Origin of the sequence: Coxiella endosymbiont of Dermacentor marginatus (assembly GCF_907164955.1) — a bacterium.
Classification (GTDB): domain Bacteria; phylum Pseudomonadota; class Gammaproteobacteria; order Coxiellales; family Coxiellaceae; genus Coxiella.
Map to the genome: position 1 here is coordinate 519,043 of NZ_OU015521.1, position 115,343 is coordinate 634,385.

Consider the following 115,343-nt stretch of genomic DNA (forward strand, 5'->3'; position numbering starts at 1 on the left):
TATTCTTAGTAGTACTAACCGTCGCTTGAGCTCCCGGCTCAACGACGCCGATAATAGGAATGTTTGGAAATTGCATTTTAAGAAAAGGCAGCGCTACTGTAGAGGCAGTATTGCAAGCTACTACTAATAATTTAATGCCTTGGGCTACAAGAAGGGATGTCATCTGAATGGCATAACGTTTGACTGTTTCACGACTCTTAGTCCCATAAGATAATCGGGCCGTATCGCCTAAATAAATATACGATTCGTTAGGTAAATGATTAACGAGTTCTCGTAAGATTGTAAGTCCGCCCAATCCTGAATCGAAGACACCGATGGGAAGTTGATTTATTGCGATATGCTTTTCCACTTAAATAATATTTTTAATATCTTAGCTTTCCTTTAAAGCTTCTTGTTGCTTTTTAATAATATTTTTAATACCTTGACGTGCAAGATCAATCAATGCATCTAATTCTTTTGGATTAAAAGTATATCTTTCTGCGGTACCTTGAATTTCAATAAAAGCATCATTGTTAGTCATTACAATATTCATATCCGTACGGACAGTAGAATCTTCAATATAATCGAGATCCAAAATAGGAACACCCTTATAAATTCCAACGGAAACAGCTGCGACTAAATGTTTAAGAGGATCTGTTCGCAAAATACTTTTTCTTTGTAAATACCTTAACGCTTGTATCATAGCGACACATCCGCCATTGATGGCTGCCGTTCGAGTGCCCCCATCTGCCTGAATGACATCGCAGTCTAGAACGATTGTATAAGGATTTAGTAACTTTAAATCAAGAGCAGCACGCAAGGAGCGACCGATTAACCGCTGGATTTCCATAGTTCGCCCCCCTTGCTTTCCCCGTACAGATTCGCGTTCCATTCGGCTATGAGTGGAGCGGGGTAACATTCCATATTCAGCAGTTAACCACCCCTGATCTCTATTTTTAAGAAAACGTGGAACACCCTCAATGATACTGGCATTGCAGATCACTTTTGTTTTCCCCATTTCAACTAGAACAGAACCCTCAGCGTAAGAGGTAAACTGAGTATTGAAAGAAAGGTGGCGTAACTCATTTGTTGCTCTCTTGCCTAGACGCATAAGACTACCTCTTAAATTATTTTTAGATGAGTCTATTTAGATCTTATATACCACACTATCGTTTGATTAGATAACAAGTAAAAAAAATACGGCTAGAATTTACTAAAAATTCCTATAAAATTCGAGCCACCCATCTACATAATTTCTATGTTATTATGTTCTCCACACTAAAATACTCTTGCAGAATTTTATATGATTACAAGCATCACTGCTTTTACTCAATATTCTTACTAAAGTTAGCTAGAGGGTTTTGATATGGAAGTCAGCCCACACCGTTATTTGTTAGAAATCATTGTTTGTCTATCAGATTTTTTGCGTGATTTAAATAATCATCATGAAAAATTGCTCAAGATTATTTTAAGTTGTCGTAACAAGATAGAAGCAAACATACATTTTCAAACCCATTAAGGAGATTTCTCTTATTGCAGTTTGGACTTAATCAGACTTTATATATAAAATAAAGGAAGGAGTTACAAGGGTGGAACTATGTTGTTAGTTTTTTTAAAAACCATTAAAAAGAACTCTGAATAAATTCACTAGAAATGTATACTTACTTTACTAAAATCCAACTTTACTAACATCCAAAGGTTTTACAAGAAAGAGTGATAATGGATCGATCACTTTTAGGAGAACTGCTCAATTGATTTGAATAAAGAACACTAAGAGCAAATGTTATGATTAGCTAAAATAACTTTGTGAAGAGCTACAATATTTAAGAACATATATTAAATAGAGAGTTAAACGAACACTTTAACGAGGCATAGGTAAGTAGATATCATTTAGATTTTTTGATACAGATTATTGAATCGAGAAATAAACACACCTGGAAGTAAATCTGGATATCAACTTTTCACAGACAGTCATTTTTGTAAATGAACATATGCAAGACATTGAATAAATTATATAAAGCAAATCTCTTTGTCATATCAGCTCCTTCTGGAGCTGGGAAAACCAGTTTAGTTCGTGCGTTAGTTAACGAATTAGATAAAATAAAAATTTCTGTTTCTCATACCACCCGGCCTTCACGATCTGGAGATCGTGAAGGCCGGGATTATTTTTTTATCGACGAAGATCGATTTCAGATAATGATAAAGAAAGGTGCCTTTCTAGAGTATGCTACGATCTATAATTATCATTATGGAACTGCTAGAGAATGGGTTCTCGAGCGATTAAAAGCTGGAGATGATGTCTTGCTGGAAATTGATTGGCAGGGTGCTCGTCAAATACGAAAATTATTTTCACCCGCACTCACTATTTTTATCCTCCCTCCTTCAGTCCAAGCTTTACAAGAACGCCTGATTAAGCGACGACAAGATGCAACTGCCGTTATTAACCAACGATTAGCAATGGCTCGTAAAGAAATAACTCATTGTACAGAGTTTGATTATCTTTTAGTTAATGATGATTTTAATCAAGCATTACAAAATTTAATCCACATTATTAATGCTGAACGATTGCAGCAAGACGTTCAGGAGGAAAAGCTTTCAGGGCTTCTAGCGGAACTATTGAAAAAGCAGTAAAATAGCTCATTGATGAGGAAAGTTGAATAATTTTTTGAAGAAAAGAGGGTAGCCCCATGGCACGAGTAACCGTTGAAGATTGCCTGAAGTATGTTGAAAATCGCTTTGATCTGGTTTTAAAAGCAGCAAAGCGAGCCCATATATTAGAATTAGAGGAGACTAATCTCATGGTTCCACGAGACAATGATAAACCCACCGTTATCGCGCTTCGGGAAATTGCTGCTGGATACGATGTTACGCGACACATTGAGTTTCAAGATGAAAAAGAAAAAATAGAAAAACTTGATATTACTTTACCTACTACAAATCCTATAGGTAATTCACAGCTAGTAGAAGAGGAATAAGGAAAAATATATTTCTATTTTTTAAGGAGGAAAAGTCTTTGCATCTCTTCAAAAAGTTACGCACGAAACTTAATTACTTGAGTAATGAACAAATCAATTATATTCATCGAGCTTATTTGATGTCTCAAAAAGCTCATCTGGGTCAAAAGCGTCGAACGGGCGAACCCTATATTAGTCATCCAGTAGCCGTAGCTTGCATTTTAGCCGAGATGAAAATGGACTATCACATTATTATGGCAGCCTTATTGCACGATGTTATCGAAGACACACCCATTAAAAAAAAGACAATTGTTGAAAAGTTCGGTGAAGAAGTTGCTGAACTTGTCGATGGTGTAAGCAAGTTAACCCAAATTGAATTTGTCAGCCGTGCTGAAACTCAAGCAGAAAATCTTCGAAAAATGGTTTTAGCTATGGCGCGCGATATCCGAGTGATCATCGTTAAATTAGCAGATCGTTTACATAACATGCGTACTTTGCATTCGCTTCATTCGCAAAAACGAAGACGGATTGCACGAGAAACTTTGGGTATTTTTGCCCCAATTGCTAAACGGCTTGGAATTCGCGAATTGTCAGTCGAATTAGAAGAACTGGGATTCACAGCGCTTTATCCTATGCGCTATCGAGTTTTAAAAGATGCTGTTCAAAAAGCTCGGGGTAATCAAAAAAAGATGATCGACTTAATTGAAAAAACTTTATATGAAGGCTTAAGTCAAAGTAATTTATCTTTTTATACTATCACTGGTCGAGAAAAACACTTATATAGTATTTATCGAAAAATGCACACTAAACATATTCCTTTTAACGAGATTATGGATGTATATGCTTTTAGGATCATTGTAGATGATATTGATTCCTGTTACCATGCGTTGGGAATTATCCATAGATTGTTTAAACCAATCCCAGAGCGTTTTAAAGATTATATCGCTATTCCAAAAGCTAATGATTATCAATCACTACATACTACGCTTTTTGGGCCTTATGGCTTGCCTATTGAGATTCAAATTCGTACTGCAGAAATGGATCGGATGGCAACCACAGGTATTGCTGCGCATTGGCTTTATAAAACGACTGATACCCCTCTTACTGAGTCTCAAATACGTGCCAAAGCATGGGTAAATAACTTATTGGAATTACAGGGAGATGCCTTAAATCCTTTGGAATTTATGGAAAATATTAAAATGGATTTATTTCCAGATGAGGTATGTGTCTTTACTCCGCATGGAGATATTATGGAGTTACCAGCAGGAGCTACAGCAATCGATTTTTCGTATGCTGTTCATACTGATATTGGAAATAATTGTGTCGCAGTAAAAATTGATCGTCATATGGCCCCTTTGTCAACCCAACTTACCAACGGACAAACGGTGGAAGTTATTACATCAGAATCAAATCGCCCTAATCCTGTATGGTTAGATTTTGTAGTAACTAGTAAAGCACGTAGTAGTATTCGTCAGTTTCTAAAAACGCAAAGACGGTCAGAGTCTATTTCCTTAGGAAAACAATTATTAAAAAAGGCTCTAATAAATCATTCACTTTCTCTAAAAAAACTATCGCAACAAACTATTGACTTTACTTTAAAAGAAATGCAATTAAAGTCGTTCGATGATTTATTAGAGGAAATTGGTCTTGGTAATCGTGTAGCTATCTTAGTGGTGCAACGTCTTGCAGCTGTCGCTAAGGAAACTGGGACGACAGAGATAGAAATGCTTTCCACCTCCGTGCCTTTAGTAATCAAAGGTACGGAAGGAATAGTTGTTAATTTCGCAAAATGCTGTTATCCCATTCCTGGTGACCCAATTGTAGGTGTTATCAATGTAGGCAAAGGAATTTTAGTTCACATGGAACATTGTCCTTCCATTTCAAAAGTGCGACATTTTTTAGATCGGTGTACGCCTCTTCGATGGTCGGAAAAAGCTAAAGGGGTATTTCCAACTGTAATCCACGTCCAAGTTGTTAACGAACTGGGAACTTTGGCTACGTTAGCTCTAGCCTTCTCGGAGTCCGAAGCTAATTCCGAAGCTAACATTGAAGATATTGCTATAGAAGAACGTGAGGGCTTGCACTGTACTATCATGTTTTGTATTTCTGTACGAAATCGCGCACATCTTGCGCAAATTTTAAGAAGATTGCGACAAATTAAACAAGTAGTTAAAATCATACGCAGATTTAGTTAAATAAAGCGGTGAAACGGGATAATTAGGAACTAACAAAGTATCCCTACGCGAAATTGATACCTATTTTCAAGCGATTAAACAAGAGTAATGCTATCTTTTTTCAGATCAAATTCTTTTTAATTCTGAAATTATGAAAATGATTCAAGGAGATTATAAAGAAATACTTAACATCATTAAATATTACTACGATCTCTGATGAAGCAAGCAGGCTAAGAGGGGATGTGAGGCAGTCTTTCTTAAATTATAAAATTAACTGTTTACTTGGTAAATGTAGAAAATTTCGCTATGGTTAACGAAATGATGGAACAATGCTAAAAAGAATCCCTGTTTTATAAAAAAGCGATCGCTTAAAATATGCTAAGTAGAAGGAAAACAATGATGTTAATGAGAGGATGAGATAAAGTGCTTAATGAAATTCCTGTTACCTCTCTTAGAGGCGTAGGACCAAAAACGAACGAACTTTTAGAAAATCTAAATATTTACACCCTTCAAGATCTTTTATTTCATTTACCATTACGGTATGAAGATCGGACTCAATTGACGCCGTTAGGTGCATTACGATGTGGTGATCAAACAACTATTGAAGGATTTATTAAATTTACAAACATTAATCGTGGCCGAAAGCGAAGTCTCTCCTGTTATATTGAAGATGCAACAGGATCTCTCATCCTCTTATTCTACTATTTTAATTCTCAAAAATACCATCGGTTAATGAAACGAGGATTGCGATTAAGATGCTTTGGCACGATTCGGCAGAATTACCAAGGTCGATTAGAAATGGTTCATCCAGAATTTCAAATCATTAATGCAACTATTCCTATTTCCACTGAAGAGCATTTAACTCCTGTATACTCAACAACGAAAGGATTACCACAAGCTAAATTACGTGATTTACTGTCTCAATCATTAAGTTATTTAAAAAAACCTGATGTTCTTGAGGAATTATTTCCAGAATCTTTACGTACAGACTTTAATTTACCAACCTTAATATCTTCACTATTCTATGTGCATCGTCCTCCTCCGGATGCTCCTTTTAAGTTACTAAAATTAGGTAAGCATTTGACGCAGCAACGCTTAATTATTGAAGAATTAGTGGCACAACAGATTGGTCTTCTGAATTTGCGCTCATACGCGAAAACGTGTTTAGCACCGATTCTAAATTTAGAAACAAAAGGGCAGAATAAATTACGTCAAGCATTGCCATTTAAATTAACAGCAGCTCAAGAGTGCGTTATTTCAGAAATTAATAAGGATTTAAAACAATCTTATCCTATGCAACGATTAGTGCAGGGAGATGTGGGTTCTGGTAAAACTGTTGTAGTAGCAATGGCAATTATTAAAGTAGTGGAAAATAATTACCAATGTGCCGTAATGGCACCGACAGAAATATTAGCTGAACAGCATTATCTTGCTTTTCAAAAATGGTTAGGCCCTTTAGGAATTCAAGTGGGGTGGCTAACCGGAAGTTTAAATAATGCAACCCGAGAACAAGCATTACAAAAAATACGTCAGGGTGAGAATCAAGTAATTGTTGGAACTCACGCACTTTTTCAAGAAAATGTAGTTTTCTATAAGTTAGGTTTGACTGTTATCGATGAACAACACCGCTTTGGTGTTCATCAACGATTAGCTTTGAAAGAGAAAAGAAGTAATAATTCTATTTATCCGCATCAATTGATCATGACAGCTACACCAATTCCAAGAACTCTAGCTTTAACAGCTTATGCGAATCTTGATGTTTCTATAATTGATGAATTACCACCAGGAAGGAAATCCATTACTACTGTTTTAATTTCTAATGGAAGGCGTAGTGAAGTAATCACACGAATTAAACAAAATTTCAAACGAGGTAAGCAAGCTTATTGGGTTTGTACCTTGATTAAAGATTCTGAAATATTGCAATGTGAAGCAGCGGAAGCCGCTTATAAAAAATTGCGGCAGTTACTAACTCATTTGACTGTAGGTTTGATTCATGGAAGATTAAATAGAAATGAAAAAGATACTGTAATGATGAACTTTAAATCAGGAAAAATCGATGTACTAGTTGCAACAATGGTAATTGAAGTAGGGTTGGATGTTCCTAATGCAAGTTTAATAATAATAGAAAATGCAGAACGATTAGGTCTTTCTCAAATTCATCAGTTGCGAGGGCGAGTAGGACGTGGAAAATATAAAAGTTACTGCATCTTACTTTATCAAAAACCGTTATCGCAATATGCACGTAACCGATTGATTTTAATTCGAGATTCTCAAGATGGGTTTGCTGTAGCTCAAAAGGATCTTGAATTGCGAGGACCAGGAGAGTTATTAGGAACGCGTCAAGCTGGACTATTCCAGTTTCGTATTGCAGATTTGAATCGGAACCAATATCAATATTTATTGCCTCAAGCACAACAAGTTGCTAAGCAAATGCTGGAGCAATACCCACTTCATGCTACTCGATTATTGAGACGTTGGTTGAGAAATGCCGAAACTTATATAGGCTCCTGATAAGTAACCTTTATAATCTTTTAACTATATATTGGACTTATTTAAATTTTAAAATAGTGTAGATAAAGATTTTTACTTGAGTAATTAAATTAGACTTGCAGAAAATTAAAAAAAATAAGTTTCATTCCCAGAACAATTTCATTATTTTTTCTAGTATCTTATTTTTCATCGATTGATACCAAAACAGCTTGTTAGTTTATCTGATAGTCCGTCAGATTTTTAGGGTCTTTATTTTACCTGATGAATAATTAACTAATATTAAAAGGTTGCATTAAGAGAGAAATTACTATTAAATAGGTCCGCTCTTTGCGGTAATATTAACTTATTAAAGGGGAAATTGAATGTCGGTAAAAAGATTAATAACATTGGCTACTGCGAGTATCGCTAGTGTCGGTGTTACTTCCGCTGTAGTAGCCGGAGGTCCTGATTACGTGCTTACTCCAAGCTGTTCAGGTGCTTATGTTGAAGGTAATATGATAGGCTATGCTTATCATCCTTGGCAAAGTGATGTAACAACTGTACCTGGTACACTCAGAAATTTTGATCTTATTTCAAGCTCTTGTCGAGGGAACGGTGGTTTTACATTCGGTGATAACTTAGGTTATCAGTTCAATCAGTATTTTGCTCTTGAAGGTGGTTGGTTCTATTTGCCTAAAGCAAAATTCACCACAATTTATCCAGAAACGTTTACAATAAAGAGTAGTATTGCTTATGCAGCATTGAAGGTTGTGGCTCCTGTTTATGAAAATACTCATGTGTTTGGTAAAGTAGGTGTTTCTTACACCTACAATCGGTTTAGGCACATTGCTTTAGAAAGTTCAGACTTAACTAATGTTAATAACTTAACTAATGTCAATAATGTTACTAGCCGTTCAAATTATTTGAATCCATTATTTGCAGCTGGCGTTCAGTACTATCTCAGACCAGATTGGACTGTAAACGCACAATACGCTTTCGTACCAGGTTATCGAAGCGCTTCCTTTAGTGACTTTGTTGCACCTGTTGCACACCTATTTACGATTGGCGTTGGTTATAAATTCTTAATGTAATTAAACGACATAATTAAACGGCTAGTGCGGCCGTGACTCTAGGGATTAGAGAAAATGGGGGGTAGAGCCAGTCTCGCGATAGAGTGTGTCTATATTTTTGACTCGAGATTTGCTATTCTGTTTTTGTTTATGTTCCTATACAAAGTAAAAGTAGAGTTTTAAAATACTCTGGGAGAGTCGCGATGTCTTTTCAACCTAAAATAGAAACTTTGTCGTTCGAAGCTGAGGTTAAGCAATTGTTGCAATTAGTGACACATTCTCTTTACAGCAATGATGAAGTTTTTTTACGAGAATTAATTTCCAACAGTTCAGATGCAGAAGATAAGTTGAATTACCAAGCCCTTTCGAACTCAGATTTATATGAAGACGATGTTGAATTAAAGATTTGGGTTGATATTGAAAAAGATAATCATACCATTACTGTTCGTGATAACGGTATTGGAATGAATCGTGAAGAAGTAATTGAGAATTTAGGGACCATTGCTAAATCAGGAACACGTGTGTTTCGTGAATTATTAACAGGGAAACAAGCAAAAGAATCTCAATCAATTGGTCAGTTTGGTGTTGGATTTTATTCAGCTTTCATTGTAGCCGATCGCGTCATAGTGCGTACACGTCGTGCAGGTTTGAAAGCAAATCAGGGTGTTGAGTGGGAGTCAAATGGGAAAGGTGAGTACACCATTAAAAATATCAATAAGTTTTCTCGTGGAACTGAAGTCATTTTACATATTAAAAAAGAGAAAGCAGAATTTTTAGATGCCATGCGCTTGCGTTCGATTATCACTAAATATTCTGATCATATTTTATGTCCTATTATAATGAAAAGGATAACTGTTAAGAGTGAGAACGAGAATAAAGATGAGAAAAAGCCTGAAGAGGAAGTTGTTAACCGTGCAAATGCTTTATGGGCACTGCCTAAAGATAAAATTAAAGAAGAAGAATATAAAGAATTTTACAAACATATTGCTCACGATTTTGAAGACCCTTTAGCTTGGATACATAATAGAGTTGAAGGTAAATTAGAATACACCACCCTATTATATATCCCAGCGAAAGTACCTTTTAATCTTTGGAGCCGTGAAGGACAACGTGGACTTAAATTATATGTCAAACGCGTTTTTATAATGGACAATGCTGAGCATTTTATGCCAATGTATCTTCGCTTTGTTAAAGGGATTATAGATTCTAACGATTTACCGCTAAACATTTCGCGCGAATTATTACAATCGAACAAGATTGTTAAAAAAATAAAAGCAGGTTGTATCAAACGCGTGCTAAGTCTTTTAGAAGAATTAACTAATGACAAAGAAAAATATATAAAATTTTGGAAAGCATTTGGTCGGGTGTTAAAAGAAGGTCCAGCGGAAGATTTTGCTAATTGTAATCGGATTTCCAGTTTATTACGCTTTTCTTCGACTCATAACAACGATGAAGAAGAAAATGTCGCGTTGGAAGATTATATCAGTCGAATGAAACCAGGACAAGATAAAATCTATTACATTGTTGCAGCTACTTATTTATCTGCAAAAAACAGTCCATTGCTTGAAGTTTTCCTTAAAAAAGGAATAGAAGTTTTGTTGATGCACGATCGCGTGGATGAATGGCTGATTGCTCATCTAACGGAATTTAAAGGAAAATCCTTACAATCAGTAGCTATAGATACTTTAGACTTAGGTAAATTAGAAAAAGAAGAAACAGTAGAAACCAAAAAATCAGGAAAAGAACTAGATGACATAATAAAAAAATTCAAGGAAATTCTAGGCGAAAAAGTGAAAGAGGTTCGTATTACAAATCGATTAACTGATTCACCTAGTTGTGTAGTTTTTGATGAAAATGAAATGAGTAGCCATTTGCAAAGGTTATTTTTACAAACAGGTCAAGAAATTATTCAAACAAAACCAATTTTAGAAATTAATCCCACTCATCCTTTAATTTTACGCGTGAAAAATGAACTAAAAAACAAGTGCTTAAATCGTTGGGCAGAATTGTTGCTCAATCAAGCACTTTTAGCAGAAGGGAAACAACTTAACAATCCTGCAGGATTTGTGAAAGTAGTAGATGAATTACTATTAGGATGAATTACTATTAGAAGGTGAATAGTTGCAGTATGGTTATTTAGAAGAGGTGTACCCCAGCCGGCCCATCATACCGTAAGGTGATGATTTTGCTTTAAAGCCTGTTTTCTATGAGGGTTTTTTATAAATAAAATATTTTAAGTAATTTATGTATTGTGCTATGTAGAGTAATTTCTTGCTCTCCGTTCTAAAATAGGGAATAGAGAGAGAACGTGTGGGCTATTTTAAAGCTACTTTAAATTATTAGCAGCTTGTAGTGTATTTTCGAGAAGAGTAGCAACAGTCATTGGCCCCACACCACCTGGAACTGGAGTTATCCAAGCAGCTTTTTCTTTAGCAGTTTCAAAATCGATATCACCAACAATTTTATTTTGATTTAACCTACTAAATCCAACATCAACCACAATAGCACCTGATTTAATCCATTTGCTTTGAATAATTCCTGGTTTTCCAATAGCGACGATTAATAGATCTGCTGCATTAACGTGTTTTGATAAATTTTGAGTAAAACGGTGACACACAGTGGTAGTGCATTTAGCTAATAATAATTCTAGGGCCATAGGACGGCCTACAATATTTGAAGCACCAACAACAACAGCGTGCTTTCCGGTGAGGTTTTCATTAGTTTCTCTTAAGAGCGTTACAATTCCAGCAGGAGTGCAAGGACGTAATGCTGGATGACGCTGTATGAGACGACCAAGATTATACGGGTGGAAGCCATCAACATCTTTACTTGGATGAATGCGTTCGATTAAATAGGAAGTGTTCATATGCACAGGTAAAGGAAGTTGGAGAAGAATACCGTGAATGTTGGAATCAGCATTGCATTGATCAATTTTTGTTGCTAATTCTTTTTCTGGTATGGTGTTATCCATTCTGTAGACCATTGAGCGAATACCAACTGCCTGACAAGCTAATTCTTTTTGACGAACATAAGTAGCGGAAGCAGGATCATCTCCCACTAAAATAACAGATAAGCTAGGAGCTAAAAGACCTTTCTTTTTCCGTGCAAAAATAGCTTCTTTGACGCGTATTTTGACCTTTGCTGCACACGCACGTCCGTCTAAAATTTGTGGGGTCATACAGTTCTTTCTCTAACGTAAATTATAAGGCTGCATAAAAAACAGTCCTCAGAAATTCTTCCTATACAACCAAACCAATCCAATAGAACCTTGTTCCAATGATGTGGTTGATGCAACGTAGTTTAACTACAGTGGTTATCGATGAGCAATAGTGAAAGCAGTACTCTACGTTTAACGATATAGTATTTAGATATGTAAGCACTTAACCTTTTGAAGGATTGACTTTTTTTAGTAGCTAGTTCTTCTAAATTTAGTGATATTTATCATTCTAAAGATGTGAACCGCATTGTAACTGTTAATTAAATCAGAAAGAATACAAATAATTTCGGTACATACTCTCGCGAATTTCATAGTAGTAATGATAGGAACCAAAATCAGTGAGCGATAACGGGGAACGAGGGTCTGATTGTATTGAATAGAGACTGCAATACATTTTTCCTACAACATATCTTATAGATAAAGCTAGCTATGGAAATAATCATTGGGGATACTTATACAAGTAATTTAAAATAGCTTACTATACCACAACTTAATAATTAAGCTAAAATTTGTGAGATTTTTCTGGCATTCATTGTCAAAGACTAGTGGCTTTATATATTTAGAATATAAAAACTGTAGTTAATCTCTTAACCGTCGAAAAAGAACAACTTTTGCTATCATGCAAACTTTCTTATTTTAGTTTAAGAGTAGATAGATAAAGTCTTTCATTTTAAGTTAGCAAAGACTGATTTCCATATTATAAGTTCTCTAACAATAAGAAAAGATATCTTTAAATGTGTCCTGATGAGATGAATAGTAAATAAAATAAATGATTAGGAATCATATCTAAAAAAGATAAATTAAAAATATATAGAAAAACCTTAAAAATTTTTACTTAATCAAAATTTATCTTTCCATCGACGTAAAGCTGCAAAAACAGCAATTTCATCAGTAAAAGAATGACCATGATATTCTATTACACTTCTCTGAATACTCTTTTTATGACACCGGAGGAAAGGATTAGTATCAAGTTCAAGCTGAAGAGTCGGAGGCAGTATAGGGAGATTTTGGCTAATTTTTTTCTGAGTTTCTACAATTCGCTTCTTAAGTTTAAGATTATTAGGATCAACAATTTTAGCGAATTCGAGGTTTTTCTTAGTATATTCATGCCCACAATAAACTCGGGTATCAAAAGGGAGAGCTGCTAATTTGAGTAATGAACGATAAAGTTGGTCCGGTGAACCTTCTAAAATCCGGCCACAGCCTCCAGAAAATAATGTATCACCAGTAAAAACCAACTGATGACCATAATAAGCAATGTGACTTAAGGTGTGTCCTGGTATAGATAAAATATTAAAAGTAAGATCCAGTGAGGATAAAGTAAGGTGATCACCACCTTTAATAAGGTGGTCGCAGCAAGGGATCATAGCTTCATCTGGCCCGTAAACAGGCACGAGATATTTTTCTAAAAGACCTGAGATACCATGCGTATGATCCCAGTGATGGTGAGTAAGTAATATAGCTGTTAGTGTTAAATCTTGTTGTTCCAACACATCAAGAATTGGTTTTGTTTCCCCAGGATCGATTACTACGGCATTTTTTTTCTTTGGATGCACGATAGCCCAAATATAGTTATCATTAAGAGCTGGAATGGAAAGAATTATATGAGACATTAGGAAAGAGTGTTGCCCTTATAGAAAACAATTAAATACTTTGAACAGTATAAAATATGAATTCAGCATTTGCGAATATGGAGCAGTCGTTAGAGATCATGCAGGATTGGTATCAACATCCTCCAGGATCATTGGTGTTGTCTTTGGAAAGTGAAGAAGCGACACGATTCTTAAAAACTATTCGTGGAAAATATTTAATTCAGATGGGTGGAGAGACTGCCCTTGCACATTCAGCAGGAAGCCCTATTCTCTACCATATTCAATTAACTTCAGGACTTACTGATAATTTATTATCTATACGAACGGATTGGCAGGAACTACCTTTATTACCAGAAAGTATCGATATTTTTATGTTGGTACATGTATTAGAATTTATTGATTATCCTGTTAAATTAATTCAAGAAATTTTCCAAGTATTGAAACCAGAGGGCAGATTATTCATTTTCGGTTTTAATCCTTGGAGTTTATGGGGGCTTGAGAAATTATTTTCTATTAAGCGAGGAGTTCCCTGGAATGGAAAATTTTGGTCCCGCGAACAAGTAAAGCGATGGTTGATTAATTTTAAATATTCCATTTCTTTTAGCAAAACTTTTTGTTATGGTTTATCGTGTAAAAATAAACTAAATCAGCGAGTGCATTTAATTAATGAACTAATCGGGCAGGCTTGTTTTCCTACAGCAGGTGGTATTTATTTGTTAGTAGCTAGGAAAGCAGTTTACGCACCACTCCATCGTAGAATTTTATGGAAAAAAGAGCTGATGATTCCCCAAGCGTCATTAAACCAACTCCCATCTATGAAATTATGAAAAAGAAACAAAATATTGTTTATCTATATTGCGATGGTGCTTGTCGCGGAAATCCAGGCCCTGGTGGATGGGGGGTTTTACTACGTTATAACGGCTATGAACGTCAGCTTTATGGTAATGTTGTCAATACGACCAACAATCAAATGGAATTAATAGCTGCCATTAAAGCATTTAAAGCATTAAAGCATCCTTGTTATGTTATTGCTACTACAGATTCTCAATATTTACGTCGTGGAGTAACTGAATGGCTCCCTGTATGGAAAAAACGACAATGGAAAACTAGCAAGAAAAAACCAGTTAAAAATAAGGTGTTGTGGGAATCCTTAGAAAGTGAAATTAGAAGTCATACGATTTGTTGGAAATGGGTAAAGGGTCATAGTGGTCACTCAGAAAATGAGATTGCAGACTACTTAGCTAATCAAGGTATTGATGAATTATTATCAAATTAAAATTTAGCAACAAAAATTTTTGTATCGATATCACGAATTTTTATGTATGATTTTGTGTGATTTTAATAATTTTGATTTTAGTAATTTTTAGAATTAAGCGGAATTTTTATGCGGCAAATTGTCTTGGATACAGAAACGACCGGTCTCGAGCTAGAAGAGGGACATCGGATTATTGAAATTGGTTGTTTAGAGATGATTGATAGACATTTAACAGGCCGACATCTCCATTTTTATGTTAATCCAGGCCGTTCTATCGAACACGATGCTATTATGGTGCACGGTATTACAGAAAGTTTTTTATCTGATAAGCCTTCATTTAAAGATATTTCAGATGAACTCATTACTTTTCTCAAGGGATCTGAACTAATCATTCATAATGCCCAATTCGACGTGGCTTTTTTAAATCACGAATTAAAGCTTACCGGAAAATCTTTCAAATTGATCCCAGATTATTGTCAAATTTTTGATACTTTATCAATTGCTCGACGAAAACATCCTGGGCAGCGTAATAATTTAGATGCTCTTTGTCGACGATACCATATCGATAGTTCCAATCGAGAATATCATGGAGCGTTATTGGATGCTAAACTTCTAGCCCAAGTTTATTTGTTAATGACCGGTGGCCAAACTAAGTTATTTGAACATCAAGATTCTATCATTATCATGCAGTCATCTCAAATGTGGCGACTAGATAGGAACCGAAAATCTTTACCTGTTATAGCAGCAAATAAGGAAGAAAAAGTAGCACATAAGGCTTTCTTAGAGTTATTAAAGAGAACAGGAGTTTGTCTATGGTCTGAACCCTGTGATATCGAGAGCCATTGATTTAGCCTAACATAGTAGCAATACGACTTATTTTAATTTCTAAGTTTGTAGACATGATTTGTTGTTCTTGCGAGAAATGTGAAATCTATCCGTCTGTAACTGCTTACTCAACTTTATTAATAAGACTTGATTAAAATTATCTGTCTGAAAGACACATTTTACTATCAACAAAATCATCCCAGCTATTTCTTCGTCGTTAAGATTTAACGGAATAGCTTGCAAGTAATATATCAAAGTCATCTTCTTAGTCATTAGTTGGGTACACGTCCTTAGTGGGTAAGAAGACATTATGAAAATAGGTATGAGTATGAGTAGTTATCTTATAATTTAATTCCTTAAATCAGAAAAATTGGCCAATTTATGGTACTTCTTAAATAAATATCAAAAATATTTAGATACTTAATTAGAGGGTAGAGTAGATATTGTAAGTTACAAAAACAAAAAAATACGAGTGGAAATATGAATGAGTGAGAAAATTCTCGAATTATTATTAGGATTGATAGCGCGCGGAGTGTTTACCTTTTTATTTATCTAGTGTTGTATCGTTTTATAGTGTTGTAGTGTTTAAAAATCACCGATTATTTTGATTTGAGATTTTTAGCTTAAATCAACAATATTATCCAACACCTAAATATTTTTAAAAGTCTTTCTATGAGATAATTTCTTAAATAAATTTCCATAACCTAATGAAATAGTTAATGTCTTTTGTGTAAGGTAATTTCAAAAGCTCATTTAGACAGCTTGGAATAATGATAAGTTGTCGCCAACGAAGTGGATAGGCAACGACAAGCAATGCTCTGATCCCAAATCAATTATTAAATATTCCTCAAAAAAGATAAGATTATAAAGAATAATGTTTTAGATGAGAAAAAATCAGCCAGCGTAAACAATTTAATAATAGCTTAGATTGAATATTTATGGAAGAATTGTTTGTACTAATTACTGATGAAATAGTAAAGGTTCGTAAAAAGGTTCTGTATTGATATCATTAAGTAATCATAACAATAGGGATAGATAGCTCTAATTCAAACACGGATTATAGTTGTGATATTATAATACTTTAGTCGTCTTCGACAAGAATTTCCCAAATTTTCTAGGATATTAATCAAAGGTAGCACTTTAGTGAATCCGTCATGTAATAGATTGAATATTTTTAATAATTTGTAAAAATCCTTGATAAGGAAAAATTAATTCAAATTCAGAATAAAATAATAGGATAATTTGCTATCGTCTTTTGGAATAAATAATAAATATCTATATTTATCTTGTTTTAACGAAATAAGAAAGAGAAAACATCTTTTCCGATCTGCTAAATAAGGGGTTTTATTTTTTTACAATGGATTAATAGATTGTACAATTAGATTACACAATAGGATAAAAATGTTGACAGCCATCACGTCTTAAAAGAAATTCATAAGATTTTATCGGTCTTGCATCTTTGGATTCATCTCCTAAATTTTAGGAGAGCAGTGCTGCTGTACTAAAGTAAAAAGGAGAAAAAAGAAAAAATAAATCCTATGCATTTTTTTGTATTTTTTTGTTTGAGTTTAAATAAAAAAGTAACCTATAAAGACTTTAGAAATTCCTAATATTCATTAGGAGCAAATAAAATAAAGCTTATCGATGAATTGTATTAGTTTCTATTGATTATTTAGTTTTTCACGATATTCTGCTTATATTTTAAAGATTAAAATAGAGATATAGATATAATCTATAGACTAAATTTGATAAGGTTTACAGGAAGAGTTAGATCTTTAGTGCTTTTCTTAAAGAATAATAAAGAAACATTCTATCCTATTGGCTTCTCATTGGAAAGTCTTTCATAAGACTATGTTTTGTCATTTGCTATCTTTTTCCTAGTTTATCTAAAGCATAATTTTATTGATTAGTACACAGATAAAAATAGCACTTTGCTAAGACGATATAAGAATCTTAGATCATAGTGAAGCTTTATTTTAGAAACAAACCGTTATCCTATGAATAAAGAGAAAATATAAAGTACTTTCTTCTGCGATTGCAAGAAAAAAGTATTTTATATTTTTAGCAGCGTGATAGCTTACAGCATGTAACCTTATTACTATCGAAAAGATAAATGACGCGGTAGACAGTTTAAAAGCAAAATCAACCACTTGTTAAAGAAATTACTTTGATAATACTTCTATAAATTTAAGTTAAGTAAGTATCTTGATAACCGATGTCATCTCGGTAATGACAATTTGGCCAGCTGATTTGATTGACAACTTTATAAGCTTTTTTTCGTGCATTCCGCAAATTATTACCTAAAGCAGTGATAGAAAGAACGCGTCCGCCTTCAGTAACAATGGTGTTGTTATTTTTTCGCGTACCTGCATGAAAAATTTTGACGTCGGAAGTTAAAGGATGATCTAATCCTTCAATAACGTCTCCTGTTTTATAATTCTCAGGATAGTTTTTAGAAGTCATGACAACGGTCACAGCAACTCTCTGGTCTAAAATACTGTTTGCTTGATTTAATTTACCGGACAGAGCATTTAAAATTAATTCAATTAGATCTGAACGCAACCGCATCATGAGTGATTGGGTTTCAGGATCACCTAAACGCACATTAAATTCCAATACTTTTGGTTCATTGTCTTTTGTTATCATTAAACCTGCGTATAAAAATCCCAAATAAGTGATACCTTCTGCTTTTAGGCCTGAAATAGCAGGGTACATGATTTTAGTCATCGTTCTCTCTTGTAAGATGTTCGATAACCAGGGGACAGGTGAATAAGCACCCATACCACCTGTATTTGGTCCTTGACCCCCATTGAAAAGCCGTTTATAATCTTGTAAACCAGCTAATGGTAAAATGTGTTTACCATCGACCATTGTGATAAAGCTTAACTCCTTACCATATAAAAATTCTTCAACTACGATTTCTTGTCCTGCTGTACTGAATTTTTTTTCTTCCATCATTGAAATAACAGCATTTTTTGCTTCCGTTAACGATTGTGCGATAAAAACTCCCTTTCCGGCTGAAAGTCCACTGGCCTTGATAACGATAGGGAAAGATTGCTTGGAGAGATAAGCTAAAGCATCATTTTGTTTTTTAAAAGTTACAAATTTTGCGGTCGGGATATTGTGTCGGTTTAAAAACGCTTTGCAAAAACTTTTCGAGGTTTCTAATTGTGCAGCTGCTTGCGTTGGTCCAAAAATAATTAAATTTTCTTTATGAAATCGATCGACAATTCCATTTGCTATTGGTACCTCAGGGCCAACTATGGTGAGGTCTATTTTATTTTTTTGTGCAAAATCAACTAATGTGTGAATGTTAGAAATGTCAATGGTAACATTTTGAACTTTATTTTCAAGTGCAGTTCCAACATTTCCAGGGGCAACCCAAATTTTTTTAACCTGAGTCGATTGTGCCGCTTTCCATGCTAAAGCATGTTCCCTGCCTCCACCACCAACAATAAGAATATCCATAGGATAGCATGGTAGCATTTTTTAGTGATAGCAAATAGAACATTAATATGATTAGATGTAATTGTAGAACTCATTATAATGAGCAGTATCTCATAACAAGAGATCTTAAATAGTATGTCTTTCCTATTTTCAATTGAAAATTAGAACTTAGTACTTGGACCTTGGCGAGAAAGCACGGTATACGAATTTACCATTGGATAGAGAGAATCACCACATAAGTTCATGGCGGAGCTTCTTAACTTTATACAGTACGCATTCGCTACACCCTATCAAAATTTTTTGAGATAAGTTTACTCTGCTTGTTGCGAGTCGTATCATATCTAAAATTAGTATGTATCAACTACTTGTACTCAATATGTATTTTAAATACACTAATTTTAAAAGCAAAACTAAACCTCATAAGATTAGATTATAGAATGAGATAATATGCATGAAAAATGATAAAAAAATACTCCTATATTTCTGAATTTGGACAGTTATACTTAAAAGTTTGATTTTTCATAATCTTACTCGATAAGCGATATGATCTGAGCAATTCTTCTAACCTTCAAGTTTGAAGTAGTAGAATTCTCATCTTTAGTTTATAGGATGGTTTTTGTTGTTCCACAGCGTTCGAGAGTCTATCTTTATCGGAATCAATTATTTTACCTATTATACTTTATTTTGATAGAACTAGAAATTTCCTGGTTGTCGTTAGAACAAAACATCTAAGCTTTTAATTAAAAGAAGAAATTTTTACCTAAACTTAAGAGAGAAGGGTAAAGTAATTTTACTCCATTCCACTTGCTATTTGATCTATTAATTCGATATGCTTTTATTGCCTCTTTTAAAGAGTGAGTGATTTTTACATTTGTTGAACCTGTTTTTTAGGTATGCTTGAAGGAGAGCGTGATGATTTCTTACCCTGCTTCAGAAAAAGTTTATCATTACGGAAAACTTTTCCCTATCATTCGCGTAGGTATGCGTGAAGTTCAATTGACGAATGGGGATACGTTAATCCTTTATGATACCTCAGGTCCCTATACAGATAAGCATATTATCGTTCAAGTTTCTAAAGGGTTGCCTAAATTGCGTGAAAAATGGGTTAAAAAACGTCAGCTCATGACGCAATTAGCTTTTGCAAAACAAGGGATTATTACTCCGGAAATGGAATACGTTTCTATTCGAGAAAATCAAAAACAGAAAATTCCATGCGCAGTTAATCAAGAGCGCGAACGGCGTTTACACGGGAATTCCTTAGGAGCTCAAATTCCTCAACACATTACTCCCGAATTTGTAAGGGATGAAATTGCCAAAGGACGTGCTATTTTGCCTGCAAACATAAATCATCCAGAATGTGAACCAATGATTATTGGACGGAATTTTTTAGTTAAAGTAAATGCGAATATTGGCAACTCAGAGGTTTGTCCATCCATGGATAAAGAAGTAGAAAAATTAATCTGGGCTTTGTCAGAGGGGGCTGATACCGTAATGGATTTATCAACAGGGAAGCGAATTAAAGAAATTCGTGAAATGATTTTACGTCATTCTCCAGTTCCTGTTGGAACGGTTCCAATTTATGAAGCCTTAGATAAGATACATGGAAATATTGCAGAACTTAATTGGGATATTTTTCGTCACGTATTAATTTCTCAAGCTAAACAGGGCGTTGATTATTTTACAATTCATGCCGGTGTCTTGCGACGATTTATTCCTCTCACAGAAAAACGTATGACTGGAATTGTTTCTCGTGGTGGTTCAATTATGGCGAAATGGTGTACATTACATCGAAAAGAAAATTTTCTTTATACGCACTTTGAAGAAATATGTGAAATTATGCGTACCTATGATGTCAGTTTTTCATTAGGTGATGGATTACGCCCAGGTTCTATCGCAGATGCCAATGACGAAGCACAATTTGCCGAATTAAAAATTCAAGGTGAATTAAATCGTATTGCGTGGAAAAATGATGTGCAAGTAATGAATGAAGGACCAGGTCACATTCCACTACACTTGATTCAAGAAAATATGACAAGGCAATTAACGTATTGTCAAGAAGCACCTTTCTATACACTTGGCCCACTAGTTACTGACATCGCTCCTGGTTATGATCATATTGCAAGCAGTATTGGTGCAGCGTTGATTGCATGGCAAGGATGTGCGCTTTTATGTTATATTACGCCAAAAGAGCACTTAGGATTGCCCAATAAAAAAGACGTTAAAGAAGGATTAATTGCCTACAAAATTGCAGCTCATGCAGCGGATTTAGCTAAAGGACATCCAGCTGCGCGACAGCGCGATGATTTATTATCACAGGCAAGGTTTGAGTTTCGGTGGCACGATCAATTTAATTTAGCGTTAGATCCGAAAACAGCCTGCGCGTTTCACGATGAAGGACTACCAAAAGAATCAGCAAAACACGCACATTTTTGTTCATTATGTGGACCTAGATTTTGTGCTTATAAGATAAGCCACGAAGTGCGTGCCTTAGAGAAAGAAAAAGTGCTCTAAAAATGAAAGCTGGGGTTGTAGGTGCTGGTTTAATGGGTCGTTTGTTAGCTTGGCGACTGACTTTAGCGGGATGGCAAGTGACTTTATTTGATAAAGATAATAAATTGGGTCGAAAAAGTGCCTCTTATGCTGCAGCAGGAATGTTATCACCAATAGCTGAATGCGAAACATCAAATCGAATAATTTTCGATCGGGGTTTGTATTCATTAAAAAAATGGGAACTATGGTCGACCGAATTTTCGGGATCGGTCCTTTTTCAACAAAAAGGAACACTTGTAATTGTACACCCGGAAGATAAAGCAGAAAAAGAACGTTGGATAAAAAAAATACAACATAAAATTAAGGAATTATACATTCAGCAGGTATCTCTATCTGAGATTAAAAAATTAGAGCCGGAGTTAAATTTCCGAGAAGGTTATTTTTTACCTCAAGAAGCACATATTGATTCACGAGCAGTTTTAGGGGCGTTAGCAAAAAAATTGACTATTAGTTGGTATGAAAATAAGTTAGTGGAAAAAATAATGCCTCACTATGTCTTTATAAAAGAAAAATCATATTCTTTTGATTATGTATTTGATTGTCGAGGGATTGGCGGAGGCGATCAATTTAGCGATTTACGAGCGGTGCGAGGGGAATTAATTTATTTACACGCACCAGATGTACATTTAAGTCGCCCTATTCGATTGCTTCACCCTCGTTATAGAGTTTATATTGTTCCACGACCTAATCAGATTTATCTCATTGGTGCAAGTGAAATTGAATCAAAAGACATCTCTCCAATTTCTGTGCGAACTTGTTTAGAATTATTGTCAGCAGCTTATAGTGTTCATCGAGGCTTCGCTGAGGCACGAATTATAGAAACAGTGGTAGCTTTACGACCTGCTTTATCCGATAATTTGCCTCGCATCAATTGGCAACGTGGTTTAATTTCTATTAATGGGTTATATCGGAATGGGTTTTTATTAGCACCATCATTGATCAATGAAATTATGGAAAAATTATAATCAGACTGTTTCCATCTCCAGAAATACCACGTTTTTGAGAGAAAAATTTCTTCTCTCTCCTGAAAAAAGGTATATAGTAAGAGGTAAAAATGATCAATATTTATTTAAATGGCGAGCCTATAAGTATCTATTCGCAAACTACACTAAAAAACTTATTGATTAATAAAGATTTTTCAGGAATATTCGCTGTGGCAATTAACGAAGCAATAATTAACTGTGTTAATTATGAAACAACTATCATTCACCCTGGAGATCGTGTCGAAGTAATAACTGCAATGTGTGGGGGTTAGTTATGTGGTCTATCTCTAATACTCAAATTAATTCACGATTATTATTAGGTACTGCACAATATCCATCTCCACAAATCCTTTACAAAGCAATTAATTCATCTAAAACTGAGATCATTACTGTATCATTACGTCGACAGTTACCAGGAGAAAAAAGGAATTATCTTTGGGAGTTAATGCGATCACTGCCTTGCCATATCCTACCAAACACAGCGGGATGCCATATTGTTAAGGAAGCTGTAGCAACAGCGCAACTAGCCAGAGAGTTATTTAACACCAATTGGATTAAATTAGAGATCGTTGGCGATGAATACACTTTACAACCCAATGCTTTCGCTCTCATAGACGCTGCTGAAATATTAATTAAAAAAGGGTTTGAAGTACTGCCATATTGTACGGAAGACCTGGTTTTATGTCAGCGTTTAATCGACGTCGGTTGTCGTATTTTAATGCCTTGGGCCTCACCAATTGGAAGCGGGTTAGGATTGATGAATCCTTATGCATTGCGTCTCTTGCGAGAAAGATTCCCCAATACTACATTAATTATCGATGCGGGAATTGGAAAGCCATCACATGCAGTGCAAGTTATGGAAATAGGTTTTGATGCTGTTTTATTAAATTCAGCGGTGGCAGTATCCAATGATCCCGTTTCTATGGCTCAGGCATTTGCTTACGCGATAAAAGCTGGCCGACTGGGCTATAAAGCCGGTATGATTGAAAAAAGAAACATTGCTAAAGTTACAACACCTTTGATCAATAAACCATTTTTAATGAGTTTTCCTAAATGAAAAAACCAATTGTTTGGACGGTTGGTGGTTCTGATTGCTCAGGAGGCGCGGGCTGTCAGGCGGATTTACTTACATGTCGTGATTTTGATGTTCACGCAGCTACCATTATCACTGCCATTACAGCACAGAATGCACAAGAGGTGTTAGAAATCTATTCTTGCGATTCTCATCTTATTCAAATGCAAATTGCCAGTCTAGAAAAAGCATTTTTGCCGTCTGTCATTAAATTGGGACTTTTAAACAAAAAATCGATTTTGATTACGATCAGTTCCTATCTGAAACATTATAAGGGTTTTGTCGTTTGTGATCCAGTGCTAAAATCAACTTCGGGTTTTTCTTTTACAGAACCCTATTCTTTAAAACAGTGTATTTTCCCTTATGTAGATTTATTAACTCCTAACATTCCTGAAGCTGAAGTTTTACTTCAGAAAAAAATTCACTTTCAGGAAGATATGGTGATAGCAGCACGAGATTTCTTAAAGTTAGGAGTAAAATCGGTATTGCTAAAGGGTGGTCATTTAAATTCTGAAAATGCCTGCGATTTTTTTACAAATGGTGAAAAGGAATTTTGGTTAATTAATTCTAGAATTAAGAAGATCCATATTCGCGGAACGGGTTGTAGTTTAAGCTCAGCAATTAGTTCTGCTTTGGCTCGAAGATATGCATTGGAAGATTCTCTTGTTTTAGGAAAAATGTACATCCAACAAGGAATTCGTAGCAACTTTGAAATTAGAAACAATATACTATTAGGGCGACGTGGTTTTCCACGATGCTCGATCGATTTACCTGTAGCAACAAAACGAATTAATACTTCATCCCTTCCTTTTCTAAGTTGTGGTAATTTAGGTTTTTATCCTATCGTTGATAATGTTAAATGGGTGCGAAAATTATTAACTTGGGGTGTTCGCACGATACAGTTACGAATTAAAAATCAAAAATTATCGATTATTAAAAAAGCTATAATTGAAAGTGTAGGTTTAGCTCGCTATTATCAAGCAAAACTCTTCGTTAATGATTATTGGAAGCTGGCTATCGAAGCTGGTGCCTATGGTGTTCATCTAGGACAAGATGATTTGAAAACCGCCGATATTGCCGCTATTCATGCCGCTAACTTGTATTTAGGCATTAGTACTCATTCACTTTACGAATTATCATGTGCTCATGCTATTCTGCCTTCTTATATCGCGTTTGGGCCTATTTATAAGACAACTACTAAGGTTATAAATTACCCCCCGCAGGGATTATCAACACTACGCTATTGTCGTGAAATTTCACCATATCCAGTTGTAGCAATCGGGGGTATTAACTTAAAATGTTTAGAAGCTGTTTTAAGGACTGGGGTGACAAATGTAGCAGTCATTTCGGCAGTAATGGACGCCAACGAACCTGAAAAAGTAGTTTCCACTTTTCACTCACGGATAGCTTGTTTTGCGAAAGCATTTACCAGATACGCTAATCTTGCAAGTGAATTTTCTGAAATGTAAAAACAATAAGCTGTGTTGTAAGGGTGATAAAAATAAACCTTATCTAGGATGTATTGAATACCAAAAAATAAATAAAATCAATCATAGGCTTAACGACCTAATATTTTACAGCTTTTCCAATGGCTTATATTGAGGAAAAAACTGAAGAAATCTGTGAAATCTATTTAAGCAGATGATAGTCTAGATCAATCTTAAGTCAAGTTTTCTTTAGATTAATATATATAGATGTAATAGATGATAAAAAATAATCAAAGTTATTTAAAAAAAATTGGGTAAAAATCGACAAAATAATTATTGGAGTGATGAATTGATGATTATTCTTTTTTGGCATCTCTCTCTGAAAATTTAGGATTATTAAAAAAGACATGATTTTTTATCACAAATCAGGTTCTTATAACAAAGATATGCAAAGATTTTAATAAAAATAAGACAACTAGAAATGCGAAAGTTATTTAGCCATATGAATCTAAGATAATCAGAAAATGCCACATCCAAAAATTCGATATTGTATTGAATATTGATGAAACGACATTTTATTCGGATATTTAAATCTTAGATTTTAGTGGAACGAGAATAGAGCAAAATAATTTTAGAAATGTGTATGATTCCGAAAAAGCAATTTCGGAAAAGGGCTATGACAAATATTAAAACATGCGTGATTAAAAAGAGTGATCTTATTTGAAGGGAGAGCAGCAAAGTGTTCGACTTAATAATCTAACTTAGGACCAGATCTATCTTTTTAGATTTCACATACTTCATTCGTTAAATGGAAAAAACCTTAAGCTCTTTTTTTTTGAAGATTAGAGCTTTGGCTTAGTATCTGTGAAGGTTTCGAGGTCAATTTCAGTTGTTTTTATTTTCTGAAACCTCCTAAATTGAATAGAAAAAAACAAGGTTTTTCTAATCTCATAAAGATTTAGCTTTTAATAAAGCTAAATTTGTTTTTTTTCAATCAAGACTCATCAATAATATTTTTCTAAAATTTTCTTGTAGTTTTATCCTCATAAGACGGAATTTAAGCAATGATCCACCAAAATTAGAAAAATGATGATAGTATAAACCCAATAAGCTGTTAAATTGGTTTTCTTCTTAAGTAACCATGTAAGTCCACGTAATAAGGTGACGTGTTTGACTATAAACGCGATGGATGTTACTTATTGTCCTTCCTATACCTTAAATATAATCGCCAGCCAGTAAATTATTAAACGAAATGGCTATACTCCTTTTGCAACTTATTAAACTTCGGCAAAATATCAACTTAATTAGGAAAAGCGCCACAGCTCAATATGGATCTTCACCATAACGAAATCCTTTTTACCATTTTTAAAATTTACAAGCAGCGAAGTAAGGGAAGAAAGAATGTCAGACTCTTGCGCTAGATTAACTTCAATTTCCTCATTATTTATTATAGGAAGAAAGGTATTCAAAATTTTTTTGACTAATATTCCGATGCATTCATTATCTGTTCATCGATTTTCCAAATGCATAGAAGGATGCGATTTATTAATCTGATAAATAGCAAGTTTTTTATGTAAAGTTCCTCGACTAATGCCTAAAATTCTAACTGCCTTGTTTTGATTACCATTAGTATAAAGTATGATCGCTCTCGGCAATGAGACTTCTATTTCAGATAAAACCACGCTGTAGAGATTAGCAGGATTCTGATTATTAAGTTGCGAAAAGTAATTTTATAATGATTGTTAGACACTCAATGAAGTGAGTATCCAATTTTAACGGAATTCAATTCAGATTCTTGAACTAGAACATCAGGTTGCATGGTTACAATTCCTTCTAATTGTTTATTGCTTACGTATTGAATTAAAGAAATATTTTTCCGTTTAAATAACTTAAAAACTGTTCGTCATAACATCAAAATTTATAAGCTCAATAGTGAAATTTAACTAGAATGTACAGGTTATCGTATTTTTAACTATTATTTTTAAGTAGTTTTTAAAGATTTATTTGGAAGTATTAAACTATTGATGTGTTTTACTTATCAGGGTTAGAATACAAAGATAAGTAACATGAGGAATATGAGAGTTAATAATGAATGATAAAAAACCGCGCACTATATATCTCAAAGATTATCGTCCTCCTTCATTCTTGATTGATACAGTACATATACACATAGATCTTTATGAAGAAGAAACAAACGTTAAGACTGTTTTAGATTTACAACGTAACTTGAAAATAAAGACATCAGAACCATTAATACTTAATGGTGAAGCAATGATATTAAAGCGAATAGCACTCAATGAGAAAATATTGTTATCTACTGAATATGAAGTGAATGATTCTTCATTAACGATTCCTAACGTTCCAGATAAATTTACTTTAGAGACTGAAGTAATAATTAAACCGCAGGAAAATATTCAATTAAGTGGCCTTTATAAATCGCGAGGTAATTTTTGTACTCAATGCGAGCCAGATGGATTTCGTCGAATCACTTATTTTCTAGATCGTCCTGACGTGTTAGCACGATATGCTACAACAATTACAGCTGATAAAAATAAATACCCTTTTTTATTATCAAATGGAAATTTGATTGAAACGAAAAGATTAGATGGTAATCGGCAGTGGGTACATTGGGAAGATCCTTCGAAAAAATCCTCCTATTTATTTGCCTTAGTAGCCGGAGATTTCGATGTATTAGAAGATATTTTTATTACTCAATCAGGTAGAGAAGTAGTATTACGCCTTTACTTAGAAAAAGGCTTTAAAGATCAAGGGCTTTTTGCTTTACAGGCTTTAAAGAAAGCAATGAAATGGGATGAAAAAAAGTTCGGTCGTGAATACGATCTCGATATCTACATGATTGTTGCGGTAAGTGATTTTAATATGGGTGCAATGGAAAATAAAGGACTTAATATTTTTAATACAAAAAATATTTTAGCCACTCCAAAAACAGCTACTGACGAAGATTACATCCGTATTGAAAATGTAATCGGACATGAATATTTCCATAATTGGTCAGGTAATCGTGTGACGTGCAGGGATTGGTTTCAAATTACTTTAAAAGAAGGGTTAACTGTCTTTCGAGATCAATCTTTTATTGAAGATATGATATCGAAAGGTGTCTCTCGTATCGAAAGCGTGAACTACTTGCGCAATGTGCAGTTTTCAGAAGATGCAAGTCCAATGGCCCATCCTATACAACCATGTTCGTATATTGAAGTTAATAATTTTTATACAAGTACAGTGTATAACAAAGGTGCAGAAGTCATCCGTATGATCCAAACTCTGTTAGGGTATAAAGTTTTTCACAGGGCAATGGACCTTTATTTTTGGCGTTATGATGGGAAAGCAGTAACTAACGAAGATTTTATTCAAGCGATGGTAGATGCCTCGGGCAAAAATTTCGATCAATTTAAACGGTGGTATAATCAAGCTGGTACTCCAGTACTCGATGTAAAAAGTGAATATAATGAAAATGAAGAAACTCTGCATTTGAAAGTGACACAATCTAATCCTCTTACACAGAAAAATCTACCATTACATATTCCATTGGCAATAGGTTTTGTAGGTTTGGAATGCCAAGATATGCCGACCCAATTATCCGGAGAAAATGAAGTCATTCAAGGCACGCGTATTTTAGAGATTACAAAACCAAAGGAAATATTTACGTTTATCAACGTAAAACATAAACCGACGTTATCGCTGCTACGGGATTTTTCCGCGCCAGTGCGCTTAAATTATCCCTATAGTGATGAGGAACTCTTATGGCTCTTTCAATACGATAACGATCCTTTTGCTCGCTGGGAAGCAGGTCAAATGTTTGCGCAGCGTTTGATATTTAATCTAGTTGAAGATTATCAACAAAAAAAATTGTTAAAACTAGACAATCGATTCGTAGAAAGTTTTCGAAAAATTATTCAAGGACCACACAAAGATCATGGATATTCAGCTGCTCTCCTAATTTTGCCTACGGAGACGTATTTATTGCAGTTAATGAAAAATTTGGATATCGAAGTATTACATACCGTTCATCAATTTGTGAAAAAAGAATTAACAAAAACCTTGATATCAGAGTTAACAATGGCCTATGAAAATTGCCAATTACCTATCTATAAATATAATTGGACTGATATTGGTAAACGTGCACTAAAAAATCGTTGTTTGAGCTATTTAACTGAAAACGAAGAGGATGATCAATACATATTGGCTTACCAACAGTTTAAAAATAGCGATAATATGACAGATACTATGGCTGCTTTGTCTGCTTTAATTAACCATGAGTGCAAGGAACGTCATCGTACATTAGATGAATTTTATAAGCAATGGAAACATCAGCCTCTGGTAATTAATAAGTGGTTGGCATTACAAGCATCATCGCAACTGTCTTCTACTATAGGGAATGTAAAAAAATTGACTCAGAATCCTGCATTCGATATTAAAAATCCTAATAATGTTTATGCACTATTAGTGACCTTTGGAATGAATGTCGTTTGTTTCCATGATAAAGATGGAGAAGGTTATCGTTTAATTGCCGATTATGTGCTTAAAATTGATCCGATGAATTCTCAGATAGCTGCGCGAGTATTGCAACCCCTGTCACGTTGGCAAATTATGGATGAAAAACGCCAAGAATTGATGAAAGCAGAACTTCATCGGATTGCGAAAGCTCAACGATTATCATCAGATGTTTATGAAATTGTTATAAAGAGTTTAGAATAATTCTGTAAGACAGCATATAGCACTTATACTGCACAGATCATATCATTCACACCTAGTAATGCTTTGTCTGTAAAGTACCGCGTGCCACTTTCAGGATGAGGAAGTGGCACTAGAACTACTTGATCGTATTTATAAGCAACCATTTTTTTGGTAAGTCCCTTCCTTAGAGCCTCAACAGCTTTTGCACCCATAAGTGAAGCAATTAGACGATCTTTGACAGTAGGAGTTCCACCACGTTGGGTGTGACCTAAAATACAAACTCGATAGTCAATGTTAGTTTTTTCCTTAATTTGTTCAGCAAGCTTAAAACTATGACCAGGTGCATCTGCTTCGGCAACCACAATAATAGATGCCAATTTTTTTCTTTGTTGTTTCTTAATTTTTTGTGTTAAGGTATCGATATCAATAGGAAATTCAGGAATAGCAATAATCTCAGCACCACCAGTAATTCCAACACTAACAGCAATGAAGCCCGAAGAACGACCCATAACTTCAATTAAAAAATTTCTTTCAAGACTAAAGGCTGTATCGCGAATTTTATCGATAGCTTTAAGCGCTGTATTACAGGCTGTATCAAATCCAACGCAATAGTCTGTGCCCTGAATGTCATTGTCGATTGTGCATGGAATACCAATCATTTTAGGTCCATCTTCGCGATAAAGTTTTAATATACCTGCAAAACTTCCATTACCGCCAAGAATTACCATTGCATCAATTTTTAATTTTTTTAAACATTCATGTGCTTTATTGCGAATATTTTCGGAATGAAAATCTTTGAAACGACCTGTCCTTAAAATAGTGCCACCTCGTTGAATGCAATTAGCTACTGATCTTGAATTCAGAGAAACAACTTGTTGTTTAACTAGCCCTGCAAAACCCATTTGCGCACCAAAAACTTCCATTTCATAGTGCAGTGCACTCCGTACCACGGCTCGAATTGCTGCATTCATACCTGGTGCATCACCGCCAGAGGTAAGGACAAGTAGTTTTTTTGCGGCATTCACGGATTTCCCTATTAGTTTTAGAGAATATTCGGTTAATTCATAAAATATAAGTTATTTCTCTATATAACGCATTGTTTTTCCTGAATAAAGATTTTTTTAATTTATTTTAAGATTCTGATGATAAAAGTGACAGATATTAAATTAAAGTTAAAAACTTAATCATCGTAATAGCACTGAGACTGATGGCAAAAACTCGCAATATAGATTAATAAATTCCAAAAAGCGTTTCGAAATTTTAATATCTTTAGTATCTATAAAAGCTTTAAAGCCTAACTTAAAATAAGCAAACTCATAGATAAAGAAATTCTTACACTCGATGTCCAAAATAATACGATTGCCACTAGTTTACCAAACTACGGTGTCTATAGTAATCTAGAAAAAACCGAAAATGAAAATCAAATCTGTCAATTTTGCCTGATACAGTCGCTAAATAGTCACCAACTATTAAATTATTAAATGCACTAATTAAAACAGTGTTTTCCTCAAAGACTCTCATTCGAAGAGAAAATGATATTGCATATTAATGAATAAAACTATTTCAGAAATAATTCATTTCATAGCTAAAAAAATTCTGGCAGATACAGTAATAAAAGTAATGATAATGAAACAACTTTTCTTTAAAAAGGAAAAGATGTGTGGTTAATTTTATTAACGACGATTGATAACACCTTAATCCAATGTGATTTTACAAGCATAAAGCATGGTTCAGAGTTAGGTTTACGTCTTGTTAATTGATCACACCTGATACAAGACAAGTAGTATTGATGTGCTAGTCTAAAATGATCTAGTAAAGGTTTCGCTAACCAATCAGGTTTATTTGAATACCCACGAAATTTTATGATCTTCTAAATAATTTAATACTTCTGTTATACCATCAAAGTAAGTAGTTTTCTTCATCATGCAATCATGATAGATTGATAGAAATTCATTTCGTAATCCTAAGAAACGTGAATGAGTGACGTCATTTTAAAACCATTATTCAACATACCAATTGTTCCTAGTGCTAAGGTAGGACGAACAATTTCTAAGGGAAGAGGCGGCCGTTTATATTTAATTAGCAATTAATTTAAGGCATATGCTAAGTCAGGTGCTGAATCCAGAAAAGTTCCATCCAGATCAAAAAAACAGCTGAAATCAAGTTTTTAATCATAATTTTTCAAAAAGCAAATGAGATAATTGACTGATACATCTCGACTTAAATTAAATTCCTTTTTAAAAATATGATAGCTAAGACCGCTTATATCCACTAATTGCAACTGAGCACTCTCAGCCCATCGAGTTAATTCTGAAGGGTGAATAAATTGAGCATAGTCATGACTACCCTTCGGTAGCCAATTTAAAAGATATTCTGCACCAACAATGGTAATGAGATACGCTTTAAGGGTGCGGTTGATGGTTGAGAAAAAAATTTTACCCCCGGGTTTCGTAAGCAAGGCACATACTTTTATCATTCGTAGAGGATCAGGAGTGTGTTCAAGCAATTCCATACAAGTTACAATATCGAATTTTTTATTGGTTTTTTCCAAAATTTCTACGTCTTGACATCGATAATCGATATTTAATTGTTGTTGTTGAGCATGGTTCTTAGCAACGGTGATTAAAACATCACTTATATCAATAGCGGTAACTTGAGCATTTTGTTTAGCCAAAGCTTCGCTTAATAGCCCACCCCCGCAGCCTACATCAAGAATTTGCTTGTCCTTTAAAATCGCATGCTGTTGAATATATCTTACTCGTATAGGATTAATTAAATGTAGTGGTTTCATGTGACCTTCTGGATCCCACCATTCTTCAGCTAGCTTAGAAAATTTAATAACTTCTTCAGGATTGATATTCTTTTTTTCGCTATCAGTTATTGTCATGCATTCCCCTTGAACAGCACAAAACCCAATTAATTTCAGAGGTTAACTAATCCCAAGTGGTATATAATGTGTTTATTTGCTATTTTAATAACTCCCTTCTTTAAAAAAGAAATTTAAATTTTGTAGCACGGATTACAGTCTTTAATATTTACTTCCGGTTGTAGAGTAATATGATCGATATGATATTTTTGTTTTAAAATCGCCTTTAAACCTAGCAACAAATCATCCCAAACTGTCAAGTTTTTAATATTTACGTGAGCAGAAAGCGCTGTTGTTCCTGAGGAAAGCGTCCAAATATGGATATCGTGTACAGATTTTACACCGTCAAATCGATCAATAGTTTGCGATACTTGGAAAATGTTTAAATGATGAGGCACACTTTCCATGAGAACCATCATAGATTTATGTAACAGTTGAGCACTAGAAACCATGATTAAAACACTAATGAAAATGGAAAGTAGAGGGTCAATCAATGTCCAATGAGTAAAGGAAATGACAATACCTGAAATGAGTGTAGCTCCAGTACCAATGAGGTCACTTAGTACATGCAACAAAGCAGCGTGGATATTTAAAGATTTTTTATTGCTTGATAAAAGCTTAGCAAATAAAAGATTAAGAAGAATTCCAGCTATAGCAATAATTATTATGGGAAAAGTTTGGACAGGCAAAGGATGATGGATGCGTTTAACCGCCTGAACTATAACAATTAATGAAACAACGAACATTAATAAACTGGAAACCCAAGCCGCAATCACTTCTGCTCGGCCTAAACCATAACTATGGCGAGGAGAAGGAGGATGTGAAGCAATCCAGGAAGCAAATGCTGTAATTCCTAATGCAATGGCGTCAGAAGTCATATGACCTGCATCTCCTAAGAGAGATAAAGAATGAGCGAAGTAACCACCCACTACCTCAATAAAGGCAAAACCTACTGTGAGGAGGATTACCAAGACCAGAGTTCGATGAGGTGCTTCGCTATGAGAATAACGATGATTATGACGCATACTGTAACGTATTTTACACGTTTTTCTAATTACTCATAATACCCACAAAACACCACGCTCCCAACTCATTCTCCTTCTACAGATTTGGATGGAAAGTGGGCGATCTGAAAGGACCTTAATAGATTAATAGATTCTAAGAAATTGATAATAAACTTGGTTAAGACCATAAATAAAGCGCTTACTCAGGGGGTGTTTCACTCTATAGTAAATTTCGTAGAGATCGCATTTTTGTCTGGCTTTTAAGAGATAAGCATCACTTGTTTTTAATTCATCGACAAGTTTTAAATGTATGGCTTGAGAAGCACACCAATGCTTTCCTGTAGCGACTTGTTCGATGTCCACTACCTTGCGATGCTCTTTAATAAAATTTTTAAAAAGGGCGTGGATTTCCTCAACTTCTTGGCGCATTTTAGCTCGTCCCTCTTCAGTATTTTCACCAAAAAGCGTAAGTGTACGTTTGTGTTCACCGGCTGTAATTTGTTCAAAGTCGATAGATTTTTTTTGTAAATAGCGGTGAAAATTAGGCAGTTGAGCCAGTACACCGATAGAACCCACAATAGCAAAAGGGGCAGCAATAATCCAATCAGCCACACAAGCCATTAAGTAACCACCACTTGCTGCCATTTTATCAATAGCTACTAGTAATTTTATATTAGCTTCTTTGATTCTTTGTAATTGGGAGGCTGCTAATCCATAACTGTGGACCACTCCACCACTACTTTCAAGACGGATAAGAACCTCATCCTCTTTATTAGCTATAGTTAGTAAAGCAGTTACTTCTTCACGTAACTTTTCCACAGAAGAAGCGTGGATGTCCCCATTAAAATCAAGAACAAAAATTCGTTTTTTCGATTCTTTTAATTTTATTTTTCGTTTTTGATCTTTTTTTTGAAATTTTAATCTCAACTTAAGCTCATGTTTGTTATCAATAGCATGTGAAAGAATTCGATTATATTCTTCATACTTATCATTGAGCTTTCGAATGTCTAACTTAACCTTAGATTTTTCTTTCGAATATTTAAACGTATTGAGAATGGAAAATAGGATAATCAAAACAAAAGCTACAATGCTAACCAATTTAGCCAAAAATAAACCGTAGTTACCAAGAAATTCCATCTCTGCATTCTATCACTGGCTGTTGTTTTTCGCAAAAAGATTGTTTTTATCCCCCCCCCATATTGTATATTTTAATCTAATGAAACTAGATTTTTAGATAAGAAGTTGCTTTCGTAAAATGAGTAAAAGCAAAATGAGAGTAGATAAAGATACTTCCAAAATGATCCGTAAGTGTGTTTAATAAAATTAAAACATTTAAAGGTTTATACGATTCTCAGAACTCTACACCTTTATTATTGCATGTGGTGATTGAATGATAGGATAGAAAATCTAAAATAGATTTATGAGAAAGATATCAAATAATCATAAAATTTCCTAAATTTTATGATTATTCTCCTTAAAATATTTTAAAACTGAGAGAAACTTGCTTGCCTTGCTACCACTACTACACTAGCTATTTTTAATAAATGAACAAATAATACAAATGATTCGATTAATACCTAATTGATTATTAAATATTGGTAGTAAATAAATGTCAAAATATCGAGGGATTTATAGAGATCGAATAAATAGAGACTAAATAAAATGTGAGTTATTCGACAGAATTTTTTTAAATGCATGTTACAGAATCTTTAAAAAGCTAATCGTAAATGAAAATTTTATGATAATCTAATTCCATTATTCCAAGTCGTTTCCCTCAAAGATATAAGGAATTTCTCCGCGCTGTTATTTAAACGACATTCTATATTTAACATCTTATTTTTTAATTTCGTTGTCTATCAATAAAATTATTCTTGGATTTCTACCGAATATAATATCATTATACTGATACTCTTGGACAACTGAACCATGTTTTCAACTAGTTCAATAAGTACTTATTGAACTAGTTGAAAAATGAAATACTTGCTCTTCTGTTTCTTTTTTACCGGAGCAACAAAAGAAAGGAACTTCATCAAAGTCATTCTCTAACTTTAATTACACTTCTAACGATAACGATTCGATGTTCTATCATCTCTTTTCATGATAAAAAAATAATCCCTTTTTAATAATATAGAATACAGCAAAGTACTATTTAGAAGGCCGAGATTGGAGAGAAATCCCTTTCATTTCAGGCACTAGGTAGGTAGCAAAGATACCAAGTAAAGAGGCAATAGCTACAAAAACCATTGTGAAGGATAATCCCATGCTTTTTAAAATTAGGGGCAAAAAGAAAGCTCCAATAAAAGCACCAGCCTTGCCAATGGCAGCAGAGAAACCATGAGCTCTAGCACGTATATGGGTGGGGTATATTTCTGAGGGAATTAAGAACGTAGTTGCATTAGGTCCAAAGTTAATGAAAAAGAAACTAATACCAAATAATCCAACAAATATAGGCAAAATTTTCTGGATACTAGGAACACTAGCAATTAATAAGTAACACAAGGCCATGACTGAAAAACCCATTATTTGTAAAAATTTTCGGCCGATTTTATCCACGCAAGTAGCTGCAAAAAAATATCCTGGAACAGCGAAACATAAGAAAATGAAGGACGACAATAGGGTATGTTTTAAAAGCGATGCATGTGGGCTAATGGCATTCATAATAAGAACAGAGGATACACCATTTCCATAAAGTGCTACGTCCAATAGAAACCACGCACCAGCTGTTCCAAGTAAGCATTTAAGCCATTTAAAAGAAAATAATTTTTCAGGTACGCAAGCAATAGCAACCATAATTTCGTCTTTATGTCCTGCTAAATCGCTAACGACTCGACTTACTTCAAGAGGATATTGCTTACTGAGTAAAAATTGAGGAGTTTCTGCTATTTTTCTTCTTAAATAAAATACAGAAGCCGCTGGAAGTGCACCAAAAGCTAGTAATATACGCCAGATATAAGGGTGAGGAATATGACAAACCATTAGTAGAGAAGCGAAAAGAGGACCTACAATTAACCCAACAGCTTGCATAGCAAAAACAAGCAGAACTAAAAAGCCCCGGTTTTTCCGATTAGCATATTCGCTAGCTACCACAGCACTGGTTGGGTAATCACCCCCAATTCCAATACCAACCAAAACTCGTGAGATTAAAAGCCAAGTATAAGAAGATGAGAAAGCAGAAAGCAATGCACCAATAAATAAAATAAATACTTCAACACCATACATTTTTTTGCGACCCAATTTGTCAGCGAACCAGCCAAAAACCACAGCACCGAACGCTGCTGAAGCTAAGGAAGCACCATTAAGTAAAGCAATTTGACTATCAGTGAGATGCCATAAAGGCATTAACAGAGCAGTGACCACTCCGATGACAAACAGATCGTAAGCATCTGTAAAAAACCCCATACCTGCAGTAATAACCATCCGCCAATGAAGGTGATTAAGTTCTTGTTCATCTAATTTAAGTGCGAGGTTTTCAGCTTGATCAATATTCATTCATACCTCATTGTGATTTTAAAAGGGACCATAACAGCGAGTGATTATGACGATTTGATGACCATTTTTTAGTTTCAGGATCAATTAGGGAAGACAGTATTCTGTTCTTATGAGAGAAGCAGCAGGTGAATATACTTCCTTTACCTGGCTTATTTCTAATGCACGCATCGCCTTGATAGCGTATTAAAACATGTTTGACAATTGCCAATCCAAATCCAATTCCGTTACTCTCATGAGAACACAATTTGTTTAGGCGATAGAACCGCTTGGTGATACGTAAAATATGTTCTTTAGTAATACCAATGACAGTATTAGAAATCATAAAGATGCTATAATCATTATCCAAACACCATTTTATATGTATACACCCCTTTGTCAGTGTATATTCAACAGCATTCATGATAATACTCGAAAATAGACTTTTAAATTCTTTCTCTGATTTGCTGATGTATACATTAGTATCTGTTTTGAGTTTAATACTATGCTGTTTTTCACCGCTAATTTTTTTAGTATCAGAGCAAAATATCTTTAAAATCTTGGAACCAAAAACGTTAACCTTTTCTTCAGGAAGATAAGAATCACCCTCAAGACAATAAGATGATAAAAGATTATAAATAGTCACTTCTATGTGAGCGCTATATTGATACGTTCGGCTAAAAATTTTTTGATATGGCTTAATTCCTGGATGCTTTTTCTTAAGAAAAGTTTTCAAATAACTTCGAATGATGGTTAAGGATACTCTACGTTTGTGTGAGAAATTGACAACAAAATAACGCTGGATTCGTTCTAATTGATTAACATGTTCTTTTACTAACATAGGTAATGGCTTTAAATTTAATTTATTACTTTGTTTCATCGTTACTTGCTAACTGATATTTAGTGCCTCTAATTGTTTTAATCAAATAATGACGGTTATGTTTTTTAATTTATTTAGAAGACGGAATATCTATTGTATGATTATCAATACAAATATTTCCAACACCAATATAAGTGATAAGATAGTCTCGAGTATAGGTTTTTTTGGAATACTTCATAAAAAAATAAAGCAGTCATATTCGATAGGCGAAAGAATCAGAAGTTTTTGTTATAGTAATTTGATGCTTAGTAGTATTAATGAAAATTTCTTAATGTTTAATTTTATGAAAATAGAGAAAGTAAAGATTCTTGGTGTAGAACCGTTTTTATTCTTAAAACTATTAATTCTTTTTATTCATTCTTTAGTTTTATTCTTTATTTTTAACTTTAAGCGACAAGCCCAATTAATAATAGGCGTACCTTGAAAATTATTGTTTTTAATCCATGTAATAAAATTGATAACACTTTTTTCAGGCAACACCAAATCGAGTAGAATAGGATCAACTAGTTAATTTATGATCCGTTTTTTCGCTTTTGCCGATTTTCGATACTATTATCTACAATAGAATTTATTAGAAAGAAAAAGCATAATATATCACGAATGACTGCTTTGTCTTCAATAATGAGCAAAGTTATTTTATTCGTTTTTATTTTTATTTTTATTTTTAATTAAAAGATTTTACTACTTACTATCAAGATACTCAGTATAATGTATAATGGATTTTTAGGCACCTAGGTAAAATTATCTTTCAGTGGTGTTTATGTTGATAGTATCCTCATAAATAGAGAAGAAATTCTACTGACCAGACTTTGAGGTATTGGTGCCGGCTAATGAATTTCGAAGTATCCTGAAGCTTAGGACTATTGTCGAACAGGTACTCCTTAAATAACAAAAGGGAAGAGTTATAGTTTCACTTGATTGTTCATTATAACAAAAAATTGTCACCACACTACTTACTGTAAATTTTACAATAAGCTCGTACCGTACGTTACTAACTGATAACTAACAAATTAATAATTTCATAGTTGCATCAAAGAAAGTGCTAGAAATTAAACCAAGACAGCAGACGAATTAAATTTGATCGTGGTAGAAATTTATACATCGGAGGGAATTAGCCCACAAGATCCTTAATCCTCTTGCCTAAATATTCTCTAAAGATGAAAGACAACACAGTGCTAGTCGACACATCACCTTATCCAGTAGTCTTTGATCTATGTTTACGGACTTTGAGATCTTTTCAAGGAATTGCTTATTGGAATTCTTCTTTCGTCTTTGCATGATAAAATAAGTCTATTAATTATAACGAGACCAATTTAATAAACCGGACAAAATTTTAGATAGCTAATTATTCAAAGAGATAAAAAAAAGAAGAACTCGGAAGCTCCGATTCTCCAGAATAAAACATGATCATCATCATTTAATAAAGGATTATAATAGTAACAGATGGCAAATTTTATTTTGGCAGTTCACGTGGTAAGACTTATATGCATTTAATTTAAAGACTAAAAATTGTTATTTCCTAGACTAAGCTGTTCGATTGCAAGCTGTAATACAGACGGTGTAGTATTTTTGATAATTTATTATATAATTAATTAAGTAATATTGATAGCAGAAGTATTATTTGGATGAAAGAGATAATACAATCCTTACTATCAATTTTTAAATAAGCCAAAGGATTGTATTAAGTCAAATTCTAAATTTTAGAAGTTATAGCAGTGAATCTGTTTTTAGAAATTTTCATGTCGGTAGCAATCAGATGAAACCACTACCTTCTTCTCATCCTAATGGTGCCAATCACGGCTTAAAATCAAGATCCCAGAAGATCACTATGTTTTTACACATGCACAACGTGTTTTCACTCGAACACTTTATAGTGAACACCAAATGCTACGTGAAAGTTGTTTTTATTTTTGTTTATTTCTAAAAACGAATATTCCTTTTAAAATATTCATGGCAATTTAATTCTACAGAAAAATCAATCGGGATGAGAAAATTTGAACCTCTGGCCTCTTATCCCCTGAAGGCAGTTGCTCTGTCAGCTAAGCTATACCTGTAATTTCCAGATATTCTTTCTGGACATTCTTTTCTGTCTTATCTAATTATCCTTTAAAATCACTTAGAACGAAATTTAAGATCATGACTTTTACAGAAGAGTATACCAGATGGGCAAAGGCCTATCGCAATTCTTAACGTTGACGGCTTACGATAAATTTTGCTAATGCTTCTAAGTTGTGGCGAAAAGGAGAAAGAGGTAATTGCTGTAATTGAATTTGTGCTTTTTCAATTTCTTGATTAGCACGTTTCTGAGTATATTCTCGAGCCTTAGTATCAGAAATAATTTGCATAATGGAGTGCAGATTCCCCAATCCCCCTTTTTTAATAGCTTTATGAATAAGCTCAGCTTTTCGAAGAGTAGTTTGTTGTTTGGCATAAATTAAAGGCAGTGTTACTTTCCCTCCTGCCAAATCATCGCCAATATTTTTATCTAACTTAAAAGGATCTTCGCTATAGTCAAGAAGATCATCGATAATTTGATATGCCATTCCTATGTATAAACCAAAGGAAGCCATTGCCTTTCGTACAGCCTCATTTTTCGTTCCGATAATTGCACCAATTTCAGCGGCGGCGGAAAACAATTGAGCCGTTTTACGGCGAATAACTTCATAATAAGTTGATTCTTCAACATTAGGATCGTTTTGATTCATAAGTTGCCAAACTTCTCCTTCTGCAATTTCGTTGGCAGTGTTAGCTAACACTTTCATGATGGGGATATTGTTACGTTTAGCTAAAATCTGAAAGGCGCGAGAATATAAAAAGTCGCCTACCAGTACGCTCGCAGAATTTCCCCATATTGCATTAGCCGTTTGCTGACCGCGACGCTGATTGGATTTATCAATAACATCGTCATGCAGCAAAGTAGCAGTATGGATAAATTCAATGACTACGGCTAATTCATGATGTTCTGTGTTTTGATCATAACCACAGCCACAGGCATGAGCAGCTAGAAGTACTATCAACGGTCGTAAACGTTTACCTCCACTTTGAATAATATAATGGGCAATTTTTTGCATTAGAGGTATATCGGAAGAAAGCTCTTTAAGCATAAGAGCATCGACAGCTTCTAAATCCCGTTTTACAGGAAATTGAAGTGATTTCATAAAGGGAGATATATTTGAAATAATTTCAGTGGTTTTCATGTCGTTTTCATGCTAGGAAAGTGACAGTGGCTGTGTCAAGTATCTGCTTTTATCGAGAGGATTTCCTAATCATTAGGTAAATGACCCGATGTTTGTATTTATAGCTTGTCAGGTAATGAAAGATTCCGTAAAATTCGTCCTCTTTACTATTTAATTGGAATTTACGATGTATGCAATTGTTAAAACCGGTGGTAAACAATATCGAGTCACTAAAGGTAAAATCTTAAAAATAGAAAAATTGGCTCAAAAAATTGGTGCTTCTGTAGAGTTTAACGACATATTGTTGATTGGGGAAGACAATGATTTATACATTGGATCTCCTCAAGTAACAGGCGCAAAAGTAATAGCGGAAATTGTTGACCATGGGCGAGCTGCTAAAATTGATATTATCAAGTTTAAACGGCGTAAACATTATATGAAGCGCATGGGACATCGACAAGATTTTACGACAGTAAAAATCATAGACATCAACCTCGATAATAAAGAAAGAAGGTACAAATAATGGCTCATAAGAAAGCGGGTGGTAGTACACGAAATGGTCGTGATTCTAATCCCAAAATGTTGGGTATAAAGCGATTTGGAGGCGAGCGAGTGGTATCTGGAAATATAATTATTCGGCAACGAGGTACCCATTGTCGCCCAGGAGAAAATGTGGGAATAGGTCGGGATCATACTCTATATGCCTTAATTGATGGTAAGGTTAAATTTACGCGAAAAGGAATCAAGAAACGTAACTACGTTTCTATCGAATCTGTTAGAGGAGTTTAGCCTTTTTAAAGTCCTTTACTCCACTTTTTCTTCTCTCTATCGATGGATGTAGAGTAGATTTTTTCTTGCGAAGAAAGGGAGTGAGAGATAATTATAATCATGAAATTCGTAGATGAAATATCAGTGCGAGCAGAAGGTGGAGACGGTGGACATGGCTGCTTAAGTTTTCGTCAAGAGAAGTTTATTCCACAAGGTGGCCCAGATGGTGGTAATGGTGGGGATGGTGGAAGTGTCTATTTTATTTCAGATAAATCTATAAACACATTAGTAGAATTTCGTTATCAACAGTTGCTGCGAGCACAAAATGGTCAACCGGGCATGGGTAAGCTTCGTAGTGGAAAAAAGGGGGAAGATTTAGTAGTGTCTGTTCCATTAGGAACTGCGGTTTACAACAAAGAAACAGGGGAGCTAATTGGAGATTTAATTGAAAAAGGTCAGAGACTCTGTGTAGCTAGAGGAGGACGGCACGGTTTAGGGAATGTTCATTTTAAAAGCAGTATCAATCAAGTTCCTAGAAAAATAACTTCCGGAGAAGAAGGCGAAAAACGTGAATTAAAATTAGAGTTGAAATTATTAGCCGACGTTGGTTTATTGGGCCTACCTAATGCAGGAAAATCTACCTTCATGCGTGCAGTTTCAAAAGCTACTCCGAAAATCGCCGATTATCCGTTCACTACTCTTTATCCGCACCTTGGGGTGGTACGTATTGGAGAATATCGAAGTTTCATCATTGTAGATATGCCAGGTATCATTAAAGGGTCTAGCATGGGAACAGGGCTTGGCATTCAATTTTTAAGACATCTCGAGCGAACTCAAATCCTATTGTATATCGTCGATATAGCTCCTATAGGACACTTAGATTCAGTGATTCAAGATGTCCAAGCAGTTTCAGACGAGCTCAATGAATTCGGCAACAAACTTTTAGAAAAACCAAAATGGTTAGTATTTAATAAAACAGATTTATTGTCTCCCAAGGAGATTAAGAAGCGGTGTAAAGAGATTATTAAAAAGCTTAACTGGCATCATGGCCCAGTTTATAAAATTTCAGCTATTGAGCATAAAAGAACGCAGAAGCTATGCTATGATCTGATGCAATTTATTGAAAAGACAACCCGTGCACGGTGAAGAACAAATCCAGGTTTTTACTTTTACTGTTGATCATCCTCTGTTATGATTTTAACGCTTTTACTCTCTGACTTAAGCGGCTTTTTAAGCGAGCTGCTTTTTTAGGATGAACAACCTGCTTACCAGCAGCCTTATCAAGCAATCGGATAGCCTTTTGAAAGATGCCTTGAATAGTCGAGTGATCATTAGATTGAAGGATTTTTAACGTTTTTTTTACAATAGTCCGTACAGACGCACGATAACTTGCATTTTGCAGTTGCCGTTTTTGATTTTGTCGTGCACGTTTTTTTGCTTGCGGGGAGTTAGCCACGATTACCCTCTAACAAAATTTTTCAATAATTAACGAATTAACCCTGCTAGATTAACCCTTTCAACGTACTACGTTAAAAGATGTTTGTCAATAGGATAAGCCTGCGATATCCTTACCCACCTTGCTCTCAAAAACAGAAGAGCTCTATGAGTCATAAGTTACTTAAATCTACATTAATTGTTTCCAGTATGACGCTTATTTCTCGTTTTTTGGGGTTCATGCGAGACATAATACTTGCTGCGTTTTTTGGTGCGAGTCCTTCTTTTGATGCCTTTTTAGTTGCATTCAAAATCCCTAATTTCATACGTCGATTGTTTGGCGAAGGGGCTTTTACCCAAGCTTTTGTACCCGTATTAACGGAATATCAGGCTCATCGTTCGCAAAAAGAAGTCCATCAGTTTATCAATGCACTTGCTGGAAGTGTGAGTGTGATTTTGATAGTTATTGTTGCTCTTACTGAAATTATTGCTCCTTTGATCATTATGGTGTTTACACCCGGGTTCGTACGTGATCCTGTCCGTTTAACTTATGCTATTCATATGCTGCGAATCACCTCTCCCTATTTATTATTAATTGCTTTAACTGCCTTTTCGGGAGCTACATTGAATACTTTTAATCGATTCGCCATACCAGCCTTTACTCCAGCATTATTAAATGCTGCTATGATCGCGGTAGTGTGGTTTTTAGCACCTTATGTCTCAATTCCTATTTATGTTTTAGCTTGGAGTGTACTAATCGGTGGTTTTTTGCAATTGGTAACTCAACTTCCTTTTTTATATCATTTAGGATTTCTACCTATTCCCAAATGGAAATGGCGCGATCCTGGAGTAGTTCGGGTTTTAAAATTAATGATACCGGCATTATTTGGTGTTTCTATTGCACAAATTAGTTTATTAATTGATAATTTTTTTGCTTCCTTTTTAGCAGCTGGCAGTATTTCGTGGTTGTATTATTCTGATCGATTAACATATTTACCTTTAGGTGTTATTGGTGCTACGTTAGCGACCGTAGTGTTACCTAGTTTATCACGATATCATAGCTTAAAGTCTACAAGTGCTTATTCGGCTACACTTGATTGGGCTTTAAGAATGACAGTACTAATTGGTATTCCTTCTGCTGTAGCTTTGTTTATCCTAGCAGGTCCTTTGTTAGCAACTTTGATTTATCACGGTGCTTTTATGGCACACGATGTTCTTATGACTCAAAGAAGTCTGTGGGCATTTTCAGTAGGTTTGCCAGGTTTTATGCTTGTTAAAATTTTAGCATCTGCTTTTTATTCCAGTCAGAATATAAAAACCCCAGTGAAAATCGCGATAGTGGCGGTTGGAGCTAATCTTGTTTTAAACGTGCTCCTGATTCATCCATTCGCCTATATAGGGCTTGCTTTGGCCACTTCGTTGGCCTCCACTTTTAACGCAGGACTTCTTTTATATGTTTTATTGCGACGTTCGATTTGTAGGCTATCCTCAAACTGGTCAAAATTAATTTTTCAATCAGCAGTAGCTAATTTTATGATGGGTTTTGTCGTTGTTCGGTTTTCAGGAGATATGGGACGATGGCTGGCCTGGTCTGCGAGAGAACGAATTTGGCATTTGTTAGCTGTAATTTTATTGGGATTTTTTACTTATTTAGCAGCGTTGTGGATTTTAGGATTGAGACTTTCTGATCTGCGGCCTTCGATTACAATTGATTAACATCATGAAATTAATACGCGGTAGATACCCTATAAAAAAAAAATTAGGTAGTTATTGCGTTGCCACTTTAGGGAACTTTGATGGCATGCATTTAGGTCATCAATCTCTCTTTAAAAAATTAAAATCCTTAGGGCAAGAACTAAATCTACCCACAGTAATTATCGTGTTTGAACCTCAACCTAAAGAATTTTTTTCAGAGAATCAACCAGGTTCGCGATTAATGTGCTTTCGCGAAAAATGGGACTCATTTCAAGCATGGGAAGTCGACTTCCTTATATGTCTTCGCTTTAATCAAGCATTAGCAAATTTACCTCCTGAAAATTTTGTTAAAGAAATTTTAGTCGATCAACTTGGAATAGAAGGTATTGTCGTGGGAGATGACTGTCGATTTGGAGCCAAACGCGCAGGTAATTATCAGTTACTTAAAAAATTAGGAAAACGTTATTGTTTCAAAGCTATAGAAATGGCTCCAGTTCTCTATAAATACCAAAGAATTAGTAGCACTCGGATACGCCGTGCTTTGGAAAAGGGAAATTTGAATTTGGTGCGTAGTTTATTAGGTCGTCCTTATTGGCTCTGTGGCAAGGTTCTTACTGGTGAAAAACTTGGGCGCAAATTAGGTTTTCCGACAGCTAATATTAATTTGCATAGAAATAAAGTATCATTAACTGGTATTTTTGTAATCCGCGCTTATTTAGAGAACGAAGTTTTTCAAGGGGTAGCTAGTTTAGGAGTACGTCCTACTTTTGGAGGCACTAGAATATTATTAGAAGTGTATCTTTTTAATTTCTCTCGCAATATTTATGGCTGTTATTTACGAGTTGAGTTTTTATATAAATTACGATCTGAAAAATGTTTCGTCTCGGTAGGCGATTTAGTGAAGCAGATGCATCAGGACGTATTAGAAGCAAAAAATTATTTTTTAACCGAAGATTGCTATTGCCCGAGTTAGAACATTTGTCCAGAATCTCTGATCTCATTTTGATAAATGACGAAAGTTAAACAATCCAGTATGATATTTTCGTTAGAAACTGATAGGAGTGAAAAGACACCTTTGAGAATAGCTAATTACAAAGATATTTTAAATCTTCCACAAACCGACTTTCCTATGCGAGCTAATTTACCTCAGCGGGAGCTGGAAATATTAACCCGTTGGCAAGAATTAGATCTTTACCGAAAAATCCGGGAGACGTGCAATGGGCGACCCAAATTTATTTTACACGACGGACCTCCTTATGCTAACGGTCGTGCACATTTAGGAACCGCTTTCAATAAAATACTCAAAGACATTATTGTGAAATCAAAAACGTTGAGTGGTTTTGATGCACCTTTTATACCAGGTTGGGATTGCCATGGTTTGCCAATTGAACTCAATGTTGAAAAAAATGTGGGTAAAGAAAATTTATCTGCAAATGAGTTTCGCCAGGCTTGTCGTAATTACGCAGTTTCACAAATAGAGCTTCAACTAGAAGATTTCAAACGATTAGGGATAATTGGAGATTGGAAAAATCCTTATTTAACTATGGAATTTCGTTATGAAGCCAATGTCGTTCATGCATTAGCTAAAATTGTAGCAAACGGACATTTAGTGCGTGGGAAAAAACCGGTTCATTGGTGTATAACTTGCGGTTCTGCATTGGCCGAAGCAGAAGTGGAATATCGTGATAAAGCTTCACCCTCTGTTGATGTGGCTTTTGACGTAGTTGATCTTGAAGAGATAAGCCGACGCTTCGATGTTAAAAATGAAAAGATACGTGTAATAGTGCCGATTTGGACGACAACGCCTTGGACATTACCAGTTAATGAAGCGGTTAGTGTCAATTCCGACTTACATTATGCCTTAATAAAGAGTGAACTTCATGATCAGCTCACTTATCTAATATTGGCTAAAGATTTGGTTGACAGTATTATGCAACGCTATCGTATTAACAATTACGAAATACGCAGTAGTTTAAAAGGTGAGAAGCTGGAGGGTTTACAGTTACAACATCCATTTCTTCATCGAACTGTTCCGATTATTTTAGGTGAACACGTCACTATCAAGTCAGGAACAGGAAATGTCCATACAGCACCTGCACATGGATTGGAAGATTATCTTGTTGCAGAAAAATATAATTTGCCGATTAATAATCTCATCGATGCACGAGGTCTTTTTGTTGAAGGAACGTTTTTAGTTGCTGGTCAATCCGTCTTTAAAGCTAATGAGCTTATCATTGCCTTGTTAGCGGATAGCAAACATTTATTACATACTGAAACGATTCAACATAGTTATCCTCATTGTTGGCGTCATAAAACTCCATTAATCTTTCGTGCGACGCCGCAATGGTTTATTAGTATGGACAAAAAAGGGTTGCGTAATCAAGCATTAACAGAAATTGAAAAAGTAAGATGGATTCCTGCTTGGGGACAGGTACGCATTAGAAAAATGATTGCTGACCGTCCGGATTGGTGTATTTCACGACAACGTTTGTGGGGAATTCCGATTCCCTTGTTTGTAGATAAACAATCTGGTAATTTGCATCCAAACACTCCAGACTTAATGGAGAAAGTAGCACAATTAATCGAAAAAAACAGTGTTGATGCTTGGTTTAATTTAGAGAAAAAAACATTATTAGGCGACGAAGCTGAGCGCTATGAGAAAATAACAGATGTGTTAGATATATGGTTTGATTCCGGTGTAACTCATTTTGGTGTTTTAGAAAAGCAATTAGAATTGCATGTACCTGCTGAACTTTACCTAGAAGGTTCAGACCAGCACCGGGGATGGTTTCAATCGTCTTTATTAACTGCTTTGGCAATTCGAAATAAAGCACCTTACAAAACCGTATTGACATACGGTTTTGTGGTTGATAGTCGGGGACGAAAGATGTCCAAGTCTTTAGGAAACGTTATTTTATCGGCTGATGTGGTGAAAAATTTAGGTGCTGATGTGCTGCGATTATGGGCCGCTTCCATGGATTATACTGTCGAAGTGAATGTATCCTCTGAAATTTTAAAGCGCACCTCAGATGCTTATCGACGAATCCGTAATACCGCGCGATTTTTATTATCAAATTTATATGACTTTAATCCTAGAAAAGATATTGTGGCAGCAGAGCAATTAGTTACATTAGATCGATGGGCTATCGTCATAACTCAGCGATTACAAGATAAAATTATAGCTGCTTACGATCAGTATCGGTTTTCTACAATTTATCAAGCAATCCACAATTTTTGCACGGTAAATATGGGCAGTTTTTATTTAGATATTTTGAAAGATCGGCTATATACGAGTAAAAAAACAGGTCTAGCTCGCCGTTCAGCACAAACAGCATTGTACTACATTACGGAAGCTTTCGTGCGTTGGATAGCTCCTATCATCAGTTTCACTGTGGATGAAATTTGGAAATTTATTCCAGGCGATCGTGAAGCATCTGTATTTTTAACCCAATGGTTTTCAGATTTTCCAGTAATTAAACTATGTGAAGAAGAGGATCAAGCATGGCGGGTTTTGTTGCAAATTCGCGATGAGGTTAATAAAGTGTTAGAACACTGCCGTAAAGAGGATAAGATTGGTTCTGCATTGACTGCTGAAGTTTTATTGTATGCTGATAAAAATTTATATTCGGCTCTAGCAAAGTTAGGTGATGAATTACGTTTTGTATTAATTACCTCTGCAGCGAAAGTTTTCCCCATCAAAGAAAAAACTAAAGCGGCTTTTAGTACGAGTCTTCCTGGATTATTTTTAGAAATTCGCATTTTGAAATTCAAAAAGTGTGCTCGTTGCTGGCAATGTCAAAGCAGTGTGGGTCAAATTGAGGGGCATCCCGATTTGTGTGAACGCTGTGTGAATAATGCTTTTGGAAATGGAGAAGAGCGTCGATTTGCTTAAAATAAATACTTACTTCGCTCATAATGTAAAAATTTCTAGCTGAAAAGTAGTGGATTAAAAAGTGAAAACAACTTCGGGGAAAACAGCGTTACTTTGGTTATGGTTGAGTGTTTTTATTATTACGATAGATCAATTAACAAAATATCTAGTGTTTCATTATTTGACATTTGGCAGCACCGTTAAGAATTTTTCTTGGTTAAATTTGACACTAAATTATAATACTGGCGCTGCATTTAGTTTTTTAAGTACTGAAAGTGGTTGGCAAGTCTATTTTTTTTCCCTAATTTCGTTAATAGTTGTTATATTCCTTATAGTATGGTTAAGTAGAACACAACGTTCCGATAAGTGGAGAGCTATTGGGTTTTCATTGATTGTTGGGGGAGCATTAGGTAATTTTATTGATCGGGTTCGCTTAGGATGTGTGATTGATTTTGTGGATTTTCATATTAAGAATTGGCACTATGCCACCTTCAACATTGCTGACAGTGCCATTTGTATGGGAGTCTTTTTATTGATAGTGTTGTGCTAATGTTGTAGTATGACTGTTCTAAATAGCTTTTGCTAACAAGCCATCTTTATTACATCTCGATTTATAGGAGACTTGTCTTATCTAATCGAAAGCTACTAAGGAGTATTTATTTTTTCCCTTATAGTTTTTTTATCAGGTGAGCAAGCCAAAAATAATGGTAGAGTAATAAAAGGAAGATGAGTGAGAAAGACTTAACCATTTAAAATCATTAAGATAATCAAGATAATCATGGAAACGACAAAGTGTAATAAGCTTGCTTATTACACTTTGTGCACTAATCATATGGAGGGAAATTTCATCTGCAATACATATCCTCTAAGTAAATGCTTTAAGTAAATGCTTTAATGACTTGTTATTTTATTAAAAATCGTTATCATCTCTGATCCTAGGACATTCATGGGCCGTTAGCTCAGATGGTAGAGCAGCGGACTTTTAATCCGTTGGTCATAGGTTCAAATCCTATACGGCCCACTACCCCTCCTATACAGTCCACCACCCCGAAAAAGTCCATTTTGGAGGTATGAATTTTTCTTTTTCTATTTCTGGGTACTTTTTGCTTGTATAGGGTACTCTAACAAGTAATCAACAATTTTTGAATTATATAAAATAAAGTTGGAATAGAGATGATGATATAATCAGAATCAATAACTAGAGAAGATAGTTATCTTTCGTATAAGTGAACACAGATGTCCATTCTTTTTGAGTGATTATGGCCGTAGGGATCTCAAGATTTTAAGGTTTCAATTTCTCTCGTTTTCTCTACTTTCTCTTTTGAAGTGGAAAATTATCAATCAATCGGATGTTGCCGATGTGAATTGCTGCGAATCGCCGTCCTTTATAATCTTCAATATAATCAACATCTATTCCCTTTTGAATTAATGCACTTTTGATTTTATCACAGGAAATGGATGAGTGAAAAATCTCAGAAAAGTATTTCGCTAATTGAAATTGCTCTTTTGTCAAACGATTATTCCGTGAACTTAAAGGCAAGCCAAATTCGTTTCGGACAGTCTTACACTCTACAATTTGAGTCTCCAAGAAGAAGGCCTCAGCTAAACCTTTTATGAGTTGAAGTTGTTGATAGTCCTTTTCACCAAAATAACTGCGAGTTGGCCTTATCAAAAGTAATAATTTCATTACAATTGTTAAAACCCCATCGAAATGCCCTGGGCGAAACATTGTTTCTTGATATTGTGATGTAGTGTTAATTATTTTATAGGTGAAATTGTCAGGATAAAGCTCCTCGTAGGAGGGTATCAAAATATAATCAACGCCGCAGTTTTTAGCCAATGTAATATCTTGGTCTTCCGAGCGAGGGTAATTTTTAAAATCATTACGGTCATTGAATTGAGTAGGATTAATAAACAAGCTTAAAATGGTTAACTCATTTTCTTTTTTTGACCGTTGTAATAAGCTTGCATGTCCAACATGCAAGCTACCCATAGTAGGTACAAAACCCGTAGTAATTTCTTTTGGTAAAGTTTTTTTGATTGATAACCAATCAGATACTGTGTTAATTATTTCAGGCATATTTATTTAATAGCAGTGTTTTTCAATACTAGGAAAAGTTGACGTTTTTACTTCTTGATTGAAATCATCTAATGCATTTTTAATAAGTTCAAAGCCATTTAAAAATTTTTTTAAATACTTAGGCTTGAATTGAATATTCATACCTAAAAGATCTTGTAATACGAGAACCTGCCCTGAAGTATGAGGGCCTGCTCCAATACCGATGGTGGGAATAGTGATAAAATTTGTTACTTCTTTGGCTAAAATGTTGGGTATACATTCTAATACGAGGGCAAAACATCCTGCATCTGTTAGTGCTTCAGCATCCTTTTTTAATTTATCGGCTACTGATTGATTTTTACCCTGAACTTTAAAACCACCGATAGCATAGATAGATTGAGGAGTTAACCCAAGATGCCCCACAACGGGAATTCCCGATTTTACAATATGGTGAATTAATTTTAAATTTCCATCAGCGCCTTCTAATTTGATAGCGTTGGCTCCTGATTGCATTATCTTTTCAACGGCTGTCATACTAGCAGTTAAATCTTTCCGATAAGAGCAAAAAGGCATGTCGCCAATGAGAAATTTATTAGGAGCACCTTTTGCTACCGCTTGGATATGCTGTGTCATTATGGTTACAGTTGCTGGAAGAGTGGTTAAATGACCATACATGATCATAGAAAGACTGTCACCTATTAAAATACAATCCACTTGACTTTGTGAGATAATATAAGCAGACCAATAATCATAGCAGGTTACCATGCTAATCTTTTTATTATTTTCTTTCATAAATTGAAAATCATAAATATTCATAGGTATTATCGAAAGTTAAAAATAATGCAATGATGGGAAAAGATTGAGTCGAGCAAATAATTCCGCACAGAACTGTCGCATAAAATTAAGTCCTTTTTTAAATTTGAAAGAGGATAAACTTAAACAGAAGAAAAGGCAAGATGATTTGGTAAACCTCAGAACAGTTTTTTAGATCAGTTTATGGCTTAACGATTCTACAGTAACTAAATTAGGATAGAAGTAGAGATTGGTCAGAAAAAACCAGTGTAGCAAAAAGCTAATCCACAGCGAATAGTTGGAGACTTTAGTAAAATCTTGTTCCTAAGTATTTAAGATGGATTTAAACTGCATCTTCGAAATCGAAGTCACTTAGCAGTGAAAAGCATAATAACCAAATTTCAAACAACCGAACGAAATAATTTTTTTACTTTATACTGACGGATCTTAACAATGATACTGAATAAAATATTAATGTATGATGCTAGTCGCCTACATTAGATAATTACTCGATTTCTTAAAAGAGATCATGTCCTTGGATCTTTGAAAAAAATAAAAAAGTCTCATGAAGAAATTCTATGCAAATCAACAATCTGATCTGGGAAGATACAGAGTCGTGTAGGTTACAAATATGGAAAACAATCTAAACTCTAATAAAGCACAGTCCATACCAGAAAAAGAACAAACATTCCCATACATGAGTTCCTTCACTTCGGTTAGGAAAGAATTATGAAACGTTCCAATGAAGTCGATAAGTATAAAGAAGGATGGTATCGTACTTAGGATGTTGTTTTGATCATTTGAGATGCCATGATAAAACTGATACATATAAATGTAATTCATCTATCGCAATCGTTTAACGATACCATTAAATAATGTGGCAATCATGTTAAAGTAGATCGAAAAGTTCTACGTGGGGTATATATTGATCGTCGAGGATGGGAATGGGTTCGGAAAATTTACTATTACAAAATTGCTCCAACTTTAATTAGTGATTAAGTAATCCAACTAATCTGTATAACTTAAATATGTTAAGTTATAAATTATCGTCATGCTATGAGACTGTGTGTTGGGCGCGTGCTTTGTTTCCTACTTTATTACATATCTTTTTTGCAGGATAACTAAGAAAATCATATAATAAACAAAGCTTATCTTTGTCAGAGTTCAGTAAAAAATGAGAAGGAAAATGATGTGAATATAGCAGGTGATCGCAATCTTACAGATTCTCCTTGTGTTGGTATTTGCAGTGCAGCAGCCTTAGGGGATGAAATTTGTATTGGTTGTAGACGTACTTTTAAGGAAGTTTGTCGATGGAACTTTTTGTCTGATGAAGAAAAGATTGCGATTAATCTTCGTTTAGCTCAAGAATCGGAAAAAAATTATTTTATTAAGGAATAGAAAGCTTAAGCTCTCTGAAAGGACTTGTGTTAATTGTGAAGAACTACAAAAAATTATTCAAAAATTGGAATCATGTTACAGTGATATCCTACTTTTTTAAGGAAAGAAAGATGTTAGAAATAAATACGTTAATTGAAAACCTTGATGATCTCAAGAGCCGTAGTCAGGCATTGCGAGATTATCTTTGACCTTGATACTAAAAGAACACGATTATTAGAGATTCAAAATGAATTAATGAACCCGGCTCTTTGGGAAAATCCCGAAGAGGCACGATCCTTAAATCGTAAACGATCTGAATTAGAAATTCTTGTTCGTCAATGCGATGAGGTTGAACAAAGAATCAACAATACCGTTGAATTAATTTCTCTTTTGAAAGAAGAACAAGATGTTGATTTGAAAAAAGAATTAAATAATGAAATTGAATGCATTGAAAATAAAATTAGGAAGGTGGAATTTCAACGAATGTTTTCCGAAAAAATGGATTCTCGAAATGCTTATTTAGATATTCAAGCGGGCTCAGGCGGAATGGAGGCTCAGGATTGGGCGGAAATGCTTTTGCGCATGTATTTGCGTTGGGGGGATAAACATGGATTCACTACTACTTTAACAGAAGTTTCTCCAGGTGAGGCGGTTGGAATTAAAAGCGCTACTGTAGAGTTTAAAGGAGAGTACGTTTATGGATGGTTACGCACCGAAACAGGTGTTCATCGGCTAGTGCGTAAATCACCTTTTGATTCTGGTAATCGTCGACATACGTCCTTTACTTCTGTATTTATTTCCCCAGAAATAGAAGAAGGTATTGATATCGAAATTAATCCTGCTGAGTTGCGAATTGATACCTATCGTGCCAGCGGTGCTGGTGGTCAGCATGTGAATCGAACGGACTCGGCTGTGCGTATTACCCATATATCAACTGGTATTGTTGTTCAATGTCAGAATGACCGATCGCAACACAAAAATAAAGCTCAGGCAATGAAACAACTTCGAGCAAAGCTCTATGAATTGGAAATAACTAAACAACGTGAGAAACAAGCTGCTCTTGAAGCTTCTAAATCAGAAATTAGTTGGGGAAGTCAAATTCGTTCTTATGTTCTAGATGCATCTCGAATAAAAGATTTGCGAACAGGGATTGAAACGAGTAATGTTCAGGCTGTTTTAGATGGAGATATCGATTTGTTTATTGAAGCATGTTTAAAGAAGAAGAATAATTCATTGGATTCCTAATCCTTTTCAAATACGCTCGTAATTTTTGCTTGTTTAATGGGCAATAAGATGAAATTAAAAGATCAAATCAAAGAAGAAAATGAACAAATTATGCAACGTAAGTTGAAACTTGCTAGATTGCGTAAATTAGGTCAGGCTTATCCCAATGATTTTAAGCGAGACAGTTTAGCGTCTGATTTACATGCCGTTTATAATCAATATACAGAAGAAATTTTAGCGCAAAAGGCTGTGTTTGTTAAAATGGCAGGACGTATGATGACTCGCCGTCTTATGGGAAAAGCCAGTTTTGCCCATATTCAAGATATGACAGGGCGCATGCAAATTTACATTACTCAAGACAATTTGCCAGAAGGTGTTTACTCTGAATTTAAAAATTGGGACCTTGGTGATATTATTGGTGTTGAAGGCGAACTTTTTAAAACAAAAACTAGAGAATTATCTGTTAAAGTTAAAGAAATTCGATTGTTAACTAAAGCATTACGTCCTATGCCAGATAAATTTCATGGACTTCACGATCAAAAACAGCGTTTTCGCCAGCGCTATCTCGATTTAATCGTTAATGAAACGTCTCATCGTTTATTTCAAATGCGTTCGCATATTATGGTACAAATTCGTCGTTTTTTAGATGATCGCGGTTTTATAGAAGTCGAAACGCCTATGATGCATCCTTTAGCAGGAGGTGCAGTTGCATGCCCTTTTGAAACTCACCACAATGCGATGAATATTGATCTATATTTGCGTATCGCTCCCGAATTGTATTTAAAACGGTTAGTGATTGGTGGTTTTGAAAAGGTTTATGAAATTAACCGAAATTTCCGAAATGAAGGAATTTCGACCCGGCATAATCCGGAATTTACCATGTTGGAGTTTTATCAAGCCTATACAACGTATGAAGAAATGATGCTGCTTACTGAAGAGATGATCCGATATTTAGCCGAAAAAATTTTTGGCCGATTTCAGATGATTTATCAAAACGTTGAGATTGATTTGAGTAAACCGTTCCCTCGTTTGTCTTTACGTGAAGCAATCCTAAAATTTAATTCTGAAATAAAAAGCGATCAGATTGATGATTTTAACAAAGCATGTGCCTTAGCTAATCAATATGAAATTGCTATTCCTAAACATTATGGTTTAGGAAAAATTCAAACGGAGTTATTTGAAAAGCTCGTCGAAGCAAAGTTACAACAACCTATTTTTATTACTCATTTCCCTAAAGAAGTATCACCGTTATCCAGAAGCAATGAGGTTAATAATTTTGTTACAGATCGTTTTGAATTTTATATCGGAGGCCGAGAAATTGCGAACGGATTTTCTGAATTAAATGACCCGGAAGATCAAGCAGCTCGTTTTCGTGAACAGTTAAAAGCTCGCGATGCGGGAAATTCGGAAGCAATGAACTTTGACAAAGATTATATTACGGCACTGGAATACGGTCTCCCGCCTACTGGGGGCGAAGGTATCGGTATTGATCGTCTGGTAATGTTTTTTACAGATAGTTCTTCCATCCGAGATGTAATTCTATTTCCTCTATTACGGATTAAAAATGAAAATAGAGCTTAATTATTAAAAATCTGAGATAAATATAAACTTCTTGAGATTTTTAACTTTCTAATTTTTCCGAGACGACGGTAATATTTGTCAATGTAACTTGATTAAAAAGAATGTTGTTATCAGCAGCAGTATCCTGAATGACAATTAATAATTTGTATTCTTTATTTTCTTTTGAAGCTACTTCAACAATAACCCCTACATTTTGATTATTTTGGTTTTTTAATTTATCTCCAGGTGCTGGTAAAATTTGGCAAATAACATTGGCGCGATAAAGATGACGTTTTAATTTTCCAAGGTAGTGCGTACGTGCAATAATCTCTTGACCAATATAACATCCTTTGGTAAAGCTTATAGCTCCCCATTGTTGCAAATTTATCATTTGAGGAATTAAGCTAGCTGTAGTTTGAGGATAAATCCATACTAAACCAATATCGATATTTAGAGTACGCCAAGCATTTTCCTTAATTTCGGTCATGTTGATATCATGCGGAGGTTTAATTGACATTAAATCAGTGACAGCTGCTAATTCTACTTTAGAAAAAACAGCATACTTTTTTAAATGATTAAGAGTAGACGGAACCATCGATTTTGGGAGCAAAAAATAATAATTGCTTTCTTGTCGGAAAATGTAAAAATTCGCAATCGTTCGGCCCTTGTGATCACAGCACGCACTCAGTGATCCTTGAGTCCCCGTGATCTTATATACGTCACAGGTGATTTGACCTTGTAAAAAAGTGGTGGAATTCACGCTACCAATGGTTATAGCTGCGAAGTAATTTAGTGGAATAGTGTAAGTTAGCATAATGTCAAAAAATTATAACATCTCTTGCATTTTAATCCGAAATCATTATTATGCCAGCTCACTGCTGGGCAAAGGTAACCCATCATGAAAACTTCAGTCAATCCATCTACTTGTTGGCAACCTGTGCAAGGCGAACCTCGTATTGCTCTTGCATGGTTTATGTGGGCCGCGACAGCTTTGTTTGTATTATTTCAGTTCTTTTTACAATTGTCCTCAGGTGAGATTGTTGGTGGTTTAATGAAAAGTTTTTCTTTGAGCGCTTTAGGCGGTGGAGTATTGGCTAGCACTTACTATTATATTTACGTAGCTCTGCAAACACCTGCAGGATTATTAATTGATCGTTTTGGGCCACGAAGATTACTTTCTTTAGGATCTTGGGTTTGTGCACTAGGCTGTTTATTATTTGGTTCTGCTCATCTCTTAATCTGGGCGATAATTGGTCGTCTCTTAATGGGTTTGGGTGCTGCTTTCGCTTTTATTGGATCTTTGAATGTTATCGCAAGATGGTTTCCTCCTAAACAATTCGCGTTAATGGCAGCAGTTGCCGAAACGATAGGTATGGGTGGGACTCTTTTAGGCGGCTTTTTTCTTGCAAATTTTGTTCAACGCATGGGTTGGCGTTACTCGATGATTGGAGCTGCAGCTATTGCAGTTGTTATCGGCGGGCTTGTTTGGATTATTGTTCGGGATGCGCCTCCAGGTTTGATTTTAGCTTCTTCTAAGAAGAAGTATCACAGAGTTGGGCAAGATTTCTATTTTCTCATCAAAAAATCCAAAATTTGGTTAAATGGTCTCTATTCAGGGTTGATGTTTTCTATTATTACAGTGTTTGTTGCTCTATGGGCCATTCCCTATATGCAATTAGCCCATCACTTGAGTCTAGTTATGGCCAGTATTGTATGCAACTTGGTTTTTATTGGAGTAGGTTTGGCTGGTCCTGTAGTAGGTTGGTTGGATGGTCGTATTACGGATCGTCGATGGCTTCTCTTGGTCTGTTCTTTAGTTTCAGCAGGGTTAATAACAGTTATTATTTACATGCCTCAATTATCATTGCCCACGGTAATGAGTCTCATGATGTTATTGGGGATTTTTGCTAGCGGATATGTACTTACGTTTGGTATTGCTAACGAAATTGTACCGTCTCATATGCGTGGAACGAGTTTAGGTTTTGTTAATGCACTATCTGTAGGAGCTGCTCCTTTATTACAACCAATTATTGGTTTTGTTTTGCATCTTACAGCTCATTCTGTAACAAATGTTAGAGAATATTATTCTATACATAATTATCAAGAAGCATTAACTTTAATGCCGCTTTTGATTTTAATCGCAGGAATTTTAACAAAATGGATGCCAGTTAGAGGAAAAGAGCAAACCTCTCTAAAATGAATAAAGGTAATAATAAAGTAATAAAAAATTTCTTTGTGAGGAAGATGTGCACACCCTGATTCTGAAAAAGCCAGCAGAGAACCAAAGAGGGCCTTTGATAGCACTATTGTAAATCATCCACAATTCTTCACTCCCCCCCCTAGCAACTGGATGACAGTAGGAATCGTGTTATGAAAACCCGATTCCTACTGGATAAGGTTTTATTCCTAATTTAAGCTAATTCTACATAACTTTGGATTTTTCTTCCCTACAGGGATTTTTCGTAACACTTACAATATTATTTCCTGAAGTAGTAGCCTGAACAGACTAAATCGCCTACCATAGAAATTATATTTTCTCTTTAATTCTTGCTTTACGACCGTGTAAATTGCGCAAATAATAAAGCTTTGCGCGTCGTACATTACCTCGGCGTTTTACATTGATGAAAACGATTAGCGGACTATAAAGTTGGAAAACGCGTTCGACGCCTTCACCATGAGAAACTTTACGGACGGTGAAGGATGAGTTTAAACCACGACTGCGACGAGCAATCACTACTCCTTCAAAAGCTTGAAGCCGTTCCCGATTACCTTCTTTTACTTTAACTTGCACAATTACGCTGTCTCCAGCGCGAAAATCAGGAATTTTTTTACCTTGAACTTGTTCTTGTTCCAGAGTTTGGATAATCGCATTCACAGTGACTCCTCAATAAATTTTTCGAGCAATCGTTGCTCATTTTCACTTAGATTACGTCTTTTTATCAGATCTTGACGCCTTTGCCAAGTCCTACCGAGTGCTTGTTCAAGTCGCCAACAAGCTATTGCTGAATGATCACCACTGAGCAGTATCTCAGGAACCGAACGATTAGCTATCTTTTCTGGGCGCGTATATTGAGGGAAATTTAATAATCCGGAGGTAAATGAATCCTGGGCAGCAGAATTTACATGTCCTAAAACTCCTGGCAGAAGTCGGGTCAAAGCATCAATCAGAATCATAGCTGGTAATTCTCCACCGCTAACAATATAATCTCCAATGGACCATTCTTCATCTACTTCGGCCTCAATTAAGCGTTCGTCAACTCCTTCGTAACGACCTACTAGAAGGATAATAGGCCTTAAATCCTGCACTTTTTTCTTTATAACTTTCTGAGTCAATAATTTACCTTGTGGAGAAAGATAGATGACTTTAGTATTTTTTCCTAATTTTTCTTTAGCTGCCTTTATAGCAGCAGTTAGAGGTTCAAATTTCATAACCATACCAGGACCTCCACCATAAGGTCGATCGTCCACGCTGCAATGAATATCGGCAGTATAATCGCGTGGATTCCAAAAATTCAGTGTCAAAAGTTTGTGTCTAAGAGCGCGCCCAATTACACCGTACTTAAGCGCTTCGAACATTTTTGGGAAGAGAGTAATAATACCGATGATTAATTGCTTGTTAAGGGTTGGCATTTCAATCTACAACCATAATTTTTATACATTAACTGATTTAACTACACGCTTAATTACATAAGAGATATTGAAGAATTAATCGTGATTTTGATGTTCTCGGTTGAATCCCGGTAGGATATCATTTAGATTCTGTTTTAAGCAAGAATTCCATTGCTCCTAATTCAACCTGTAGTAATTCAAAATCTCATTTAATCTATACCAGATAAAGAGACCAAAAGGTTTACTAAGTTTAATAAAGTAATTTTAATTTTCGGTGGGAAGTTGCTTTTAGTGAGTAAATCACTCTTATTCAACAACATCGAATTCATTATAGAATTTAAATTTAGAATTTCGTGCTAATTACTCTGCTCGATGAAACCCTGTTAAGCTCGCCTTTAACGTGGACTACCTTTTAACTTCTTCCGGTAATTTTTCAAGTTGTTTGATAAGATACTTTACTCGTAAGGATGTTGAAGCACCCTGTCTTAGCCAATAGAAAACACGGTCTTTTACAATCCGTAATCGTACATCATACCCTCGAGCCATAGGATTATAATAGCCCACTTTTTCGATAAATCGACCATCACGCGGCATACGCCCATCAGCTACCACGATGTGATAGAATGGGTTTTTTTTACTGCCTCTACGGGCAAGACGAATAACTACCATGCAATTGCCTGTGTTCACTGAAGGTTAAATATTCTATGCGAATTGATAGCAGAATGCAAGTACTAAGAGAAACTTAGCTCGGTTAATTAAGTTTTTTACCTCAATCTTCCCAAAATTATAATTAAGACTGGATAAATCGCGTGGTTATTTTGAGAAATTAAAAATCCAGAAAGTGCTCTTATCACTCCAGCTTGGTAATAAACTGGGTATATTATCTGATAATTGGCCTTATATTTGTTTGGATATATCTTATCATCTTATCGCCCTTCATACGTTTCACCACTTTCTGCATTTGAGTGAACTGTTTGAGTAGCTTGTTAACGTCTTGCAGGGTAGTTCCCGAACCTCCTGAAATACGTCGTTTGCGAGAGCCATTAATTAAAGTAGGAAAACGTCGTTCATTCCGTGTCATCGACTGAATGATAGCTTGCATTTTAATTAATAATTTGTCATCCATGAAAGCCGCTGCTTCTTTAGATAATTTCCCCATTCCCGGCAGCTTTCTAAATAAAGATTGCATACCACCCATTTTTTTTATCTGATGCAGTTGCATTAAAAAATCTTCAAAATCAAAAGGTTTGCCTTTTTTAAGCTTTCTAGAAATTTTTTCAACATGTTTTTGGTTAACTTTGCGCTTCGCTTCTTCGACCAGGCTAATAATATCACCCATACCTAAAATACGAGAAGCCATTCGATCAGGGTGGAAAGGCTCTAAGGCTTCAATTTTTTCTCCTACGCCTATGAATTTAATTGGTTGTTGAGTGATCATCCGCATAGAGAGTGCAGCACCGCCCCGAGCATCACCGTCAATCTTTGTTAAAATTATGCCTGTTAATGGTAATTCTGCATTAAATGACTTTGCTACATTCACTGCATCTTGACCTATCATACTGTCAACAACGAGCAAAAGTTCCGTAGGATTGACTGTATTGTTAATAGCCCGCATCTCTTCCATCAATTCATTATCTAAATGGAGACAACCTGCTGTATCGATAAGTAAAACATCTACAAATTGCTTATTAGCGTGAATCAAAGCTCTTTCAGCAATATCAATGGGTTTCTGATTAGTCCATGATGGGAAAAAATGGACATTAATTTGTCCTGCTAATATTTCCAATTGTGTTATTGCTGCGGGACGATAAATGTCAGCTGAGGTAACCATTACGGATTTTTCTTCTATCTCTTGTAGCCATCGTGCCAATTTAATGACAGTGGTAGTTTTACCGGAACCCTGAGGGCCAGCCACAACAATAACAATCGGGGGTTTAGCATTAAGATTAATTTCTGCTTTTTCATTACCAAGAATATAAATTAATTCATCTTGGACAACTTTGATAAGTGCATCGCCCGGCCGTACATTACCAACTACTTCCTGACCGAGCGCTTTTTTGCGTATGTGATTAATAAAGTCATTAAAGACGGGCAAAGCAACATCTGCTTCTAATAAAGCAGCACGAATTTCTTTGAGCGTAGATTGGATATTTTCTTCCGTAAGACGACCCAATCCTCGTAGTTTATTAATAGTTGTTGTTAAACGATCACTTAAAATATTAAACATAAAACGAGTATACTATTACAACATGTTCAATTCTGCGCATTAAGTAATGTATTATTCCATTTTGATTGTCTGCATGTTTACTTTAAATTAGTGTTTATTTTAATTATGTTTCTCTGTCGTTCAGCTTCTAAGGCAGCATTAAATCTTTATGCATTAGATCCCACAGTATCTCAGTTATAATTTCAGATGTATGGATAATCTCCTTGGTTTTCAAGCTCGAGAAATTTTTTAGGGCACTACAAAAAAGATTTTTTTATACTACATAAAGTGGAATTTTTTCTTTTGAGCATTTTATTTAGTTTCCAGTATTTATTTCTTTTACTACGAGTTTTAGTATAGCATTTTTTATAGTGGAAACCATCTTAATATATCTATACTAGTCATTTTTTCCCGTTCTTTTGATTGGATATGGATGTATTACTTTTAGTAGCCAATTAATTGCATTCAGTGACTTTCTTGAGAGATTTCAGGTTCTCAACAATTCAGGGCATTAAAACTATATATAAAGAATATAACTCTCTTGATTTTTCTAGAGAACTTTGTGAACATGGTCAAATATTTTAACTTACTTATAGATATTTAATATCTGGTATATTCTCTATCTTGAATTAATTTTCAATAACAGCTTTTTTAGCTTAGAACGACTAGTGATAACTTTATTATTAGTCGTTCTCTTTTGAATTATTTGAGTATATAAAGTTATCGAATAGATTGAGTGCGCAAGTTTTATAACAGCTACATCCGATTAATTAGCATTATTTTAACAATGCTTTATTTAGGAATATTTTAGCTTTGATGATTACCATCATTATCACTATTTACTTTTGGGAAATTTGGGCATTATCATTACTTAAGATAGTAATTTTAACTTTCATTAATTTTAATATTTGCAGAAGCTAAATCCAAAATTATCTACTTATCTTATCCCTTATTAGTTTGTTATTCTCTTTCTACTTTTCCTATTGCATTACCTCTTAAAATTTTTACTTTATAATTCTTTATCTCTTTATTTAGAAGAAAATATTAATGATGTCATTGAAATGTTAAACATATGTCTGTTAATACGCGCCTTATTTTTCAGAATTAGCTGACTTAAGACAAATTGGTGAGTATAAAGATAGAGGTTTGTTTTATTCCATTACTTATTATTAGTCACCAATTATTTAATTTCCGAAAAAATAAAATAATAGGTATTTTAAAAGAAATTATAAAAAAATTTTTATTTAATTGATGCTAATCGCTAGTCCTATCTATTGATCCTTAATAATTAATTTATTAAGTGAAAAGCGAAAGTTTAAACAGATGGGCGACTAATACGTGCAATTTAAATTGCCTCATACGGTAAAATTTATTCATAGCATGATCAAAAAAATTAAGCGGTCTTATTTTTTATCGAGTGTTTAAAAAACATCCCTTCTGTTGAGAGTTGCTTGTAGTTTACTCCAGTATCGTATAGAAGTTGTTAAAATAAATCGGAATGCTATCCTGCTTGATTTAGAGCATGGTCAGCTAGTTGAATAAATGATTTTATTTAGAGCTACTGACGTCCTAAACGTCATAGATTTTATTAAATTTTTATTGTCTTTGATCCCTCTTACTTAGGGAACACCAACTATCGATTATTAAATTACTTTATTTATTATTAGTTATTTTAACCTGTTTCTTAAACGCTGAACACTTCTACACAAATAAGACCAAACGATATTTTTATAAGTTGCAAACGATCCTTGGAATTAATTGTAAATCATCTAAGAATTAAATACCAACAATCCATTGATAGATGATAAACATCCATTCTGGTACCAGCTAATAATGGAGATAGCTTAAAGCTTATTATTTATTACTATCCTAAGTTTACTCTTTTTTAGATAATAAGATACTTTTATTTTGTCTAATTTTTCGGACTTAAACTATTGTGAGCTTTTTAATCAAGTGAAGCAATTTTTTATCTAAACATGCTAAAGTGTGTGCTTATCGAAAATTTAGTAAGGTTTAAAAATTCATGATGCGAGTTATTTTGTTAGGTCTTCCTGGAGCGGGTAAGGGAACACAAGCAGAATTTATTGCCAAAAAATTGGGTATATTTAAAATATCGACAGGAGATACGTTACGCGCTTCTATCAAAGCAAGAGCACCCTTAGGACTTGCAGTAAAAAAAGCAATGAAAGAAGGGGAACTAGTTTCAGATGAAATTATGATTGCGTTGATAAAAGAATGTATAAATCTACCTGATTGTCGAGAAGGCTATTTATTAGATGGGTTTCCACGTAACACAGAGCAAGCGGAAGCATTACGCACACAAAAAGTTAAAATTGATCTGGTAGTCGATATCGATGTCCCAGAAAAAGAAGTTATTGAACGTATGACGGGTCGATTGATCCATCTTGCTTCTGGGCGAACTTACCACCGGCGATACAATCCTCCAAAAACACTCGATAAAGATGATATAACAGGAGAACCCTTAATACAACGAACTGATGATCGTGAAGAAACGGTTCGAAAACGCTTAGCCGTTTATAAACAACAAACTAGTCCTCTTAGCCAATATTATTCAACATGGGAAAAATCGGGCGATTCTCAAGCACCTTATTATTATCGTGTATCTGGTCTTGGAACTATAGAGGAAGTGCAAGAGCAAATTTTAAAAGTATTGGGATGTTGTTAATTAAAGTGTTAGGGTTGTTAGATAGCTGTGCATTCGCTAATCGCATGGGTATTATTCAGGATAATTACAAAGTATTACATTTTTAAAATTTTGCAATAGAGGTAGTAATTCATTGGAAGAAGTTGGTTTGGAAGTTGATTTTTGATCAGAAAACAGACTGGAAATCGTTTTTAAATAGAATCTGGTTGCTGTTTTATGAGGATGTTGACCCATCTCTCTCGCGCTCTTAGAAGGGGGGGGGTTAAAATAGTTGTTAATTGACTGCAATCACCGAAGTTTTATTTTTCTTAAAAACTATATATTATCTTTATTCATACTAACTTTATAGACTGTTTCACTAGGAATGACTCTCATCCTCTTTCCTATTCAATTTTACAATCTCTGGTTTCGGTGCGTAATTTTTTAGCTGTAGCTGTGCTTTTTCAGGCTGTATCCTTTCGAAGTTTGGCGATTTTACGAAAAACGCCTTTGCTTTTGTTAATTTCTTTTGTGTAGCACGAAACTTCTCATACCTTTTTCAGGAACTCTTTCGTGAAACTTTATTAATTTAGATAATAAAAAGATAATTATATTTACATAAAAAACCAATAGGTTTTGAGAAGTAAGTAGATTTTTATGATTTTAATAGAAAAATCAGATGAAAGTGGTAGAATTTTAGTGTTTTAGGGGTTCTTTAATTAAAAGAAGAGGGAAAGGAGAAAGGGAGCAAATTTCAGTTGAGAGCAAAATTAGAGCAAGCAATACCACAATTTTATCGAAGATGGAACATTAAAAGTGGAGCATAATATAATCTTTTCAATTTTTCTTATTTTCGCTGGTGCAGCCGTCTTGTCAACTTTTGCTTTAATGACCCACCAATCGATGTTGGTTGCCTACATGTTGTTAGGGATTTTATTTGGTCCATGGGGATTAAAATTAATTGCTAATATTGACATGCTTCGGACGGTCAGTGATGTTGGAATCATCTTCTTATTGTTTCTTTTAGGCCTTAATTTACCCCCTCAGAAATTGATAACCATGTTTAAAGAAATCACGTGGGTAGCTTTAGTCAGCTCAATCATCTTTGCAATCATAGGGTATCTCGTTTCTTATCTTTTTGGTTACTCGACAGTAGAATGTTTAGTTGTTGGTGGTGCAATGATGTTTTCCAGCACTATTATTGGTATTAAATTGTTGCCTACTACAATTCTACATCATAAACATATCGGGGAGGTAATGATAAGTGTTCTTCTACTGCAGGACTTAATTGCTATTGCAGTTTTATTTTTATTACACGGAGCTTCTTGTCAAGGGAAGGTATTAGTTGATATTGGCTTAGTGGTGTTAGGATTTCCTGCTATTTTAATTTTTGCTTATTTATTTGACCGACTTGTTTTATTTCCTTTATTTTCTAAATTTAATCGGATTAAGGAATATCTCTTTTTATTAGCAATTGGCTGGTGTCTCAGTATGGCTCAATTAGCTTCATTATTGGGTTTATCAGGGGAAGCAGGGGCTTTTATTGCTGGAGTTAGCCTGGCTTCAAGACCTGTATCTGTTTACATTTCTGAAAGTTTAAAGCCGATACGAGACTTCTTCTTGGTTTTGTTTTTCTTCTCCGTAGGGGCTACTTTCGACCTTAATTTTTTATCCGTTGTTATCATTCCAGCATTAATTTTACTTGCTTTACTAATTGGGATAAAGCCTTTGATTTATCAGCTTTTGTTACGTTGGATGGGGGAATCCAAGCAAGTGGCCTGGGAAGTAGGGATACGTTTAGGTCAAGTTAGTGAATTCTCTTTGATTATCGCTTATATGGCCCTTAGTAGCCATATTATTTTAGACAAAGCAGCCTATTTAATTGAGAGTTCTACCATATTATCTTTTATCATTTCTTCGTATTGGGTTGTCATTAAATATCCAACACCTTTAGCAATGTCCGATCGTCTGAGAAGAGATTGAGAATCTATTAAAATTCTGAAAACCGATTGCTATAAACAACAAGATAAGCGAGAATAAGATCCATTTTGGAAGTCAGTAGATAAGGAATAGTAATGATGGCTTTGATCGCTATTTTATTGTGTTTAATCATACAGCGGTGGTTTCGTTTTGACAGCTATATCAGACAATATCATTGGTTTGATGCTTATTTTCGTTGGCTGAAGGAGCAATTTGGGCATTCATTTTTTTGGCACAGCATTAGCGGTGTTGGCATTGTTATTTTTCCTCTGCTTATCATTTATATTCTAATTACTCTTTTTGTCCATTATCTCTTAACGATGGTTGGTTATTATTTTTTAACAGTGATAGTTTTGTGGTATTGTATGGATGCTCGTCTTCTTACTTCAGAAAATGTGGCTCATACAACGATTGGTGAGATTCTGGTTAATGCCTATCGAAATATCTTTGCATTAATTTTTTGGTTGTTAATTCTTGGATCAATAGGAGTGGTCCTTTATACATTAGTAGCAAGTTTAAATCGTCATTTAGAAAATCATTCTCTGAAAAGGGACAGTGGTTTATTCTTGGCGGCAAGTAGAATAGAAGCTATATTAGACTGGATACCTGTGCGATTAACCGGAATTACATTCGCTCTTTTTAGTCATCAGTTCCCATCGACCTTTAAACGATGGTATTTCTCCTACGTACATACTGAGACCACTGCTGTACGTCAGCAGATTATAGAGTATGGATTAACCGCGTTAGGAATCGAAGCAGATCATCCACCACTGTCAGATGAACTAGTAGCTATTGATAAATTAATTAGCCGAGCATTGTTAGTATGGCTTGTAATGATAGCTTTATTTACGTTGGGCTGGATTATTTAAATTATGAAGCAGAAGTCATCATCTATCAAGCAAGGATTTCGATTAAATAAAAATTGGTTTAGCAAGGTGAGATGATGACTGAGAAAAATATGAATTCTCAGGATACCGATCCCGTAGAATCCCAGGAATGGGAAGAAGCGCTTGATTCAGTTGTTAAATATGCAAGCATTGAGCGTGCTCAATTTATTTTGCAAAAATTATGGTTGCATGCCAGAAAAATTGGTGTGTCCGTTCCAGATGGTACTCATACCCCTTATATGAATACAATTTCTTCTAGCGCAGAAGCTAAATTACCGAAGAATGAAGTAAAAATTTTACAGAGTTTAACAAATTATATGCGGTGGAACGCTCTTGCTATGGTAATGCGTGCAGGCCGTAAAAAAATGGGGTTGGGAGGACATCTCTCTAGTTACGCTTCTATAGCAATTTTAGTTGAAGTGGGATTAAATTATTTCTTTCATGCAAATGATCTGGTTTTTTTTCAAGGTCATTCATCGGAAGGAATTTACGCGCGTGCTTTTCTTGAAGGACGGCTAAGCGAAAGTGAATTAGTACATTTTCGTCAAGAAGCATTAACTAAGGGAATTTCTTCCTATCCACATCCCTATTTAATGCCCCATTTCTGGCAATTTCCAACGGTTTCCATGGGTCTTGGACCTTTAATGGCTATTTATCAAGCCCAGTTATTAAAATATTTATATCATCGAGGATTATCTGATACGACGAAGCGGAAAGTATGGGTTTTCTGCGGCGATGGTGAAACAGGTGAGCCTGAAACTTTAGGTGGGTTATTAGTGGCAAGTCGTGAACGCCTTGATAACCTTATTTTTATTATTAATTGTAATTTGCAACGTCTTGATGGGCCTGTTTCAGGTAATGGAAAAATTATTCAAGAATTAGAAGGAATTTTTTACGGAGCAGGGTGGCGAGTAATTAAAGTCATTTGGAACCGTAGTTGGGAACGATTGTTCCAAAAAGATAAATCCGGATTATTGGTAAAATTCTTGAGTGAGATGGTAGACGGAGAATATCAGGCATGTCGTGCAAAAAATGGTGCTTATCTGCGCGAACATTTATTTGGTAGGTATCATGAACTGAAGAAGCTTGTCTCTGATATGAGTGATCATGAGCTAGAACAATTAACAGATGGAGGTCATGATCCCCAAAAGGTTTACGCAGCTTATATGGAGGCATTAAAAGCAACAGGAAAACCAACTGTTTTATTGATAAGTAGCATCAAGGGTTACGGTTATGGTCAAGAGGGAGAATCGCAAAATATTGCTCATAATTTAGAAGAAATTAGCGAAGAAGGTTTAAAGACCTTTCGTGATCGATTCAAATTATCCTTGTCGGATAAGCAATTAAAAGATCTAGCATTTTATAGACTCGATGAAAAAACGCCAGAGTTACAATATTTATATAAGCAGCGTGAAAAATTAGGGGGTCCGTTGCCAAAGCGTGATGGTTCTTATGAGGCTTTGAAAATTCCAGATTTAAGTTTATTCGAACCTCTTTTAAAAGGCACTGGTAATCGTTCGATTTCAACTGGCGCAGCGTTTTCTCGAATTATAGGATTGTTATTAAGGGATAAAAATATCAAAGAACGGATTGTGCCGATCGTAGCTGATGAAGCTCGAACACTCGGATTAGAGGGTTTATTTCGACAAACAGGTATTTATGCAGTAGAGGGGCAAAAGTACACTCCAGAAGATAAAAAAAAATTAGTTTATTATCGTGAACATCAATCAGGGCAAATGTTACAACAAGGCATTTCGGAAGCGGGTGCTATGTCTAGTTGGATTGCTGCCGCAACGTCGTTTGCTAATAATAATTATCTTCTAATTCCCTTTTACGTATATTACGCAATATTTGGTTATCAACGTGTAGGTGATTTAGTTTGGGCTGCTGCGGATATGCAATCGCGAGGTTTCATTTTAGGAGGATTAGCAGGGAGAACAACACTGGCAGGCGAAGGATTACAGCACCAAGATTCCCACAATTTATTGATGTTCAGTATGGTGCCTACTTGCCGAGCGTATGATCCTGCTTTCAGTTATGAGCTGGCTGTAATTATTCAAGATGGTTTACGTCGGATGTATCAAGACAAAGAAAATGTGTTCTATTACATCACCCTCATGAATGAGAATTATCCGCATCCGCCGATGCCTAAAGGAGTTGAAAAAGGGATTATTAAGGGCATGTCTTTATTTAGAGAAAGCAATAAAACATCATCCAGATATGTTCAATTATTGGGATCTGGGGCTATTTTACAAGAAGTTATTGCAGCTGCTGAAATTTTAGAACGGCAATTTAATATAGGTGCAGATATTTGGAGTGTTCCTGGATTTAATTTATTGCGTCATGATATCGAATCTGTAGATCGCTATAATCGTTTACATCCTGAAGATGCTCCTAAAAAGAGTTATGTAGAAGAATGTCTTGGTGATCGAAAAGGCCCAGTGATTGCCACCACAGATTATATGAAATTACAAGCAAATCAAATTCGCCAGGCAATTAAAAAACCTTATTATGTATTAGGAACTGATGGGTTTGGTCGTAGTGATACACGATCTGTTTTGCGAGATTTTTTTGAAGTAGATGCTAAAATGATCGCGTACACAGCATTAAAGGCTTTAGCAGATCAAGATGAATTTGAAAAAGATCAGCTCATAAAAGCCATACAAACACTAGGTATTGATCCAAATCGACCTGATCCATGGACAAGATAAAAAAGGGGGAAATGGTGGCAAATTCAATAGAAAAAATTTCTGTGCCAGAACTTGATGGAGTGTCAAAAGTTAACGTTATCGAAATATTGGTAGAACCGGGTGATCGAATAGCAAAAGAAGATAGTTTAATCACTTTAGAAGGTGATAAGGCCTCGATAGATATTCCTTCACCTTTAGCAGGTACGGTTAAAGATATCAAAGTTAAGGAAGGAGACGAAGTTAAAGAAGGAGATGAAATCTTAACTGTTGAAGTGAAGGGTGAAAAAGAGGAAAAAAAATATATCACTAAAGGAAAAGAATCGGAAAAGAGAGAGTCAAAAGAAAAAGCGCAAATAAAAGAGATTCTTGAAGATGAAAGTTTTAATACTGCTGCTGTTTATGCGGGACCAGGTGCTCGTCGGATTGCGCGGAAATATGGTGTTAATTTAACGGAAATCAAAGGAACTGGCCAAAAGGATCGTATTCTTAAAGAGGATGTTCAACAATACATAAAACAGCAACTAAAAATTACCGAAATAAAAGGAAGCGAAGGTCTATCTTTCTTTTCTGTACCTAACATTGATTTTTCCAAATTTGGTCCCATTGAAAAAAAATCTTTATCTAAAATTAAAAAAGCTACGGGTGCAAATCTCACTCGTAATTGGACGACTATCCCTCACGTCACTCAGTTTGGAGAAGCAGATGTCACTGAGCTTGAAGCATTTCGTCAAAGTCAAAAAGTTGATGCAGAAAAAAATAAGATTCGATTAACTCCATTAGTATTCATTATCAAAGTAGTAGTTAGCGCGCTTAAAAGGTTTCCCTATTTTAATGCATCGTTAGATCCTTCTGGGGATTATTTGATTTTTAAAAAATATTTTCATATCGGTGTGGCGGTCGATACACCTGAAGGATTAATGGTTCCTATTATTCGGGATGCAGATAGAAAAGGATTATTCGAATTAGCCAAAGAACTTGGTGCAATCAGCAAAAGAGCTCGTACCAATAGCTTAAGTTTAAACGACATGCAAGGAGGATGTTTTAGTATTTCCAGTTTAGGGGGGATTGGGGGTACAGCTTTTACACCGATTATCAATGTACCTGAGGTAGCAATTCTAGGAATTTCACAAATGCAATGGAAACCCGTCTGTTTTAAAAGTAGTGATAATTGTAAGATCCGACTTATGCTACCGTTAAGCTTGTCTTATGATCACCGTGTTATAGATGGTGCAGACGGAGCGAGATTCATTGTTTATTTAGCTGAACGCTTATCGGATATTAGAACACTATTATTGTGACTAATATATCTCATAAATTGATAAGAGGAAAGTTGAGGTGAGGCAGGATGCTTTTTGCTAGTTGAAAAAATGAGAGAGAAAGATGGTAAAAGAAATTAAAACTGAAGTTGTGGTTTTAGGAAGCGGGCCTGGTGGGTATACAGCAGCATTTCGGGCTGCTGATTTAGGGAAAAAAGTTGTTCTGGTAGAACAATATGAGACACTCGGTGGAGTGTGCTTAAATGTCGGATGTATTCCTTCGAAAGCTTTATTACATATAGCTAGAGTCATTGATGATGCCTATAATATGGCCTCTTTTGGTGCGGATTTTGGAAAACCCAATTTAGATATAGAGAAAATTCTTGAATGGAAAGAAAGTATTATTAAAAAATTAACAAGTGGCCTAGAAATGATGGCAAAGCAGCGTAAAGTGGAAATTGCTACGGGTTATGGAAAATTTACTTCCTCTAATGAACTATCTCTCAATAATGATTATAAAAAAGAAAAAAGCATTATTCGTTTTGAACAAGCAATTATTGCCGTAGGATCGCAACCGATAAAACTTCCCTTTATTCCTGAAGATTCGCGAGTGATGGATTCTACAAATGCATTAGAACTAGAAAGTGTGCAAGGTCATTTATTAGTAGTAGGAGGTAGCGTTATTGGTTTAGAAATGGCTACAGTCTATCATGCCTTGGGTGGAAAGATTAGCGTGGTAGAACGTATGGATCAAATTATTCCCAGAGCAGATGTAGATTTAGTAAGACCCCTCTATCAACACATTCAGAAACGTTATAAAGAAATTTTGTTGAAAACCAATATTAAAAAAGTAGAAACTGAAGAAGATGGGTTATATGTAACTTTTGAGGGTGAAAATGTGCCTAAGCAACCACAAAAATATGATCGTATTTTATTGGCTGTTGGCCGTTGTTCTAATGGTAAATTAATTGATGCAGAAAAAGCGGGTATCAACGTTGATAATAAAGGATTTATTGCAGTAGATAACCAGATGCGGACGAACGTTTCGCATATTTATGCTATTGGTGATGTTGTTGGTCAACCTATGTTGGCACATAAGGCAATTTATGAGGGGCGATTAGTGGCTGAAATTATAGCTGATAAGAAGTATTACAACGATGCTCGTTGCATTCCGGTCGTAGCCTACACGGATCCAGAAGTTGCCTGGGTTGGGTTGACGGAAAAAGAGGCGAAAAAGGAAAAAATTAAGTATAACAAAAGCATATTTCCTTGGACGGCTAGTGGTCGCGCTTTGTCATTTAACCGAAGTGAAGGTTTTACCAAATTGCTCTTCAATGAACATGGCACAGTGATTGGAGGTGGTGTCGTTGGAGTAAACGCAGGTGATTTAATTTCTGAAATAGCGTTAGCGATTGAAATAGGTCACGATGCAGAAGATATTGCACTTACGATTCATCCTCATCCGACCTTATCAGAAACCATAATGATGGCATGCGAAATATTTAAGGGAACTATCACAGATTTAATTCCTTTAAAGAAAAAGGAGTTATCATCCTGAAAATCGATCAGAATTCTCGAGCGTTTGGTAATAGGTCGAAATTTTTAAGAATTAATTTAATTCTTTTTCTTTCAGGCTTCTGCTATGCAAAGATAAGGGGATCACAATTTTAGAAAACTTTCTTACTGCGACAGTCTTTTTTTTCCAATAAAATAATCGGATAAAAAAGGTAATTATAATAAAAGGCGTTGTTTAAGAATAAAAGCTAATCGATAAGCTAGTACGTACAGTACCTCAAATTAAATTTATATTAAAAAGTTTGTGTATCTGTTAGACTCTTAGTTGAGAGTATGTTTAGTGAGGTAAATTTCAAATAAAATAACTTTGATAGAATATCAAAAATCTTTTCTTTTATGTATGCGTACTAGTCTAGAATAAAAATCTTAAAATAGGGACATGGTAAAAGAACCCTTTATTATTGATAACCAAGCAGTAGCAAAAGCTCTTGAGGTAGTTTCCGAAAAATACAGAGAAGAAGCAGAAATTTTTCATGTTATTGCCGATCGGCTTTTAGAACGGTTGAACTTTATTCGTCTCAATCCTTTGAGGATAGTAGATTTCGGTGTCCGCATGGGGTATACAACAAAAGCTTTATTAGAGCACTATAAGAAAACTGATATTATTAGCCTCGATTTTTCCGTTTCTTTGTTGAATCGTGCTAGAGATAGCATTCAGAGAAACTCTCCGAAAATGTTATCGGCAGAATACACTCTCCTACCCTTTGCAGATCAATCAGTCGATTTGATTTTTTCCAATTTAGCATTCCAGTGGTCTTTAAATCTTCAGAAAACACTGCAAGAATGCAATCGAATTTTGCAGCCAGGAGGATTTTTGTTATTTAGTACCGTTGGGCCAGATACATTACAAGAATTGCGAACAAGCTTTTCTGACAAGAAACGACACGTCCATCCTTTTTACGACATGCATGATATTGGTGATATACTCACCCATTTGAATTTTGTTGATCCTGTTATGGATGTAGAACGCTTAACTGTACTTTATCCTTCCGTTCTTCAACTAATAGCAGATTTGAAATCTATAGGTGCACATAATGCTGCTCAGGATCGATCTCGAGGATTAATGGGGAAAAGTCAATGGCAAAAAATGCTAAAGGCCTATGAAAAATGGCGAGACGAAAATCATGCTATTCCCGCAACAATCGAAGTTATTTATGGCCACGCTTTTAGAGCCGAAGTTACTTCTTCTCAAAGAAAGCAAGAGCAAGAGATTTTAATTCCGTTTAATCGTATTAAACGGAGACTAATATAGTGTAACTAACCGTTTAAGTATCAGAAAATATAATCAAATTCAATGAAGAGAATATTGCACTGATGTGGATATTGTACTGATGTATATAAATTATTTGATTCGAAGAATGAGTTCGACGTAGGGAATGAACTTTGAGTTTTACAAAACTCAAAGTTCATTCCCTAGAAGAAGAACTGGATGTTTTTATCAGAATATACAGACATAGCTGATTTATCACTATTTATAATGCTCATTCTGCAAATACTCTTTTTCAATTACAAATTAGATTGACTCTAGTTTCAAATTTTTCTGGAGATTTTTTCAAAGAAAGATTTCCTTACTTTATAGCTTCAATCGGTTACAAGTATTGACCCAGAGTTTTCAGAGCTAAAATACGTATCCTTTTTGAAATATGAGTACTTCTTTTATTCATACCGTTACTTATGATTTATGAATAAGGTCTTGTCTTGAACATATAGCTTTCTTCAGATTTAATAATCATTCTTAACGCCAAAGTATAGTGCAGCTTTATTTCTAATTTATAGAAAATAGATTATTGTGTGATAAGGATGCTTTACTTTAAGAGAAGTTTAACGTTAATTAAAACAGAGCTGTCCTTAGAATCCAAGCACTAAAAGAGGATCTTTAATGCTTTGTATTTCTTAAATTATCTTTTTACCAATGAAGATTTTTCTAAAAATAACATCATTCAAATTTCAAGCGTGATGTTCAGTAATTTAATAAGAAATAGACCTATATAACATTATTGTAATTATAATGTTATATAGGTCTATATTTAATGAAAATATACTTCCTTTTTTAAAAAAATTTACTTACAATTTGTCGTTCCCACTCTATAATAGAAGGAAAAATCATGGTAACAAAAAAACAAACTTCTCGAAAATTGACTGTAAGGAAATCTGGAAAATCCGGAGTAACAAGAATATCCACTATCAAAAATCGGATGACAAAAACACAAGTATTTTCTCACCTAGCGGAAATAACAGATCTTACAAAAAGACAAGTGACTTACGTATTTGAGGCATTAGCTGATTTAGCACAAGCCCATCTTAGAAAAGGTGGAGTTGGAGAATTTGTTATTCCAGGCTTAGCTAAATGTATTGTTAGGCGAAAAGCAGCGACAAAAGCTCGTATAGGCATTAATCCATTTACCGGAGAATCTATGACTTTTAAAGCTAAGCCAGCACGAAATATTATTAAAATTCGTCCGCTCAAGCGATTGAAAGAAATGGTAGAATAAAGGAGAAGGAATGCAAAAATCGACAAAATCAACTGCTCTGAAGCGAAAGTTAAAAAAGAATTAGCAAGAACGAGAAAAGCAAGTAAAAAAATAGTAAAGAAACAAGAAACGGCTACATTAAAAGAAAGAACGCCAGTAAAATAGAGGCTAAGCATCAAGAAAAATATTACGAAGCTCGTGAAAGGCGAAAAAACCCAGACGTTCGTGTAGGAAACCTCTTTAATTCCATATGGAAATTAATTACCGTTGACCTTAACATGATTCGTTTTATTTATAAATTCCGATTATCAAATAATTTGAAAATTAGGGTTTTTACACCTTTTTATCTGCCTTTTTTATCCGCTTTAAGTAAATTAAAAGATAATAGACATCATCACTGCGCAAATAGAAAGAGATAAGTGAATAACGATGAAAGAAAATACAGTCTCTAAATAAAAATCTTCTGTAGCTATTTGAAAAAGAATAATAATCAAATATAAAATATAATTTATTTAATGTTCGGATGTATTTAAAATGAAGAAAAATTCTTTATCGGAAATCATTTTACATTACTATACTAAGTTCAATTACTCTAAAGAGAAGTACTTACAAAATTCTAACTAACGTAAGGAAAACTAGATAGAGATAACTAAATTCCTATTAACTCGTTAACTTAAACTGATATGATGTAGTAAAAAAAACTCAGTGTAATGAAATTTCTTTATTTTGCTATTATTAGCTAACGTATCTCAAAAATTAGTTCAATAGATCTTGGAAATATCGATGTTAAATGCTCATACCAATAAGATCCCTTAAGACCTCTATAAATAATACATGCTGGATAGATCTAATTATAACATAGCAGAAAAAAAGCTTTGACTGTCATATCAGAATAGGAAGGCTGTCTTAAAGTTAATTTTTCACTCTCAAATCAATCTTTAATAGAATCAATTACTAAACATACACTCTACTGCCTTGATTTGATTGATACATGAAAAGCAAAACGATTCTCTTATTCAAGTATCAGTGGACAATATTTTACTTAAAGAAGATTAAAAAAGGATGCATGTCAAAGTGTTTTGTGGTCGTCTACAAATGAGCCCCTTTGAGGGGTCTTCTTCCTACACAGAATTTAAGAAACAGAATCTTCTCAATATGGTGGAGGCGGCGGGAATTGAACCCGCGTCCGCAAATCATCTATCTTTGACACTACATGCTTAGCATCGTCTACTTTTTAGTAGCTAATGCCCGACGTGCAGGAGCAATTAACTACGAGCCCTATTTGAGTTAGCCTTCAAGTCATGGGCCGTGTTCTTGAAAGCGATCTTGTAAAATATGACCACTAAACAGGATTTACAAGCCAATCCTGGAAATGGGAAGCCGCATTATTTAGGCAGCTAAAGCGTATTGCGTATCGTTTGCAGATATACAATTGCAACTGATTGATTTACGAGCCTATGTTGCCGGCTCGACATGCGTCTCAGATTTCAGGGTTTACGTCGAAGCCTGTCACCCCCTCTAAAAAGTTTTTTGTCCCAAATTTATCCCTCTTTAAAATACTACAGCAAAAATCTATTTTAATAAAGCTTATGGAACAACTATTTCTAAAAGAGCAAGCATATTGCTGCGAGAAAGAAGTCTTCTAAAATCGTCTAGCCAATACTTTCTTAAGAACTCTATGTTTTTCGTGTTCCCACTCTCGACGTTTAATCGTTTCTCGTTTATCATACATTTTTTTACCTTTAACTAGAGCAACTTCAGTCTTAACGCGATTTTTATGCCAATGAAGATCCAAAGATACAACGGTAAAACCCTCATTTTGAACTGCATCAAATAGCTTATCAATTTCACGCTTACTTAAAAGCAATTTACGAAATCGTTGAGGGTCAGGTTTCGTATAGTTAGCCACATTAGGAAGGGGTGAAAAATGAGCTCCGGTTAACCAAGCCTCTCCACCTTGGAAAATGATATAGCTGTCTCTCAGGTGAATACATCCAGCTCGAATGCTTTTAACTTCCCAACCTTCCAATACTAATCCTGCTTCTAATCTCTGCTTTACATAATAATCGTAGAATATCTTTTTGTTTAAAGCAATAATGCGAGTTTCAGGTTTTTTTGTGATTTGCTTGTTCATGATGTTGATTATACTATTGGAAAAATATGCCTGACATCAATAAAAGTAAGATAGTGCCATATGAGCAAAAAGAAATGTACGGCCTAATAAATGATATCGAATCTTATTCCCAATTTGTTCCATTTTGCAGAAATAGTCAAATCAATAGCCGAACAATCGATGAAATACTAGCGACGTTGTCATTTTCAAAAGGGTGTCTAAGTAAATCCTTCACTACCTTAAATCGCCTCCAACCCTATAAGATGGTGAAAATACGTTTAGTAAATGGTCCCTTCAGACAACTGGAAGGTTTTTGGCAGTTTGAAGTCTTAGAAGGAGGATGTTGTCGAGTATCGTTAGATTTAGAATTTGAGTTTTCTTCACAGTGGCTTTCAGTAATGTTTGGCCCATTATTCAATCAAGTAGCTACTATGTTAGTAGATACCTTCTGCAAACGTGCTGATATTGTTTATGGGAAAAATTCTTGATTACCGTTAGTATTTGTTGTGCCACACCTAAAAAACAACTGGAAATCTCATTAAAAGTGGAAAAAAATAGTACTGTGGTTATGGTAATCAGGCGATCAGATATTTTGCAGCAGTTTCCTGAAATTAATTTGACCAAAGCTTACGTAGGGATTTATGGTAGACGTGTTACTCTCAGTACTAGCGTACAGGATGGTGACCGAATCGAAATCTACCGTTCTCTACTTATCGATCCGAAACAAGCGCGGCTATTAAGAGCTCAACGTTTGGTTTCCAACTAATTATCAAAAGAAACAAACATTATAAAGGCTGAGTAGATTCTATCTAGTTAATGGTTTGTTTTTTCTATCCAAAAGTCAGTGACGTGATTATTGTGTAAGCAAATAATTAAATGAGTCAGTTGCATTCGTTGACGCCTCCCATGTTGGAACGTATAAACATACACCATCCGATTATCAGAAAAAATATTAACAAGCACCGGATCAGCCAATATTGCTCGTACCTGATCTTTAGTCATTCCCTTATACAAGGTGCTCAGATCCTTATCCGAAAAGATGTTTCCTTGTTGAATAGGTGGATGATAAACGCAACCCTCTAATGTTATAATTAAGTAGACTAGAAAGATCAATGTTGCACGCCTCATAATGGAAGCTCCTTATTTTCCATATTTTAAAAATGAGATGCGATTATAACGTATTTTCTCCGAAGTATGCAGCTATTAAAGGATATTCAAGTAAAGCCACAATTAATTTTTAGAAAGCATAAAAGGGAATTAACTGAAAAAGAAAGAGAGTTAACTGTAAAAAAAAGCTATGTTAGAATAGTTTTGATTATTCTAAATAATAGGATTTTTTATTGAAAGATCGAGCACTGCGTAAAGTCGGGCTTAAGGTAACGCTCCCACGTCTTAAAATACTAAAAATATTAGAAAGCGCTGATCCTCATCATATGAGTGCCGAAAATGTTTATCGCAAACTAGTAGAAATGGGAAAAGATGTGGGACTCGCTACGGTATACCGCGTGCTCACACAATTTGAAGCAGCGGGGTTGATAAAGCGGCATAACTTTGAAAGTGGGAGTGGGCATTCTGTTTTTGAAATGAATCAAGGAGAGCATCACGATCATTTAGTTTGTATCAATTGCGGTAAAGTAGAAGAGTTTATCGATGAAGTTATTGAAAATCGTCAGGAATTAATTGCTAGAAAATCCAAGTTTAGAATGACCAATCACAATTTGACAATTTACGGTATTTGTCAGTTCTGCGAAGAGCGTTCTTTTAAATGAGAAACAACTTAAATAATTCTAAAATTTTTAATATGGAACGGAATATCTTATACCTTTGGCGTATGTCTTTCCCAGTTCAGTTTACGACGTAATACGTCGTAATAATTGTAATCATTTGGATGAATGAGATGCAATAAATGCTTATACTTATGAATACAGATACTCCCATCCGCTGTTAATGCCACCCGATATTGCCCATCATTACTTACAGAAGGTGATACACCATTTTGAGAAGAAATATTTATCTTTACTTGACTATGAGCTTGGACGACTATAGGCCGGCTGCTTAAAGTGTGAGGAAACATTGGAACTAAAGCAATAACATCTAATTGTGGATGTAAAATAGGTCCTCCACCTGATAAGGCATAAGCGGTTGATCCTGTTGGAGTAGTTACAATTAATCCATCGGCGCGTTGACTGCATACAAAATCGTCGTTAATTGAAATATCAAATTCAATCATTTTTGCAGCATCTCCTGGAAGTAATACAACATCATTAAGTGCGATCCCTTGAGTAATAATTTTTCCTTTACATTCAGCGGTCATTTCTAAAAGAAAGCGTGTCTCTTCTTTGTAATTCCCTTCTAAAATGGAATTGATTTTTAGGAACTCATTGGGAGAAATATCTGTAAGAAAACCTAAACGTCCTCGATTAATTCCTAGAACAGGAATTTTCTGAGAAACAGCAACATGCGCAGCTTTGAGTAAGCTTCCATCTCCACCTACTACTATTAATAAGTCTACTGTTTCTTTCAATTGATGATCTGGTGACGCGATTAAATTACGATCTTCTAAAATATACGCGCCACGTTCTTCAACAAAAACAGTTTTATTCAAAGATAAAAGATATTCTTTAAGAGCTCGCAAGGTTTCTGGAACTCCATCGATTCTTTCGCGTCCCATTAGTGCAATTCGATGGAACAGTGGTTTTTTCATAAGAGTTGAGAATAACTTTTTTAAAATAAGAAAGCCACAGGTTATTAGGTTATGATAGTTTCCTAGCTAATGAAATTGAGCTTAGAGATTTTACAGAGCTTCATATTTTATTTAGTATTTATTTAGTATTTGATCTTAATTATGACGAGGAGATTCAAAATGAGCGAAAAAGAAAAGTCTGAATCTGAACTTAATCCTAAGAATAAAAAGGAAAAAGTAGTAAAAGACGAAGAAGAGAAAATAAAAGTAGAAAAAGACATCTCTCAGGAGGTAGAGCAATATCGAGAAGGACTCGAATTTCCCGCTCGTGAGAAACTAGAAAGTCAGCTCATTAACTTGGAGCGAAAATTAGATGAATATAAAAATCAATACATTCGTTCACAGGCAGAAATGGATAATTTACGTAAGCGGGCAGATCGAGATATCGTAAATGCCATAAAATATGGTGTAGAACAATTAATGATCGATCTTTTACCAGTGGTTGATAGTTTAATCCACGGTCTTGATAGTCCCGAATCAACCGATCCACATGTTAAAAGTCTACGAGAAGGAATGAGTTTAACATTAGATTTATTACAAAAAACACTTGAAAAGCACGGCGTTGAGATTATTGATCCTAAACCAGGTAGTCTTTTTAATCCCGCTTTTCATGAAGCTATGGCTACTCAGAATGTGCCGGATGCTAAACCTGATACGATTATACAGCTGATGCAAAAAGGCTATCAGCTCAACGGTCGAGTATTACGAGCGGCATGGGTCATTGTAGCAGCTTAAATTTTCAAGGTTATAGTTAACTAATTTTAAAGATTAAAATAACCATACGAAAATTTTCTCTTTTTTTAGATATGATGATAAAAGTTCGGGAGATAAGGTGTCTTTTATAGATTGTGTGAGGCGATCATTCGATTATTTTTGATGGTGCTCATGATTTTATATGTTTCTGGATAGAGTTTTGAGAGACATCTATCATTATTAAAACGACGTGGGAAAAAACTGGAAATTATAGGAGAATTTGTTAACCGAGCAGTTTAAGGTATTTAATAAACAGTCGAATTTCAATATGATTTGTCATAAATTTCAATATGATTTTATCACAGATGAATTAGAAAACGTATTCGAAATAAAAAATAGTAATCGACACATCATTCATCTGATGAAGATCGTTATTATATTTTAAGTTAACATTACAGAACTTTTACACTTTCTTACAGGAAGAAGTGGGCTGTTGCTATTTAGTCAGCATTCTCAGATAGACTTTATGAATCAAGACAAATTATCTACTCAAACTCTGAAGTTTTTGACAGCATTCCGGAGGTAAGTTTATAAAATCTCGTGTGATTCTATCTACTTGAATATTCTGTCTACTTAAGAAAGCAAGGAAATTAGATTCAAGTGAGATAATTTAACCTCTCAGGAAATCTTTCCTATACTTTTTCGTTAGGAATTGGAGAATATAATTGTGAAAATATTTAGAGATTATGTTTCTCTAACTTAGCACAAATTTTAAATCGTTGATATATTTCCCTTGAAATCTTAAACCCTGCCCCCACCTAACTAGAAAGGCATCCTATATTTTTAGAGAGGAAAAAGAATGGCTGAGACTATTGGCATTGATTTAGGTACTACCAACTCTTGTGTTGCGGTGATGGAGGGTGGAAAAGTACGAGTAATCGAAAATTCTGAGGGCTCACGTACTACGCCGTCGACTGTCGCTTACACAAAAGATGAAGAAATATTAGTGGGTGCATCTGCGAAGCGACAAGCTGTCACAAATCCAGATAGAACTCTCTTCGCAATTAAGCGCTTGATTGGGCGTCGCTTCGATGACGGTGTTGTTCAAAAAGATATCAAAATGGTGCCATACAAGATTATTAAGGCAGATAACGGAGATGCTTGGGTGGAAGTAACAGGCAGGGATGGTCGTCGAGAGAATTTAGCACCACCGCAAATTTCTGCTCAAGTTCTAATGAAAATGAAGAAGACAGCCGAAGACTACTTAGGTCATCCAGTAACTGATGCTGTGATAACAGTACCGGCTTACTTCAACGATTCGCAACGTCAAGCGACCAAGGATTCTGGCAAGATTGCGGGTCTTAATGTGAAACGTATCATCAATGAACCTACTGCTGCCGCATTAGCCTATGGGATGGACAAGAAGAAAGGCGACCGCAAAATCTCTGTTTATGATTTAGGTGGTGGGACGTTTGATGTTTCTATTATTGAAATTGCCGAAGTGGATGGTGAGCATCAATTTGAGGTACTAGCTACGAATGGCGACACCTTCCTAGGAGGTGAAGACTTTGACTTGCGGTTAATTGACTATTTGGCTAACGAGTTTAAGAAAGATGTGGGTGTGGATTTACATAACGATCCTCTGGCACTACAGCGCTTAAAAGAAGCAGCTGAAAAAGCGAAAATTGAGCTCTCGTCTAGCCATCAGACTGATGTCAATTTGCCTTACATTACTGCAGATGCTGCTGGTCCTAAACATTTAAATATTCGTGTTACTCGGGCGAAATTGGAATCACTAGTAGAGGATTTAATTGAAAAAACGATCGAACCCTGTAAGACAGCGATTCAAGACGCTGGTCTCAAGGTTTCTGAAATCGATGATGTAATTTTAGTTGGTGGTCAAACTCGTATGCCAAAAGTTCAGGAAGCTGTTAAAGAATTTTTCGGGAAGGAAGCGCGTAAAGATGTGAATCCAGATGAGGCAGTAGCCATTGGTGCAGCTATTCAAGGCGCAGTATTGTCTGGCGAAGTCAAAGATGTATTGTTACTTGATGTTACACCACTCTCCTTGGGAATTGAAACTCTAGGTGGAGTTATGACTAAACTAATTGATAAAAATACTACGATTCCAACAAAAGCTAACCAAGTATTTTCAACTGCTGAAGATAATCAAACCGCTGTTACAGTTCATGTTTTACAAGGTGAACGAGAAATGGCTGTAGCAAATAAATCATTGGGGCGTTTTGATCTGACGGATATCCCACCAGCGCCACGAGGTATGCCGCAAATTGAAGTAACTTTTGATATTGATGCTAACGGCATTCTTCATGTGTCGGCGAAAAATAAAGCAACGGGTAAGGAGCAATCAATTGTAATTAAAGCCTCAAGCGGTTTGTCAGATGAAGAAGTTAAAAAGATGGTCAAAGATGCAGAAGCGCATCGAGAGACAGATCTCAAGTTCCATAAGTTGGTAGATGCGCGAAACCAAGCTGACACGGTGATTCATACTGTTGAAAAATCTATGAAAGACTTAGAATCCGCCAAGGTTACGATTGACGAAAAAGATATCATTGAAAAAGCAATTAGAACTCTTAAAGAAGAGATTAAAGGGAATGATAGAGATGCGATTGAGAAAAAAACTAAGGCATTGACAGAGTATTCTTCTAAATTGGTAGAACGCCTCTATGCTTCTAAGAAGGGTTCTGCTGGAGATCCTTCGGGTAGTACAACAGGTTCTAAAGAATCTCAGAATGAAAGTGTCAAGAAGGAGGATGTCGTTGATGCTGAGTTCGAAGAGGTTAAAGACGAAAAGAAAGGGGATGAAGATAAGAAGTAGGTAATAGCTGAAAGCTTCTTGTTATCCCGACTCACATAATTTCACTAGTCGCTAAATCTCCACTTTCATTGGCGAGGATGTTGTCTCTAAAGAAGAATCGGAAAAGCATATCTCATGGCAAAGCGCGATTATTATGAAGTTCTGGGCGTCAGCCGGACAGCGACTGAGGCTGAAGTTAAAAAAGCCTTCCGTCGTCTGGCAATGAAGTATCATCCAGATCGGAATATTGGTGATAAAGATGCAGAGATGAAATTTAAAGAAGCACGAGAGGCTTACGAAGTACTTTCTGATTCACGTAAAAGAGCTTCTTATGATCAGTTTAGTCATGCTAATGTAGAGCACTCTTTTGGAGAAGGAGTGGGCGGGGGTTTTGGTTTTGGAGATTTAGGAGATATTTTTGGTGATATTTTTGGTGATATTTTTGGAGGCGGGCGGCCTAAACCTCGTGAAAAACAAGGAGCTGATTTAAACTATGATCTTATTCTTTCGTTAGAAGAAGTTGTTCACGGAATTACTCAAAAAATTAAAGTTCCAACTTGGATGAATTGCGGCACATGTAATGGGAGTGGCGCTAAGAAAGGTACCAGACCGATTACTTGCCAGCGTTGCAGTGGGAGCGGAAAGATGCGTATGCATCATGGATTTCTGCAGGTGCAACAAACATGTTCGGTATGTCGTGGGACAGGACAAGTCATTAAAGACTTTTGTCCTGATTGTTATGGTCAAGGTCGTCGTCAGCAAACAAAAACTTTATCTATTAAAATTCCCCAAGGTATTGATACTGGTGATCGTATTCGTCTCTCTGGTAAAGGAGAAGCAGGTCTTTTTGGGGCGTTGCCTGGGGATCTCTATGTGCAAATTCAGGTAAAACCCCATCCCATCTTTCAGCGGGAAGGTAACGACTTACATTCGGAGGTGCCTATTGATTTCGTTACAGCTGCTTTAGGAGGAGAAGTCGAAATCCCAACACTAGATGGTGCTGTACGTTTGATGATTCCTTCAGAAACACAAAGTGGAAAGCAATTTCGTTTGCGAGGAAAAGGCGTGAAAGCATTACAAAGTGGTGAAGTAGGAGATTTGATTTGTCATGTTACGGTAGAAACACCGATAAAATTAAATACGGAACAAAAAGAATCATTAAAGCGTTTTGCTGGGCTATTGGAAAAAGAAGGTAAAAATCATAGTCCGCGTAGACGAAGTTGGTTTGATAGTGTAAAAGAATTTTTTACGACAAAGTAAAGGTGAATTTTCTAGAAATGCTAAAAATAATTAATTACTAAATTGGCTTTCCATTGCATTCAGAATCGCTTATCCTTGGGCGGATCAAAGTTTATTTCAGATTTTAAAAGAGGTATTGCTGCCAAAAAATGAGCGATTTAAATCCGCTTAACGGGCGAAAGCCAGCAATTTTGGCATTAGCTGACGGTAGCTTGTTTTCTGGGTATGCTATTGGAGTAGATGGCCAAACTGCTGGAGAGGTTATTTTTAATACGTCATCGACAGGTTATCAGGAAATTTTGACAGATCCTTCGTATGTGGAACAAATTGTTGCTTTGACTTGCCCTCACATTGGTAATGTAGGAGTTAATATCAACGATCAGGAATCACATCGAATTTGGGTTTCTGGATTAGTTATCCGTGAATTGTCTTCTATTGTCAGTAATTGGCGCGCTGAGCAATCACTTGAAGATTATTTAAAATCTGAGGGAATTGTTGCCATTGCAGGAATTGATACTCGGCGATTGGTTCGCTTGATCCGTAAGCAAGGTGCGTTGCACGGGTGTATTATAGCTGGCAAAGATGCAGATGCCGATCAAGCTCTTAAATATGCCAATGCTTATCTGAGCTCGGAAGGGAGGGATTTAACCAAAATTGCTTCCAGAAAAAGAATACAAACTTGGGTCGAGAAAACCTTAGTTCTTGAAGATAACAATCAAGAAACTGAACAGCAAGGCAACTATCATATTGTGGTTTACGATTATGGTTTAAAACGGCAAATTTTGCGTTTGTTGATAGATAATGGTTGCTCTATAACGGTTGTTCCTGCTCAAACACCCATAAAAGCAGTTTTGGATTTGAATCCTAATGGTATTGTGTTGTCTAATGGGCCAGGTGATCCTGGAGCTTGTGATTATGCAATTTCGGCAATTCAAGAAATTTTAGAAAAGGGCATTCCTTTGTTAGGAATTTGCTTAGGCTTTCAGCTTTTGGTGTTAGCTTGCGGCGGTAGAACAGAAAAAATGAAGTTTGGACATCATGGAGTCAATCATCCCATTCAAAATATTGTAACCGGACGTGTTTATATTACCAGTCAAAATCATAATTTTGTGGTGGATGAAAGAAATTTACCGGATACCTTGGAAGTAACACATCGTTCTTTATTTGATGGTACGTTGCAAGGAATTGCACATACGATCAAGCCAGCGATTGCTTTTCAGGGTCATCCGGAAGCAAGTCCTGGACCTCAGGATATGAGGGGAATATTTAAAGAGTTTATTGAGTTGATAAGAAAAAAATCTCCTCACTTTTAACAATCCTTAAGAAAGAAGTGGAAGGGAGAAAAATGGGGGCACGAGAAAAGCAGTGCACTCATTATGATAAATAACATGCCAAAAAGAGCGGATATAAAAAGTGTATTAATTATTGGAGCTGGTCCTATTGTCATTGGGCAAGCGTGTGAATTTGACTATTCTGGAACCCAAGCTTGTCGAGCCATCCGAGAGGAAGGATGTCGTGTCATTTTGGTGAATTCGAATCCTGTCACTATCATGACAGATCCTGATGTAGCAGATGCTACTTATATTGAGCCTATCAGTTGGGAAGTAATTACCAAAATTATCAAAAAAGAAAAGCCGGATGCAATCTTGCCAACCATGGGTGGTCAAACTGGTTTAAATTGTGCATTGGATTTAGTACGTAAAGGGGTTTTAGAAAAATATAAGGTGCAGCTAATTGGTGCTTCTCGAGAAGCCATTGATAAAGCTGAAGATCGGGCCTTATTTCAAAAGGCCATGGCTAAAATTGGTTTAAAGACAACCCGTTCTGGATTAACTCATTCTATGGAAAAAGCTTGGAAAATTCTAGATAGAGTTGGATTTCCGGCAATCATTCGCCCTTCCTTTACTTTAGGTGGGAGTGGTGGAGGTATTGCATACAATAGGGATGAATTTTTAGAAATTTGCACCCGCGGTCTCGCACTATCTCCTACTAATGAGGTATTAATTGATGAATCTATTGTCGGATGGAAAGAGTTTGAATTAGAAGTTGTACGAGATAAGAAAGATAACTGTATTATTGTTTGTAGCATCGAAAATATGGATCCCGTAGGTATCCATACTGGCGATTCCATTACTATCGTTCCAGCACAGACATTGACGGATAAAGAGTATCAACGCATGCGAGATGCCGCTATTGCAATTTTGCGAGAAATTGGGGTGGAAACTGGTGGCTCTAATGTACAATTCGCGATTAATCCAAACGACGGGCGAATGATTGTAATTGAAATGAATCCTCGCGTATCTCGTTCTTCTGCTCTTGCTTCAAAGGCTACTGGTTTTCCTATTGCAAAAGTTGCAGCGAAATTAGCTATTGGATTTACTTTAGATGAATTGCGGAATGAAATTACAGGTGGTAAAGTTCCCGCTTCATTTGAACCCACAATTGATTATGTTGTGATTAAAATTCCTCGATTCAATTTTGAAAAATTTCCCCAAGCACAGCCTCGACTGACGACTCAGATGAAATCGGTAGGTGAAGTAATGGCTATTGGTCGCACTTTTCAAGAATCCTTACAAAAAGCCATTCGTGGATTAGAGATTGGCGTTTACGGGTTAGAACCTAAAGTAAAAATTGGAGATTCGAAAACCATTGACGAGACGCTTCGTGAAGCGATTAGAAAAGAATTACGCTTTGCTGGTCCTGAGCGTTTGTGGTACCTCGCTGACGCTTTTCGCATGGGTTTTAGTCTAGAAGAAGTTTATAGGAATAGCCAAATCGATCGTTGGTTTTTAATACAAATAGAAGAACTTGTTAGTTTAGAAAAAGCAATAGAGAACACATCTCTAAAAAAATTGTCTCGTGAGGAGTTATTTTATTTAAAACGTAAAGGATTTTCTGATAAGCGTTTAGCTCAATTATCAAAAACCACTGAAGAACAAGTGCGCAATTATCGGCATAAATTAAAAATCCATCCCGTTTACAAGCGAGTGGATACTTGTGCCGCCGAATTTGTTACGGATACAGCTTATCTTTATTCAACTTATGAAGAAGAAGACGAATGTTTTCCAACAAATCGAAATAAAATAATGGTGTTAGGAAGCGGGCCAAATCGAATTGGTCAAGGTATCGAATTTGACTATTGCTGTGTGCATGCGGCGTTAGCTATGCGTGAAATGAGTTATGAAAGCATTATGGTCAATTGTAACCCCGAAACTGTTTCAACAGATTTTGATATTTCTGATCGACTTTATTTCGAACCGCTTACATTAGAAGATGTTTTGGAAATTGTAGCCATTGAAAAACCTAAAGGTGTCATTGTCCAATTTGGAGGACAAACACCTTTGAAACTATCTAGAGCATTAGCAAAGGCAAAAGTTCCTATTTTAGGAACACAACCTGATGCTATTGATCGAGCTGAAGATCGTGAGCGCTTTCAAATGCTGATTCGAGAATTAAATTTACAACAGCCACCCAATGGGACAGTGCGCAGTGTGAAAGAAGGTTTACGTTTAGCAAAAGTATTTTCCTATCCATTAATTGTTCGTCTTTCTTATGTATTGGGTGGACGGGCCATGAAAATTATTTATAGCGAGAAAGAGTTGACTCGTTATATGACTAAAGATGTCATTGTTTCGGAAAATAAGCCTTTACTTTTAGATAGGTTTTTGGATGATGCTATAGAAGTAGACATTGATGCAGTATGTGACGGTAAAAATGTTTTGATTGGTGGGATTTTGGAGCATATCGAGCAAGCTGGCGTTCATTCCGGTGATTCCTCTTGCACTTTTCCACCTCATAGTTTAAGCACAAAAATACAAGATCAACTACGAGAACAAGTCTGTCTAATAGCGAAAGAACTCAATGTGATAGGTTTAATTAATACTCAATTTGCAATTCAGGGAGATGAAATCTATGTGCTTGAAGTTAATCCCCGTGCTTCTCGGACAGTCCCTTTTCTTGCAAAAGCTACAGGTCTATCCCTAACTAAAATTGCGGCTCGCTGTATGGTTAATGTTTCTTTGGAAGCACAGGCTGTGCAGGAATACATTCCTAATTTTTTCTTTGTGAAAAAACCGGTTTTCCCATTCAATAAATTTGCAGGTGTCGATCCTATCTTGGGACCTGAAATGCGTTCTACCGGAGAAGCCATGGGAGTAGGTGAGAATTTTGGTCAAGCCTTTGCAAAAGGCCAGTTAGGTGGTGGGGATGTTATCCCGCGCGGTGGGCGTGCTTTTGTTAGTGTTCGCGATGCAGATAAAGAACGCGCAGTAAAAGTGACCAGTGCTTTAGCAAATTTGGGATTTGAGATTGTTTCTACTCGAGGGACTGCCAAGGTATTAAAAAACGCGGGAATTTTGTGTACGGTGGTTAATAAAGTCACTGAAGGTCACCCTCATATTGTCGACATGATTGAAAATGAACAGATAAATTTTATTATCAATACTACGGAAGGTGAACAGGCCATTGAAGATTCAAATATTATCCGAATTAGCGCAGTCCAACACAAAGTGTGTTATACAACGACATTAGCGGGTGGGGAAGCCACTATTTTGGCTCTGCAGACAAGTGATTCAAATCATCTTCAGCCTCTGCAAGATATTCATCGTCAAAGATGATCAGATACTTTCTTATTGGCTATCCGCTATCCGCTGTTAATATATGATGCTTTCCTATCTGAAGCCTTTCTGATACTGAATCTTGAGTAAGCTTTTAATATACAGAGTAGATTTAGGTCTATTCGGTAGTTTGATTGTGAGTCATATCTAAATTTTAAGAAGAGTTCTGAAGACTAAGCTAGCTAGGAGGCTAAAATACCGTTGTTGAATATAAATTAAATTTATTGCTTCTGGATGCATACTAGAATCTACTTTCTATATTATCAATATTGATATTATAGTATTTATAGCGACCGTATGAATGAGCTTGAATGGCAAAGCAAGCATGTGTGTGTGGTGCTACAGCAGTGCTATACTGGACGTTTTATATTGTTTGAGGTGGTACGATGATGCGAGCGATTGTTCCTATAACTGTAAAAGGTATTGCTAATTTACGATCAGAGTTAGAATTTTTGAAAACGGTCGAACGGCCTAAGATCATTACAGCTATCGCAGAAGCGCGTGCTCACGGTGATTTAAAAGAAAATGCCGAATATCATGCTGCACGGGAACGTCAATCGTTTATAGAGGGACGTATTTTAGAAATTGAATCGAAATTAGCTCACTGTCAGATAATCGATATCTCACACATTCCTAACGAGGGGAAAGTAATTTTCGGAGCTACGGTTACTCTGTTAAATTTAAAAACTCAAACTGAAGTTGTCTATCAAATTGTAGGTGTAGATGAAATTAACTTGAGAGAAAGTAAAATTTCGATATCTGCTCCTTTAGCACGGGCTTTGATTGGAAAATATATTGAGGATGTTGTAGAAGTTAAAACTCCAGAGGGCACAACAGAATATGAAATTTTGAATGTCGAATATCTTTAATCAATTTTCTAGTAAAAATCATTCGTGGCTTACTAATGAAGCACAAAAATAACAAAGCAAGACCTAATGTGATTCTTACTAACTCTTGAAAATTTACTTAATGTCAATCTCGATCTGAGCTTATGATTTCCATTTAATATTACACCCTTGGCTTGGTTGTTGTTTGCGACTAACAGGTTTCCCAGAAAGTATGTTATCTAGTGCTTTACTAAGATCTTTCCCCGTAACAGGAATATCTCTCCCAGGGCTTGAGTCATCGAAACGGCCGTGGTAAATACAAATAAGGTTGTGATTAAATATATAGAAATCAGGGGTGCATTCTGCCTGATAAGCTTGAGCGACTTCTTGAGTTTCATCAAAAAGATAGGGAAAGGAATAATCAAAATTTTTAGCTATAGCTTTCATATTTTCAGGAGAATCCTCTGGGTAATTTTTGATGTCATTAGAATTAATAGCAACAAATTGAATGCTTTTAGCTTGATATTTTTTTGCTATTTCAACCAGTTTTTTTTGAATGTGCTGAACAAAAGGGCAGTGATTACAGATAAACATAACAACTGTTGCGACGTCGGATTTTAGCTGGCTCAATGACTTTTTTTCACTGCTGATAACATCAGTCAAGTTAAAACTTGGCGCTTTCGTTCCCAAAGGGATTATCTTTGAAGAAGTTAAGGTCATTTTTTTCTCCTTATTTTTTATTTCGCTATTTCCAAGATTAATTTCCATTATGTTGATCTTTAAATAAGACCTTACGGAATTAACCATGAATCGTTAATGCACATAATATCTTAAATGAGAGGTGCTCCACCATACTATTTGGATTAATTTTTCCAGTAGAGGCAAATAGCATGAAAAGGAAAATATCCATAAAAATGCGTAATTTTTTCAGACCTCTATTAAAATTTTTACAAAAAAAATGATGTTTGAATAACAAGTAATAGATCAGAAGAGTGGCAATATTTAGATAGATTGGGAATGTTTTCTTTTTTGGTGGCTATAATCATTTGCTTATACGATTAAAAGGAAGAAATAACAGGAAAATGGTTAAGAATATTTATTGACGCCACTAGTCACTTAACATTTAGTTTTGATTTTTATCAGATTACAATATCCTTTTTGTCACCAGAGTAAAGCTCGTTTATATTTAAAAAATCCAAAATTTTGCTTCTAAAAAGATTGTATACTGTTTTTAAAGATAAAGTAGTTGTAGTGATAGATCGAACTGTTGTTAAAATAGATCGAACTGTTGTTAAAATAGATCGAACTGTTGTTAAAACTGAGATCGTAAGAGGGAAGGCGCATAGCAAAGAGAAGGTCGTGAAGTCTATGAACATATAGAGATGAGATAAAGTATAGACTAAACCATAGCAACACAACTAGGGAAAGATAAAGTAACTTACTTTGATTGTAACTTTTAATTCTGATATTAAAAAAATACAGCACTTATAGAGATAATCTTAGATCAAACCATTTTTTTTATCTTGGTATTCTTATTAGTCATACCAGGAAAGTCATTACGCAACAATATTTCAAATGCCAATGCCAGGATATTACGATTGGATTTTTTTAATATACAAACTCCTCTATTTTTTAATTCTTAAAAATGTAGAAACAAAGTACTATTTTTATGAAGTAGTTAGGGTTAGTTCTATTAATGCTCTCAATTGGATTAAGCAGATTTGTTAGCTTTTATTATGATATGAAAGGTGGTCTAAAATACAATTTTAAGCAAAGAAGGTGTGCTCATGAATCAGATAAATATATGTTAGACGCTAACTATGAAAAAAGTAAAATTAAAGAAGATGAAAGTTTTCTAACCTCTGGAAGTCAAAATTCTTTTTATTTACATACTGTTGGAATATTTTTTTCGTCTTTCAGATTTGCATGATATTGTTATTTTGGGCTGCCTATGTATCAGTTCTAGTAAAATAGGGGCGTGAATTGAAAAGTATTCTATTTTATAGAATACACTTAATTAACGAAAATCACCGACGCAAAAGTTTTTATATATTCTCAGAGACGCAATTTCGTGACTTTAAGAATCTATACGGATAAAAGGTATTTGTAGATTAGGAGATAGGATATATAATTATTTAGAGGACCATTTGATTCCTTCGAAAACTGAAGATACCTGGAAATATTTTTATAGAATTTTGCTTTTTTGTAACTTAACCTGAGTAATGAAATTTCGTGACATTTTATGTTCCACATTAGCGACTTTAGATAGATGAAAACGCCCTGCCATTGATAATCATGACTTTCCTCATACTGAATAATAAGCATTTTCAACGGCAGTTTTTTCTAGTACACAGTTTGATCAAGATCTATTTATGAAGCAATATACCGGCACGTCGTAAATAATTAGCTACTGCCCAATAATATTTAAATCCGGGGTGTTTTTTAATAAGTCTAGATAAAATAGGCGCAACACCTCCTAGTTGCTCATGATCAAGAGCATCCTGGGATCCCAATTCTGTAATAAATCGTCCATTCTGATGATGAATTCCTTAAACTGAAGCTACAATCACGTAATATCCCTGATTATGCACAATTTCTTTGACTCTTATCAGGAATCTTTCCTTTTGTAAATGAATTTTTACTATTTTTCAATATAATTATATCTTTTCTTGCTGAGATCGAATAAGAAGTAAAGTTCCATCCCATTCAGAAAAGTAATGTTTCTTTTTGGATTCTTGTGAAGAAGTAACGATTTTTAATCTTCTCCATTGATAACCAGACAAGCTAGGAATAAATTTATCGATACCTTTACTATCCAACCAAGTAATTTCGTGAGGACGGTATAATAAAGTCATTAAATGCTTGGGTGCCAGATGGTAATTAATTGAGCCTATCCATAAGGGTAAGTGAGAGTTTTCGAACCGTAAGCCAGGTTTCCATAACCGAAGCTCGATAATAGTAGTTTCGTGTGGGAGATGTTTGATCATGAATAAAACGGGTGGTTTACCTCGATAAAGCCATGGAAATAAGGGGAGATGACATTCCGGTTTATAGCTTGTAAACCGTCCTAAAGTAGTTTGGACGTCTGTTTTGTTACGGATAGTTTGCCATCCTTTCTGTTCTAATGTTTGTTCGATAGTGCTTAGCTCATCTATCCATTGAATGTTGAGAGGTTGAGCAGGATGGCCGAATCGATTAATTCGGAAAATAGGCACATATCGTAATGGATTTTTCCACCAATCCTCAATAGTAGTTTCTTGAATGGGCCAAATAGGTATATAACGATGAATTAGAATGTGGTATTTTAATTTGCTAAGACCAGCCCACGGAATGGTAATAGCAAAAATTAAAAATATTAACCATTTTAAATTTCCAAAAGCTTTTGGAGGGGTATAGCGTCGATACGAAACAATAATACTTAACAAAATCGCAAACCCAAAGAAAAGACTACCTAAAACATCTTCTAGCCAGTGTGCACCTAAATACAAACGGGAATAGCTTATTAAAATAATTAAAATAGTTACTAAGATATAAGGGATCCAGCGCCATTTTTCAGATATCTGTTGAGCTGTTAAAAAGGCAATAAAACCGAAGATAGGAAGGCTAAGTCCAATATGACCGCTGGGAAAAGAAGAAGAGTAATCTAAAATTAGAAAGCCTGTGGGTCGCGAAGAATAAATTAACTGTTTAGTAAAAAAAATAAAAAACCCTGTTATCAGGGTAACGGCTGTTAAGTGTACGGCGGGACGAAAAAGTTTTTTAACAATAAGAGCGGATATAAGGATTAAAACAATACTAATTATTACCTGGGTATCGCCTAGTACTGTAATAATAGTGAAAAACTTATCAAAGTTTGGAAAACGTAGACTTTGTAAGAAATAAAATAAAGGCTCGTTAAAGCCAGTTGCAGGTCCTGATATCGCAACAACAATAGCTAACAAGAAAAAACAACAAAGGCTTAAAAATGCTAACAGTACCGTAGTTAATTGATGATGATCTGTCGGAATTTTACGGTTAGTAATAAATTGTAATAAAAAGCGCGAAGAATGGTGATAATATAACCACCGCCACAAATAATTGACGATATTATTGATCATGGATACTAAAAAACTAAAAAAATGCTGGATGGCCCAAAAAAGCAGCCAAACTAAAACGATAATAGCTAATCCTGTTAATATAAATGTAGTGGTTACGTGATGGGGTAATCGTAAGGACACCGTACCGATAAGCACTCCTGGTAGCAAATAAGCAGTTGCCCAAAATATTGCTGAAGGAATAGCTGCAAAGAGAAAGCGAAGCCAACCCATTTTCAAAAGACCTGCAATTAACGGAACGGAACTTCTTACAGGTCCGACAAAACGACCAATTAAGATACTTTTTCCTCCATGTTTTTCGAATAAAGTCTCTCCCACTCTTAACCACTGAGGATATCGTTTAAAAGGCCAGATCAGCCGAAGGTGTTCATTATAATATTTTCCTATAAAAAAACCGACAGTATCCCCAAATAATGCGCCTGCTGCAGCCCAAGATAAAGTAGCATTTAACGAAATCATTCCGCGACCTACCAAAATACCAATGATCGACATAGTAATAGAACCAGGGATAATAGTCCCAATTAAGGGCAAGGATTCAGTGAACGATATAAGAAAAGCAAACAATATACCCATATAGACGTGAGCTTGTAGATAATGACTAATTTGCGTGAGATAATGCTCAATCATCGATTATTTTTATTTTGCTATCCAAAAAAAGATGAGAAAATTTATAAGAATATATCTTATAAGAAGATATCCCCTTTCATCTGTAAATCAGCATGATACGAAGAACGGACTAATGGGCCACTGGCGACATTAGTAAATCCTAAATTTTTTGCAAGTTTGCCTAATTCAAGAAACTCTTGAGGTTTTACATAGTGATCGACGCGCATGTGATAACGAGTAGGCTGCAGGTATTGACCAAGTGTTATCATATCAACATCATGTTTACGTAAATCTTGCATCACAGTTTCTACTTCTTCACGCCTTTCCCCAAGGCCTAACATCATACCAGATTTAGTAGGAATTCCAGGAAAGCGCTTTTTAAATTTCTGTAATAAGGTTAACGAACATTGGTAGTCCGCGCCTGGTCGAGCTTGCTTATATAATCGAGGAACTGTTTCAATATTGTGGTTAAAAACGTCCGGCAAACCTCCAACAAGAATATCTAAGGCTTTTTCCATTCGTCCACGAAAATCAGGAACTAAAATCTCAATTTTAATATCCGGATTTTTTTCACGCACAGCCTTAATACATTGGACATAATGTGAAGCCCCTCCATCTCGTAGATCATCTCGATTCACTGATGTAATAACCACATATTTTAAAGCTATGAGATTTATGGTATTTGCCAAACTAATAGGTTCCTTAGGATCAAGAGGGTTAGGGCGTCCATGTCCTACATTACAAAAACTACAGCGGCGTGTACATTTATCACCCATAATCATGAAAGTAGCAGTATTATGACTAAAGCACTCATTTAAATTAGGACAAGAAGCCTCTTCACAGACTGTCACCAGTTGATTATCTCGAAGTAATTTTTTCAGTTGTTTTTGTTTATTATCAGTAGATAAACGAATTCGAATCCAACTGGGTTTGCGAAGCGGATTATCAGTAGCTTCGATTTTAATAGGAATGCGTGATAGTTTCTCTTTTCCGCAAGCTTTCTGAGTTGGATCATATTTTGACATTGATAAAGGACTCCAACGTATTTTCTATTTTGATGAGAGGCTGATTATATCCAAAATTCTTTAGAAGAGGTAAAATAATTGCCTGACGAACTGAAGATAAATTAATATCATTCACGTAATTACATACCTGTGTCATAGTTAATCCCTTAAATCCACAAGGATTAATATAAGTAAATGGAGTTAAATCCATCACTACGTTAAATGCTAGTCCATGATAGCTATATCCTTTGCGTACGCGAAGACCAATGGAGCATATCTTTTCTTCTTCAATATATACTCCAGGAGCTGATTCCTTTCCTTTAGCATTGATGCCAAATTGTTTTAAAGAGTCAATAATGGTATTTTCAATAGCACGTACAAAAGATCGAGTCTTAAGTTTGAGACGATTAAGGTCAAACAACAGATATATCATAAGCTGTCCTGGTCCATGGTAGGTAACTTGGCCACCTCGATCACATTGGATAAGAGGAATCTCATGAGTATTCAACACATGTTCTGGTTTACCAGCTAGTCCTTGTGTAAAAACAGGAAAATGTTCTAGCATCCAAACTTCGTCTTTGGTATTAGAGTCTCTTTGAGAAGTAAATACCTGCATGGCTTTCCAAACAGGTAGATAAAGCATTAATTGATTAAACTGGCGAATAATAACATCCACAGCAGTATTTTACTCAGGATAAAATATAAAGACTAGATCATAAAGAGAACAGGTGCTTTCAAAGAAAAGATGAGACAGATAAAGAATAACTTTTCCGCTCTAAAAATATTCTGAGAAAATACTCAGAATATTTTTAGAGCGGAAACATAAGTAATTAACAATATTTTAAAAATCAGAGCCATAACGCAACTAAACACTTTTGATTATATCTTGTAATCCTTAACTATATAATAGTAAATAGAATGACCTTAGAGAAAAAACACCAAAACTCAAATAATTAATCTAAATAATTAGTAAGATAATATAGAAGAGAGAAAATTTTTGAAGAAAAAGTAGATACACTGGATCACACATACAATCTGGTAATTTGGAACAACCAGTGATGATATTAATTAAATAAAAAAGAAATCAATAAGCTCGCGTTAATCTCAGTACAAAAATACCAATGATAATAGCACTCTCATGCACAAGGAAGAATTCAACTACAAAGTCAAAAGAGTAATGACAATACAATATCTGACAAAAAAGAAACTTTTGAAGTCCATAATGACTTCAATGAAGCGAGAATCAAATAATAATGAAAATAAAAAATCTCAGCGAATAGCAAAGCAATTTCTATTGCGCTATTTTTTCCTTAAACTCTCAGCCTACAATGAGTTTAAAATTTTTCAGTCCAATAGATTATCCGAGCCCAATTTAACAGTAGAATTGAGAAAATGAGCCCCCTCAGGGTGTTAAAAATCATCAACCGGTTGTAACATACTTTCAACAGGGTCCTGTAATTAAAAACAATAGTGTATAGTAATGTTTCCTCTTTACTACAACTAAAATATATGTGGATTTTCTACTTTGGATATCAGTTATGAAGCTAACTATCTTTTACCTTCCTAATAACTTCCTTCTTAAATTCTGGCCAATCACGTGTATTTAAAAAGTCAAGATTTGACAAATTGATAGATGGACTTACTTCAGTCGTATTAGCAACGAGCGTTTAACGTAAATGCTATTTCTGGTATCCGATCCGAACTACATCTCAGGGCTACTACCCTGACTATTTATTGTATCTGAATATTACTATTTGTAGGAACATAATAATCTTTCCATTAGTCGAAAATATGTATGTTTCTACCACGTGTACCTCTCTGGTTTGGTTGGCAGCCTCTTTAGTACTATAATAAACAAAGGTGAAAATTTTTTTAGATAAACCACTCGGATAGTTTAATTGAATCAAGAGGTCTTTCAATTAGTGTCGTGTCCCAGTGGTAACGTCTTCCTTTGGAAAAATCATTTCCGATTTATTTAAGATTAGGTTTTAATATAATTTCCAAGGTTCTGTTAGTAAAAAAAGAGTTTTAATGCTCCTTTATAATGTTTTGTTAAAGATCCACTTAAAGAATAATGCAATATGGTCCCATATTCGAGATAATGGGCTTGCTATAGGATCTTTTTGCAATGCAATTAAAGATGCGGTGATAATTGGTTTTTCATTGAATGTAATATTAATCACGCCGTAAGATTGGCCTTTTTTTAATGGAGCTTGTAAATAAGATTCTAAAAATTGTATAGTGGCTTTTAAATTTTTTTTATCACTTGTAGGAAAGGTAACATATAAAGAATTTGCTAAACCAAAAGCAACACGTTTCTTTTTACCAAACCAAATTCGTTTTTGAGTAATTGGTGCATAGGCATCGAATAGTCGTTGCGTTTGATAAAAACGAAATCCGTAATTCAACAAAACTTCGGAATTATCCATACGATCACTATCGGTGGGTGCACCTAACACTACAGAAATTAATCGCATCCTTCTGCGCTGCGCGGATGCGATTAAACAATAGCCTGATTTTTCGGTATACCCCGTTTTTAAACCGTCTACAGAATTATCACGCCATAGTAAACGATTGCGACTTGGTTGCTTAATATTATTATAAGTTAACCATTTTTCAGAAAAGAAATGATAATATTCGGGAAATTCTTTGATAAGAGCGCGGGTTAAAAGAGCCATGTCATAAGCAGTAGAGTAATGATGAGCGTTGGGTAATCCTGTCGAATCCACATAATGCGAATTTTTCATTCCAATGCGCTGTGCCACTTGGTTCATCATTTGAACAAAGGTCTGTTCTGTTCCTGCAATATATTGGGCTACTGTCACGCAGGCATCATTTCCGGAAGCAACAATAATTCCCTTAATGAGAGAATTAACTGGTACGTATGAGCCTTCTTTTAAAAACATACGAGAACCGCCTGTTTTCCATGCATTAACACTAACTGCTACTTTATCATCTAAATGTATTTGTTTGTTCTTAAGTGCCTGAAAGGTTAAATAAAGTGTCATTAATTTGGTTAAACTTGCAGGCTGTAAGCGCTGATTCATATTTTTTTCAGCAATAACAGCTCCGGAATTGACATCCATTAATACGTAACCTTTCATGTTTAAATTGGGCAAAATAGGTGTTAAGGAATGTAGTGTTTCTGGTGTTGAGTTCGTAGCGTTTTTTGATAAATTTAATTTTTTTTGAGTGGTGATACTATTTAGGTTAGCTGATAAAACAGTAATCATTCCAAAAGTAATAGATAAGCCGATTACATAAAAAAAAATAACTCTTATACGTGAAGACAAAAACTTCATGTCAGGTTTCCTCAAGCAGGTAGTTTTATTGGATTTTGAAATCCTATCGCATTTTACACTTATAAAAAAGGGACATAAAGCCCCTTTTTTATAAGTGAACGTTTTTCTCCTTAGAATCTAATTTAAGTTTAGAATCTATAAGTCAGACCTACTATAGTTGAATTCAAATTGGGTAGGTAATTAGGACTGCTAATGGGGTCTTTTCCAAAAATACGGGAATAGGAAACATCAACAGCTAGGCTAGGAGTGAGGTTATAACCAATACCAGTACCTACTTTAGGTCGAACAAGATCCCTAGAACTTGCTTTCCAGAAGGTTATTGGATGATTACCAAATTTTGCCTTTAAAGCACTATTGTTTTCGTGAACGTAAGCAACCCCACCTTCTACAAAAGCATAGAAATTATTGAAAGGGATATTCGCTTTGCCCATCAAGTCGAAAGCATATAAGGAAGTCTTAGTCGTTTCTGTAGAACGACTTTGGCTTAAAGGATTATCTTTGGTCAAAGGTTGGAAAGTCAAAGTTCGGTAAATTGGATGATACCCACTAAGACCAGTTTCAATACTAAAATATTGGTTGACGTCATATCCGGCAATAATATGACCTTTAAATCCAGAACTTTTTTTATCGTCGCCGCTCAGTGTAGGCCGAACACCGAGTGGGGCTATAATTCCAGCTGGAAAACCAATAACTCTATTATCTTTAGGGTCAGCCCAACTGTAGCCCCCCTCGCCACGAACATAAAAGCCAGTGCTATTGGAACCCGATGAATCCATCGAATCAGCTAAAGCACCAGTGCAAAGACCAAAAGTGGCAACAGCTGTCGCGCCGATTGCAATTTTTTTCAACATAAAAATTATTCCTCTTTTTTACTTATTTTTTACTTAATTCGTAACATGAACACCCATCCAGAACCAGTGCTGGATTAAACGAAGATCCGTCAGGCATAAAACACCAAAGGAAAGGAAACGATACAACATTTCCTTAACGAGATCCATCAGGGACATAATTCTAATAAATAAGCTACAGATGTGTCAATACGCTTTGGAATTTTTCAGAATTTTATTTAATGTTAATTTTTTTATTAAGAGAGATCTTTTATATAGAGAAATTCTAAAGTTTCTATTTAGAACCAGTATGTTATGTATTTATTAAGAAGTAAATTCAAATTATCGAAATTGAGACTTTATTTTATAAAGAATTAGATTACATATCGTGTAGTCGACCGTGCTCACAATTTAATTTTTTGCTATGAAAGTGTTTTAGTTTATGATTCACCTTAATATGTGCTACATTCAGCCTCATTAAGTTGCTTTAAAATACGTAACTGGCTGGTGTAAATAATTTCTTACATTTCCAGGAAAGTTTTATTTCCGTTTTGTTTTCTCTTTATTGAAGAAGAGAAAACGAACTAAACCAAACTGTAGTTAAAACCCAAGAATCGTAAGACAGTTTAGAGTAAATAAAGTAATTGCTTAGGATAACCCATGTGGAATTAGGAATTTCTGAAAATAGATCCGATAACATAATCGATGACAACTACCGAGAAAGTATTTAAGTAGGTATTATCTCGAATGCGGTTATATAATAATATTCTTAGAAAAGCATTATCCAAAGTTCTTTAGTTAATTTCAACTTAGCTTTAAGTTCCGATAAAACTTGGTTGACTAAAATCATAAAATTATCGATTCTTTAAAATAGTATGAGGATTAATTATGGCTATTGAACAAACTTTATCAATTATTAAGCCGGATGCGGTTTCTAAGAATGTAGTCGGCGAAATTTACACACGTTTTAAACAATATCACCTTAAAATTGTTGCAGCAAAAATGCAACATTTGAGTGAAAAACAAGCAAAAGCATTCTACGTCGTTCATAAAGAACGTCCATTTTACAGAGAATTAGTTAAGTTTATGATCCGGGGTCCAATTATGATTCAAGTGCTTGAAGGTGAGAATGCGATTGCTAAAAATCGTGAGCTCATGGGAGCCACTGACCCTAAAAAAGCAGCACCTGGGACTATTCGAGCTGACTTTGCGGATTCTATCGATGCCAATGCTGTGCATGGTTCTGATAGCCAAGAGACAGCAAAAGAAGAAATTTCTTTTTTTTTCAAGCCAGAGGAAATTTTTTCAAGTTTTGAGTATTTAAATGCTTGACTTTATCTCAACATATCGAAATCGTATTAATCATCAACTGGAAAATTTACTACCGGCTCGCACACAATCGCCTGAACGTTTACATCAAGCAATGCATTATACTGTTATGTCTAAAGGAAAACGATTACGTCCGTTGCTAACATATGCAACGGGACTTTGGCTTGAAGTTGAGCCCATGAAAATGGATAATGTGGCTTGTGCTATCGAACTCATTCATTGTTATTCATTAGTTCATGATGATTTACCGGCAATGGATAACGATAATTACCGTCGAGGTAGACTCAGTTGTCATAAAGCTTTTGATGAAGCAACAGCTATATTAGTCGGAGATGCTTTGCAGTCATTGGCTTTTGAAATATTAGCCAGAGAAAATAATTCTCGTTTAATAGCTACTTTAGCGCACGCTTCCGGTTCTTTGGGTATGGCTGGTGGCCAACAACTCGATTTAGCTGGAAAAAATGATGAAAATGTTCATCAATTAAAAACCGGTGCTTTATTTCGCGCAGCTGTCGAATTAAGTGCGCTTTGCGCAAAATGTTCAGATGGAAAACTAATTCAGCAATTGCGTGAATTAGGTACAACTGTTGGGTTAATTTTTCAATGGCAAGATAATTTAGCTGATCAAGTTCAATTGGAGGCAAAAACACAAAATTTTATTAGTGAAAATATTGCTTTTTTATTTAAAAAAGCAGAGCAATTAATAGCTAATTTAGATGGAGATGTCACTTTTATTAATTTAATAATTAATTCCTTACGACGAATTTCCTCTCAAAGTTCTTAAATCAATTTTTAGGTTTATTCATTAGGTTGTTTATCTATGATAGGTTTATCTAAGGGTACGGGTAGTCATTAAAGTGCTTCTCGAGTTAATCCTTCAGTTCGTGTAATGTTCTTCCAAAAAATCTACTTTTTTTATGCATTAGTGGTTTCATTATTTTCTTTTTTTGATATTTTACCCTTTAAAAAACAGATTTATTTTTCATTTAGGGTGAAAATACTCATATAAGATAGTTCCATTTGAAGTTTCAAGATGATCTTTTCTAAAAAATAAAAATCGGGAAGTCAGTCACAAATTAGGAATCTATCGATCATTTTATTACACCTAATACATACATCTACATCTTTAAAGTAGCTCTCAAAATGAACTTATATAATCTTGCACAATATTATGAATTCAAAGGTTTGAGGACAGAATACTTTTGGAGGGAAGTTATACTGTCCACTATGAAGCTTTTAGTTTACTTAAACTAGATTAGATTAGTAGAAAAATAGTAGCAATAATAATAATCACTTGATACAATTCTCTAATTTTCTTCTTATCAAATTCGATGTATGACGATAACTGCCTGTGTGTGAGTATTATCTAGTTTTGTTCTTAAAATGCAATATTCTCTATCTAGAACCACGACTTTTTTCCAATTTGGAATTTAAGAATGTGTACAGTAGTGTTTTAAATGCTGTTTCTATTTCTCGAAGGTAGTGCTTTATTTAAGTTCTTCCATCTATGAAAAGTATGAATTCATTAATCATCTTAAACGCAGAGATTACTTCACCATCTGGTTTTTCTTTAGGAAATTTCCGCATACTCTTATCATTTACTGAATTGTTCTATCTTCTGAAAGCAGTCAACAATTCTCATCGAGAAAGGTAAATTTTGTTGATAAAAAGATTATTAATATCAGTAGCATTTTTTAATTTTTAATTCATTTAAGGATTTTTTGATCTAGTTTTTATAAGATTTAATGACAAACTGGTTTTCCATTAAGAAAACGAATAATAAATTAAAAATGATATGAGCGATGAAAATACTCACGTAGTAAATGAGACAGTTAATTTGATATGTTATTTCCATGTCCTAAACTTAATTACTTTGAAATTAAAATCAATTTGAGTGCTTCACATTTAATTAGTTAGAATTGTTATCCAGAATTATGATTGCATACAGTGAAAACTAGGTAATTAGGTGTTGATTCGTAATAAAAGGTACAAAAACATCCCACTCAAATATAGTTAATCGTTGATTATATATATTATGTAGCTTAAAACTTAAGATATAGTAGAACAAATTCGGATACATAATCTCTCTATATTCTATATTCTATTTGTTTAAGACTTTATTAAATATTTAAAAATGATAGAAAAGATTAATCTTTTAAATTTAAACGAGGACGCACTTAGAAAGTTTGTAATCTCCTGTAGTCAGCCAGCTTATCGTGCAACTCAGCTCTTACAATGGATCCATCAGAAGATGGTAATTGATTTTTCCTTGATGACGAATTTTAGTAAGGCATTCCAACTCCAATTAACTAAGAAAGCTGTAGTGAATCTACCAGAATTGGCATTGGAGCGTATATCCCAAGATGGTACCCATAAATGGTTATTTCGTTTAGATGATAATAATAAAATAGAAACTGTGTTTATCCCTGGCCATAATCGAGGAACTTTATGTGTTTCCTCCCAGGTGGGATGTGCTTTAAATTGCAGCTTTTGTGCTACAGGAAAAGAAGGATTTAATCGCAACCTTACATTAGATGAAATTATTGGGCAGGTTTGGTTAGCTACCCGGATTTTAAAAATGAAACCTTTCTACAAGATTACCAATGTAGTTATGATGGGAATGGGTGAACCGTTATTAAATTACGATTCTGTATTGGCAGCCATGCATTTGATGATGCTTGATCATGCATATGGCTTATCTAAGTATCGGGTAACTCTCAGTACGTCCGGAGTCATTCCTGCGATGCAACGTCTGTGCCGAGAAAGCCCAGTTTCTCTAGCTGTTTCTCTTCATGCTCCAAATAAAGAATTGCGAGATATTCTTGTTCCGCTTAATAAAAAATATCCCTTGCAGAAATTAATTCCTCTTTGTCGGGATTATTATCCTCGTGAAAGTAAGCGTTGCGTAACCTTCGAATATGTAATGATTAAGGGAGTTAATGATAGACTCGAGGAAGCACAACAGCTGATTCAATTATTGTCGAATGTACCTTGTAAAATAAACTTAATACCTTTTAATTCATTTGAGGGAACTCATTATCGCTGTTCCACTGAAATAACTATTACTACTTTTCAAAAAAAGTTGATAAAATCAGGATTTAATACGCGAGTTCGACAAACGCGGGGAAACGAGATTGCAGGCGCTTGTGGTCAATTGATAGGCCAATTTCAAGATCTCACGGGACGTTATCAACGCTGGCTTAAAACTTAGATTTATCTTTTCTGAAGAATAAAAATCTCTGATTAAAGCGAAGAATAAAGTAGCTTAGAATAGAGCTAGCATCTTTAAAACTTATAAAATACATAAATCCTTTTTTCAAGGATAATATGTTTCTAGATAGTCATTAACTCAGGTATAATGCGGATTAAGTATTACCTAGGAATGCTGGTCTATAGAAGGAAACCGTAATTGAAGACACAGAGATTAATACCAAATTATCTAACTAATTATTAAAACATCAGGAACTTTATTGTGTGAGGCCCACCAAAATAAGAACTTCAAGCACGACAATATAGCGAGACAAATGCATTTAAGTGTTCAGTGGGTAGAAAATCTAGAAAAGGATGACTATTCCCAAGCTCCTGCTTTAATTTATGTAAGAGGCTATTTACGTGCCTATGCTCGCTGTGTTGGACTTAGATCTGAAAAGATTATGACCGCATTTGATGCCTTAGCTTTAAATGAAGAATTTGAACAAATTAAAGTTCAGGAAGAAAAATCAGTAAAACATCAATCAGTTCCCGTAATTTCGCACTCAAGTCGGATGATTAGCCGAAAGATGACTCGTTGGATTACTTTTCTAATTTTAGCTATCTTAATTGTATCAGTTGGTATTTGGTGGCAAGAAAAAAAACGTTCGATGGAACAGATACAATTTGTTGTGGCACCGACAGGGGTTACCTTTGAAAGAAATGATTCATGAATCAACACCACCTGTGACGTCAACAATAAAAAATAAAATTATTTTTTCAAGGATGGATCATTGACAGGAACGATTAAAGCTATTCGAGGGATGAAAGATATTCTCCCTGACGAAATACCTTATTGGTCTTTCCTTGAGAAAAAGTTTCGCAAACTTATTACTTCTTACGGTTATCGTGAAATCCGCTTACCCATAGTAGAGCAAACTGCTTTATTTAAGCGTACTATTGGTGAAGCTACAGATATTGTAGAAAAAGAAATGTACACTTTCTTAGGCCAAAATGGAGAAAGTTTCACATTACGCCCGGAAGGAACCGCCAGTTGCGTTCGAGCAGGTATTCAAAATAGTCTTTTTTACAACAAAATCCAAAGATTGTGGTATATAGGGCCTATGTTTCGTTATGAAAAGCCTCAAAAAGGCCGCCGCCGTCAATTTTACCAAATAGGTATAGAAACTTATGGAATAGCAAATCCCGCTATTGATGCTGAGTTAATTTTAATAGGTCGTCGCCTATGGAAATTACTTGGTTTAGAAAAATACATTACATTAGAATTGAATACGTTAGGAACACAGCACTGTCGTTTACACTATCAAGAAAGACTAATTCATTATTTGAAGTCACGAAAGACAGAATTGGATGAAGACAGTCAACGGCGTCTGATTATTAATCCTTTGCGAATTCTAGATAGTAAGAACCCTGCTATGAAATCTATTATTGAAGGAGCACCAAAGCTTCTAGATTATTTGGATGATGAATCTCGTCGTCATTGGGATCAATTAAAATCTTTCTTAGATCAAGCAAAGTTTTCTTATATTGTAAATCCTAACCTAGTTAGGGGTCTTGACTACTATACCCATACTGTTTTTGAATGGGTGACTAGTCAATTAGGTACTCAGGGTACTGTTTGTGCAGGAGGACGTTATGATGACCTAGTTGAACAAATTGGAGATCATCCAATGCCAGCAGTTGGGTTTGCTGCCGGTTTGGAACGAATAATATTATTACTGCAAGCAACACGTGAATGTGCCCTTCATTCTGATATTTATCTCTTAGCAGACGGAAAGCAAGCAGTAGAGCGGGGATTAATAGTCGCAGAACGCCTTCATGATGCTTTACCTAATTTGATTATAGAAACCCATCTCAGCGGTGGTAGTTTTAAAAGTCAATTTAAACGTGCTGATAAGAGTGGTGCAAAATGGGCACTAGTTATTGGTAAAGAAGAGATAAAAACGAATAAAATAACCATTAAACCTCTACGTAAGACTTTACCACAACAACAACTTAGTGAAAATGAATTAATAGCTTATTTACATGAAAAAATTTATGTGAATAAACAATCTAACTGTTCGAACAGTTAGATAATTAAATTATGGAATATCTTCCAATAAAGAACAAATTGAAATTATTAAACAATGATGACATAATCATCCCGGTTTCTGTTTCTATCGCGCTGTTAGAATTTTAATTGGTTTGTATTAACAGGTGTGTCGGCATCATCATTAGCAAAGATGGATCCATAAAAAAGCTTCATATTTTTGAAAAACATGCGATTATCAAATACTGACAAGCTAAAACAAATCAATTAATAAATCAGATTATTAAAATTATCCAAGAACCACTTTTTTAGCTATTTCTTTCTTGAACTAAACGTCAAGAATGCGGTGTTCGTTCTGGATTGTCTTTCTTTATTGGCAGCAAGTTTGAAAGCGATTAATGATTTTATGTTAGCTTAATTAGTGAAAATATTAAAGATAAGTATTTATGCAGTAATAAATAAAGCAGATACCGAAAATTTTATAAGCATCACAATAGATCTAATCTATTGAAATTGAGGGTTCTTATTTATAAATTAAGAATATCCAGCTAAAGAAATCAAGTGTATCTCTTCATGAAGAGATCTTTCCACGTGGGGTAAGGAATATAAACATGCTTCCAGTTATTGCCATCGTTGGTCGACCTAACGTTGGTAAATCGACATTATTTAACTACTTAACAAAAAGCAAAGTAGCATTAGTGGCTGATATTCCTGGAGTCACGCGGGATCGTCAGTACGGGAGAGTAACAATCGGATCTCAACGTATCTTGATAGTGGATACAGGAGGGCTAGCAGATTCAGAAGAATCCGCTATAGCAGTTCTTGCAGAAACTCAAGTGAATCAAGCAATTGAAGAATCAGACTGTGTTTTATTTTTGGTAGATGCAGCAGTAAGTCTTACTTCTATCGATGAAATTATAGCTAATCGGTTGCGCAAAAAAAATAAAAGAATCTTTCTTGTAATTAATAAAGTAGATAGAACTGAAGCAGAAACGACTCGAAGTGAATTCTATCGATTAGGTTTTAGTGAACTTTATTTGATTTCAGCAAAAAAAGGTTATGGAATCAATCGGTTAATGACGAATATTCTCGGTAAGTTGATGTTAGAAAAAAAAATTGCGGGAAAAGAAGTTGAAAAAGAATTAGGAATTAAAATTGCGTTAATTGGCCGGCCGAATGTAGGAAAATCTACTATTGTTAATAGACTGTTAGGTGAAGAACGTGTCATTGTCTATGATCAACCAGGAACGACCCGAGAAAACATTTATATTCCTTTTATTCAAGGAAATAATAAATACACGTTAATTGATACGGCGGGTATTCGCAAACGAGCGAGAATTCACGGACAAGTAGAAAAATTTTCAATTATTAAATCAATGCAAGCTATGTATGTTGCTGATGTTATTATTTTTGTTTTAAATGCTCATGAAGGTATAAGAGCACAGGATTTACGATTATCAAATTTAATAATTGAGACAGGTGCACCATTAGTGATAGCTATTAATAAATGGGATTGTTTAGAGAACAACAAGCGCAAACAAGTAAGGCAAGATATTAACCGACGAATGTCTTTTATAGATTTTGCTTGCTTTTATTTTATTTCCGCGTTAAAAGGCAAAGGGATGGGAAAATTATTTCAAGCAATTGAGGAGTCATACCAATCGACTCATCAGAAATTAACCACGAACCAATTGACAAAAACTTTGGAAAAAGCAGTTTCAGAACATAAATCACCATTAGTAAAAGGGCAGCGAGTGCGTTTGCGGTATGCGCATCTTGGCAGTCGCCGTCCGCTAACCATTGTTATTCATGGTAAAAAAACTCAATCCCTTTCTCAATCGTATTCTCGCTATCTTGCTAATTATTTCAGAAAAACATTTAATTTTATCGGGGTTCCAATTCACATCAAATTAAAAACCGATCCTAATCCTTATGAGGAAGTACTACCTAACGTCTAGGTTTTGCATTTTATGTAAAAAAAGTCCCTGCCAATTTTCTACACGATTGAGGTACATTAGCCTAATCGCTATAAAACTTTCAAAGATTACTATTTTTGTAGAGTACGTGAATTAGAGCTTTTTTGAATATTTGAATCAATTTAGCAAAAGAGAGATCATTACAAAGCATAAAGTATTAATTAACAATATTTAAAGAATACTCAAATAAATAATTAATTTTAAATAATACCAGTTCTTCACTTAATTTTTCTTTAGGCAACACCTGAACGCTCAGCATAGGGTGGGTTTTGTTAAGAAAGGTGAAACTAAGACTAAAGTCTTATTAAACAATGATAATCAGAGAAAATGATAAGTGATGTGAGATAGGGTCTAATAAAATAAATATGTATCTAAAATCAATCAACGTAACGCTAATAGATAAAGTAGTAATTTCTACTAAATGAGTAAATAATTTAGATAAATAAAGATATTAAATGAATTTATAAAAAACAAAGTGCGTCCATAATTATGGATATACTTGCTGTAATAACTAATTAACATGTAATAAATAAACGTTTATGAAAATAATAAAAATAACTAGGAAGGTTTTTGACTTTATTTTTTACAGACCAAAAAAAATTATCATTGGAAATAACACCTATGATCAATAAAGTTAAGTGTTTTTAGGGAATTTTATTCCTATAAATTTCCTCCGATTAATCCTACAGTTAATATGATCAGTATAAAAGCTAATAAAATAAGACTATGAGTATTTTCTTTTTCACATCTTTTTCTATAAATAAATGAGTTACAATCATGATAGTAATTATAGGTTACATTAAGCCCAGAGAAGATATCGGTTAGGTGTAATAACTCGATCAGAAACAAAGTCCGAAACTGCAATCAGTCCAAAAGATGACAGCTAAATCTTTTCAGATCCATAAAAGAGCTATTTAGCTATGGCTATGATCATTAGAGTAATAGGAACAGAGCATCTAATCCTTGTAGAAATACGACCGATGATCACAGTGGTGCGTTTCTGCGCCAATGCAAATCAAGAGATTAATAATAAAAACGAGGTTCGTAAAAATATATTTTAACGATTAAAGAGATTACCGAGTTGACTCCCTAACCATCTAATTTCAATAAATAGGTATCTAAAATAGACAGCTTCTATATTCTTCTATAGTAAGGAGAATTTTATTTCCGCGATAGTACTTAGATCGAAGACAGATAAACAGTTTTATATTAATGGACTTAAATAAAGGATAAACCGCTTTTTTTCTTGAAGAAAATAATTAGAATTTACAAATTGGTTATTCTCAGGAATGAGATTAATTTTGATATGAGACATATCTAGGAATGCAATAACACTTTTAATGTTCTTAATATGAAGAAATGATTGATAAAATAATCAAAAGTGAGCTTATGAATATTTTATTGAGTAGGGATTCTCATTAAGTTCTCTATAAAAAGTGAGATGAAATCTTTTTTGAGACATACTAAACTTGCAAATTCACTGTATATTTACGATGTATATTTACGATAGTATCTAAAATTTTAGAGTTAAATATTGAATTAAACAGTTTTCAGTGCACTTTAGTGAACTCACTTTTAAAGTTGTGAAGGTTTCTTTAATCAACGGCAAAAGATGCATCTCGCAGAACACAATCAGTTACGGGCAAACTACCTAATTAGATCAAAATACTCTGCAATTAAAAATAATTTATCAAAGCCTTAAAATGCAAGTCTCTCTTTTTGAGAGGCAGCTGTTATGTGCAATATCATCTTTTTTTAAGTCTATTATTTTAAATTAGCTAAATTTAAAATTACCTCTGAAATCGGCATCTAATTAACGAACTGGGGCAATCTGGATTCTATCAAGCTCTTGTAATTTGTTACGATGAATGTAGTCTTTACGATGATTATTATCTTGTAAAGACCAATGGGAATTTCGCTGTTAACTTTATAATCCTTTTCATAGAAGCACGTTTTACTTATAAAATCTTTTGAGAAAAACAATTTCTAAATAAGGTGTTGATTGAAGATGGCTAAACTACTAGCGTTTGAAACAGCCACGGCTGCTTGTTCAGTTGCCCTATGGCTAAATGGAGAAATTACTCAAAGATTCGAAATTGCTCCGCGGAGACATTCAGATATTCTTCTAAATTTAGTTGATGAATTACTGAGTAACGCCCAAATAAACCTGAAAAACCTCGATGCAATTGCTTTTGGGTCTGGGCCAGGAAGTTTTATGGGTGTTCGTATTGCTACAGGGGTCGCACAAGGAATCGCTTATGGAATTGATCTTCCAGTTATCCCCGTTTCAACTTTACAAGCGTTAGCCCAGGCAGCTTATCAACAGATAAATAGTGAGCAAGTGATTGCTGGTTGGGATGCACGAATGGATGCTATTTACTGGGGTGTTTACCAAGCAGATAAAAAAAGAATTATGCAAGAGATTATTGGTGATCATATGGACCATCCAAGGAATATTCAATTTCCGAAAGGAGCAAGAATGATAGGTGTTGGAAATGCATGGTCCGTATATCGATCCTCTCTGCCATCAGATTTCCAGTTCACAAAGGAGAATATTTATCCTGACGCCACTTCGGTAGCATTGATTGCTCAGCAGAAATTTAAGAAAGGCAATATTCTGTTACCTAAAAAAGCGGAGCCCACGTATATTCGTGAAGAAGTGACCTATCCCTCTTCTCAAAGAAAGAGATTTTAAGTTCCATGTAGGATGGAGAAGATGAATTTTTCAGAATGACAATACGCTTTTTTTATCAAGGATAAAGGATTTTGAATAAAGAATAAATAATTGTTTAATTTATTAATAGATTCTTGTTGTTCTTCGTCTAAATTTTTTTTTAAAAAATCAATCTCTTTTGTAGCGTCGTTTCAAGTGAATCAGATTTTTCATTGATAATCAAATTATGTAAGAGATTCTAAATAATGCTTAATTGTGATCTTAAATTTAGAACTTTTTAAGATAAATAAATTTTTATTGATAATCACAGGATTATGAAAAGATGAGGTTATCTACTTAGTCGCTGTTTAATCACTGTTTATTTTTGTTTGCTAGCTGGAAAGAATCGATTGGATGACAAATGTGATGAAGGTAGTGTCCAAAGGCAAATAATAGCACAATTGATTGAATTTCACCGAGCTTTTGGATGATATAAGTGATTTCTAGAATCGTTTTTCCTTTGGATATTCTTTGGTAGTTGATAATTCTTATCGATCGAAATGACAACTTATAGCTTTCATTTTATAATGTTTTTTTAAGCTTTATTTAATTACTAAAGATGAAGATAAGAAAATATTGAACAAAGCACTCTTAAAAAAACTCTTAAAAAAATTATTCTTGATAGTTATAAAATTTGCTTTTAATTACCGCTGGTAATTGATCTTGAGCTAACCGATAATTTCCTATTTTCTCATTAAAATATCTGACAACATATTACAAAATTCCCTCTCGTATTATTAATTTTTTGAATAAATGACTATATATGGCGTTATGAGCCTTTCTTTTTAACAGTTGATCCATTTTACGGATGAATTTCCTAATTTTTAATAGGGAGTTTAGCTAATCTAAAAATATTCAGTTTTTTGAAATATCTGTTTTTAGTAAGTAATATAAAGTAGCAGTTGAAAAAGATCCAATCATCCGAACTGATTTTAAATTAATGGGTATTAGGTATTTTCCCATGTTTTCTTTAGTTACTTATGCTGCTAATGGCAAGATAGACTTTAACAAAAACTTTGCTGTCTAGACAGTGTAGTAGTAGGGTGATTGCCATCAGTTTTCTTTAAAACTTAAAAAATTTTCCCAATGAGCTTTTAATAAACAAGAAATGCCTTTGAAAATAGATAAATATTGAAGACTGTAATTTAAAAAGTAATATCATTTTCTAAATTAATATGTACTATAACACTAAAAATACAGAGGAGATACCATCTATTACACTGATAATCAAGATGATTTAATGTGCAATCTTATTAATATGTCTTTTGAAAATATATTGTTTTCATGTAAACAAGCTTATAATTGGTGAATGGATGGCAAGAACATCAATTACACTAAAATACGAATACTACAAATTATACTTATAAAAACAATCAAAAAAACAATAGAGTAGATGTGTTGCCAGTTGTTAAATAACAGGTTAGAACTAATTTTTCGCTTTTTAAATGGAAATCAGCATAATTATGTAACATTATAAATGAAATGTTACAAAATCAAAGGCGATTCTCAGAGTAACGAAATAAGGATGATGGAAATAATAATTTCCCTAATGATTTTAAGCACGGATGGACGTAACCAGTATCTAATTTAAAAAAAGGGAAGGTTCCTTATCTGAAGTTTGTTCCCAGATAACGCCCGATCGTGATTACAGGCTTTTCGATAAGAGGGCCGTTAAAATAAATTCCACTGACGATAAGGCCTGAGAGAATAGTGTATAATGCACCTCGGTCTGAATTTACATAAAAGCAAGTGAGGTATTTTGATAGTACCTATACAAAGTGGAACAGAACGTCGAGAGGTAAAAGATTTTTTTTGCCAAGATCACAGCAACAGTTCTGGTTTGTTCGTTGCGAAATAAAACAAGCGTGGTATTATATTGCCAATCTTTAAAGCAAAGGAAAGAGTAACGGGATTAATTAAACGAAGACTATAATTTAAGAGTCATGAGCTCACTGCTTCCCAATTTATGCTGGGAGACTAGGGAGATTCTTTATGGTATAAAGAAGGATAGAGAATAAGATGTTGGAAATAGTCGACTAGTTAATTATATTATAACAGTAATGAAACACTATGTTTGACTTCCTGATAAAAGCGGCTCAGTACAGCGCAAATCGCCTAGACCTCTGTTTTCAATGGTTATTAATTATGAGGTCTTGAAATTTTTGAATGACATTAAGTTAGTCAACTCTAGGTTCGGTACTGGTAGTAGCAACTATCGACTGATGCCGCACTGGAAAACAAGCATAACCGACATTTTCACTCCCATTGACGATAGGCTTGCGATGACGGAATGTAAATTGATGCGAACAGACATCGTTTTTTGTAGAATTGTGTGAGAAGTGTCAATCCATCATCAATGGATTGACACTTGAAATGTTAAATAGCTCCTGAATCTCGTAGATATGAAAATCCTTAATGAGTTGCAAGGTGAATACTACTACTACTAATGCGATATGCGATCTTTCGATACAGTGGTTTTCAGTAGATTCTTAATCAGAAACCTCCTGTAGTGCTATTAAAATTTGGAAAAATAGTGACTAATGAAAGTTATTTACAGAAAGTTGTTAATAAAACCTACGAACATGGGTTTATTACGGACATTGAAATGGATGTTGTTGCGCCAGGATTAAATGAAGATGTTATTAGGCTTATTTCAGAGAAGAAAAATGAACCTAGTTTCATGCTAGAGTGGCGACTCCAAGCCTATCGTCATTGGATAACTATGGAATTCCCGAAATGGGCCCCCTTTCATATCGAACCTATTGATTATCAAGCTATTAGTTATTACGCGGCACCAAAATCGAAGAACAAACCTAAAAGTTTAAAAGAAGTTGATCCTAAATTACTCGAGACTTACAGTAAATTGGGTATCCCTTTATATGAGCAGCATCGATTAGCAGGTGTCGCTGTGGATGCTATTTTTGATAGTATCTCAGTAGCAACAACATTTAAAAAAAAACTAGCTGCTTCAGGAGTTATCTTTTGTTCTTTTTCAGAGGCAGTAAAAAAGTACCCCAATTTAGTTAAAAAATATTTAGGTAGCGTTGTTCCTTACCGTGATAATTTTTTCGCAACATTAAACTCTGCTGTTTTTAGTGACGGTTCTTTTGTATATGTGCCAAAAGGGGTTCGTTGCCCTATGGAATTATCTACTTATTTTCGAATTAATGCGGCTAATACTGGACAATTTGAGCGAACATTAATTATCGTTGACGAAGGAAGCTATGTGAGTTACTTAGAGGGTTGTACAGCTCCACAGAGAGACGAAAACCAATTACATGCTGCTGTGGTCGAATTAGTAGCTCTAGCTAATGCTGAAATAAGGTATTCTACCGTGCAAAACTGGTATCCTGGAGATGAAAATGGACAGGGTGGAGTTTATAATTTTGTGACAAAACGAGGTATGTGTCACGGAAATAATTCTAAAATCTCTTGGACCCAAATTGAAACGGGATCTGCAATTACCTGGAAGTACCCAAGTGTTATTTTAAGAGGTGATAATTCCGTTGGTGAATTTTATTCCGTAGCCTTAACGAATAATTTTCAACAGGCTGATACTGGTACAAAAATGGTACATCTAGGTAACAATACTAAAAGCACGATTATTTCTAAAGGAATTTCTGCTGGACATGGGCAAAATAGTTACCGCGGTTTAGTGCGTGTTGGATCAACTGCTAACAATGCCCGTAATTATAGCCAATGCGATTCTTTATTATTGGGAAGTAATTGCGGTGCTCACACCTTCCCTTATATTGAAGTAAAAAATCCCACGGCGCATATTGAACATGAAGCTACAGCCTCAAAAATTGGGGATGATCAGTTGTTTTATTGTCGTCAACGTGGTATTGCCGAAGAAGATGCTGTATCGATGATTGTGAATGGATTTTGTAAACAAGTTTTTCAAAAATTACCAATGGAATTTGCTGTTGAAGCACAAAAACTGATGGAAGTTAGTTTAGAGGGATCTGTTGGATAACAGCGCTGATTAATGATCAAAAAAATATCTATG

83 protein-coding genes, 1 tRNA gene and 1 other RNA gene (2 of these 85 only partly in view) are annotated in these 115,343 nt (G+C 34.9%); 53 read left to right on the forward strand and 32 right to left on the reverse strand.

Features of this window, described 5'->3' with window-relative positions:
• Together murI and rph are read right to left on the reverse strand one after the other, a co-directional pair.
• Positions 1 to 349 carry the beginning of a glutamate racemase gene (gene murI, locus ONG85_RS02055; RefSeq protein WP_264435283.1) on the reverse strand. It extends 494 nt beyond the left edge of the window, so the window shows 349 of its 843 coding nt (coding positions 1-349); its start codon is at positions 347 to 349; its stop codon lies beyond the left edge, outside the window.
• 21 nt (positions 350 to 370) lie between these two features.
• Entirely contained in the window at positions 371 to 1,090 is a 720-nt protein-coding gene (rph, locus tag ONG85_RS02060) for a ribonuclease PH (protein ID WP_264435284.1), read from the reverse strand.
• Between the two features lie 890 nt (positions 1,091 to 1,980).
• Here rph and gmk point away from each other — a divergent pair.
• The 6 genes from gmk (at position 1,981) to htpG (ending at position 10,745) form a co-directional block, all read left to right on the forward strand.
• On the forward strand, positions 1,981 to 2,610 hold the full coding sequence (gene gmk, locus ONG85_RS02065) for a guanylate kinase (protein WP_264435285.1): 630 nt from the start codon (positions 1,981 to 1,983) through the stop codon (positions 2,608 to 2,610).
• A gap of 56 nt (positions 2,611 to 2,666) precedes the next feature.
• A complete protein-coding gene (gene rpoZ, locus ONG85_RS02070) occupies positions 2,667 to 2,954 on the forward strand; it encodes a DNA-directed RNA polymerase subunit omega (RefSeq protein ID WP_264435286.1) in 288 nt (95 codons plus the stop codon).
• A 38-nt stretch (positions 2,955 to 2,992) separates the two neighbouring features.
• The gene (locus tag ONG85_RS02075) at positions 2,993 to 5,128 is read left to right on the forward strand and encodes a RelA/SpoT family protein (RefSeq protein ID WP_264435287.1); all 2,136 of its coding nucleotides are present in this window, start codon (positions 2,993 to 2,995) and stop codon (positions 5,126 to 5,128) included.
• A gap of 402 nt (positions 5,129 to 5,530) precedes the next feature.
• Positions 5,531 to 7,618, forward strand: coding sequence for an ATP-dependent DNA helicase RecG (gene recG / locus ONG85_RS02080; protein ID WP_264435288.1), 2,088 nt, complete (start codon positions 5,531 to 5,533; stop codon positions 7,616 to 7,618).
• 341 nt (positions 7,619 to 7,959) lie between these two features.
• A complete protein-coding gene (locus tag ONG85_RS02085; RefSeq protein WP_264435289.1) occupies positions 7,960 to 8,667 on the forward strand; it encodes an outer membrane beta-barrel protein in 708 nt (235 codons plus the stop codon).
• Positions 8,668 to 8,849: 182 nt separating this feature from the next.
• Complete coding sequence (htpG, locus tag ONG85_RS02090; RefSeq protein ID WP_264435290.1) at positions 8,850 to 10,745, forward strand: molecular chaperone HtpG; 1,896 nt, start codon at positions 8,850 to 8,852, stop codon at positions 10,743 to 10,745.
• Between the two features lie 227 nt (positions 10,746 to 10,972).
• On the opposite strand, the gene folD is transcribed toward htpG, so the two are convergent.
• Positions 10,973 to 11,824 (reverse strand): bifunctional methylenetetrahydrofolate dehydrogenase/methenyltetrahydrofolate cyclohydrolase FolD, encoded by an 852-nt coding sequence (gene folD, locus ONG85_RS02095; protein WP_264435291.1) that lies wholly within the window; start codon positions 11,822 to 11,824, stop codon positions 10,973 to 10,975.
• Between the two features lie 878 nt (positions 11,825 to 12,702).
• Entirely contained in the window at positions 12,703 to 13,476 is a 774-nt protein-coding gene (gene gloB / locus ONG85_RS02100) for a hydroxyacylglutathione hydrolase (protein WP_264435292.1), read from the reverse strand.
• 56 nt (positions 13,477 to 13,532) lie between these two features.
• Here gloB and ONG85_RS02105 point away from each other — a divergent pair, with 56 nt between their 5' ends.
• The 3 genes from ONG85_RS02105 to dnaQ all read left to right on the forward strand — a co-directional run bounded on the left by ONG85_RS02105 (position 13,533) and on the right by dnaQ (position 15,556).
• Positions 13,533 to 14,282 (forward strand): class I SAM-dependent methyltransferase, encoded by a 750-nt coding sequence (locus ONG85_RS02105; protein ID WP_264435293.1) that lies wholly within the window; start codon positions 13,533 to 13,535, stop codon positions 14,280 to 14,282.
• The gene (rnhA, locus tag ONG85_RS02110) at positions 14,276 to 14,731 is read left to right on the forward strand and encodes a ribonuclease HI (protein WP_264435879.1); all 456 of its coding nucleotides are present in this window, start codon (positions 14,276 to 14,278) and stop codon (positions 14,729 to 14,731) included. The genes ONG85_RS02105 and rnhA overlap by 7 nt, the downstream gene beginning before the upstream one ends.
• A 108-nt stretch (positions 14,732 to 14,839) precedes the next feature.
• The gene (gene dnaQ, locus ONG85_RS02115; protein ID WP_264435294.1) at positions 14,840 to 15,556 is read left to right on the forward strand and encodes a DNA polymerase III subunit epsilon; all 717 of its coding nucleotides are present in this window, start codon (positions 14,840 to 14,842) and stop codon (positions 15,554 to 15,556) included.
• 2,166 nt (positions 15,557 to 17,722) lie between these two features.
• Here the strand turns inward: dnaQ and purD are convergent.
• Positions 17,723 to 19,021 (reverse strand): phosphoribosylamine--glycine ligase, encoded by a 1,299-nt coding sequence (purD, locus tag ONG85_RS02120; RefSeq protein ID WP_264435295.1) that lies wholly within the window; start codon positions 19,019 to 19,021, stop codon positions 17,723 to 17,725.
• A gap of 858 nt (positions 19,022 to 19,879) precedes the next feature.
• On the opposite strand from purD, the gene thiC reads away from it, so the two are divergent.
• The 5 genes from thiC (at position 19,880) to thiD (ending at position 25,056) form a co-directional block, all read left to right on the forward strand.
• Positions 19,880 to 21,493 carry a phosphomethylpyrimidine synthase ThiC gene (thiC, locus tag ONG85_RS02125; RefSeq protein WP_264435296.1) on the forward strand — a complete coding sequence of 538 codons (1,614 nt, stop codon included), beginning with the start codon at positions 19,880 to 19,882 and terminating at the stop codon, positions 21,491 to 21,493.
• A 2-nt stretch (positions 21,494 to 21,495) separates the two neighbouring features.
• A complete protein-coding gene (thiO, locus tag ONG85_RS02130; RefSeq protein ID WP_264435297.1) occupies positions 21,496 to 22,497 on the forward strand; it encodes a glycine oxidase ThiO in 1,002 nt (333 codons plus the stop codon).
• A gap of 89 nt (positions 22,498 to 22,586) precedes the next feature.
• Entirely contained in the window at positions 22,587 to 22,787 is a 201-nt protein-coding gene (thiS, locus tag ONG85_RS02135) for a sulfur carrier protein ThiS (protein WP_264435298.1), read from the forward strand.
• Positions 22,788 to 22,789: 2 nt separating this feature from the next.
• Positions 22,790 to 23,572, forward strand: coding sequence for a thiazole synthase (locus ONG85_RS02140; RefSeq protein WP_264435299.1), 783 nt, complete (start codon positions 22,790 to 22,792; stop codon positions 23,570 to 23,572).
• A complete protein-coding gene (thiD, locus tag ONG85_RS02145) occupies positions 23,569 to 25,056 on the forward strand; it encodes a bifunctional hydroxymethylpyrimidine kinase/phosphomethylpyrimidine kinase (RefSeq protein ID WP_264435300.1) in 1,488 nt (495 codons plus the stop codon). Before ONG85_RS02140 ends, thiD begins: the two co-directional genes overlap by 4 nt.
• Before the next feature lie 1,466 nt (positions 25,057 to 26,522).
• On the opposite strand, the gene ONG85_RS02150 is transcribed toward thiD, so the two are convergent.
• Complete coding sequence (locus ONG85_RS02150; RefSeq protein WP_264435301.1) at positions 26,523 to 26,669, reverse strand: helix-turn-helix domain-containing protein; 147 nt, start codon at positions 26,667 to 26,669, stop codon at positions 26,523 to 26,525.
• 433 nt (positions 26,670 to 27,102) lie between these two features.
• Between ONG85_RS02150 and pepN the strand changes: the two genes are divergently transcribed.
• On the forward strand, positions 27,103 to 29,730 hold the full coding sequence (gene pepN / locus ONG85_RS02155) for an aminopeptidase N (protein ID WP_264435302.1): 2,628 nt from the start codon (positions 27,103 to 27,105) through the stop codon (positions 29,728 to 29,730).
• Between the two features lie 23 nt (positions 29,731 to 29,753).
• Here pepN and pfkA read toward each other — a convergent pair whose 3' ends face one another.
• The 7 genes from pfkA to ONG85_RS02190 all read right to left on the reverse strand — a co-directional run bounded on the left by pfkA (position 29,754) and on the right by ONG85_RS02190 (position 41,121).
• Entirely contained in the window at positions 29,754 to 30,734 is a 981-nt protein-coding gene (pfkA, locus tag ONG85_RS02160; protein ID WP_406566703.1) for a 6-phosphofructokinase, read from the reverse strand.
• A gap of 1,142 nt (positions 30,735 to 31,876) precedes the next feature.
• Positions 31,877 to 32,596, reverse strand: a complete 720-nt coding sequence (gene ubiG / locus ONG85_RS02165; protein ID WP_264435303.1) for a bifunctional 2-polyprenyl-6-hydroxyphenol methylase/3-demethylubiquinol 3-O-methyltransferase UbiG — start codon at positions 32,594 to 32,596, stop codon at positions 31,877 to 31,879.
• A gap of 113 nt (positions 32,597 to 32,709) precedes the next feature.
• Complete coding sequence (locus ONG85_RS02170; RefSeq protein WP_264435305.1) at positions 32,710 to 33,600, reverse strand: cation diffusion facilitator family transporter; 891 nt, start codon at positions 33,598 to 33,600, stop codon at positions 32,710 to 32,712.
• A gap of 123 nt (positions 33,601 to 33,723) precedes the next feature.
• Positions 33,724 to 34,716: a protease SohB gene (sohB, locus tag ONG85_RS02175; RefSeq protein WP_264435306.1), complete on the reverse strand. Its 993-nt coding sequence runs from the start codon at positions 34,714 to 34,716 to the stop codon at positions 33,724 to 33,726.
• A 1,008-nt stretch (positions 34,717 to 35,724) separates the two neighbouring features.
• Positions 35,725 to 37,068 carry an MFS transporter gene (locus ONG85_RS02180; protein WP_264435307.1) on the reverse strand — a complete coding sequence of 448 codons (1,344 nt, stop codon included), beginning with the start codon at positions 37,066 to 37,068 and terminating at the stop codon, positions 35,725 to 35,727.
• 7 nt (positions 37,069 to 37,075) lie between these two features.
• Positions 37,076 to 37,924 (reverse strand): ATP-binding protein, encoded by an 849-nt coding sequence (locus ONG85_RS02185; RefSeq protein WP_264435308.1) that lies wholly within the window; start codon positions 37,922 to 37,924, stop codon positions 37,076 to 37,078.
• A gap of 2,186 nt (positions 37,925 to 40,110) precedes the next feature.
• Positions 40,111 to 41,121, reverse strand: coding sequence for a polyprenyl synthetase family protein (locus tag ONG85_RS02190; RefSeq protein ID WP_264435309.1), 1,011 nt, complete (start codon positions 41,119 to 41,121; stop codon positions 40,111 to 40,113).
• 166 nt (positions 41,122 to 41,287) lie between these two features.
• Between ONG85_RS02190 and rplU the strand changes: the two genes are divergently transcribed.
• The 3 genes from rplU (at position 41,288) to cgtA (ending at position 43,014) form a co-directional block, all read left to right on the forward strand.
• Positions 41,288 to 41,623: a 50S ribosomal protein L21 gene (gene rplU, locus ONG85_RS02195; RefSeq protein ID WP_264435310.1), complete on the forward strand. Its 336-nt coding sequence runs from the start codon at positions 41,288 to 41,290 to the stop codon at positions 41,621 to 41,623.
• Positions 41,623 to 41,889, forward strand: a complete 267-nt coding sequence (rpmA, locus tag ONG85_RS02200) for a 50S ribosomal protein L27 (protein WP_264435311.1) — start codon at positions 41,623 to 41,625, stop codon at positions 41,887 to 41,889. Before rplU ends, rpmA begins: the two co-directional genes overlap by 1 nt.
• Before the next feature lie 99 nt (positions 41,890 to 41,988).
• A complete protein-coding gene (gene cgtA, locus ONG85_RS02205; protein WP_264435313.1) occupies positions 41,989 to 43,014 on the forward strand; it encodes an Obg family GTPase CgtA in 1,026 nt (341 codons plus the stop codon).
• A 43-nt stretch (positions 43,015 to 43,057) separates the two neighbouring features.
• On the opposite strand, the gene rpsT is transcribed toward cgtA, so the two are convergent.
• A complete protein-coding gene (gene rpsT, locus ONG85_RS02210; RefSeq protein ID WP_264435314.1) occupies positions 43,058 to 43,324 on the reverse strand; it encodes a 30S ribosomal protein S20 in 267 nt (88 codons plus the stop codon).
• Between the two features lie 146 nt (positions 43,325 to 43,470).
• Here rpsT and murJ point away from each other — a divergent pair, with 146 nt between their 5' ends.
• The 5 genes from murJ to ONG85_RS02235 all read left to right on the forward strand — a co-directional run bounded on the left by murJ (position 43,471) and on the right by ONG85_RS02235 (position 49,889).
• Positions 43,471 to 45,018: a murein biosynthesis integral membrane protein MurJ gene (murJ, locus tag ONG85_RS02215; protein ID WP_264435315.1), complete on the forward strand. Its 1,548-nt coding sequence runs from the start codon at positions 43,471 to 43,473 to the stop codon at positions 45,016 to 45,018.
• Between the two features lie 4 nt (positions 45,019 to 45,022).
• Positions 45,023 to 45,970 carry a bifunctional riboflavin kinase/FAD synthetase gene (gene ribF, locus ONG85_RS02220; RefSeq protein WP_264435316.1) on the forward strand — a complete coding sequence of 316 codons (948 nt, stop codon included), beginning with the start codon at positions 45,023 to 45,025 and terminating at the stop codon, positions 45,968 to 45,970.
• A gap of 108 nt (positions 45,971 to 46,078) precedes the next feature.
• A complete protein-coding gene (gene ileS / locus ONG85_RS02225; RefSeq protein WP_264435881.1) occupies positions 46,079 to 48,889 on the forward strand; it encodes an isoleucine--tRNA ligase in 2,811 nt (936 codons plus the stop codon).
• A gap of 61 nt (positions 48,890 to 48,950) precedes the next feature.
• A complete protein-coding gene (gene lspA / locus ONG85_RS02230) occupies positions 48,951 to 49,418 on the forward strand; it encodes a signal peptidase II (protein ID WP_264435317.1) in 468 nt (155 codons plus the stop codon).
• Positions 49,419 to 49,816: 398 nt separating this feature from the next.
• Positions 49,817 to 49,889 (forward strand) — tRNA-Lys (locus ONG85_RS02235).
• Positions 49,890 to 50,177: 288 nt separating this feature from the next.
• Here ONG85_RS02235 and ONG85_RS02240 read toward each other — a convergent pair.
• Both ONG85_RS02240 and panB read right to left on the reverse strand, forming a co-directional pair.
• Positions 50,178 to 50,948: a pantoate--beta-alanine ligase gene (locus tag ONG85_RS02240; protein WP_264435318.1), complete on the reverse strand. Its 771-nt coding sequence runs from the start codon at positions 50,946 to 50,948 to the stop codon at positions 50,178 to 50,180.
• Positions 50,949 to 50,954: 6 nt separating this feature from the next.
• A complete protein-coding gene (gene panB / locus ONG85_RS02245; protein WP_264435882.1) occupies positions 50,955 to 51,752 on the reverse strand; it encodes a 3-methyl-2-oxobutanoate hydroxymethyltransferase in 798 nt (265 codons plus the stop codon).
• A 1,158-nt stretch (positions 51,753 to 52,910) separates the two neighbouring features.
• Between panB and ONG85_RS02250 the strand changes: the two genes are divergently transcribed.
• From ONG85_RS02250 to lysS, 3 genes are all read left to right on the forward strand, one after another.
• Positions 52,911 to 53,117 (forward strand): DUF1289 domain-containing protein, encoded by a 207-nt coding sequence (locus tag ONG85_RS02250; protein WP_264435319.1) that lies wholly within the window; start codon positions 52,911 to 52,913, stop codon positions 53,115 to 53,117.
• 110 nt (positions 53,118 to 53,227) lie between these two features.
• Positions 53,228 to 54,341 (forward strand): peptide chain release factor 2 gene (gene prfB / locus ONG85_RS02255; protein ID WP_264435320.1). Its coding sequence is split into 2 segments (ribosomal slippage): positions 53,228 to 53,302 and positions 53,304 to 54,341, totalling 1,113 coding nucleotides; the frame shifts between segments, so codons are not numbered across the junction.
• Between the two features lie 48 nt (positions 54,342 to 54,389).
• A complete protein-coding gene (gene lysS / locus ONG85_RS02260) occupies positions 54,390 to 55,901 on the forward strand; it encodes a lysine--tRNA ligase (protein ID WP_264435321.1) in 1,512 nt (503 codons plus the stop codon).
• Between the two features lie 40 nt (positions 55,902 to 55,941).
• On the opposite strand, the gene ygfZ is transcribed toward lysS, so the two are convergent.
• The gene (gene ygfZ, locus ONG85_RS02265) at positions 55,942 to 56,640 is read right to left on the reverse strand and encodes a CAF17-like 4Fe-4S cluster assembly/insertion protein YgfZ (protein ID WP_264435322.1); all 699 of its coding nucleotides are present in this window, start codon (positions 56,638 to 56,640) and stop codon (positions 55,942 to 55,944) included.
• Positions 56,641 to 56,778: 138 nt separating this feature from the next.
• Between ygfZ and ONG85_RS02270 the strand changes: the two genes are divergently transcribed.
• Positions 56,779 to 58,080 carry an MFS transporter gene (locus ONG85_RS02270; RefSeq protein ID WP_264435323.1) on the forward strand — a complete coding sequence of 434 codons (1,302 nt, stop codon included), beginning with the start codon at positions 56,779 to 56,781 and terminating at the stop codon, positions 58,078 to 58,080.
• Between the two features lie 327 nt (positions 58,081 to 58,407).
• On the opposite strand, the gene rplS is transcribed toward ONG85_RS02270, so the two are convergent.
• The 4 genes from rplS to ffh form a co-directional block, all read right to left on the reverse strand.
• Positions 58,408 to 58,755 (reverse strand): 50S ribosomal protein L19, encoded by a 348-nt coding sequence (gene rplS, locus ONG85_RS02275; RefSeq protein WP_264435324.1) that lies wholly within the window; start codon positions 58,753 to 58,755, stop codon positions 58,408 to 58,410.
• Positions 58,752 to 59,510: a tRNA (guanosine(37)-N1)-methyltransferase TrmD gene (gene trmD / locus ONG85_RS02280; protein ID WP_264435325.1), complete on the reverse strand. Its 759-nt coding sequence runs from the start codon at positions 59,508 to 59,510 to the stop codon at positions 58,752 to 58,754. The genes rplS and trmD overlap by 4 nt, the downstream gene beginning before the upstream one ends.
• A 384-nt stretch (positions 59,511 to 59,894) precedes the next feature.
• Entirely contained in the window at positions 59,895 to 60,158 is a 264-nt protein-coding gene (gene rpsP / locus ONG85_RS02285; RefSeq protein WP_264435326.1) for a 30S ribosomal protein S16, read from the reverse strand.
• Between the two features lie 211 nt (positions 60,159 to 60,369).
• Positions 60,370 to 61,716, reverse strand: a complete 1,347-nt coding sequence (gene ffh, locus ONG85_RS02290) for a signal recognition particle protein (protein WP_406566704.1) — start codon at positions 61,714 to 61,716, stop codon at positions 60,370 to 60,372.
• Positions 61,717 to 63,721: 2,005 nt separating this feature from the next.
• On the opposite strand from ffh, the gene adk reads away from it, so the two are divergent.
• The 8 genes from adk (at position 63,722) to ONG85_RS02330 (ending at position 75,219) form a co-directional block, all read left to right on the forward strand.
• Positions 63,722 to 64,381, forward strand: a complete 660-nt coding sequence (adk, locus tag ONG85_RS02295; RefSeq protein ID WP_264435883.1) for an adenylate kinase — start codon at positions 63,722 to 63,724, stop codon at positions 64,379 to 64,381.
• A gap of 774 nt (positions 64,382 to 65,155) precedes the next feature.
• Positions 65,156 to 66,322 carry a cation:proton antiporter gene (locus ONG85_RS02300; RefSeq protein ID WP_264435327.1) on the forward strand — a complete coding sequence of 389 codons (1,167 nt, stop codon included), beginning with the start codon at positions 65,156 to 65,158 and terminating at the stop codon, positions 66,320 to 66,322.
• A gap of 92 nt (positions 66,323 to 66,414) precedes the next feature.
• Entirely contained in the window at positions 66,415 to 67,188 is a 774-nt protein-coding gene (ampE, locus tag ONG85_RS02305; protein ID WP_264435328.1) for a regulatory signaling modulator protein AmpE, read from the forward strand.
• A gap of 74 nt (positions 67,189 to 67,262) precedes the next feature.
• A complete protein-coding gene (gene aceE, locus ONG85_RS02310; protein WP_264435329.1) occupies positions 67,263 to 69,917 on the forward strand; it encodes a pyruvate dehydrogenase (acetyl-transferring), homodimeric type in 2,655 nt (884 codons plus the stop codon).
• Between the two features lie 11 nt (positions 69,918 to 69,928).
• Positions 69,929 to 71,194 (forward strand): 2-oxo acid dehydrogenase subunit E2, encoded by a 1,266-nt coding sequence (locus ONG85_RS02315; protein ID WP_264435330.1) that lies wholly within the window; start codon positions 69,929 to 69,931, stop codon positions 71,192 to 71,194.
• Positions 71,195 to 71,276: 82 nt separating this feature from the next.
• Positions 71,277 to 72,710, forward strand: a complete 1,434-nt coding sequence (gene lpdA, locus ONG85_RS02320; RefSeq protein WP_264435331.1) for a dihydrolipoyl dehydrogenase — start codon at positions 71,277 to 71,279, stop codon at positions 72,708 to 72,710.
• Between the two features lie 396 nt (positions 72,711 to 73,106).
• Entirely contained in the window at positions 73,107 to 73,979 is an 873-nt protein-coding gene (bioC, locus tag ONG85_RS02325; protein ID WP_264435332.1) for a malonyl-ACP O-methyltransferase BioC, read from the forward strand.
• Between the two features lie 853 nt (positions 73,980 to 74,832).
• Complete coding sequence (locus ONG85_RS02330) at positions 74,833 to 75,219, forward strand: HU family DNA-binding protein (protein ID WP_264435333.1); 387 nt, start codon at positions 74,833 to 74,835, stop codon at positions 75,217 to 75,219.
• A 1,135-nt stretch (positions 75,220 to 76,354) separates the two neighbouring features.
• On the opposite strand, the gene ssrA is transcribed toward ONG85_RS02330, so the two are convergent.
• Both ssrA and smpB read right to left on the reverse strand, forming a co-directional pair.
• Positions 76,355 to 76,715: a transfer-messenger RNA gene (ssrA, locus tag ONG85_RS02335) on the reverse strand.
• A 125-nt stretch (positions 76,716 to 76,840) separates the two neighbouring features.
• Positions 76,841 to 77,332, reverse strand: a complete 492-nt coding sequence (smpB, locus tag ONG85_RS02340) for an SsrA-binding protein SmpB (RefSeq protein WP_264435334.1) — start codon at positions 77,330 to 77,332, stop codon at positions 76,841 to 76,843.
• 26 nt (positions 77,333 to 77,358) lie between these two features.
• Here smpB and ONG85_RS02345 point away from each other — a divergent pair, with 26 nt between their 5' ends.
• The gene (locus ONG85_RS02345) at positions 77,359 to 77,799 is read left to right on the forward strand and encodes a type II toxin-antitoxin system RatA family toxin (protein WP_264435335.1); all 441 of its coding nucleotides are present in this window, start codon (positions 77,359 to 77,361) and stop codon (positions 77,797 to 77,799) included.
• Positions 77,796 to 78,077, forward strand: a complete 282-nt coding sequence (locus tag ONG85_RS02350) for an RnfH family protein (RefSeq protein WP_264435336.1) — start codon at positions 77,796 to 77,798, stop codon at positions 78,075 to 78,077. The genes ONG85_RS02345 and ONG85_RS02350 overlap by 4 nt, the downstream gene beginning before the upstream one ends.
• Before the next feature lie 47 nt (positions 78,078 to 78,124).
• Here the strand turns inward: ONG85_RS02350 and ONG85_RS02355 are convergent, their stop codons facing one another.
• A complete protein-coding gene (locus tag ONG85_RS02355) occupies positions 78,125 to 78,439 on the reverse strand; it encodes an outer membrane protein assembly factor BamE (RefSeq protein WP_264435337.1) in 315 nt (104 codons plus the stop codon).
• 212 nt (positions 78,440 to 78,651) lie between these two features.
• Here ONG85_RS02355 and fur point away from each other — a divergent pair, with 212 nt between their 5' ends.
• Positions 78,652 to 79,080 (forward strand): ferric iron uptake transcriptional regulator, encoded by a 429-nt coding sequence (gene fur / locus ONG85_RS02360; protein WP_264435338.1) that lies wholly within the window; start codon positions 78,652 to 78,654, stop codon positions 79,078 to 79,080.
• A 47-nt stretch (positions 79,081 to 79,127) separates the two neighbouring features.
• On the opposite strand, the gene ONG85_RS02365 is transcribed toward fur, so the two are convergent.
• A complete protein-coding gene (locus tag ONG85_RS02365; protein ID WP_264435339.1) occupies positions 79,128 to 80,015 on the reverse strand; it encodes an NAD(+) kinase in 888 nt (295 codons plus the stop codon).
• 159 nt (positions 80,016 to 80,174) lie between these two features.
• Between ONG85_RS02365 and grpE the strand changes: the two genes are divergently transcribed.
• From grpE to greA, 6 genes are all read left to right on the forward strand, one after another.
• The gene (gene grpE, locus ONG85_RS02370; protein ID WP_264435340.1) at positions 80,175 to 80,789 is read left to right on the forward strand and encodes a nucleotide exchange factor GrpE; all 615 of its coding nucleotides are present in this window, start codon (positions 80,175 to 80,177) and stop codon (positions 80,787 to 80,789) included.
• A gap of 817 nt (positions 80,790 to 81,606) precedes the next feature.
• Entirely contained in the window at positions 81,607 to 83,583 is a 1,977-nt protein-coding gene (gene dnaK / locus ONG85_RS02375; protein ID WP_264435341.1) for a molecular chaperone DnaK, read from the forward strand.
• 114 nt (positions 83,584 to 83,697) lie between these two features.
• Positions 83,698 to 84,822 carry a molecular chaperone DnaJ gene (gene dnaJ, locus ONG85_RS02380; RefSeq protein ID WP_264435342.1) on the forward strand — a complete coding sequence of 375 codons (1,125 nt, stop codon included), beginning with the start codon at positions 83,698 to 83,700 and terminating at the stop codon, positions 84,820 to 84,822.
• A 128-nt stretch (positions 84,823 to 84,950) separates the two neighbouring features.
• Positions 84,951 to 86,114 (forward strand): glutamine-hydrolyzing carbamoyl-phosphate synthase small subunit, encoded by a 1,164-nt coding sequence (gene carA, locus ONG85_RS02385; protein ID WP_264435343.1) that lies wholly within the window; start codon positions 84,951 to 84,953, stop codon positions 86,112 to 86,114.
• 75 nt (positions 86,115 to 86,189) lie between these two features.
• On the forward strand, positions 86,190 to 89,417 hold the full coding sequence (carB, locus tag ONG85_RS02390) for a carbamoyl-phosphate synthase large subunit (RefSeq protein WP_264435884.1): 3,228 nt from the start codon (positions 86,190 to 86,192) through the stop codon (positions 89,415 to 89,417).
• Between the two features lie 389 nt (positions 89,418 to 89,806).
• On the forward strand, positions 89,807 to 90,286 hold the full coding sequence (greA, locus tag ONG85_RS02395) for a transcription elongation factor GreA (RefSeq protein ID WP_406566723.1): 480 nt from the start codon (positions 89,807 to 89,809) through the stop codon (positions 90,284 to 90,286).
• Between the two features lie 120 nt (positions 90,287 to 90,406).
• Here greA and ONG85_RS02400 read toward each other — a convergent pair whose 3' ends face one another.
• The 7 genes from ONG85_RS02400 to ONG85_RS02430 form a co-directional block, all read right to left on the reverse strand.
• Positions 90,407 to 90,964, reverse strand: a complete 558-nt coding sequence (locus tag ONG85_RS02400; RefSeq protein ID WP_264435346.1) for a thioredoxin family protein — start codon at positions 90,962 to 90,964, stop codon at positions 90,407 to 90,409.
• Between the two features lie 1,646 nt (positions 90,965 to 92,610).
• Complete coding sequence (locus tag ONG85_RS02405; RefSeq protein WP_264435348.1) at positions 92,611 to 92,757, reverse strand: hypothetical protein; 147 nt, start codon at positions 92,755 to 92,757, stop codon at positions 92,611 to 92,613.
• A gap of 144 nt (positions 92,758 to 92,901) precedes the next feature.
• A complete protein-coding gene (locus ONG85_RS02410; protein ID WP_264435349.1) occupies positions 92,902 to 94,965 on the reverse strand; it encodes a bifunctional DedA family/phosphatase PAP2 family protein in 2,064 nt (687 codons plus the stop codon).
• Between the two features lie 56 nt (positions 94,966 to 95,021).
• Positions 95,022 to 95,969 (reverse strand): lipoyl synthase, encoded by a 948-nt coding sequence (lipA, locus tag ONG85_RS02415; protein WP_264435350.1) that lies wholly within the window; start codon positions 95,967 to 95,969, stop codon positions 95,022 to 95,024.
• Positions 95,956 to 96,624 (reverse strand): lipoyl(octanoyl) transferase LipB, encoded by a 669-nt coding sequence (gene lipB / locus ONG85_RS02420; RefSeq protein WP_264435351.1) that lies wholly within the window; start codon positions 96,622 to 96,624, stop codon positions 95,956 to 95,958. The genes lipA and lipB overlap by 14 nt, the downstream gene beginning before the upstream one ends.
• A gap of 1,363 nt (positions 96,625 to 97,987) precedes the next feature.
• On the reverse strand, positions 97,988 to 99,250 hold the full coding sequence (locus tag ONG85_RS02425) for a D-alanyl-D-alanine carboxypeptidase family protein (RefSeq protein ID WP_264435352.1): 1,263 nt from the start codon (positions 99,248 to 99,250) through the stop codon (positions 97,988 to 97,990).
• A gap of 128 nt (positions 99,251 to 99,378) precedes the next feature.
• Positions 99,379 to 100,101 carry a porin family protein gene (locus ONG85_RS02430; RefSeq protein WP_264435353.1) on the reverse strand — a complete coding sequence of 241 codons (723 nt, stop codon included), beginning with the start codon at positions 100,099 to 100,101 and terminating at the stop codon, positions 99,379 to 99,381.
• Between the two features lie 864 nt (positions 100,102 to 100,965).
• Here ONG85_RS02430 and ndk point away from each other — a divergent pair.
• The 9 genes from ndk to sufC form a co-directional block, all read left to right on the forward strand.
• A complete protein-coding gene (gene ndk / locus ONG85_RS02435; RefSeq protein WP_264435354.1) occupies positions 100,966 to 101,409 on the forward strand; it encodes a nucleoside-diphosphate kinase in 444 nt (147 codons plus the stop codon).
• Entirely contained in the window at positions 101,402 to 102,190 is a 789-nt protein-coding gene (locus ONG85_RS02440; protein WP_264435355.1) for a polyprenyl synthetase family protein, read from the forward strand. Before ndk ends, ONG85_RS02440 begins: the two co-directional genes overlap by 8 nt.
• Before the next feature lie 1,350 nt (positions 102,191 to 103,540).
• The gene (rlmN, locus tag ONG85_RS02445; protein ID WP_264435356.1) at positions 103,541 to 104,617 is read left to right on the forward strand and encodes a 23S rRNA (adenine(2503)-C(2))-methyltransferase RlmN; all 1,077 of its coding nucleotides are present in this window, start codon (positions 103,541 to 103,543) and stop codon (positions 104,615 to 104,617) included.
• A 313-nt stretch (positions 104,618 to 104,930) separates the two neighbouring features.
• The gene (locus tag ONG85_RS02450; protein WP_406566705.1) at positions 104,931 to 105,329 is read left to right on the forward strand and encodes a helix-turn-helix domain-containing protein; all 399 of its coding nucleotides are present in this window, start codon (positions 104,931 to 104,933) and stop codon (positions 105,327 to 105,329) included.
• A gap of 60 nt (positions 105,330 to 105,389) precedes the next feature.
• Positions 105,390 to 106,688: a histidine--tRNA ligase gene (gene hisS / locus ONG85_RS02455; RefSeq protein WP_264435358.1), complete on the forward strand. Its 1,299-nt coding sequence runs from the start codon at positions 105,390 to 105,392 to the stop codon at positions 106,686 to 106,688.
• 568 nt (positions 106,689 to 107,256) lie between these two features.
• Positions 107,257 to 108,603 carry a ribosome biogenesis GTPase Der gene (gene der, locus ONG85_RS02460; RefSeq protein WP_264435360.1) on the forward strand — a complete coding sequence of 449 codons (1,347 nt, stop codon included), beginning with the start codon at positions 107,257 to 107,259 and terminating at the stop codon, positions 108,601 to 108,603.
• A gap of 2,026 nt (positions 108,604 to 110,629) precedes the next feature.
• Positions 110,630 to 111,316: a tRNA (adenosine(37)-N6)-threonylcarbamoyltransferase complex dimerization subunit type 1 TsaB gene (gene tsaB, locus ONG85_RS02465; protein WP_264435361.1), complete on the forward strand. Its 687-nt coding sequence runs from the start codon at positions 110,630 to 110,632 to the stop codon at positions 111,314 to 111,316.
• A 2,551-nt stretch (positions 111,317 to 113,867) separates the two neighbouring features.
• Positions 113,868 to 115,310 (forward strand): Fe-S cluster assembly protein SufB, encoded by a 1,443-nt coding sequence (gene sufB / locus ONG85_RS02470; protein ID WP_264435362.1) that lies wholly within the window; start codon positions 113,868 to 113,870, stop codon positions 115,308 to 115,310.
• 30 nt (positions 115,311 to 115,340) lie between these two features.
• A protein-coding gene (gene sufC / locus ONG85_RS02475) for a Fe-S cluster assembly ATPase SufC (RefSeq protein ID WP_264435363.1) crosses the window boundary here: on the forward strand, positions 115,341 to 115,343 show its 5' portion. Its footprint extends 732 nt past the window's final position; the window shows 3 of its 735 coding nt (coding positions 1-3); the start codon lies at positions 115,341 to 115,343; the stop codon falls past the right edge of the window.

Coding starts and splice junctions, on each gene's coding strand:
- rph (WP_264435284.1), bottom strand. CDS start 1,090: ATGCGTCTAGGCAAGAGAGCAACAAATGAGTTACGCCACCTTTCTTTC.
- rpoZ (WP_264435286.1), top strand. CDS start 2,667: ATGGCACGAGTAACCGTTGAAGATTGCCTGAAGTATGTTGAAAATCGC.
- ONG85_RS02085 (WP_264435289.1), top strand. CDS start 7,960: ATGTCGGTAAAAAGATTAATAACATTGGCTACTGCGAGTATCGCTAGT.
- htpG (WP_264435290.1), top strand. CDS start 8,850: ATGTCTTTTCAACCTAAAATAGAAACTTTGTCGTTCGAAGCTGAGGTT.
- folD (WP_264435291.1), bottom strand. CDS start 11,824: ATGACCCCACAAATTTTAGACGGACGTGCGTGTGCAGCAAAGGTCAAA.
- gloB (WP_264435292.1), bottom strand. CDS start 13,476: ATGTCTCATATAATTCTTTCCATTCCAGCTCTTAATGATAACTATATT.
- ONG85_RS02105 (WP_264435293.1), top strand. CDS start 13,533: ATGAATTCAGCATTTGCGAATATGGAGCAGTCGTTAGAGATCATGCAG.
- dnaQ (WP_264435294.1), top strand. CDS start 14,840: ATGCGGCAAATTGTCTTGGATACAGAAACGACCGGTCTCGAGCTAGAA.
- purD (WP_264435295.1), bottom strand. CDS start 19,021: ATGCTACCATGCTATCCTATGGATATTCTTATTGTTGGTGGTGGAGGC.
- thiO (WP_264435297.1), top strand. CDS start 21,496: ATGAAAGCTGGGGTTGTAGGTGCTGGTTTAATGGGTCGTTTGTTAGCT.
- thiS (WP_264435298.1), top strand. CDS start 22,587: ATGATCAATATTTATTTAAATGGCGAGCCTATAAGTATCTATTCGCAA.
- ONG85_RS02140 (WP_264435299.1), top strand. CDS start 22,790: ATGTGGTCTATCTCTAATACTCAAATTAATTCACGATTATTATTAGGT.
- thiD (WP_264435300.1), top strand. CDS start 23,569: ATGAAAAAACCAATTGTTTGGACGGTTGGTGGTTCTGATTGCTCAGGA.
- pepN (WP_264435302.1), top strand. CDS start 27,103: ATGAATGATAAAAAACCGCGCACTATATATCTCAAAGATTATCGTCCT.
- ubiG (WP_264435303.1), bottom strand. CDS start 32,596: ATGACAATAACTGATAGCGAAAAAAAGAATATCAATCCTGAAGAAGTT.
- ONG85_RS02170 (WP_264435305.1), bottom strand. CDS start 33,600: ATGCGTCATAATCATCGTTATTCTCATAGCGAAGCACCTCATCGAACT.
- sohB (WP_264435306.1), bottom strand. CDS start 34,716: ATGGAATTTCTTGGTAACTACGGTTTATTTTTGGCTAAATTGGTTAGC.
- ONG85_RS02180 (WP_264435307.1), bottom strand. CDS start 37,068: ATGAATATTGATCAAGCTGAAAACCTCGCACTTAAATTAGATGAACAA.
- ONG85_RS02185 (WP_264435308.1), bottom strand. CDS start 37,924: ATGAAACAAAGTAATAAATTAAATTTAAAGCCATTACCTATGTTAGTA.
- ONG85_RS02190 (WP_264435309.1), bottom strand. CDS start 41,121: ATGAAAACCACTGAAATTATTTCAAATATATCTCCCTTTATGAAATCA.
- rplU (WP_264435310.1), top strand. CDS start 41,288: ATGTATGCAATTGTTAAAACCGGTGGTAAACAATATCGAGTCACTAAA.
- rpmA (WP_264435311.1), top strand. CDS start 41,623: ATGGCTCATAAGAAAGCGGGTGGTAGTACACGAAATGGTCGTGATTCT.
- cgtA (WP_264435313.1), top strand. CDS start 41,989: ATGAAATTCGTAGATGAAATATCAGTGCGAGCAGAAGGTGGAGACGGT.
- murJ (WP_264435315.1), top strand. CDS start 43,471: ATGAGTCATAAGTTACTTAAATCTACATTAATTGTTTCCAGTATGACG.
- ribF (WP_264435316.1), top strand. CDS start 45,023: ATGAAATTAATACGCGGTAGATACCCTATAAAAAAAAAATTAGGTAGT.
- ONG85_RS02240 (WP_264435318.1), bottom strand. CDS start 50,948: ATGCCTGAAATAATTAACACAGTATCTGATTGGTTATCAATCAAAAAA.
- lysS (WP_264435321.1), top strand. CDS start 54,390: ATGAAATTAAAAGATCAAATCAAAGAAGAAAATGAACAAATTATGCAA.
- ONG85_RS02270 (WP_264435323.1), top strand. CDS start 56,779: ATGAAAACTTCAGTCAATCCATCTACTTGTTGGCAACCTGTGCAAGGC.
- trmD (WP_264435325.1), bottom strand. CDS start 59,510: ATGCCAACCCTTAACAAGCAATTAATCATCGGTATTATTACTCTCTTC.
- rpsP (WP_264435326.1), bottom strand. CDS start 60,158: ATGGTAGTTATTCGTCTTGCCCGTAGAGGCAGTAAAAAAAACCCATTC.
- ffh (WP_406566704.1), bottom strand. CDS start 61,716: ATGTTTAATATTTTAAGTGATCGTTTAACAACAACTATTAATAAACTA.
- adk (WP_264435883.1), top strand. CDS start 63,722: ATGCGAGTTATTTTGTTAGGTCTTCCTGGAGCGGGTAAGGGAACACAA.
- ampE (WP_264435328.1), top strand. CDS start 66,415: ATGATGGCTTTGATCGCTATTTTATTGTGTTTAATCATACAGCGGTGG.
- aceE (WP_264435329.1), top strand. CDS start 67,263: ATGACTGAGAAAAATATGAATTCTCAGGATACCGATCCCGTAGAATCC.
- ONG85_RS02315 (WP_264435330.1), top strand. CDS start 69,929: ATGGTGGCAAATTCAATAGAAAAAATTTCTGTGCCAGAACTTGATGGA.
- lpdA (WP_264435331.1), top strand. CDS start 71,277: ATGGTAAAAGAAATTAAAACTGAAGTTGTGGTTTTAGGAAGCGGGCCT.
- bioC (WP_264435332.1), top strand. CDS start 73,107: ATGGTAAAAGAACCCTTTATTATTGATAACCAAGCAGTAGCAAAAGCT.
- ONG85_RS02330 (WP_264435333.1), top strand. CDS start 74,833: ATGGTAACAAAAAAACAAACTTCTCGAAAATTGACTGTAAGGAAATCT.
- smpB (WP_264435334.1), bottom strand. CDS start 77,332: ATGAACAAGCAAATCACAAAAAAACCTGAAACTCGCATTATTGCTTTA.
- ONG85_RS02345 (WP_264435335.1), top strand. CDS start 77,359: ATGCCTGACATCAATAAAAGTAAGATAGTGCCATATGAGCAAAAAGAA.
- ONG85_RS02355 (WP_264435337.1), bottom strand. CDS start 78,439: ATGAGGCGTGCAACATTGATCTTTCTAGTCTACTTAATTATAACATTA.
- ONG85_RS02365 (WP_264435339.1), bottom strand. CDS start 80,015: ATGAAAAAACCACTGTTCCATCGAATTGCACTAATGGGACGCGAAAGA.
- grpE (WP_264435340.1), top strand. CDS start 80,175: ATGAGCGAAAAAGAAAAGTCTGAATCTGAACTTAATCCTAAGAATAAA.
- dnaK (WP_264435341.1), top strand. CDS start 81,607: ATGGCTGAGACTATTGGCATTGATTTAGGTACTACCAACTCTTGTGTT.
- dnaJ (WP_264435342.1), top strand. CDS start 83,698: ATGGCAAAGCGCGATTATTATGAAGTTCTGGGCGTCAGCCGGACAGCG.
- carA (WP_264435343.1), top strand. CDS start 84,951: ATGAGCGATTTAAATCCGCTTAACGGGCGAAAGCCAGCAATTTTGGCA.
- carB (WP_264435884.1), top strand. CDS start 86,190: ATGCCAAAAAGAGCGGATATAAAAAGTGTATTAATTATTGGAGCTGGT.
- greA (WP_406566723.1), top strand. CDS start 89,807: ATGCGAGCGATTGTTCCTATAACTGTAAAAGGTATTGCTAATTTACGA.
- ONG85_RS02400 (WP_264435346.1), bottom strand. CDS start 90,964: ATGACCTTAACTTCTTCAAAGATAATCCCTTTGGGAACGAAAGCGCCA.
- ONG85_RS02410 (WP_264435349.1), bottom strand. CDS start 94,965: ATGATTGAGCATTATCTCACGCAAATTAGTCATTATCTACAAGCTCAC.
- lipA (WP_264435350.1), bottom strand. CDS start 95,969: ATGTCAAAATATGATCCAACTCAGAAAGCTTGCGGAAAAGAGAAACTA.
- ONG85_RS02425 (WP_264435352.1), bottom strand. CDS start 99,250: ATGAAGTTTTTGTCTTCACGTATAAGAGTTATTTTTTTTTATGTAATC.
- ONG85_RS02430 (WP_264435353.1), bottom strand. CDS start 100,101: ATGTTGAAAAAAATTGCAATCGGCGCGACAGCTGTTGCCACTTTTGGT.
- ndk (WP_264435354.1), top strand. CDS start 100,966: ATGGCTATTGAACAAACTTTATCAATTATTAAGCCGGATGCGGTTTCT.
- ONG85_RS02440 (WP_264435355.1), top strand. CDS start 101,402: ATGCTTGACTTTATCTCAACATATCGAAATCGTATTAATCATCAACTG.
- rlmN (WP_264435356.1), top strand. CDS start 103,541: ATGATAGAAAAGATTAATCTTTTAAATTTAAACGAGGACGCACTTAGA.
- ONG85_RS02450 (WP_406566705.1), top strand. CDS start 104,931: ATGCATTTAAGTGTTCAGTGGGTAGAAAATCTAGAAAAGGATGACTAT.
- der (WP_264435360.1), top strand. CDS start 107,257: ATGCTTCCAGTTATTGCCATCGTTGGTCGACCTAACGTTGGTAAATCG.
- tsaB (WP_264435361.1), top strand. CDS start 110,630: ATGGCTAAACTACTAGCGTTTGAAACAGCCACGGCTGCTTGTTCAGTT.